This is a genomic window from Aeromonas sp. WP2-W18-CRE-05 (genome assembly GCF_014168615.1).
Classification (GTDB): domain Bacteria; phylum Pseudomonadota; class Gammaproteobacteria; order Enterobacterales; family Aeromonadaceae; genus Aeromonas; species Aeromonas caviae.
In genome coordinates this window covers 3,295,503-3,408,280 of sequence record NZ_AP021917.1, presented here as the reverse complement: position 1 = coordinate 3,408,280, position 112,778 = coordinate 3,295,503, and the positions used below count along the sequence as shown (strand labels likewise).

Annotated in this window: 106 protein-coding genes and 1 riboswitch (2 of these 107 cut by a window edge); of the genes, 61 read left to right on the top strand and 45 right to left on the bottom strand. The window is 62.9% G+C overall.

Annotated features, from left to right (window positions below; genetic code table 11):
- The 5 genes from H7R73_RS15800 to yciA form a co-directional block, all read left to right on the top strand.
- A protein-coding gene (locus H7R73_RS15800; protein ID WP_134997975.1) for a bifunctional diguanylate cyclase/phosphodiesterase crosses the window boundary here: on the top strand, positions 1–1,933 show its 3' portion. 587 nt of this gene lie to the left of the window's left edge; the window shows 1,933 of its 2,520 coding nt (coding positions 588–2,520); the start codon falls outside the window, past its left edge; it ends in the stop codon at positions 1,931–1,933.
- An 83-nt stretch (positions 1,934–2,016) separates the two neighbouring features.
- Complete coding sequence (locus H7R73_RS15795) at positions 2,017–3,933, top strand: transglycosylase SLT domain-containing protein (RefSeq protein ID WP_182951755.1); 1,917 nt, start codon at positions 2,017–2,019, stop codon at positions 3,931–3,933.
- 177 nt (positions 3,934–4,110) lie between these two features.
- Entirely contained in the window at positions 4,111–5,109 is a 999-nt protein-coding gene (locus tag H7R73_RS15790; RefSeq protein ID WP_039038828.1) for a LacI family DNA-binding transcriptional regulator, read from the top strand.
- A gap of 246 nt (positions 5,110–5,355) precedes the next feature.
- On the top strand, positions 5,356–6,168 hold the full coding sequence (locus tag H7R73_RS15785) for an NAD-dependent epimerase/dehydratase family protein (protein ID WP_182951321.1): 813 nt from the start codon (positions 5,356–5,358) through the stop codon (positions 6,166–6,168).
- Positions 6,169–6,307: 139 nt separating this feature from the next.
- The gene (gene yciA, locus H7R73_RS15780; RefSeq protein WP_029314261.1) at positions 6,308–6,706 is read left to right on the top strand and encodes an acyl-CoA thioester hydrolase YciA; all 399 of its coding nucleotides are present in this window, start codon (positions 6,308–6,310) and stop codon (positions 6,704–6,706) included.
- A 6-nt stretch (positions 6,707–6,712) separates the two neighbouring features.
- Here yciA and H7R73_RS15775 read toward each other — a convergent pair whose 3' ends face one another.
- Positions 6,713–6,937, bottom strand: coding sequence for a hypothetical protein (locus H7R73_RS15775; RefSeq protein ID WP_010674132.1), 225 nt, complete (start codon positions 6,935–6,937; stop codon positions 6,713–6,715).
- Positions 6,938–7,048: 111 nt separating this feature from the next.
- Here H7R73_RS15775 and H7R73_RS15770 point away from each other — a divergent pair, with 111 nt between their 5' ends.
- A complete protein-coding gene (locus H7R73_RS15770; RefSeq protein WP_029314263.1) occupies positions 7,049–7,894 on the top strand; it encodes an endonuclease/exonuclease/phosphatase family protein in 846 nt (281 codons plus the stop codon).
- A gap of 95 nt (positions 7,895–7,989) precedes the next feature.
- Here H7R73_RS15770 and H7R73_RS15765 read toward each other — a convergent pair whose 3' ends face one another.
- A complete protein-coding gene (locus H7R73_RS15765; RefSeq protein ID WP_010674134.1) occupies positions 7,990–9,240 on the bottom strand; it encodes a LysM peptidoglycan-binding domain-containing protein in 1,251 nt (416 codons plus the stop codon).
- Here H7R73_RS15765 and H7R73_RS24220 point away from each other — a divergent pair, their 5' ends adjacent.
- The gene (locus H7R73_RS24220; protein ID WP_010674135.1) at positions 9,241–9,513 is read left to right on the top strand and encodes a hypothetical protein; all 273 of its coding nucleotides are present in this window, start codon (positions 9,241–9,243) and stop codon (positions 9,511–9,513) included.
- Positions 9,514–9,600: 87 nt separating this feature from the next.
- Here the strand turns inward: H7R73_RS24220 and gloB are convergent, their stop codons facing one another.
- Positions 9,601–10,365 carry a hydroxyacylglutathione hydrolase gene (gloB, locus tag H7R73_RS15760; protein WP_039038832.1) on the bottom strand — a complete coding sequence of 255 codons (765 nt, stop codon included), beginning with the start codon at positions 10,363–10,365 and terminating at the stop codon, positions 9,601–9,603.
- A gap of 79 nt (positions 10,366–10,444) precedes the next feature.
- Here gloB and H7R73_RS15755 point away from each other — a divergent pair, with 79 nt between their 5' ends.
- On the top strand, positions 10,445–11,167 hold the full coding sequence (locus H7R73_RS15755; RefSeq protein ID WP_010674137.1) for a class I SAM-dependent methyltransferase: 723 nt from the start codon (positions 10,445–10,447) through the stop codon (positions 11,165–11,167).
- A gap of 6 nt (positions 11,168–11,173) precedes the next feature.
- On the opposite strand, the gene rnhA is transcribed toward H7R73_RS15755, so the two are convergent.
- A complete protein-coding gene (gene rnhA / locus H7R73_RS15750) occupies positions 11,174–11,638 on the bottom strand; it encodes a ribonuclease HI (RefSeq protein ID WP_010674138.1) in 465 nt (154 codons plus the stop codon).
- Positions 11,639–11,713: 75 nt separating this feature from the next.
- Between rnhA and dnaQ the strand changes: the two genes are divergently transcribed.
- Both dnaQ and H7R73_RS15740 read left to right on the top strand, forming a co-directional pair.
- Entirely contained in the window at positions 11,714–12,448 is a 735-nt protein-coding gene (gene dnaQ / locus H7R73_RS15745) for a DNA polymerase III subunit epsilon (protein ID WP_161653403.1), read from the top strand.
- A complete protein-coding gene (locus H7R73_RS15740) occupies positions 12,445–13,695 on the top strand; it encodes a TIGR03503 family protein (RefSeq protein ID WP_042865207.1) in 1,251 nt (416 codons plus the stop codon). The genes dnaQ and H7R73_RS15740 overlap by 4 nt, the downstream gene beginning before the upstream one ends.
- Before the next feature lie 75 nt (positions 13,696–13,770).
- Here H7R73_RS15740 and H7R73_RS15735 read toward each other — a convergent pair whose 3' ends face one another.
- Entirely contained in the window at positions 13,771–15,288 is a 1,518-nt protein-coding gene (locus H7R73_RS15735) for an HD domain-containing phosphohydrolase (RefSeq protein WP_039038835.1), read from the bottom strand.
- A 174-nt stretch (positions 15,289–15,462) separates the two neighbouring features.
- Positions 15,463–17,919 (bottom strand): acyl-CoA dehydrogenase FadE, encoded by a 2,457-nt coding sequence (gene fadE, locus H7R73_RS15730; protein WP_182951320.1) that lies wholly within the window; start codon positions 17,917–17,919, stop codon positions 15,463–15,465.
- Between the two features lie 252 nt (positions 17,920–18,171).
- Between fadE and lpcA the strand changes: the two genes are divergently transcribed.
- From lpcA to H7R73_RS15715, 3 genes are all read left to right on the top strand, one after another.
- On the top strand, positions 18,172–18,750 hold the full coding sequence (gene lpcA, locus H7R73_RS15725; protein ID WP_010674142.1) for a D-sedoheptulose 7-phosphate isomerase: 579 nt from the start codon (positions 18,172–18,174) through the stop codon (positions 18,748–18,750).
- 111 nt (positions 18,751–18,861) lie between these two features.
- On the top strand, positions 18,862–19,659 hold the full coding sequence (locus tag H7R73_RS15720; protein ID WP_103259829.1) for a class II glutamine amidotransferase: 798 nt from the start codon (positions 18,862–18,864) through the stop codon (positions 19,657–19,659).
- A 300-nt stretch (positions 19,660–19,959) separates the two neighbouring features.
- Positions 19,960–20,295 carry an Hpt domain-containing protein gene (locus tag H7R73_RS15715; RefSeq protein ID WP_039038838.1) on the top strand — a complete coding sequence of 112 codons (336 nt, stop codon included), beginning with the start codon at positions 19,960–19,962 and terminating at the stop codon, positions 20,293–20,295.
- Positions 20,296–20,307: 12 nt separating this feature from the next.
- Here H7R73_RS15715 and H7R73_RS15710 read toward each other — a convergent pair whose 3' ends face one another.
- Positions 20,308–21,231: a gluconeogenesis factor YvcK family protein gene (locus tag H7R73_RS15710; protein WP_103244658.1), complete on the bottom strand. Its 924-nt coding sequence runs from the start codon at positions 21,229–21,231 to the stop codon at positions 20,308–20,310.
- 113 nt (positions 21,232–21,344) lie between these two features.
- On the opposite strand from H7R73_RS15710, the gene H7R73_RS15705 reads away from it, so the two are divergent.
- Positions 21,345–22,526, top strand: coding sequence for an FIST signal transduction protein (locus tag H7R73_RS15705; protein ID WP_041215518.1), 1,182 nt, complete (start codon positions 21,345–21,347; stop codon positions 22,524–22,526).
- 18 nt (positions 22,527–22,544) lie between these two features.
- Positions 22,545–24,620, top strand: a complete 2,076-nt coding sequence (locus H7R73_RS15700) for an ATP-binding protein (RefSeq protein WP_182951319.1) — start codon at positions 22,545–22,547, stop codon at positions 24,618–24,620.
- Positions 24,621–24,892: 272 nt separating this feature from the next.
- Here H7R73_RS15700 and H7R73_RS15695 read toward each other — a convergent pair whose 3' ends face one another.
- The 4 genes from H7R73_RS15695 to narQ all read right to left on the bottom strand — a co-directional run bounded on the left by H7R73_RS15695 (position 24,893) and on the right by narQ (position 28,693).
- Positions 24,893–25,468, bottom strand: coding sequence for an LON peptidase substrate-binding domain-containing protein (locus H7R73_RS15695; protein ID WP_103259830.1), 576 nt, complete (start codon positions 25,466–25,468; stop codon positions 24,893–24,895).
- A 302-nt stretch (positions 25,469–25,770) separates the two neighbouring features.
- The gene (locus tag H7R73_RS15690) at positions 25,771–26,196 is read right to left on the bottom strand and encodes a globin domain-containing protein (RefSeq protein ID WP_039038868.1); all 426 of its coding nucleotides are present in this window, start codon (positions 26,194–26,196) and stop codon (positions 25,771–25,773) included.
- Between the two features lie 146 nt (positions 26,197–26,342).
- Positions 26,343–26,981 (bottom strand): two-component system response regulator NarL, encoded by a 639-nt coding sequence (gene narL, locus H7R73_RS15685; protein ID WP_039038841.1) that lies wholly within the window; start codon positions 26,979–26,981, stop codon positions 26,343–26,345.
- On the bottom strand, positions 26,981–28,693 hold the full coding sequence (gene narQ / locus H7R73_RS15680) for a nitrate/nitrite two-component system sensor histidine kinase NarQ (protein WP_041215515.1): 1,713 nt from the start codon (positions 28,691–28,693) through the stop codon (positions 26,981–26,983). The genes narL and narQ overlap by 1 nt, the downstream gene beginning before the upstream one ends.
- 78 nt (positions 28,694–28,771) lie before the next feature.
- Positions 28,772–28,911, top strand: a riboswitch (molybdenum cofactor riboswitch).
- On the opposite strand from narQ, the gene moaA reads away from it, so the two are divergent.
- The 18 genes from moaA (at position 28,899) to H7R73_RS15590 (ending at position 43,816) form a co-directional block, all read left to right on the top strand.
- Positions 28,899–29,894, top strand: coding sequence for a GTP 3',8-cyclase MoaA (gene moaA / locus H7R73_RS15675; RefSeq protein WP_010674152.1), 996 nt, complete (start codon positions 28,899–28,901; stop codon positions 29,892–29,894). It overlaps the preceding riboswitch by 13 nt.
- 251 nt (positions 29,895–30,145) lie before the next feature.
- Complete coding sequence (gene napF / locus H7R73_RS15670; RefSeq protein WP_103259831.1) at positions 30,146–30,655, top strand: ferredoxin-type protein NapF; 510 nt, start codon at positions 30,146–30,148, stop codon at positions 30,653–30,655.
- Positions 30,652–30,954: a chaperone NapD gene (locus H7R73_RS15665; RefSeq protein WP_010674154.1), complete on the top strand. Its 303-nt coding sequence runs from the start codon at positions 30,652–30,654 to the stop codon at positions 30,952–30,954. The genes napF and H7R73_RS15665 overlap by 4 nt, the downstream gene beginning before the upstream one ends.
- Positions 30,955–31,143: 189 nt before the next feature.
- Positions 31,144–33,633, top strand: a complete 2,490-nt coding sequence (gene napA / locus H7R73_RS15660) for a nitrate reductase catalytic subunit NapA (RefSeq protein ID WP_010674155.1) — start codon at positions 31,144–31,146, stop codon at positions 33,631–33,633.
- Between the two features lie 16 nt (positions 33,634–33,649).
- Positions 33,650–34,384: a ferredoxin-type protein NapG gene (gene napG / locus H7R73_RS15655; protein WP_103259832.1), complete on the top strand. Its 735-nt coding sequence runs from the start codon at positions 33,650–33,652 to the stop codon at positions 34,382–34,384.
- Positions 34,381–35,256: a quinol dehydrogenase ferredoxin subunit NapH gene (gene napH, locus H7R73_RS15650; protein WP_103259833.1), complete on the top strand. Its 876-nt coding sequence runs from the start codon at positions 34,381–34,383 to the stop codon at positions 35,254–35,256. The genes napG and napH overlap by 4 nt, the downstream gene beginning before the upstream one ends.
- Positions 35,256–35,711, top strand: coding sequence for a nitrate reductase cytochrome c-type subunit (locus H7R73_RS15645; protein ID WP_029314277.1), 456 nt, complete (start codon positions 35,256–35,258; stop codon positions 35,709–35,711). The genes napH and H7R73_RS15645 overlap by 1 nt, the downstream gene beginning before the upstream one ends.
- A gap of 11 nt (positions 35,712–35,722) precedes the next feature.
- On the top strand, positions 35,723–36,313 hold the full coding sequence (locus tag H7R73_RS15640) for a cytochrome c3 family protein (RefSeq protein ID WP_039038845.1): 591 nt from the start codon (positions 35,723–35,725) through the stop codon (positions 36,311–36,313).
- A gap of 193 nt (positions 36,314–36,506) precedes the next feature.
- Positions 36,507–37,013 (top strand): molybdenum cofactor biosynthesis protein B, encoded by a 507-nt coding sequence (gene moaB / locus H7R73_RS15635; RefSeq protein WP_039038846.1) that lies wholly within the window; start codon positions 36,507–36,509, stop codon positions 37,011–37,013.
- 50 nt (positions 37,014–37,063) lie between these two features.
- Entirely contained in the window at positions 37,064–37,558 is a 495-nt protein-coding gene (moaC, locus tag H7R73_RS15630; RefSeq protein WP_010674161.1) for a cyclic pyranopterin monophosphate synthase MoaC, read from the top strand.
- The gene (gene moaD / locus H7R73_RS15625; RefSeq protein WP_048207331.1) at positions 37,555–37,800 is read left to right on the top strand and encodes a molybdopterin synthase sulfur carrier subunit; all 246 of its coding nucleotides are present in this window, start codon (positions 37,555–37,557) and stop codon (positions 37,798–37,800) included. The genes moaC and moaD overlap by 4 nt, the downstream gene beginning before the upstream one ends.
- A 100-nt stretch (positions 37,801–37,900) precedes the next feature.
- Positions 37,901–38,365 carry a molybdopterin synthase catalytic subunit MoaE gene (gene moaE, locus H7R73_RS15620; protein ID WP_103259834.1) on the top strand — a complete coding sequence of 155 codons (465 nt, stop codon included), beginning with the start codon at positions 37,901–37,903 and terminating at the stop codon, positions 38,363–38,365.
- Between the two features lie 54 nt (positions 38,366–38,419).
- The gene (gene modA / locus H7R73_RS15615) at positions 38,420–39,142 is read left to right on the top strand and encodes a molybdate ABC transporter substrate-binding protein (RefSeq protein WP_010674164.1); all 723 of its coding nucleotides are present in this window, start codon (positions 38,420–38,422) and stop codon (positions 39,140–39,142) included.
- 123 nt (positions 39,143–39,265) lie between these two features.
- A complete protein-coding gene (gene modB / locus H7R73_RS15610; RefSeq protein ID WP_010674165.1) occupies positions 39,266–39,946 on the top strand; it encodes a molybdate ABC transporter permease subunit in 681 nt (226 codons plus the stop codon).
- Positions 39,943–40,998, top strand: a complete 1,056-nt coding sequence (gene modC / locus H7R73_RS15605; protein WP_041215506.1) for a molybdenum ABC transporter ATP-binding protein — start codon at positions 39,943–39,945, stop codon at positions 40,996–40,998. Before modB ends, modC begins: the two co-directional genes overlap by 4 nt.
- A 67-nt stretch (positions 40,999–41,065) precedes the next feature.
- Positions 41,066–41,842: an alpha/beta fold hydrolase gene (locus H7R73_RS15600; protein ID WP_182951754.1), complete on the top strand. Its 777-nt coding sequence runs from the start codon at positions 41,066–41,068 to the stop codon at positions 41,840–41,842.
- A 113-nt stretch (positions 41,843–41,955) separates the two neighbouring features.
- The gene (parM, locus tag H7R73_RS15595; RefSeq protein WP_223302530.1) at positions 41,956–42,999 is read left to right on the top strand and encodes a plasmid segregation protein ParM domain-containing protein; all 1,044 of its coding nucleotides are present in this window, start codon (positions 41,956–41,958) and stop codon (positions 42,997–42,999) included.
- A complete protein-coding gene (locus H7R73_RS15590) occupies positions 42,992–43,816 on the top strand; it encodes a hypothetical protein (protein WP_232092702.1) in 825 nt (274 codons plus the stop codon). The genes parM and H7R73_RS15590 overlap by 8 nt, the downstream gene beginning before the upstream one ends.
- Positions 43,817–43,887: 71 nt before the next feature.
- On the opposite strand, the gene moeB is transcribed toward H7R73_RS15590, so the two are convergent.
- Both moeB and moeA read right to left on the bottom strand, forming a co-directional pair.
- Complete coding sequence (moeB, locus tag H7R73_RS15585) at positions 43,888–44,643, bottom strand: molybdopterin-synthase adenylyltransferase MoeB (protein WP_103259836.1); 756 nt, start codon at positions 44,641–44,643, stop codon at positions 43,888–43,890.
- Positions 44,640–45,866 carry a molybdopterin molybdotransferase MoeA gene (gene moeA, locus H7R73_RS15580; protein ID WP_103261105.1) on the bottom strand — a complete coding sequence of 409 codons (1,227 nt, stop codon included), beginning with the start codon at positions 45,864–45,866 and terminating at the stop codon, positions 44,640–44,642. The genes moeB and moeA overlap by 4 nt, the downstream gene beginning before the upstream one ends.
- A 370-nt stretch (positions 45,867–46,236) precedes the next feature.
- On the opposite strand from moeA, the gene folE reads away from it, so the two are divergent.
- Together folE and H7R73_RS15570 are read left to right on the top strand one after the other, a co-directional pair.
- On the top strand, positions 46,237–46,893 hold the full coding sequence (folE, locus tag H7R73_RS15575) for a GTP cyclohydrolase I FolE (RefSeq protein ID WP_010674171.1): 657 nt from the start codon (positions 46,237–46,239) through the stop codon (positions 46,891–46,893).
- Between the two features lie 250 nt (positions 46,894–47,143).
- A complete protein-coding gene (locus tag H7R73_RS15570) occupies positions 47,144–48,793 on the top strand; it encodes a methyl-accepting chemotaxis protein (RefSeq protein WP_103259837.1) in 1,650 nt (549 codons plus the stop codon).
- A gap of 236 nt (positions 48,794–49,029) precedes the next feature.
- Here H7R73_RS15570 and H7R73_RS15565 read toward each other — a convergent pair whose 3' ends face one another.
- A complete protein-coding gene (locus H7R73_RS15565) occupies positions 49,030–50,763 on the bottom strand; it encodes a formate--tetrahydrofolate ligase (protein WP_182951317.1) in 1,734 nt (577 codons plus the stop codon).
- A 66-nt stretch (positions 50,764–50,829) separates the two neighbouring features.
- Here H7R73_RS15565 and H7R73_RS15560 point away from each other — a divergent pair, with 66 nt between their 5' ends.
- A complete protein-coding gene (locus H7R73_RS15560) occupies positions 50,830–51,231 on the top strand; it encodes a hypothetical protein (protein WP_010674174.1) in 402 nt (133 codons plus the stop codon).
- An 8-nt stretch (positions 51,232–51,239) separates the two neighbouring features.
- Here the strand turns inward: H7R73_RS15560 and H7R73_RS15555 are convergent, their stop codons facing one another.
- Entirely contained in the window at positions 51,240–52,142 is a 903-nt protein-coding gene (locus tag H7R73_RS15555) for a LysR family transcriptional regulator (RefSeq protein WP_039038856.1), read from the bottom strand.
- A 109-nt stretch (positions 52,143–52,251) separates the two neighbouring features.
- Between H7R73_RS15555 and H7R73_RS15550 the strand changes: the two genes are divergently transcribed.
- From H7R73_RS15550 to H7R73_RS15535, 4 genes are all read left to right on the top strand, one after another.
- On the top strand, positions 52,252–52,812 hold the full coding sequence (locus H7R73_RS15550) for a YceI family protein (protein WP_010674176.1): 561 nt from the start codon (positions 52,252–52,254) through the stop codon (positions 52,810–52,812).
- Positions 52,812–53,546, top strand: a complete 735-nt coding sequence (locus H7R73_RS15545; RefSeq protein ID WP_103259838.1) for a hypothetical protein — start codon at positions 52,812–52,814, stop codon at positions 53,544–53,546. The genes H7R73_RS15550 and H7R73_RS15545 overlap by 1 nt, the downstream gene beginning before the upstream one ends.
- Before the next feature lie 185 nt (positions 53,547–53,731).
- Positions 53,732–54,853: an adenosylhomocysteinase gene (locus H7R73_RS15540; RefSeq protein ID WP_103259839.1), complete on the top strand. Its 1,122-nt coding sequence runs from the start codon at positions 53,732–53,734 to the stop codon at positions 54,851–54,853.
- On the top strand, positions 54,850–55,161 hold the full coding sequence (locus tag H7R73_RS15535) for a SelT/SelW/SelH family protein (protein WP_103259840.1): 312 nt from the start codon (positions 54,850–54,852) through the stop codon (positions 55,159–55,161). Before H7R73_RS15540 ends, H7R73_RS15535 begins: the two co-directional genes overlap by 4 nt.
- A gap of 63 nt (positions 55,162–55,224) precedes the next feature.
- Here H7R73_RS15535 and H7R73_RS15530 read toward each other — a convergent pair whose 3' ends face one another.
- Positions 55,225–56,949, bottom strand: a complete 1,725-nt coding sequence (locus tag H7R73_RS15530) for a lysophospholipid acyltransferase family protein (RefSeq protein ID WP_103259841.1) — start codon at positions 56,947–56,949, stop codon at positions 55,225–55,227.
- Between the two features lie 105 nt (positions 56,950–57,054).
- Positions 57,055–58,281 carry a peptidase T gene (gene pepT, locus H7R73_RS15525; protein ID WP_103259842.1) on the bottom strand — a complete coding sequence of 409 codons (1,227 nt, stop codon included), beginning with the start codon at positions 58,279–58,281 and terminating at the stop codon, positions 57,055–57,057.
- A 1,025-nt stretch (positions 58,282–59,306) separates the two neighbouring features.
- Here pepT and speA point away from each other — a divergent pair.
- Both speA and H7R73_RS15515 read left to right on the top strand, forming a co-directional pair.
- Complete coding sequence (gene speA / locus H7R73_RS15520) at positions 59,307–61,208, top strand: biosynthetic arginine decarboxylase (protein WP_041212753.1); 1,902 nt, start codon at positions 59,307–59,309, stop codon at positions 61,206–61,208.
- A 256-nt stretch (positions 61,209–61,464) separates the two neighbouring features.
- Complete coding sequence (locus H7R73_RS15515) at positions 61,465–61,653, top strand: hypothetical protein (protein WP_010674183.1); 189 nt, start codon at positions 61,465–61,467, stop codon at positions 61,651–61,653.
- 45 nt (positions 61,654–61,698) lie between these two features.
- On the opposite strand, the gene H7R73_RS15510 is transcribed toward H7R73_RS15515, so the two are convergent.
- Together H7R73_RS15510 and H7R73_RS15505 are read right to left on the bottom strand one after the other, a co-directional pair.
- A complete protein-coding gene (locus H7R73_RS15510) occupies positions 61,699–61,986 on the bottom strand; it encodes a hypothetical protein (RefSeq protein ID WP_041212754.1) in 288 nt (95 codons plus the stop codon).
- A gap of 163 nt (positions 61,987–62,149) precedes the next feature.
- Positions 62,150–64,258, bottom strand: coding sequence for a putative bifunctional diguanylate cyclase/phosphodiesterase (locus H7R73_RS15505; RefSeq protein ID WP_223302532.1), 2,109 nt, complete (start codon positions 64,256–64,258; stop codon positions 62,150–62,152).
- Positions 64,259–64,708: 450 nt separating this feature from the next.
- Between H7R73_RS15505 and H7R73_RS15500 the strand changes: the two genes are divergently transcribed.
- Positions 64,709–65,296 carry a histidine phosphatase family protein gene (locus H7R73_RS15500; protein ID WP_103259843.1) on the top strand — a complete coding sequence of 196 codons (588 nt, stop codon included), beginning with the start codon at positions 64,709–64,711 and terminating at the stop codon, positions 65,294–65,296.
- Positions 65,297–65,344: 48 nt separating this feature from the next.
- Here the strand turns inward: H7R73_RS15500 and H7R73_RS15495 are convergent, their stop codons facing one another.
- Positions 65,345–66,049 carry an HNH endonuclease gene (locus tag H7R73_RS15495; protein ID WP_042017441.1) on the bottom strand — a complete coding sequence of 235 codons (705 nt, stop codon included), beginning with the start codon at positions 66,047–66,049 and terminating at the stop codon, positions 65,345–65,347.
- 213 nt (positions 66,050–66,262) lie between these two features.
- On the opposite strand from H7R73_RS15495, the gene H7R73_RS15490 reads away from it, so the two are divergent.
- On the top strand, positions 66,263–66,631 hold the full coding sequence (locus tag H7R73_RS15490) for a VOC family protein (protein ID WP_045525366.1): 369 nt from the start codon (positions 66,263–66,265) through the stop codon (positions 66,629–66,631).
- A 24-nt stretch (positions 66,632–66,655) separates the two neighbouring features.
- On the opposite strand, the gene H7R73_RS15485 is transcribed toward H7R73_RS15490, so the two are convergent.
- Together H7R73_RS15485 and gdhA are read right to left on the bottom strand one after the other, a co-directional pair.
- A complete protein-coding gene (locus tag H7R73_RS15485) occupies positions 66,656–66,859 on the bottom strand; it encodes a DUF3955 domain-containing protein (protein WP_048207348.1) in 204 nt (67 codons plus the stop codon).
- A 143-nt stretch (positions 66,860–67,002) separates the two neighbouring features.
- On the bottom strand, positions 67,003–68,346 hold the full coding sequence (gdhA, locus tag H7R73_RS15480) for an NADP-specific glutamate dehydrogenase (protein ID WP_103259844.1): 1,344 nt from the start codon (positions 68,344–68,346) through the stop codon (positions 67,003–67,005).
- A gap of 571 nt (positions 68,347–68,917) precedes the next feature.
- Here gdhA and rluF point away from each other — a divergent pair.
- The gene (gene rluF, locus H7R73_RS15475; protein WP_102948228.1) at positions 68,918–69,931 is read left to right on the top strand and encodes a 23S rRNA pseudouridine(2604) synthase RluF; all 1,014 of its coding nucleotides are present in this window, start codon (positions 68,918–68,920) and stop codon (positions 69,929–69,931) included.
- A gap of 86 nt (positions 69,932–70,017) precedes the next feature.
- Here rluF and H7R73_RS15470 read toward each other — a convergent pair whose 3' ends face one another.
- Together H7R73_RS15470 and H7R73_RS15465 are read right to left on the bottom strand one after the other, a co-directional pair.
- Complete coding sequence (locus H7R73_RS15470) at positions 70,018–71,250, bottom strand: MFS transporter (RefSeq protein ID WP_049636792.1); 1,233 nt, start codon at positions 71,248–71,250, stop codon at positions 70,018–70,020.
- Positions 71,243–71,752, bottom strand: a complete 510-nt coding sequence (locus tag H7R73_RS15465) for a nucleoside deaminase (protein WP_103259845.1) — start codon at positions 71,750–71,752, stop codon at positions 71,243–71,245. Before H7R73_RS15465 ends, H7R73_RS15470 begins: the two co-directional genes overlap by 8 nt.
- A 116-nt stretch (positions 71,753–71,868) precedes the next feature.
- Here H7R73_RS15465 and H7R73_RS15460 point away from each other — a divergent pair, with 116 nt between their 5' ends.
- Complete coding sequence (locus H7R73_RS15460) at positions 71,869–72,711, top strand: LysR family transcriptional regulator (protein WP_103261106.1); 843 nt, start codon at positions 71,869–71,871, stop codon at positions 72,709–72,711.
- Between the two features lie 16 nt (positions 72,712–72,727).
- Here the strand turns inward: H7R73_RS15460 and H7R73_RS15455 are convergent, their stop codons facing one another.
- The 3 genes from H7R73_RS15455 to H7R73_RS15445 form a co-directional block, all read right to left on the bottom strand.
- Positions 72,728–73,195, bottom strand: coding sequence for a GyrI-like domain-containing protein (locus H7R73_RS15455; RefSeq protein WP_103259846.1), 468 nt, complete (start codon positions 73,193–73,195; stop codon positions 72,728–72,730).
- Between the two features lie 20 nt (positions 73,196–73,215).
- Complete coding sequence (gene rsmS, locus H7R73_RS15450) at positions 73,216–73,371, bottom strand: pleiotropic regulatory protein RsmS (RefSeq protein WP_103259847.1); 156 nt, start codon at positions 73,369–73,371, stop codon at positions 73,216–73,218.
- 84 nt (positions 73,372–73,455) lie between these two features.
- On the bottom strand, positions 73,456–73,923 hold the full coding sequence (locus H7R73_RS15445; RefSeq protein WP_010674201.1) for an acyl-CoA thioesterase: 468 nt from the start codon (positions 73,921–73,923) through the stop codon (positions 73,456–73,458).
- Positions 73,924–74,097: 174 nt separating this feature from the next.
- Here H7R73_RS15445 and H7R73_RS15440 point away from each other — a divergent pair, with 174 nt between their 5' ends.
- Together H7R73_RS15440 and H7R73_RS15435 are read left to right on the top strand one after the other, a co-directional pair.
- Positions 74,098–74,748, top strand: coding sequence for a tellurite resistance TerB family protein (locus H7R73_RS15440; protein ID WP_042015902.1), 651 nt, complete (start codon positions 74,098–74,100; stop codon positions 74,746–74,748).
- Positions 74,749–74,902: 154 nt separating this feature from the next.
- Positions 74,903–75,361, top strand: coding sequence for a GNAT family N-acetyltransferase (locus H7R73_RS15435; protein ID WP_010674203.1), 459 nt, complete (start codon positions 74,903–74,905; stop codon positions 75,359–75,361).
- 26 nt (positions 75,362–75,387) lie between these two features.
- Here the strand turns inward: H7R73_RS15435 and H7R73_RS15430 are convergent, their stop codons facing one another.
- Positions 75,388–76,836: an aminotransferase-like domain-containing protein gene (locus H7R73_RS15430; protein WP_010674204.1), complete on the bottom strand. Its 1,449-nt coding sequence runs from the start codon at positions 76,834–76,836 to the stop codon at positions 75,388–75,390.
- A gap of 120 nt (positions 76,837–76,956) precedes the next feature.
- On the opposite strand from H7R73_RS15430, the gene H7R73_RS15425 reads away from it, so the two are divergent.
- Genes H7R73_RS15425 through H7R73_RS15415 form a run of 3 tightly spaced genes read left to right on the top strand, consistent with a single transcriptional unit; the run spans position 76,957 to position 79,797 of the window.
- Complete coding sequence (locus H7R73_RS15425) at positions 76,957–78,528, top strand: cytochrome ubiquinol oxidase subunit I (RefSeq protein ID WP_103259848.1); 1,572 nt, start codon at positions 76,957–76,959, stop codon at positions 78,526–78,528.
- The gene (gene cydB / locus H7R73_RS15420) at positions 78,528–79,655 is read left to right on the top strand and encodes a cytochrome d ubiquinol oxidase subunit II (protein ID WP_103259849.1); all 1,128 of its coding nucleotides are present in this window, start codon (positions 78,528–78,530) and stop codon (positions 79,653–79,655) included. Before H7R73_RS15425 ends, cydB begins: the two co-directional genes overlap by 1 nt.
- 28 nt (positions 79,656–79,683) lie before the next feature.
- Positions 79,684–79,797, top strand: coding sequence for a CydX/CbdX family cytochrome bd oxidase small subunit (locus H7R73_RS15415; protein WP_010674207.1), 114 nt, complete (start codon positions 79,684–79,686; stop codon positions 79,795–79,797).
- Positions 79,798–79,859: 62 nt separating this feature from the next.
- Here H7R73_RS15415 and H7R73_RS15410 read toward each other — a convergent pair whose 3' ends face one another.
- From H7R73_RS15410 to H7R73_RS15390, 5 genes are all read right to left on the bottom strand, one after another.
- Positions 79,860–81,029, bottom strand: coding sequence for an MFS transporter (locus tag H7R73_RS15410; protein ID WP_103259850.1), 1,170 nt, complete (start codon positions 81,027–81,029; stop codon positions 79,860–79,862).
- A gap of 583 nt (positions 81,030–81,612) precedes the next feature.
- Entirely contained in the window at positions 81,613–82,416 is an 804-nt protein-coding gene (dkgB, locus tag H7R73_RS15405; protein ID WP_103259851.1) for a 2,5-didehydrogluconate reductase DkgB, read from the bottom strand.
- 67 nt (positions 82,417–82,483) lie between these two features.
- Positions 82,484–82,774, bottom strand: a complete 291-nt coding sequence (locus H7R73_RS15400) for a putative quinol monooxygenase (protein ID WP_041212774.1) — start codon at positions 82,772–82,774, stop codon at positions 82,484–82,486.
- 151 nt (positions 82,775–82,925) lie between these two features.
- On the bottom strand, positions 82,926–83,294 hold the full coding sequence (locus H7R73_RS15395) for a VOC family protein (protein ID WP_103259852.1): 369 nt from the start codon (positions 83,292–83,294) through the stop codon (positions 82,926–82,928).
- A 19-nt stretch (positions 83,295–83,313) separates the two neighbouring features.
- Complete coding sequence (locus tag H7R73_RS15390) at positions 83,314–83,700, bottom strand: DUF6404 family protein (protein ID WP_103259853.1); 387 nt, start codon at positions 83,698–83,700, stop codon at positions 83,314–83,316.
- A 168-nt stretch (positions 83,701–83,868) separates the two neighbouring features.
- On the opposite strand from H7R73_RS15390, the gene H7R73_RS15385 reads away from it, so the two are divergent.
- Complete coding sequence (locus H7R73_RS15385) at positions 83,869–84,771, top strand: LysR family transcriptional regulator (protein WP_103259854.1); 903 nt, start codon at positions 83,869–83,871, stop codon at positions 84,769–84,771.
- A gap of 188 nt (positions 84,772–84,959) precedes the next feature.
- On the opposite strand, the gene glpK is transcribed toward H7R73_RS15385, so the two are convergent.
- A complete protein-coding gene (glpK, locus tag H7R73_RS15380) occupies positions 84,960–86,462 on the bottom strand; it encodes a glycerol kinase GlpK (RefSeq protein WP_010674229.1) in 1,503 nt (500 codons plus the stop codon).
- A gap of 54 nt (positions 86,463–86,516) precedes the next feature.
- On the bottom strand, positions 86,517–87,365 hold the full coding sequence (locus tag H7R73_RS15375; RefSeq protein ID WP_039038615.1) for an MIP/aquaporin family protein: 849 nt from the start codon (positions 87,363–87,365) through the stop codon (positions 86,517–86,519).
- 490 nt (positions 87,366–87,855) lie between these two features.
- Here H7R73_RS15375 and glpT point away from each other — a divergent pair, with 490 nt between their 5' ends.
- From glpT to tyrA, 6 genes are all read left to right on the top strand, one after another.
- Positions 87,856–89,211 (top strand): glycerol-3-phosphate transporter, encoded by a 1,356-nt coding sequence (gene glpT, locus H7R73_RS15370; RefSeq protein ID WP_041215475.1) that lies wholly within the window; start codon positions 87,856–87,858, stop codon positions 89,209–89,211.
- 101 nt (positions 89,212–89,312) lie between these two features.
- Positions 89,313–90,071: a DeoR/GlpR family transcriptional regulator gene (locus tag H7R73_RS15365; protein ID WP_103259855.1), complete on the top strand. Its 759-nt coding sequence runs from the start codon at positions 89,313–89,315 to the stop codon at positions 90,069–90,071.
- 450 nt (positions 90,072–90,521) lie between these two features.
- Entirely contained in the window at positions 90,522–92,009 is a 1,488-nt protein-coding gene (gene glpD, locus H7R73_RS15360; RefSeq protein WP_039038617.1) for a glycerol-3-phosphate dehydrogenase, read from the top strand.
- Positions 92,010–92,111: 102 nt separating this feature from the next.
- Entirely contained in the window at positions 92,112–93,191 is a 1,080-nt protein-coding gene (gene glpQ / locus H7R73_RS15355; RefSeq protein WP_103259856.1) for a glycerophosphodiester phosphodiesterase, read from the top strand.
- Positions 93,192–93,563: 372 nt separating this feature from the next.
- Positions 93,564–94,637 carry a 3-deoxy-7-phosphoheptulonate synthase gene (locus H7R73_RS15350; RefSeq protein WP_103259857.1) on the top strand — a complete coding sequence of 358 codons (1,074 nt, stop codon included), beginning with the start codon at positions 93,564–93,566 and terminating at the stop codon, positions 94,635–94,637.
- 118 nt (positions 94,638–94,755) lie between these two features.
- Entirely contained in the window at positions 94,756–95,895 is a 1,140-nt protein-coding gene (gene tyrA, locus H7R73_RS15345; RefSeq protein WP_010674237.1) for a bifunctional chorismate mutase/prephenate dehydrogenase, read from the top strand.
- A gap of 114 nt (positions 95,896–96,009) precedes the next feature.
- Here tyrA and hdfR read toward each other — a convergent pair whose 3' ends face one another.
- From hdfR to H7R73_RS15295, 10 genes are all read right to left on the bottom strand, one after another.
- Positions 96,010–96,885 carry an HTH-type transcriptional regulator HdfR gene (gene hdfR / locus H7R73_RS15340; protein ID WP_039038620.1) on the bottom strand — a complete coding sequence of 292 codons (876 nt, stop codon included), beginning with the start codon at positions 96,883–96,885 and terminating at the stop codon, positions 96,010–96,012.
- Positions 96,885–97,241, bottom strand: coding sequence for a DUF413 domain-containing protein (locus H7R73_RS15335; RefSeq protein WP_010674239.1), 357 nt, complete (start codon positions 97,239–97,241; stop codon positions 96,885–96,887). The genes hdfR and H7R73_RS15335 overlap by 1 nt, the downstream gene beginning before the upstream one ends.
- A 291-nt stretch (positions 97,242–97,532) precedes the next feature.
- Entirely contained in the window at positions 97,533–98,015 is a 483-nt protein-coding gene (gene eco / locus H7R73_RS15330; RefSeq protein WP_010674240.1) for a serine protease inhibitor ecotin, read from the bottom strand.
- Positions 98,016–98,209: 194 nt separating this feature from the next.
- Positions 98,210–98,767, bottom strand: a complete 558-nt coding sequence (locus tag H7R73_RS15325) for an Lcl C-terminal domain-containing protein (protein ID WP_039038621.1) — start codon at positions 98,765–98,767, stop codon at positions 98,210–98,212.
- Complete coding sequence (locus tag H7R73_RS15320) at positions 98,764–100,131, bottom strand: Lcl C-terminal domain-containing protein (protein ID WP_103259858.1); 1,368 nt, start codon at positions 100,129–100,131, stop codon at positions 98,764–98,766. The genes H7R73_RS15325 and H7R73_RS15320 overlap by 4 nt, the downstream gene beginning before the upstream one ends.
- A 50-nt stretch (positions 100,132–100,181) precedes the next feature.
- Positions 100,182–102,593 carry a proprotein convertase P-domain-containing protein gene (locus H7R73_RS15315; protein WP_103259859.1) on the bottom strand — a complete coding sequence of 804 codons (2,412 nt, stop codon included), beginning with the start codon at positions 102,591–102,593 and terminating at the stop codon, positions 100,182–100,184.
- A 29-nt stretch (positions 102,594–102,622) separates the two neighbouring features.
- Positions 102,623–104,665 carry a prolyl oligopeptidase family serine peptidase gene (locus H7R73_RS15310; protein WP_103259860.1) on the bottom strand — a complete coding sequence of 681 codons (2,043 nt, stop codon included), beginning with the start codon at positions 104,663–104,665 and terminating at the stop codon, positions 102,623–102,625.
- Positions 104,665–106,803, bottom strand: coding sequence for a TonB-dependent hemoglobin/transferrin/lactoferrin family receptor (locus H7R73_RS15305; RefSeq protein ID WP_442778439.1), 2,139 nt, complete (start codon positions 106,801–106,803; stop codon positions 104,665–104,667). The genes H7R73_RS15310 and H7R73_RS15305 overlap by 1 nt, the downstream gene beginning before the upstream one ends.
- A gap of 279 nt (positions 106,804–107,082) precedes the next feature.
- On the bottom strand, positions 107,083–108,930 hold the full coding sequence (locus tag H7R73_RS15300; RefSeq protein WP_010674246.1) for a DUF3413 domain-containing protein: 1,848 nt from the start codon (positions 108,928–108,930) through the stop codon (positions 107,083–107,085).
- Positions 108,931–108,973: 43 nt separating this feature from the next.
- Complete coding sequence (locus tag H7R73_RS15295) at positions 108,974–109,201, bottom strand: YejL family protein (protein ID WP_039038627.1); 228 nt, start codon at positions 109,199–109,201, stop codon at positions 108,974–108,976.
- Positions 109,202–109,274: 73 nt separating this feature from the next.
- Here H7R73_RS15295 and yejK point away from each other — a divergent pair, with 73 nt between their 5' ends.
- The 3 genes from yejK to malF form a co-directional block, all read left to right on the top strand.
- Entirely contained in the window at positions 109,275–110,324 is a 1,050-nt protein-coding gene (yejK, locus tag H7R73_RS15290; protein WP_039038628.1) for a nucleoid-associated protein YejK, read from the top strand.
- Positions 110,325–110,719: 395 nt separating this feature from the next.
- The gene (gene malE, locus H7R73_RS15285; RefSeq protein ID WP_010674249.1) at positions 110,720–111,901 is read left to right on the top strand and encodes a maltose/maltodextrin ABC transporter substrate-binding protein MalE; all 1,182 of its coding nucleotides are present in this window, start codon (positions 110,720–110,722) and stop codon (positions 111,899–111,901) included.
- Positions 111,902–111,974: 73 nt separating this feature from the next.
- On the top strand, positions 111,975–112,778 hold the beginning of the coding sequence (malF, locus tag H7R73_RS15280; RefSeq protein WP_041215465.1) for a maltose ABC transporter permease MalF. Its footprint extends 852 nt past the window's final position; the window shows 804 of its 1,656 coding nt (coding positions 1–804); its start codon is at positions 111,975–111,977; its stop codon lies beyond the right edge, outside the window.

Genomic DNA, 112,778 nt, shown 5'->3' with positions numbered 1-112,778 from the left:
CCAGGGGGCCTCCTGCGCGGTCCCCGTGAGTGAACCCCTGACCGGGTATCCCGACCTGCCCCCGGGCCAGCACTATTACGCCCAGCCGCTGCTCGATCGCAATGGTCAGATCCTGGGCCATCTCGCCCTGCTGTTCCCGAGCCAGACCCGGACCACGGATCTGGACTCTGTCCTGACCATTTTCTCGGTGCGCATGGTGGCCGAGCTGGAGCGCCTGCAGAGCGATGCCTTGATGCGGCTGTCTGCGGTGGCCTTTGAAACTCACGAAGGGATCATCATCACGGATCCCGAGTTCAAGATCCTGCGGGTCAATTACGCCTTCAGCCAGATCACCGGCTTTGACAACCAGGGGGTGATTGGTCTGCATCTTGGCAACGATCTCTGGTCGGGGCTGGGAGGGCTGGGTTACGAGCTCAACGCCCTGGATCGCTGGCAGGGGGAAACCCTGCGCCTGCACGCCGACGGTCACGCCTATCCCCAGTGGGAGATCGTCACGCCGGTGCAGGATGAGAAGGGGGGGATCAGCCACTATGTCATCTTCTTCGAGGATATTTCCGAGCGCAAGGCGGCGGAGCGCCGCATCCAGGATCTCGCCTTCTATGACGAGCTGACCGGCCTGCCCAATCGCCGTCAGCTGCACGAAACTCTGACCCAGGCGTTCACCGATGCAAATCGCAGTCACCTTATAGGGGCCCTGCTGTTCATCGATCTCGACCACTTCAAGACCATCAATGATTCCCTGGGTCACGCCACTGGCGACTGGCTGCTCAAGGAGGTGGCCAGCCGTCTCAAGCGGCTGGTGCGCCAGGGGGATTGTCTGGCCCGTCTCGGCGGCGACGAGTTCGTGTTGTTGCTGCCAGCGCTTTCCATCAGCCCGCCCCAGGCGGAGATGCAGGCCGACCTCATCGCGGAGCGGCTCATCGGGGAGATCGCCGCCCCCTATGATTTCAGAGGCCAGGTGCTGCACATCGGCGCCAGTGTCGGCATCACCCTCTTCCCCGGTCGGGAGCAGGAGGCGGGGGATCTGCTCAAGCAGGCTGACACCGCCATGTATCAGGCGAAATCGGCGGGCCGCAAGACCCGGCGCTTCTTCGATGCCTCCATGCAGTTGCAGGCCGACCGGCGTCTGCACATTCACAACGAGCTGCGCAGTGCCCTCGACAATGGGGAACTGACTCTCCACTACCAGCCCCAGCACATGGTGGCGGGGGGGGAGATCATCGGTGTCGAGGCACTGATCCGCTGGCAACCTCCCGGGCGTGCCCTGGTGTCGCCTGCCGAGTTCATCCCCATTGCCGAGGAAACGGATCTCATTGTCGACATCGGCAACTGGGTATTGCACGAAGCCTGTACCCAGTACGTCTCCTGGGAGGAGAGCGGGATCCACGTCCCCCAGCTCTCGGTCAACGTGAGTGCCAAACAGTTCCATGCTCCCGACTTTGTCGATCGCATTCACGACGTGCTGGCGGCCACCGGCATGGATCCCGCCTGCCTCAACCTAGAGATCACCGAGTCGGTGGTGCTGGGTCATGCGGAAGACACCATCAGCAAGATGGCGGAACTCAAGACCCTGGGCATCAGCTTTGCCATCGATGACTTCGGGGCGGGGTACTCTTCCCTGAGCTACCTCAAGCGGCTGCCGGCGGACGAGCTCAAGATCGACCGCTCTTTCATCCAGGACATTCCCAAGGATGGTGACAACATGGCCATCGTCGAGGCCGTGATCGCCATGGCCCGCCACATGGGGTTCAACGTGACGGCGGAGGGGGTGGAGTCCCGCCAGCAACTGGAGTTTCTGCAGGCACAGGGCTGCCATTTCTTCCAGGGATACCTCGCCTCCAAGCCGCTTCCTGTTCCCTACCTTGAACGCTATGTCAGCCGCCAGGTACGCGGTGATCGCCCCGTCTGCACCGATAAAAATAGTGTGGCGTAGCCCCCGTGCTTAGCGGGTAGAATGAAGGTATGTCACCACCGCACTTTGGCGGTGGTTATGTCTTCAAGGGGAGAATGCCATTCGTGAAAGTCGTGCAGGGAATCATCTTGTCTGCGCTCTGGATGCCGGGGCTGTTGGCTCCTGCCTTCGCGCAGACCATGGAGCAGTCTCTCTATCGCCAGGCCCATGAGGCCGTGCGTGCCAATGATCAGGTCAAATTCAGCCAGCTTCGGGCACGCCTGATCCACTATCCGCTGTTGCCCTATCTGGATTACTACCAGCTTGCGTTCCGTCCCGGGGCGGCAGACTACAACGATGTGACCCGCTTCATCCGCCAGCACGGGGACACCCCCCAGTCCAACCGGCTCGAGCGCAGCTATCTCACCTATCTTGCCCAGAGCCAGCAGTGGTCCCAGTTCCTGCGCTTCTATCCAGCCAAGCCAAGCTCCACCGATCTGCTCTGTCAGCACTATCAGGCCCGCTACTACACGGGGCACCAGAGTGAAGCCCTGCAGGAGGCAGGCAAGCTCTGGTTGAGCGGTCAGTCCAGGCCCGATGCCTGCGATCCCCTGTTCCAGCTCTGGCAGCAAGCGGGTCTGCGTACTCAGGAGAAGATCTGGGAGCGCATGAACCTGGCTTTCGAGGCCCAGAACCCCAACCTCATTCGCCACCTCGGTGCCCAGCTCGGCAGCGGCATGAAGGGGTATGGCGATCAGATGATCGCCCTGTATGACCAACCCGTGCGGGCGATGAATCCGGCCAACTTCACGGCGGCGCCCCCGTCACGGCATCTGCTCTCCCTGGGGCTGGCCCGCTACGCCAACCAGGAGCCCGACGCGGTTCTGCGCCAACTGGGGGAGATGGCCCGTCGCTTCGGCCTGAACCATGCCGAGGTGAATCGGGTGGAGAAGGCGGCCGCCCGCCGCCTGTTGTTGGACCGCTCTTCTGACCAGCGCGCCTGGCTGGATACGGCCCTGGTGCGGCTCAAGGATCCGGAGCTGGTGGAGCTGCGGGCCCGTCTTGCCATCTGGGAGCAGGATTGGCGCGGCCTCGAAGGCTGGGTCAAGCGGATGCCCATGGGGCTGCAAAAAGAGGATCGCTGGCGTTACTGGATGGCGCGCTCGCTGGAGAAACAGGGGCGGCAGAAACCGGCGCGGGACCTCTATCTCGAGACTGCGAGCCTGCGCGGCTTCTACGGCTTCATGGCGGCCCAGCGCACCGGTGTGCCCTATCGCATGAAGAACCAGAGCGTGGCGCACAAGGTGCCGGACTGGCAAAGTGCCAGCCGCCGCTGGCCCTTCCTGCTGCGGGTGCGTGAGCTGCTGGCGATGAACGAGATCACGGCGGCCCGCTCTGAGTGGATCCACAACATGGATCGCAACAGCGTGGCCCAGCGCCTGGAGTTTGGCCACATCGCCCTCAACCAGGGCTGGCACGAGCTGGCGATCCTCTCCAGCATCCGTGCCGAGGCCTGGGATGCGCTGGACCTGCGCTTCCCACTGCCCCTCAAGCGCACCTTCTCCCAGATGGCACAAGAGCGCACCATGAACACCAGTCTGCTCTACGCCATCTCCCGTCAGGAGAGCGCACTCTATCCCCTGGCCCAGTCACCAGTCGGGGCGAGGGGGTTGATGCAGCTGATGCCTGCCACCGCGAAAGAGACGGCCGGCAAGCTTGGGGTGCCCTATCGCAACGAGCAGCAACTGTTCGACCCGGCCATGAACATTCGTCTTGGCAGCGCCTACCTCAAGCGCCTGCTGGATGTGTATGACGGCAACCGGATCCTGGCGGCGGCGGCCTACAATGCGGGTCCTGGCCGGGTCAAGCGCTGGCGCGAGCAGAGCGACAACAAGCCGATGGATGTCTGGGTGGAGAGCATCCCCTATCGGGAGACGCGCAACTATGTCCAGAACGTGCTCTCTTTCGATCTCATCTATCAACACAAGCTGCAGCAGCCCTTGCGTTTCATGTCGGAACGCGAGCTGAATCACGCCTATTGAGTTCGGGGGCAGTCGTTGTCGCGGCTGCCTCCCATTCTTGCCCCAGAATGGTTATCATCCCTTAAGCTTTGTTACAAAAGGAAACCTGCCAGGTGATCGGGCGCCGCGTCTTGGTCTGTCAGGTTCGATACAATGCCCGATCATCACTGACAGGCTTTTCCAACAAAGGAATCGAGAGTGGCAACGATCAAAGATGTGTCTCAGCTGGCGAATGTCTCCATTTCGACAGTGTCTCGAGTGATCAACAACACGGCGCAGGTGGCGCCCGAGAAGCGCGAGGCTGTCCTCGCGGCCATGAAGGAACTCAGCTTTCGTCCAAACAGCTTCGCCCAGGCCCTGGTGAGCAAACGCTCCAACTGTATCGGTGTGCTGGTGGGGGATCTGTGTGGCGGCCCCTTCTTCGCCCAGATGATGCGCGGCATCGAAAGCATGGTCGACAAGGCGAACAAGTTCACCATCGTGGTGTCCGGAAACCACGACGCGACCCGTGAGCGGCACGCCATCCAGGCGCTGCTGCAGCGCCAGTGCGATGCCCTGATCCTGCACAGCAAGGCGCTGCCTGACGAAGAGCTCAGCGAGCTGGCGTCGGGCACGACCCCTATCGTCTTCATCAACCGTCAGGTGCCAGGCTGCGAGGATCGCTGCGTCTGGCTGGACAACCAGGCCGGCATCACCACGGCTTGCCAGCATCTGCTGGACGCGGGACATCGCAAGATTGCCTTCGTCACCTCCGATGACGAGGAGTTTGTGGATGGTCAGCAGCGTATGGCCGGCTATCGCTTCGCCCTGCAACGGGCAGGTATCGAGCTGGATCCGGCCCTCATCGGCCGTGCCTATGCCGACGAAAAAGGTGGCTATGTGGCCATGAGCGAGCTGCTGGCGCGCGGCGTCGAGTTCAGCGCTGTGCTTGGTTTCAACGATGCCATGGTGGCGGGGGCCATCTCCTGTCTGCTGGAGCGGGGTTACAAGATCCCCCAGCAGGTTTCTGTGGTCGGTTTTGATGACATCCCCTATGCCCGATACATCTATCCCAAGCTCACCACGGTACGTTACCCCATCGAGGAGATGGGAGAGCGTGCCGCTGAGCTGGCCCTGAGGCTGCTGGATCACAAGCCGGTAGAGGGATTGGCGCTCAAATTCGAAGCCGAACTGGTACGGCGGGAATCTGTGGCCTGAGTCATGAAGTTGGCCCCGTGCGGGTCGACTTTTTTGCAAAACAGTGAAAGCGCTTTCAGAAATCCTTTTCAACTGTGATCCGCTTCAAAGCTTTTTGACCGCGCTGCCACTAGGATAGGCCCACGAATTAGGAGCGTGCGCTCCCGATTTTCCCGCTGTGGGAGGTAACCGGTTAATCCGGCTATTTCCTTCGTTACTTTCGACGGTCATCATTGGATGGCCGTTTTTTTTTGTCAGGATCCGGGTATGACGAACGAATTTGAGTATCAGACGGGTATCGTGGGCGCCGGCTGGCTGGGGTTGCCCCTGGCCAGGGCATTGCAAGAGCAGGGGCAATCTGTCGCGGTGACGGTCAGTACGGCCGAAAAGGCTGAACGGCTGCGGGGGGAGGGCATCGCCGCCTGGCCGCTGTTGCTTACCCCTGAGATGGGATCACTGCCTTTTCGCTGTCATGACCTGGTGATCTGCGTGCCCCCCAGCAAGACCGGTGATTACCCGGCGTCTGTGGCCAGCCTGTGTCGACAGGCGAGGGAGGCGGGTGTTCTGAGGGTTCTGTTTATCAGCGCGACTTCGGTCTGGGGGGCCGGGCAGGGGGAGGAGGATACGCCCGCTCCAGCTCATGACAGAGGGACGCGGATGCGGGCGGCCGAGCTTGCCGTACTGGAAGGGCATGTTGACTGCGCCATGATCTTGCGCCCGGCCGGACTCTATGGTCCTGACCGTCACCCCGGCCGTTTTCTGGCGGGCAAGACGCTGGCCGGGGGAGGCCAGGCTGTGAACCTGGTGCATCTGGACGACGTGGTAGCCGCCTGTGAGCTGATGCTGGCCCGGGGGCAGGATGGGGATGCCTACAATCTGAGTGCCCCCGTCCACCCGCGCCGGGAGCAGCTCTACCCCTTCGCGAGCCGCCTGCTCGGGTTGGTGCCGCCGCAGTTCGTTGAGCCGGCGGGGGAGTTTGCTCCCATCGAAGGTCAGCGCATCTGCCAGCAGCTTGGTTTCGTCTATCGCTGGCCGGATCCGGCCCACTGGTTTGCGGACGGTGCGGCCTTGAAGGGCTGAACGGGTCGTCGCCATCCGGGCCCCGGAGTCGGTCATCTGGCGTGCAAACCAGATACGGCGCGCGCTCCGGGACAATTGAGGTTTGCCAAGGGGGGGATCGCCCCCTATCATGCCGCCATCCATGATAAAGAGAGCGGTAATGATGGAAGAGACCAAGCGCCACCCCGATGGGGAGCTGTTGCTGAGAACCCTGGCAATGCCAGCCGATACCAACCCCAATGGCGATATCTTCGGCGGGTGGATCATGTCCCAGATGGATATAGGTGGGGGCATCATGGCCAAGGAGCTGGCAAAAGGGCGCATCTGTACCGTCTCGGTGGAGGGGATGACCTTCCACAGCCCGGTCAAGGTGGGTGACGTGGTGTGCTGTTACGGTCGCTGCCTCAAGATTGGTCGCAGCTCCATGCGACTCAAGCTTGAGGTCTGGGTCAAGCCGGTATTGCGGGAGAACGAAGCCCAGCGGTACTGCGTGACCGAGGGTGTCTTCACCTATGTGGCCATCGACGATCAGGGCAAATCCCGCCCCGTCCCGGTCTGAGTCTGCTCAGATGAGCCGGGCATTGATGATGGATATTTCCTGCTCAAGCCCGGTTTTTTGCCGTATCATGCGCTCCAGCATCTCTTCCGACCCCACGCACTGCCGGGTGTCGAACAGACAGAGATCACATTGGGGATCCCGCCTGATTTGATAGACGGTGGAAAGCTCCACTTGATGACAGGTTCCCTGTTGATCGTAAAATGTCACGCGGTACTGGTGCTGTCTCGCCATCGTTGAATTCCTTCTGGATGAGTCGGGCCGGACACGAATAATGAGACTAGTCGGCGACCGTGGCCTGTGTGAGGGCCATGTCGTCTTGCAGAGGCAGGTGATTGTTAGCCAATGAAAAATAGTTATCGGATTCTGGGAACGTCCCTGCTGACGTTGGGGCTGGTCGGTTGCTTCGAGGTACCGGATCAAGATCATCTGGTGACTGCGGCAGGTATCATACCTGGCGCAAGCTGTGACAGACCGCCTCTGGTGGCGCTCGCCTCCACGGCCTTGCCGAGGGAGTTTGGCATCACCGTCTGGAACCTCTACAAGGGACAACGCAAGAACTGGCGGGAAGGGCTGGATGAGTATGCCAAGTCCCAGGATCTGGTGCTGCTGCAAGAGTCGGCGACCCGGCCCGAGATGCTGGACTGGCTGAAGAGAGGGGATTTCCAGTGGCAGCAGTTGCAGGCCTTCACCCAGGGAGGTGTCTCCTTTGGCGTGATGACGGTGGCGAAAACGCCGCAGGCGTTTGTCTGTGGCGTCCGTTCCCCCGAACCCCTGCTGCGTATCCCCAAGTCAGGTCTGGTCAGTCTCTATCCCTTGCAGGGGGATCCTGACGGCGTGCTGGTGGTGAATCTCCATGCGGTCAATTTCGAACTGGGCATGGCGACCTTTCGCGAGCAGCTCAACGATCTGACTGCGTTGATCCATCGCCACCAGGGGCCGGTCATCCTGGGCGGCGATTTCAACACCTGGAGCGACAAGCGCGCGTTCTGGTTGAACAAGCTGGTGGGCGAGCTTGGCCTGCAGGAGGCCATACCTGTGCCTGATCTGCGTCGCACTGCTTTTGGCCGCCCGCTGGATCACCTCTACTATCGCAATCTGGATCTGGTGGAGGTGAGTTCACCGGCTACCGATGCCTCTGACCACAACCCCATTCTGGCGCGCTTTGCGGCCCAGGCCATCACTCCCTGAGTCATCCCTCAGGGGAGAGCGGCGTCGCCGCTGGTTCATGCAGACAAAAAAATACCCCGCATCAAGCGGGGTATTTTTTGGATTGCGACGAGCGATCAGCTGTTGTTCTTCACGAACAGAGTCAACTCCTGACCCGGCTTGAGATAGTCACTCTTGCCGAGCTGGTTCCAGCGCATCACATCGTTGACGGCGACCTGGAAGCGGGCTGCGATGGAGGAGAGGGAATCACCGCGGCGCACCTGATAGACCATGGACTTGTTGCTGCTCTTGCCCTGCTTGGGCCAGACCACCAGCTTCATGCCAGGCTTGAGGGCCGACTTGGCGTTCAGGCCGTTCCACTTGGCCAGGTCGGCGTGGGTGACCCCGTGTGCCTGGCTGATGCTCCACAAGTTGTCACCGGAGCGCACCTGATAGTTCACCTTGCCACCACTGCGGCTGGCGAGCTGCTGCGGCTTGCTCTGGGCAACCTGGGTTGCGCGCCCACCATTGGGGATGATCAGGCTCTGGCCACGGCGCAGGTTGTTGCCGCGCATGTTGTTGGCCAGCTTGAGCTGTTGCACGGTCACCCCGTGATTCTGGGCGATCCGTGACAGCGTATCACCACTGGTGACCTGATAGGAGCGCACACCACGGGTACGTTCACGCTGGGGCAGATCGGCCAGGGCCAGCTCCAGGGTGTCGGCGTACTCGACGGGGACCAGCAGGTTGTAAGGGCCCTGCGGCGAGGTCATGCCACGCTTGAGCGCAGGATTGAGCGCCTTGAGCTGGGAGGCGGAAACGCCAGCCAGCTGGGCGGCCACGTTCAAATCAATCTGACCACCGGTATTGATGGTTCGCAATTGCGGCTTGTTGGCCAGCACCGGCAGGGTGACATTGTATTTGTCCGCATTGCGGATCATGTCGGCCATGGCCAGGATCTTGGGCACATACATCCGGGTTTCGCGGGGCAGGTCCAGCGACCAGTAGTCGGTCGGACGACCAGCCCGTTCGTTGCGGGTGATGGCGTTGCGCACCCGACCTTCACCGGCATTGTAAGCGGCCAGGGTCTGCAGCCAGTCACCGTCGAAGAACCGGTTCAGGTACTCCAGGTAATCCAGTGCGGCATTGGTGGATGCAAGGACATCGCGTCGACCGTCGTACCAGTTGTCGTGGCGCAGGCCGAAATTCTTGCCGGTTGCAGGAACGAACTGCCAAAGACCGACCGCATTGCTGCGGGAGCGGGCATTGGGATCGAACATGCTCTCGATCATGGGGATGGTAATAAGCTCCATTGGCAGCTCACGCCGTTCGATTTCCTCTACCATCAGATACAGGTAGGGCTCAGCCCGGCTGGCAATGGTCGCCATATGCTTATCATTGCGCAACAACCAATCACGCTGTTGGCGAACCCGGGCATTATCGTGCGAGTCCAGCTGCATATCATCGCTGATACGCACCCACAGGTTATCAGTGTCATCCAGCTCTTCTATCTGTTCGTCGCCGAACAGCATCCGCGAAGAGTGTTTTTTGTACGTTTTCTTGCTGACTTGGGGGGATTTGATCGGCTCGATTGCCGTTACCGCCCGGTCATCCTGATGGCTCAGGTTTTGACAGCCGCTGAGAAACAGCGCTGCCAATAAGGCCGTTCGTAGCTTCATCTCGCTCAGGTCATCTGTGGAAAAACAGCTCGCATCATAAGGGGCAATGCCCCCCTGATCAAGGTTTGTTCAAAAAACGTCCTTCCAGGCCCGCAGAACAGCGAAGGTATCCTCTGGATTTTCCAAGCATTTAAGGGCGTATTTCTCAGCAGAAAATTTTACCGAGTCCTGCTCGCAGCGCAGAAAAACATTGAAATTCCGCTCATCTCCCAGCCGGGAGGGCAGACTCGGGAGGCCCTGCTGACGCAGTTTGCTGATCACGCCGATCTGCCGCTGGATCGCCAGGTTGTCGGGCTCGACCGCATGGGCGAAACGCAGGTTGGAGAGCGTGTATTCATGGGCACAATAAAGGAGGGTCTCATCGGGCAATGCCGCGAGCCGTTGCAGGGAAGTGTGCATCTGTGCCGGGGTACCTTCGAACAGACGGCCGCAACCGGCGCTGAAGAGGGTATCGCCACAAAACAGCATGCCCTGGCCGTAATAGGCGATGTGCCCCAGGGTATGACCGGGTACATGGAGGACATCCAGACTCAGGCCATGCCAGTTGATCTGATCCCCGTCGTCGAGCCATTGGCCGTGATGGTCCGGCATGGGGTCATGCTTGGGGCCATAGAGGCGAGCGTGGGGGAAGTGTTGCAGCAACTCGGATACGCCCCCGACGTGATCGCGGTGGTGATGGGTCAGGAGGATGGCATCCAGCACAAGATCCAGCGCAGCCAGCCGTTCCAGCACGGGAGCGGCCTCGCCCGGATCGACGACCAGGCAGTGATTTTCATGACGGATCAACCAGATGTAGTTGTCGCTGAAGGCGGGAACTGTGATGACGGTATACATGGGTCGAGGTCTCTTGTGTTCTCTTTAAGGAAGGGATCTTATATAACTGGATGGCATTCGCCCCCGAGTTGGTCCCATTATGCAACTGGCACGTACCGAACAACAGATCGCGCTTCCGACCAGTTGGTCCGCACTGCCCATGGGGGACTGGGTGGCCGCCGAACTTCAGGAGCGCCTCGACAACTGGTGCCCCCACCTCTTTGGCTATCACTTGCTCAAGATAGGAGCCCTGAGCGCCGAACTCTCCTGCGGCTGTTCCACCATTCGTCATCAAATCGGTGTCGCCCCCGGCGGACGGCTGCTGGACATCCAGGGGGATCCGCTCGCCTTGCCGGTGCGATCGGGGAGCGTGGATGCCTGCCTGCTGGCTCACTGCCTCGATTTCTCGCCGGATCCTCATCAGGTGCTGCGGGAGGCAGAACGGGTGCTGACCGACGATGGCTGGCTCATTGTCAGCGGTTACAACCCGCTCAGCCTGGTGGGGCTGGGCCACTATCTGCCCTTCATGCGGCGGCATCTGCCCTGGTCTGCCCGCATGTTCACGCCCGCACGGGTGACCGACTGGCTGCAATTGCTCGGCTGCGAGGTGATGTTCGACGAGCGGTTCGGTTTCTCCTTCATGGGCAGGCAGAGCAAGATCGGCTGGTGGCGGGAGAGTCTGGGGCGGGACTATTGCCGCTCCCTGGCGTCTGTTTACGTGATTGCCGCCCGCAAGCGGCGTTTCCCCGTGACACCGGTGCGTCGCCGCTGGCGGCTGCCGGAGTCGATGGCCGCGCCAGGAATGGCGCGCCAGGGCGGCTAGCAGGCATCAGGGCTGGTAGCCGCTGTCTTCGGCAAGCTGCTTGCCGCTGGCGGCCTCACGGGCCAGCTCGTCACAGCGTTCGTTTTCCGGGTGGCCCGAGTGTCCCTTCACCCAGAGCCATTCGATCTGGTGACGGGCCACTTCCGCATCCAGGGCCTGCCAGAGATCGACGTTCTTGACCGGCTGACGGTTGGCGGTCATCCAGCCCTTCTTCTTCCAGCCGATGATCCATTGGGTGATCCCCTGGCGCACATACTGGCTGTCTGTGGTAAGCCGCACCTGGCAGGGTTCGTTCAGGGTCCGCAGCCCCATGATGGCAGCCATCAGCTCCATCCGGTTATTGGTGGTCAATCGAAAACCGGCGGAGATCTCCTTGCGATGCTTGCCATAGACCATGACGGCACCATAGCCGCCGGGGCCCGGGTTGCCTAAGCAGGAGCCATCCGTGAATAAATCAATCTGTTTCAACATGAGCAATCAATCTGTTTTAGCGAGAGGCTTGGGGTAAACTAGCGAGTAAAACCGAAGTTTGACATGGATTTGATCATGAGCACACCCCAACTGAATCGCCAGATCATTCTGGATACCGAAACCACCGGCATGAACACCGCGGGCGGCCCTGTCTATCTTGGGCACCGCATCATCGAGATCGGCTGTGTGGAGGTGATCAACCGCAAACTCACTGGCAACCATTTCCACGTCTACATCAAGCCGGATCGGCTGGTGGACCCCGAGGCCATCGCCGTGCACGGCATCACGGATGCCTTCCTGGCGGACAAGCCCTCTTTTAGCCAGATAGCGGACGATTTCATCGAGTTCATTCGCGGCGCCGAGCTCATCGCCCACAACGCCCCCTTTGACGTGAGCTTCATGGACTATGAGTTCAGCAAGCTCGGTCTGAACTTCAAGACGGCGGATATCTGCGGCATCACGGATACCCTGGCAATGGCGCGGGATCTCTTCCCGGGCAAGCGCAACAACCTGGACGTGTTGTGCGATCGCTACGGCATCGACAACTCTCACCGTACCCTGCACGGCGCCTTGCTCGATGCGGAGATCCTGGCGGACGTCTACCTCCTGATGACGGGTGGCCAGACCAAACTCAATCTCGCGAGCGAAACCAGCGAGAGCGAGACCAGCCAGGATACAGGCATTCGTCGTCTGGAGAGCAATCGCCCGCCGCTCAGGGTGTTGCGCGCGAGCGACGAGGTGGCGGCTGTCCATGAAGCGAGGCTGGATCTGGTACAGAAAAAAGGAGGTGCCTGCCTGTGGCGGCAATGAGATCGCTTTGGGGGCTGCTGCTGCTGGCCTCCCTCCCGGCCGCGGCCAACGAGGTGTTTGCGCCTTCCGACATTCCTCTGCTCGACAACCGCTTTCGCATCGATTATGGCGTGAAGGAGATCACCTTCATCATCAAGCGCAAGCCGGGGACGCCCTCGGTGATCCTGGTGCGACCCGATGGCAGCAAGCTCTATGTGGGCAAGGTCAAGCCGCCCGACGTGGGCTGGTTGCCCCTCAAGGATCAGGATCTCATCACCATCCGCGACCCCATGCCCGGCCCCTGGCAGGCGATCGGGGAGGTGGACCCCGACAATCGGGTGCGCCTGCTCACCGACATCCAGGTCGAGAGCGAGCCGCTGCCGGCCCGCCTCTATCAGGGTGAGCGGGTCAAACTGCAATCCCGTCTGCTGATCGATGGCGCGGCGCCTGGGGCGGGTTACTACCTCACCGATCTGGGCATGACCGTCAAGCTGCAGCAGTTCAACGATGCCAGCCAGAGCGGGGATCCCGTGTTCGAGGAGACCCTGGGACGCTACATGGATGATGGCAAGGGGGTGGACGAAGTGCCGGGGGACGGTATCTTGACCGCCGAGGCGGTACTGGACGTCCCTGCGGGAAAATACCGAGCCCTCTTCAGCACCGGCAATGAGGTCTTCTCACGAGCCCAGTCACAGCAGGTGCTGCTCTACCCCTGGCCGGTCAGCTATTCCCTGAATCCCCCCTCCGGGGAGGGGGGAGCCAAGCTCTCCCTGGTCATCGATGTGGATGAACTGGATCCCGCCTCCGTGGTCATCCAGGGCAAGGCCATCGACGGCGGGGGCAGTAGCATGACGTTCAACGAGGTGGCGACAGCGCCGCGTTTTGGCGTGGATCTCTCCGCCCTCAAGGCGGCAGGGCAGTACAAGGTGGAGGCCACCCTCTTTGGAACAACCCGGCTCGGTCGCGAGGTGCAACTGCAATTGCCGGCCAAGTCGTTCACCATAGCACCGCCTCCCCCCCCTCCCGCACCCTCTGCGGCCATGCCCGCATCCGCCGCCACCCCCGACCGGTTCGAGGAGCGGGAGAGTCCGGTCTGGCTGCCCTGGGCGCTGGGGGGAGGTGGCGTGTTGCTGCTCTTGCTGGGGGCCGGTGGTTTCATTCTGCTGCAAAAGCGCCGCACCCTGCACAAGGCGATGGCGGCGCAGAAGGCGCAACTTGAAGAGACGCCAGCAACCCCCAAACTGGATCTCAATCTGCCGGAGCAATAATTCCGCGCACATTGCAAAGAAGCCGCCCAATGGGCGGCTTCTTCATGGTGGCAAGTGGATGGGGTGAATCCGATATCAGTGAGCGCCGATATAGATGTCTTTGTACTGCTCGCGAATATCGAGGAATTTCTCCAGATTGGCCAGCATCAGGTCCACCAGGAGGGGATCGAAGTGCTCTCCTTTCTCCTCCTTGATCAGCGCCAGCACCTGATCCAGCGGCCAGGCCTGCTTGTAGCAACGATCCGAGCCCAGGGCATCGAACACATCCGCCAGGGCGACGATGCGTCCTTCCAGCGGAATGTCCTCTCCCTTCAATCCGCGGGGATAGCCGCTGCCATTCCACTTCTCGTGATGGTTGCCCGCGATGGTGGCGCCTATCTGGAACAAGGCCAGATCACTGCCGGAGAGCATGTCCTGCCCAAGCTGGGCGTGGGTTTTCATGATCTCCCACTCCTCGGGAGTGAGTTTGCCCGGTTTGTGCAAGATGGCGTCCGGGATCCCCACCTTGCCGATGTCGTGCAGGGGAGAGGCCCGCTTGATGAGCTCGCACCTGTCCTCATTCATGCCGAGCAGCTTGCAGAACAGTTCGGTGTAGAGGGCCACCCGCTTGACGTGCAAGCCGGACTCTTTCGAGCGGCTCTCCACCAGTTCGCCGATGCGATAGATGATCTCTCGCTGGTTGTCACCGATCACCTCGTTGAGCCGGATATTCTCCAGCGCCACTATGATGTTTTCGGTGAACAGGCTCAGCAGCCCGGTATCCATCTGGCTGAGCGGGCGAGTGGTCTCGATGTGGAACAGCAGGTGATGACGGGCATTCTGGCAATAGAGCACCATCTGGTTGCCATCGTAGACATTGGCTCCCTTGGCCATGGCACAGCGCAGGATTTCCGGCGCATCGACGAGGCGCAGCATGGGACCATCGCTGAGCAGAGGCTCGAGCACCTGATCCCGCACCTCATACGCCAGGTGCTTCACATCGTAAATCTGGGACTCTTCCAGATTGAGCAGGGCGCTGAGCTGGGTCTGGGCTCCTTCGACGAACTGGCGCAGGGCGCGCTGCTCGAAGATCCCCTTGGACGCCTCGATGACCTTCTCCAGCCCCTGTCGATTGCTCTCAAGGGTTCGGATGTCCCGGTAAGAGCGCAGGCTGGCGCGCAGCAGGGTGCGCAGTTTCTGGGAGGTGAGCTCGGTCTTGTCCTTGTAGTCGTTGATATCGTAGTTGGTCACCACGTCATCTTCCGGGGCCTGGCCGGGCTGACCGGTTCGCAGCACGATGCGCACCATCTTGTTTTGCAGCTCGTCGCGCACGAACTTGACCACCTCGAGACCGGCATGGTCGACCTCCATGACGACGTCGAGCAGCAGCAGGGCGACATCCGGGGTGAGGGCGAGCAAGGCTTTGGCTTCAGCCGCAGAGTAGGCGTGCAGAAAATCGATCGGCTTGCCGTCGAATTCAAACTTGTTCAGGGTGATTTTGGTGATGCGATGCACTTCGGGTTCATCGTCCACTATCATCACCTTCCAGCCGGCGGGACGCGGTGCTGATTGGGGAAGATCTTCATCATCAATAATCAGGATTTGATCATCCATTATGCAATCCTGTGTGTGATCCTGTGCTTACCTTAACCGCTTCATTCAATATAGGAAACGGATTGATATCCAAAATATGATCCAGTCGGTTTCTCTTTCTTCGTATCGAATGCCATCCACCAGCCCTTTCATGAAAAACGCCTCCACAAGGGAGGCGTTCTGGCATCAGAGGCATCAAGCTGCCCTGTGATAAGCGGAGGCTTCAAACAGTGCCTTGTTGGCCACCAGGTCGACGGGATCGAAATCATCGACGTTGATGGTGCGAAGGCGACTCTCCTCGGCGCGCCGCAGCAGGTCCGCTTCGGCCTGGTTGATGACACCGAGGCTCAGGCCCGCCTCTGCCACCTTGTCGAGCTGGGTGAAGGGGCGTTTGCTCCCTTCGGCTTTGCAGACCTTGTCAAACAGCGGCTCTGCGGTCAGCACATCGTCCAGCGCCTGTTCCAGCAGCCCGAAGGGGTTGCCCTCCTCGCGCGTCAGATATTGACCCTCGGCCAGACGGCTGCGAGTGGCACTTGGCACCTGGAGCAGGCGGGCCACCTGGCTGTCGAGCTTGTCGGAGGGACGCTTCTGGTCGCGACCAAGGGGTAGCACGATGGCGCGCAGGGCCAGACCAATCCAGCGATTCGGGAAGTTGCGCAGCAACTCGTCGATCGCTTCCTGAGCCTTGAACAGGGCGTCTTGCAGTGCCCAGTGCAGCAGCGGCAGGTCGGCCTGCTGGCGTCCTTCATCCTGATAGCGCTTGAGGGCGCTGGAGGCCAGATAGAGCTGGCTTAGCACGTCGCCGAGGCGGGCAGAGACCCGCTCCTTGCGCTTGAGCTCGCCACCCAGGGTGCCCATCGCCATGTCTGACAGGAAGGCCAGGTTGGCGGAGAGGCGGGATAGTTGCTGATAGTAGCCCTTGGTCTGATCCTTGTAGGGCGCGGCGGCGAAGCGGGCACCGGTCAGCCCCAGCCAGAAGCTGCGCACCAGATTGCTGATGGCAAAGCCCACGTGGCTGAACATCGCCTTGTCGAAATCTTTCAGCGCCTGCTCTTTGTCGGGGTGGCTGGCTGCCAGCATCTCCGGCAACACGTAGGGATGGCAACGGATGGCTCCCTGACCGTAAATGATCATGCTGCGGGTCAGGATATTGGCTCCTTCGACGGTCACGGCGATGGGCGCCCCCTGATAGCCACGGGCCAGATAGTTGTTCGGCCCCATGCAGATGGCCTTGCCGCCATGGATGTCCATGGCGTCAATGATGCACTTCTGGGCGCGGTCGGTGAGGTGGTACTTGACGATGGCGGAGATGACCGAGGGTTTTTCACCGAGATCGATGCCGGTGACCGTCAGTTTGGCGGCGGCGCCCATGATGTAGGCGTTGCCACCCAGGCGTGCCAGCGGCTCTTCAATCCCTTCCATCTTGCCAATCGGCAGCTTGAACTGGCGACGGATGCGGCTGTAGGCACCAGTGGCCAGGGCCAGCATCTTGACGCCGCCCGTGCTGTTGGAGGGCAGGGTGATGCCGCGACCGACGGAGAGACACTCCACCAGCATGCGCCAGCCCTGACCGGCCATGGCCGGGCCGCCGATGATGAAGTCGAGCGGTACAAACACGTCCTTGCCGCGGGTCGGGCCGTTCTGGAACGGCACGTTGAGCGGGAAGTGGCGGCGACCGATGTCGACTCCCTTGATGTGGGTCGGAATGAGGGCGCAGGTGATGCCGAGCTCTTCTTCCTCACCCAGCAGGTGGTCAGGGTCACGCAGCTTGAAGGCGAGGCCGAGTACGGTGGCGATGGGAGCCAGGGTAATGTAGCGCTTGTTCCAGGTCAGGCGCATGCCGAGCACCTCTTCCCCTTCCCACTCGCCTTTGCAGACGATGCCGAAGTCGGGAATCGAGCCCGCATCAGAACCCGCTTCCGGGCTGGTCAGGGCGAAACAGGGGATCTCCTTGCCGACAGCCAGACGGGGCAGGTAGTAATCCTTCTGCTCGTCAGTGCCGTAGTGTTGCAGCAGCTCACCCGGCCCTAAGGAGTTGGGAACGCCGACGGTGGAGGCGAGCACGGCGCTGGCGCCGCACAGCTTTTGCAGCACGCAGGACTGTGCGTAGGCGGAGAACTCCAGCCCGCCATATTTCTTCTTGATGATCATGGCGAAGAACTTGTTGTCCTTCAGGTATTGCCACACTTCGGGGGAGAGATCGGCACGCTCGTGGGTCACTTCCCAGTCGTTGACCATGCGGCACACTTCTTCAACCGGGCCGTCCATGAAGGCCTGCTCCTCGGCGCTGAGGGTGCTCACCGGAATGGCGTGCAGCTTCTTCCAGTCCGGGTTGCCGGCAAACAGATCCGCTTCCCACCAGGTCGTCCCCGCTTCGATGGCTTCCTTTTCGGTACGGGACATCTCCGGCATGATGGACTTGTAGATCTTGAACAGCGGCTTGGTCAGCTGGTTACGGCGAAACTCCACCAGATTGAGGGGCAGAGCTATCACCGCGAACAGCGCCCACACCAGCAGGGGTACATGGCCATAGAAGGTGCCGGCGACCAGGGCGGCGGCCGTGGCAAGCGTGGCGGTGAACAGGGACGCACGGCGATAGGCCATGGCGCCGATCACCAGGATCACCCCGAGCAGAGTGAGGGTCGTCGTCATTGTTTGCTCCTTGCATGAATTGCCGAGGTTGGGAAATTGGCGTTAACTGATCCAGAGGTCTGACCTGTTGGATATGGCCCCTGTTGTAATTCATACGCACAAACTTATCAAGCTGTTTACAAGCCTGTTACCTTGGCTCTGTGATCTCCATAACGCGCTGCCCGCCCCATCTTGGCGGGCGGGGGGCGACGATTGGACTGGCTTGTGCGACAATGCCGCCACCCTATGTTGGACGACGAGATTTCAAGAACCATGTACCAAGAACTGATCCGCAACGAGTTGACCGAGGCTGCCAGCGTGCTTCAGGCGTTCCTGGCAGATGAGCAAAATCTGAAAAACATCGAGGCGGCGGCCAGGCTGCTCGCCGACTCCTTCAAGCAGGAAGGCAAGGTACTCTCCTGCGGCAACGGCGGCTCCCACTGCGATGCCATGCACTTTGCCGAGGAGCTGACCGGTCGTTATCGCGAGAACCGCCCAGGCTATGCCGGCATCGCCATCTCCGATCCCAGCCACCTCTCCTGCGTCTCCAACGACTTTGGCTATGACTATGTCTTCTCTCGCTATGTGGAGGCCGTCGGCCGCCGTGGTGACGTGCTGCTCGGCATCTCCACCAGCGGCAACTCCGGCAACATCCTCAAAGCCATCGAGGCGGCCCGTGCCAAAGGGATGAAGGTGATTGCCCTGACCGGCAAGGACGGCGGCAAGATGGCTGGCCTGGCCGATGTGGAGATCCGTGTGCCGCACTTCGGTTATGCCGACCGCATCCAGGAAGTGCACATCAAGGTGATCCACATCCTGATCCAGCTGGTTGAAAAAGAGATGGCCAAGTAATCAACGATCCGGGATTGAGAGGGGGGATGGGTGACCATACCGGCCCTCTCGTCCAGCCGTGACGGTTGATTGACGAAACCAGAGTCAAGACATTCAGGGAGTGGATGGTATATGTGCGAACTGCTCGGCATGAGTGCCAATGTGCCGACCGACATCTGCTTCAGCTTTACCGGGCTGATGCTGCGGGGCGGCAAGACCGGTCCCCACAAGGATGGCTGGGGGATCACATTCTATGAGGGGCGGGGTTTTCGCACCTTCAAGGATCCCGAACCCAGCGCCCAGTCTCCCATCGCCAAGCTGGTCCAGGCACTGCCCATCAAGAGCCGTGCCGTGGTCAGCCACATCCGGCAGGCGAACCGGGGGTGTGTCTCCCTGGAAAACACCCACCCCTTTACCCGCGAACTGTGGGGCCGTTACTGGACCTTTGCCCACAATGGCCAGTTGACCGGTTACAAGAAGCTGCCCACGGGGCGGCACCGTCCGGTCGGCGAGACCGACAGCGAGCACGCCTTCTGCTGGTTGCTCGACAGGCTGGAGCACAAGTACCCCAAACGGCCGGCAAATTTCCCCGCCATGTTCCGCTACCTCGCGACCCTGTGCGACGAGCTGCGCGGGCTCGGGGTGTTCAACATGCTGCTGTCGGACGGAGAGTTCGTGATGACCTATTGCAGCAACAACCTTTACTGGTTGACGCGCAGGGCTCCCTTTGGCGAAGCCCGTCTGCTGGATGAGGATGTGGCCATCGACTTTCAGAGTGAAACCACGCCGAACGATGTGGTGACCCTGATCGCCACCCGGCCGCTCACCGGCAACGAGAATTGGGTGAAGATGGTGCCCGGGGAGTTCTGCCTGTTCAGGCTGGGCGAGCTGGAATATGGCAATGCAGCCAACTTGTTGAACCAGAAATAAAAAACACCAGGGTAGATGTCTACCCTGGTTCTTCGCAGCAGCCATACAGGCAAAAAGGGATGAGAGAGGTGTTGCTGAGCCGCATCATTCTCATGGGTTGCATTGTTACTTTAATGTTAATTTTGTGACAACCTTTATCTCTCTCCATTCTGACTGACATACCGATAACTTGAAGCTGCTCACATTCTGGTGTCCCAAGAGCATCCGGAGCGATACGGGCATGCCCGAAGGGCGGGTGACAGCGGGGCTGTGGGTCCGCTATATTGTGGTCTGTTTGAATACCATCATAGGGAAGAGAAGATGGAGTGGCTGGATCAGAAAGTGCTGCGACAACTGGCAGATGACATCGGTCACGAGATGATGCCGGTCGTCATCTCGGTGTTTGTCGAAGAGGTAGGCGAGCAGTTGGCCCAATTAAGACCGCTTTTTGAGCAGCGGGACTGGTCAGCCCTTGCGCGTGTTGCCCACAGCATGAAATCGTCCTGTGGCAGCTATGGCGCCAAACCCAGCTATCAGCAGGTGATGGATCTGGAGTCCGCCTGTCGCCGGGAAGATGAGCAAGAGGCCGGCAGACTGCTGGCTGAGCTGGAGCACTCACTGCCCCAGGTCTTCACCCATCTGGCCCAGTTTCACTGAGCCAGAAGGGCATCAGCCCGCCATGTCGCGCTCGCCAAGCCTGCTCAGGATCACGGTGTCGAGTGCCAGCCGCAGCTTGAGGCGGTCGTGGCGGTGGGGGAGGGCCGCTTCACCCAGCTCGGCCCGAACGAGGCAGTGCTGCAGCTCGGGTACCTGGGGGCCCTCGGGAGCCAGAATGGCATCGATCCGGCCGCTGCCTATCCGCTCTTCCAGCCAACGATGTTGACTGGGCAGTGACAACTGGCCTGCCGGACCCTCTTCGTCCACCAGATTGCTGATGAACACGACGATGGCGCGGCTGCTGCGTATCGCCTCCGCAATCTCGCGCAGCAGCAGAGGAGGCATGATGGAGGTGAGGAAGCTGCCCGGCCCCAGGATGATCATGTCGGCCTGGCTCAGCGCCTCGACCGCTTCGCGCGTGGCGGGCACGACCGGTTTCAGGCTCAGGGCCCGTGGCGGTGTGGTGAGCTGATCGATGGAGACCTCTCCCAGGATCTGATCGCCACAGACGGTGTGGGCGCACAGATCGGTGGGATGCTCGGACATGGGCAGCAGATTGGGTTCAATTTCCAGCATGTCACTGATGAGCCGGATGGCATCCAGGGGGCGCACGCAGAGGTTGTCGAGGGCCAGCAGCATCAGGTTGCCGAGGTTGTGGCCCGCCAGCTCTCCGCGGCCGGTAAAGCGGTGCTCGAACAGCTGGCTACCGATGCTGGGGGTGGTCACCAACTGGTTGAGGCAGTTGCGCAGATCCCCCCAGGCGATGCACTCCTGGCTTTTGCGCAGGCGTCCGGTGGAGCCGCCATCATCCGTGGTGGTGACGATGCCCGTCAGCCGGGATCCCAAGAACGACAGGGAAGAGAGCACCCGGCCCATACCGTGCCCGCCGCCGATGGCGACAACCCGGTCGAAGTCATTGATATTTTTCTGCCACATGCAGTGATCCCGTGGGAGGCCAGTGAGCACCATTCTAGTCTCCATGGCCAGGTAATTGTTTGATAAGGGTATGATTTTTGCTTGATGCCAGCATCCCGTACCCCTAGGAGACGATGTTGAACTTCCTGACGGCTCACTCGCTTGCCGAGACGACCCCACTGGCCGCCCAACAAGTTACAGAGCGGTTGCATGCCCAGTCATCCCATGTTCCATCGCTGTTGCTGGTCTATTTTACCCAAGCACACGAGGCGGCGGAACTGCGCCGTGCGCTCAAGGCACGTTTTCCCGATACCCGGCTGATCGGTTGCAGCTCCTGCGGCGGTATCCTGACCCAGGATGGCCATCATGGTCGGCATGGCTGGAGCCTGTCGGTCGCCGCCCTTTATGATGACAAGGGGGCCTATGGCGTGGCTGGCCAGATGGGGGATCAACCGGATGTGCGGGCATTGCTGCGCCGCGCCATCGCCGATGGTGGCCGACCGGGAGAGCTGCCGCAGCTCGTGTTGCTGCACACCAGCCCGGGGCTGGAGGAGGCTGTGCTCGCTGGGATCGACGCCGAGTTTGGCGCGACCGTTCCCGTCGTCGGCGGGTCGGCGGCAGACGATGGCGTGGCCGGGCAGTGGCAGCTGTGCTGGGACGAAGGGGAGGGATCACAAGGGTGCGTGTTGGCGGTGCTTTACCCGGACTGCCAACTGGCGTTCCAGTTTCACTCAGGCTATGTACCCACCGAGTGTCGCGGCATCATTACCGGGATAGACGGGCGGGAGGTGCTGACCATCGATCACGAGCCGGCGGCCCGGGTCTATGGTCGCTGGACCGAGCGTGCGACGCCCTGGCCGGTGGGCCCCATCCTCAGGGAGACGACGCTCTCGCCACTGGCCCGTCAGGTCGGCATGCTCGATGACCTGCCCTACTACAAGCTCTCCCATCCCGAGGCGGTGACGGCGCGGGAGGGGCTGCGCCTCTTTACCGAGACCCGACTGGGAGAGCGGCTGCTGCTCATGTACAGCAGCCAGGAAGGGTTGTTGCAGCGTAGCCTGAATGCGGTGAATATCGAGCCTGAATATGGCATGGCGAGCAATATGCGCCCCTTTGGCGCCCTGGTGGTGTTTTGTGCCGGTTGTCGGCTGGCACTGGGGGACAGGCTGGGGGACATCGTCAGTCAATTCAGTCAGAGGCTGGGTGAGATCCCCTTCATCACGCCCTTTACCTTCGGTGAACAGGGACGATTACCCCATGGTGAGCTGGCACACGGCAACCTCATGGTGTCGAGCGTAATCTTCCTCGAGAGCTGACACTGTGCTGGATTCAAGATGATAGGCAATAGCGAACTCGAAACCCTGGGTGACAAACTGCAAACCACGCTGGTGGAGCTGATGCGTTGCCGGGAGCGGGAGGCCAGATATCGGGAGGAGTCCCAAGCCCTGCTGTGCGGGGTGGCGACCCTGGCACAGGCCCAGAGTCTGGAGCAGGTACTGGAGAGTCTCATTCTTGCTCTCAAGCCCTTTATCGGATTTGAGCAGGCGGACGTGGTCGCCTGGGAGGCCGTGAGGGGCAGCACCCATCTGAGCACTCAGCCGGACGAGGTGGGCCGGACCTGGTCGCTGACACCGCTCTTCTCCAGGGCCATCGAGGGGGAGACCCTGGTCATCTATGATCCCGCCCAACTGCCTGAGCTGGCGCCGCTGGCGGGGGCGCCGGGCTGGGCCAGCGTCATGATGACAGGCTTGCAGGGACCGGGGTTTTCCGGTGTGCTCATCTGCCGGCACAGCGTGGCGGGCACCTTCGATCTCAAGAGCAAGGCGGCGATGCAGCGTTGTCGCCCGCTCATCTCCCAGGCCCTGGTCAACATCGCCTATCGGGCTCGCCTGCAAGAACAGGTTGACCTCAAGACCCTGGCCCTGCAGGCCAGCGAACAGCGTTTTCGCAGTTTTGCCGCCATGGCCTCCGACTGGTTCTGGGAGACCGATCCCCAGCACAGGCTCAGCTATGTCTCTGCCCCTGGCTATCAGGGGGAGGTGCTGGCCCGCCAGACGGGGAGAAGCCTCTATGATTTTGCCCACGACAAGCAAGACCCGGCCTGGAGCCACTACCGGCACCTGATCGCCCACCATCTGCCGGTGCGGGGAATGCGGGCCCAGGTGATGCTGGCGGGCGGGCCTTGCTGGATGGAGATCAATGCGGAGCCTTGCCATGATGCCGGTGGCCGCTTCCTCGGCTATCGGGGCACGGCGCGGGAGATAGGCAGCCAGATCCGCCGGGAGCAGGAGCTGGCGCGGGCGCGGGACGATGCCGAGACGGCCAACCGTGCCAAATCCCAGTTCCTCGCCATGATGACCCACGAGATCCGCTCTCCCATGAACGCCGTGCTGGGGATGCTGGATCTGCTGCAGCACGGCCGGCTCGACACTCCGCAACAGACCCTCATCGGCCATGCCACCCACTCTGCGCATCTGTTGCAGACCATCATCGACGATGTGCTCGATTTCTCGAAAATAGAGTCACATACCCTGACGCTGCACTGTGAACCCTTTCAGCCAGCCGAGCTGTGCCGTGCCCTGGTGGAGCCCTTGCAGGCACAGGCCAGTGCCAAGGGAATCACACTGCACTGGCATCTGGATGAGACGCTCCCCGAACGCCTTCAAGGGGATGCCGTCCGCCTCTCCCAGGTGATAGGCAACCTGCTTGGCAATGCCGTGAAGTTCACCTCCGCCGGCAGCGTGCGTCTGGCATTGACCTGGGAGGAGGAAAAGTTGGGGGTCATGGTCAGCGACACGGGGATCGGCATCTCCACCGAGGATCAGGCGTTGCTGTTCGAACCCTTCTATCAGGTCGACAGTTCGGCAACCCGCCGCTTCTCCGGCTCGGGGCTCGGACTGGCCATCTGCAGGCGGCTGGTGCAGCTGATGGGGGGAGATATTTGCGTGCAGAGCACGCCTGGGCTGGGAAGCTGCTTCTGGTTCGAGCTGCCCGGGATGGCCTCTCCCTGTGCTCCGGCCACCGCCCCCGGCAGTGAAGAGTGCGCCAGACTGGAGCTGGATGTGCTGGTGGTGGAAGATAGTCCGGTCAATCAACTGGTGGTATCCCTGATGCTGCAGAAGCTGGTGTGCAGGGTGAGGCTGGCAGGCAATGGTCTGGAGGCCCTGGCACAGGTGGCGAAGCAGCAGCCGGACCTTGTCCTGATGGATATGCGGATGCCGCAGATGGATGGGCTGGAGGCGACCCGGCGCCTACGGGACATGGGGTGCGAGGTGCCCATCGTCGCGTTGACGGCCAATGCCATGATGGAGGACAGGGCCCGCTGCCTTGCTCAGGGCATGAACGATTTTCTGGCCAAACCCATCAGTCTTGCCAGGCTGCGAAGCTGCCTGCTCCGCCATTGCAGGTGATGCCGGCCGATTTTGGGTAAAAAAAATGGTCAACCTGGTGGTTGACCAATTCTTCAGCAAATACTGAAGAGAGCACGGGATAAATCGGGTTGTACGGTTTTATATGAAAAAGTCGTGCCAACTTTTCAAAACCTGTTATTTGCGGCCTGTAGCTGAGTTGTGTGTTATTTATCGCTACCGTGATTGCAAAATGCAATTCTCATTTTTTCATTATAAGAATGCAGTGCCGAGAATTCGCGTTTTGCAAACCAACCGTTGACTCACTCTTTGACTCACTGTGCGATCAGTCGGCGCAAGAACTGGCGCGCCGCTTCACTGTTCTGTTTGGCAATCAACATCTGTTTTTCATAGATCGGCATGGGCAGGATCTCGAGCCAGCGTTGGCAGAGCCAGGCTGCATCGTCGAACTGCTTGTCCGGATAGAGCTCATCCAGTTCCGGGTATTGTGCAAAGACCTCTCTCAATCGGCTGACCAGCTGGTTGTCGCTGATATCAGAATCCGCACTCGGCCAGTTGGGCAACGGCTCGACCTGGGCGTGTCTGAGGCCTGCGCTATCCGTTTCCATCTCGTGGATGCAGAAGCGTTCAAGGCCGAGCACGGTGACCCCGAGCAAACCGTCGTTGAGGGTATAAAAATCAGTCACCTTGACGCGGGTTCCGACCGGGAGAATCCGTCCGCAGGTACCCGTGCTGGTGGTCTCTTCCATCACGATGCCAAAACCCCGATCCTCGAGGAAGGACTCCTTGAGCATCTGCAGGTGGCGCGGCTCGAACAGGCGAAGGGGGAGCTTGCCACCGGGCAGAATGTGGGACGGCAAGGGGAACAGTGCCAGTTGTTGAAGTTTCATGTTCCATCCTCCTAATCAGTCATTGCTGAATGTGACAATGCAGTGACCGTGCCAGAGAGAGGTGGCGTGGCGAAGGGGTGAGTCATTTCCCGTGGTTATTTTTAATATCCATTTAAAATCAATCTATTGTGATTTGATGTCGCGAATGCAGGCAAGGCAGTGCGAAAGGGATTCAGGTGAGGTGTAAGGGCGCCGAACATACCCTGTGTGCAGAATGAGTCTATTTTCGCATATTGCAAATTTGATTCATGCAAAATGCCTGTTACAGACCCATTCAGCGATTGGGGGCAAAGGCCAGGGGATCAGGTGGTGAATTCGGTGTGCTGTGTCATGCCGTCCAGCATCAGGGCGGCTATCTCGTCATACATCTGCGACCAGGCCTGTGCCAGTGCCGGGGTAAAACCACTGCCGAGACGTCGTGCCAGTACCTGGGTCAGCGCCTGCTTGAGCAGCGCAAACTGGTGGGGTTGAACGTTGAATCGCTGGTGACGCCTGCCGAGATCGCGAATGATGAAACCCAGTGCATCCAGCTGGGAGAGGCTGGTGATGACGGTGTTCAGGGTGTCCGACACCTTGGCAACAGGCAGCTCCTGATGTGGGGGAAAGAGGGCCCTGAGTTCGGGGGACAATCTGAACAGCTCTTCATACACCTCCTGGACATAGCTGTTGTTCAGGGCGCTCACCCTGCCCCAGGCTTTCTGGACCAGCTCTATCTGCTCAAAGGTCATGTCGATGTTTCCTTCCCGTGCGATGTCATGAAAATAATAATCCATCTACTCAATAGAGCACCGGGTTCCGCGCCATTTGGGGAAAAGGAGAGGGGGCCAGCAAGGGGGCACGGATGGTGACCCCTTGCTGGCAGGAGGCCGGGACCTCAGTTGCGCTGTTCCAGGTACATGACGGCTGCTTCGACGCGGCTTTGGGCCTCGAGCTTTTTCAGCAGGCTCTTGACGTGGACCTTGACGGTTCCCTCGGAGATATGGAGCACGGAGGCGACCTGCTTGTTGGACAACCCCTTGGCGATTTCACGCATGATCTGCATCTCGCGTCGGGTCAGGCTCTCCAGCTTCTGCTGCAGGTGGTCCAGCTCGTAGATGTTCTCGAGATAGGGACGTAGCGGCTCGCTCAGGATCTGCTTGCCGGTCATCACGTCAGCCAGCTGGGCCAGCAGCATGTCAGGCTCGGTGTCCTTGAGCAGATAGCCGTCCGCGCCTGCCTTGAGCAGGGCAACCACATCTTGGCGGGCGTCAGAGACGGTCAGGATCACCACGCGGGAAGTCACCTCTTCGGCCCGCAGCGCCTTGAGGGTATCGAGACCTGACAACCCCTTCATGTTGAGGTCGAGCAGGATAAGGTCCGGTTCGGACTCCTTGGCCATGGCCACAGCGTCGGTGCCGTTGGAGGCCTCGCCAACCACGTCGATGTTATCTTCCAACTCCAGCAGTTGCACAATTCCCTTGCGCATCAGGGGGTGGTCATCCACGACCAGAACACTGTATTTCATCTCGTCCATCAGGCGTCTCTTGTTAGGCTGGTGGGAAAGGTCAGGTGTATGCGGGTGCCCCCGGAGGGCGGTTCACTGATGGTCAACTGGCCGCGCAATTTGCTGGCGCGTTCATTCATGATGCTGAGACCGTAGTGATTCACCGCCGAGCTTGCGCCCCTTATTCCAACACCATCATCTGCAATCTGAACCTGGATGTTACCATCAGCCAGGGTCTCACAGCTAACGTCAATGTGCCGCGCGCTGGCATGCTTGATGGCATTGAGCACTGCCTCACGGATCAGCTGCAGGATGTGGATGTGCTGCCCCGCTTCAAGGTCGGTGTCCGTCAGTCCGTACTGGAGCCTGATGTCGGCGTGCGTCTGGGGTTTGAGCTGCTCGAGCATGACCGCGATGGCTTCACCCAAGTTGGCATCGCCGATGCTGAGGCGGAAGGTGCCGAGCAGTTCGCGCAACTGGGTATAGGCATTGCTGAGTCCCTCGTCGATCTGCTCCATGGCTGCCTCGGTCTTGGCCCTGTCCCCCTTGGCGAAGGAGCGCTTGAGCAGCGTGGCCTGGATCTTCAGGTAAGAGAGGGCCTGGGCGAGGGAGTCGTGCAGTTCACGGGCGATGACGGCGCGCTCTTCCATCAGCAGCAGGCGCTGGTGCTGCAGCAGGGTCTGATCCTTGTGCAGCACCTGGGCCAGCAACATGGAGAAGTTCTTCATCAGCCGCTCGTCGATGGGGTGGTCGCTTATCATGTCGAGCCGGCCGTACTCCTCGTCATCCATCTGCAGGTAGAAGCTCACCACGGCGTCCAGATCCCCCGGCCACCCCTTGCGACCTGTGATGTAGACCGGCATCGCATTGTGCTCGAAGCGGGTGAGGCGGATGTACTCGATGTGCTGGTGGGCGGCGGCCCGCTCCAGCAGCTTTTGCAGGGTGCGGCGGCTGAGGGGCGCCGCGTGCAGTTTCTGGGCGGTGGAATAGAGGAAGGAGAGGGTGTCGTTGGCCTGTTGCAGCTTGGCCGTTTTCTCCTCCACCTTGCTCTCCAGCTCCCGGTAGAGTTTGCCAAGCTCGTCGGCCATGGTCGCGAACGCTCCCGACAGCTCTCCCAGCTCGTTCTCACAGTGGGGGGGCAGGGTGAGATCGAATTCCTGACGCTGGATCTGGCGTGCGCAATAGACCAGCTGATTGAGGGGCGCCACCACCTGCTGGCGGGTGAAGCGCACCGTGCACCAGGCGATGGTGATGATGGCGAGCAGACCCAATCCCTCTGCCAGGGCCAGCATGCGCACCTTGAACTCCACGTGGTACTGCATCTGGTTGACGAAGTCATCGATGGCGGCGACGAACTGCTCCGTATTGTCGGTATAACGGCTGGGAGTGGCATTCTCGATGTGTTCGCGCATCACTTGCCATTGCAAGAGGACTTCACCATAGGTGCGGCGCAGGGAGGCGGGCGTGATCCAGCGCTGGGTCTCCTGCAGCTCGGGGGCATGAAGGGTCTGTTCAAACTGGGCGAGCCGGCCGAGGACGACCTGATCCTTCTCGATTTCATAGGCCATGCGGTAGGCCTGCATGCGCAGGGATCCCGACAGGTTGATGGCCTTGGCATCGGGAACCGAATAGAAGAGGGTGACCATGGCCACCACGGCGATCAGGCTGGCCATGAACAGGATCAGCACCATGGAGCGACCGATGGCGCTGCTGACCGACTGCACTCTGAACCATTTTCCCATGCCGACCGGCTCCCTTTTCACCCACAAAGACCCCACAAAGTAGCATGGGAGTGTACTCCAAGTTGTGCTAGCATCGAAAAACTAGATGAACTCCGAGCGATTTTGCCTAAGTCATTGAGATAGGGGGAGATCGCCGTCAGCCGATGTTCGAGCTGAAAGGGTCAGGAAAGAAATGCCCTGGCCTCCCGTATTTGGAAAGGTGTTTATGTTGCCACTTGAAGATGGTTTTTCCCGTCGCTTTTACTATTTGCGTCTGTCGGTCACCGACGTCTGCAATTTCCGCTGTACCTACTGTCTGCCGGACGGCTATCACCCGCCGAAAGGAGATGGTGAGGGGCGCCAGTCCTTCCTCTCCCTGGAGGAGATCCGTCGCGTCGTCTCCGGGTTTGCGGCCATGGGGACGCGCAAGGTGCGTCTGACCGGAGGCGAGCCCTCCCTGCGCCGAGACTTCACGGCCATCATCGAGACCGTGGCCAATACCCCCGGCATCGAGAAGGTGGCCATGACCACCAACGGGTATCGCCTCAAGGAGCGTGCCCGCGAGTGGTTCGATGCGGGGCTGACGGCCCTGAACGTCAGCGTCGACAGCCTGGATCCCCGCCAGTTCCACCAGATCACCGGCGAGAACAAGCTGGCGGAGGTGATGGCGGGGATAGACGCCGCCCTGAGTGCCGGTTTTCGGTCGGTCAAGATCAATGCCGTGCTGCTCAAGGGGCTCAATGATCATCAGCTCGAGACATTCCTCGCCTGGATCCGGGACAAACCCATCGAGCTTCGTTTCATCGAACTGATGCAGACCGGCGAGATGGACGCCCTGTTTCGCGATCACCATACCAGCGGTGAACTCATCAAGCAGCGCCTGCAAGAGAGCGGCTGGGTGCAGCAGCTGCGCGGCCTGGATGATGGCCCTGCCCAGGTGTTCACCCATCCGGACTCGAGGGGCGGGGTGGGGCTCATCATGCCCTACAGCAAGGATTTTTGCGCCGGTTGCAACCGGCTGCGGGTCTCCTCCAAGGGCAAGCTGCACCTGTGTCTCTTTGGCGACAACGGGGTGGAACTGCGGGATCTGCTCACCGATGACAGCCAGCAGGAGGCGCTGCAATGGCGTATTCGCCAGGCGCTGACCGGCAAGGCCGCCACCCATCGCCTCCATGAAGGCAATGCAGGCATGACCCCTCACCTGGCCTCCATCGGCGGCTGAGAGCCGCCGTGCACCTCAAATAACCTTCGATTAATTATCAATCCTCACATAGGGGTAATTTACCTTGCCCCTGCTGTGTCTAATTGCGCCAAGGGTTTGATCCAGCGCAAGAATCCCCCCTGTTTATCTCCCTGGTGGTATATCCCCTGACTTGTCAGGGCCGCAATATACACCCACGCTTATAATTGGTATTGAAAATGCCAGTCACGGGATCCGCGCGGGGGCATCCGTCCCCGAAAAGAGGAGTCGATATGACCGACGGGGTCAACTTGTCACGCAGAGGCCTGTTTCGGGGACGCCTGAGCGCCCCCAAGGCCGGGATCCAGTTGCCCTGGTCCGTCTCCTGGGACGAGTTCGTGGTCGGCTGTACCCGCTGCGGCGACTGTCTGGCGGCCTGTCCGGAGCAGATCCTGATCAAGGGAGACGGGGGCTTCCCCACGGTGGATTTTCACCGCGGCGAGTGCACCTTCTGCACCGAGTGTGTGAGCGCCTGCCAGGCGCCGGTGTTCAGGCCGACAACCCAGACACCCTGGGAGTATGTGGCCCATATCGAGGCGGGCTGTCTGGCCACTGCCCAGGTGTTCTGCCAGCGCTGTCAGGACAGCTGCGAGCAGCAGGCCATCCGCTTTTCCCCCCGGCTGGGGCGCGTACCCACCCCCAGCATCCATGCCGAGTCGTGCAATGGCTGCGGGGCCTGCGTGGCGGATTGCCCGGTGGGCAGCATCAGCATCGGTCTGTCTCGTGGCGAGGCTTCGCGATGACCCAAGAGACGAACAAGTTGGAAAACGGTGATATGACGCGAGAAGAGTTCCATGTATCCAGCCTGGTGGTGCTGACCCAGCCCGATCTGCGCCACGCCCTGGCAGAGCGGATTGCGACCCTGGATGGGGCCGAGATCCACGCCGTCAGCGAGGAGGGCAAGCTGGTGGTGACCCTGGAGGGGCCGAGCCAGCGCCCCATCATGGCGGCCATCGACACCATTCAGGGGTTGCCCGGGGTGCTCTCTGCGGCCCTGATCTACCACCAGTTCGATGAAATGGACGCCGAAGATGGGGAATAAGGCGTCATGTGGCAGAAGCGCAAGAGTCGTTCGCTGACCGCCACGGGTAATACACGGGATGCCGGGTCTGTTGTCTGCGTTCGATGAACGAAAAGCCCAGAGCAAAGGAATAAAGCGCCATGGAGCTGAGCCAGCGCGGCTCGTCACAATGGCTGTCATTGATGTGATTAAGCAATGCGAGGATATGTCATGAAGCTGAGTCGACGCGACTTTATGAAGGCCAATGCGGTGGCGGCAGCCGCTGCCGTGGCCGGTGTCAGTGCCCCCACTCTGGCGGCGAACCTGATCACCAGTACCGACAAGACCGCCATCACCTGGGATAAGGCGCCGTGCCGCTTCTGCGGGACCGGCTGCTCCGTGCTGGTGGGCTCCCAGGCTGGCCGCGTCGTGGCGACCCAGGGGGATCCCGATGCACCGGTCAACCGCGGCCTGAACTGCATCAAGGGCTATTTCCTCTCCAAGATCATGTACGGGGAGGATCGCCTGACCCAGCCCATGCTGCGCATGACCAACGGCAAGTTCGACAAGAACGGCAACTTCGCCCCCATCAGCTGGGATCAGGCCTTCGACATCATGGCCGAGAAGTTCAAGGCGACCCTGAAAGAGAAGGGCCCGACCGCCGTCGGCATGTTCGGCTCCGGCCAGTGGACCGTCTGGGAAGGCTATGCCGCCGCCAAGCTGATGAAGGCAGGCCTGCGCTCCAACAACCTGGATCCCAATGCCCGTCACTGCATGGCCTCCGCGGTGGTGGGCTTCATGCGTACCTTCGGCATGGATGAACCCATGGGCTGCTACGACGACATCGAGCAGGCCGACGCCTTCGTGCTGTGGGGCTCCAACATGGCCGAGATGCACCCCATCCTCTGGTCGCGCATCTCCGATCGCCGTCTGTCCCACCAGGATGTGCAGGTGCACGTGCTCTCCACCTTCGAGCACCGCAGCTTCGAGCTGGCGGACAACGGACTGGTGTTCACCCCCCAGACCGATCTGGCGATCCTCAACTACATCGCCAACTACATCATCCAGAACGACAAGGTGAACTGGGAGTTCGTCAACAAGCACACCCAGTTCCGCAAAGGGGTGACCGACATCGGCTACGGCCTGCGTCCCACCAACCCGCTCCAGCAAAAGGCCAAGAACCCGGACAGCGGCGACTCCACCCCCATGAGCTTCGAGGACTTCGCCAAGTTCGTGGCGGATTACGATCTGGAGTCCGTCTCCAAGCTCTCCGGCGTGCCCAAGGACAAGCTCGAGAAGCTGGCACAGATCTATGCGGATCCGGACAAGAAGGTGGTCTCCTACTGGACCATGGGCTTCAACCAGCACACCCGCGGCGTCTGGGCCAACAACCTCTGCTACAACATCCACCTGCTGACCGGCAAGATCTCCCAGCCGGGCTCCGGCCCCTTCTCCCTGACCGGCCAGCCCTCCGCCTGTGGCACCGCCCGTGAAGTGGGTACCTTCGCCCACCGTCTGCCGGCGGACATGGTGGTCACGGATCCCAAGCACCGCGCCATCGCCGAGAAGATCTGGAAGCTGCCGGAAGGCACCATTCCCGAGCAGGTGGGCTACCACGCCGTGCTGCAAAACCGCATGCTGAAAGACGGCAAGCTCAACGCCTACTGGGTGATGTGCAACAACAACATGCAGGCCGGCCCGAACATGAATGAAGAGGCGCTGCCCGGTTATCGCAACCCGGCCAACTTCATCGTGGTCTCCGACCCTTATCCGACCGTGACCGCCCAGGCGGCCGACCTCATCCTGCCCACCGCCATGTGGGTGGAGAAAGAGGGGGCCTACGGCAACGCCGAGCGTCGCACCCAGTTCTGGCACCAGCAGGTGAAGGCACCGGAAGGCGCCAAGTCCGACCTGTGGCAGCTGATGGAATTCTCCAAACGCTTCACCGTGGAAGAGGTGTGGCCGGCTGAGTTGATTGCCAAGATGCCGGAAGTGAAGGGCAAGACCCTGTTCGACGTGCTCTATGCCAACGGCCAGGTGAACCAGTTCCCGAAAGAGCAGAGCAAGGGGGCCCTGAACGACGAGGCCGAGCACTTTGGTTTCTACGTCCAGAAGGGGCTGTTCGAGGAGTACGCCTCCTTCGGTCGCGGCCATGGCCACGATCTGGCGCCGTTCGATCAGTATCACGAAGCCCGCGGCCTGCGCTGGCCTGTGGTGGACGGCAAGGAGACCCTGTGGCGCTATCGCGAAGGGTTCGACCCTTACGTGAAAGCGGGGGAGGGGGTGCGCTTCTACGGCAAGCCCGACGGCAAGGCGGTCATCTTCGCGCTGCCCTATGAGCCCGCCGCCGAGGCTCCGGACAAAGAGTACGACATGTGGCTCTCCACCGGTCGCGTGCTGGAGCACTGGCACACCGGCACCATGACCCGTCGCGTGCCCGAGCTCTATCGCGCCTTCCCGGATGCGGTGCTCTTCATGCACCCGGAAGATGCCAAGGCTCGCGGCGTGCGCCGTGGTGAAGAGGTGATCGTCTCCTCCCGCCGGGGCGAGGTGAAGACCCGGGTCGAGACCCGTGGCCGCAACCGTCCGCCCAAGGGATTGGTGTTCATGCCCTTCTTCGACGCGAGCCAGCTGGTCAACAAGCTGACCCTGGACGCCACGGATCCGCTCTCCAAAGAGACGGATTACAAGAAGTGCGCCGTCAAGGTCATGAAGGCCTGAGGCGGGGGAGCGCGAGATGAGTCGTAGTCGGCGCCAGTTTCTGGCCGACATGGCCAAGGGGGCCTGCGGTGTGGGCCTGCTTGGTGTGGGGCTTGGCGGCGTGGCGCGCCAGCAGGTGCAGGCTTTGCCTGCCCAGGCGCTGCGCCCGCCGGCTGCCCTCGACGAGGCCGAGTTTCTCGGCGCCTGCGTGCGCTGCGGACTCTGCGCCCTGGCCTGCCCCTACGACACCCTCAAGCTCGCCCGGCTGTTTGAACCCGTGACCACCGGCACCCCCTACTTCAAGGCGCGCGCCGTCCCGTGCGAGATGTGTGACGACATCCCCTGCGTGGCGGCCTGCCCGAGCGGGGCCCTGGATCGGGCCATGACCGACATCGATCAGGCACGGATGGGGGTGGCGGTGCTCATCGATCACGAGACCTGCCTCAACTACCTGGGGCTGCGCTGCGACGTCTGCTACCGGGTCTGCCCCCTCATCGACAAGGCCATTACCCTTGAGCTGCAACACAACCCGCGCACCGGCAAGCACGCCATGTTCCTGCCCACGGTGCACAGCGATCTCTGTACCGGCTGCGGCAAGTGCGAGCACGCCTGCGTGCTGGAGGAGGCGGCCATCAAGGTGGTGCCTCGCGGGCTTGCCAAGGGGGAGCTGGGTCACCACTACCGGCTCGGCTGGGAAGAGAAGGAGAAGGCGGGCAAGTCCCTCATCGGTGAGCGACTGACCCTGCCGACCCGCAAACCGGAGGGTCTATGAGTCGGTATCCGGGGGCCGAGGCCACGGCCAGGCTGGGGTGGTGGCGTGCCCATCGCTTCCTGCTGCTGCGCCGGCTTTGCCAGTTCGGGGTGCTGGGGCTGTTCCTGCTGGGGCCGCTCGCGGGCATCTGGATCCTCAAGGGCAACCTCTCCAGCTCCCTGCTGCTGGAGACTGTGCCCCTCACGGATCCCCTGACCCTGTTGCAGTCGGTGGCGGCGGGCCAGTGGCCCATCCCCACCCTGTGGCTCGGGGCCGGGCTGGTGCTCGCGGGTTACTGGCTGGTCGGGGGGCGGGTGTTCTGCTCCTGGGTCTGTCCGGTCAACCTGGTCACCGATGCCGCCGCCTGGCTCAGGGGGCGACTTGGCCTCAAGGGCAATGGTCAGTTCAACCGCGCTACCCGCTACTGGCTGCTGGCCATGGTGCTGGTGGCACCGGCCATCACAGGCGTGCTGGTGTGGGAGCTGGTCAACCCGGTGTCGCTCACCCTGCGGGGCCTGCTGTTCGGCATGGGGGCGGGCTGGGGCCTGCTGGCGGCGCTGTTCCTGTTCGACCTTTTTGTGGTGGAGCGGGGCTGGTGCGGCCACCTCTGTCCGGTGGGGGCCTTCTATGCCCTGGTCAACCGGGTCGGGTTCATCAAGATTGCAGCCTCGGGGCGCGAGCGGTGCAGCAACTGCATGGATTGCTATGCGGTCTGCCCGGAGCGTCCCATCCTGCGCGGCCCCGTTCACGGTGCCAGGCGTGGTCACGGGCCCTTGATTGCGGCTCAGGAGTGTACCAACTGCGGCCGTTGCATCGATGTCTGCGCGGAGCAAGTTTTTGAAATCACTGTAGGTTTTGCCGTCAAGGCAGAGAAAACGTCGGAGAACACATAATGAAGAAGCTGATTGGAGCAATGCTGGCCTGCCTGATGGCGGGTTCCTTGATGGCGGCCGTCCCCGAGATCACCAACAGCACGGGGGGCATCAAGTCGGAGCGGGGAAGCACGGATCTGGTGACGGATGCCGACGCGGCCCCCATGAAGAACTTTCGCAAGGATGGCGACCTCTACGATCGCCAGTACATGCACCAGCCCCCGCTGATCCCCCACGACACCCGCAACTATGAAGTGGACAACAAGGTCAACAAGTGCCTGGCCTGTCACAGCTTCAAGAACGCCAGTGCCATGAAGGCCCCCAAGATAAGCCCCACCCACTTCGAGACCCGCGACGGCATGACCCTGGGCGAAGTCTCTCCGCGTCGCTACTTCTGTCTGCAGTGCCACGTGCCGCAAGCGGATGCCAAGCCGCTGGTGAACAATACCTTCAAACCGGTTGAAGCGCTGAACTGAGGAACCCATAGATGAAATTACCCGGCTTTGTGAAGCGTCTGTGGACCACCTTCAAGTCACCGTCGAAGGCGGCCCTCTGGGTCATCCTGCTGATGGGCTTCTTCGGTGGCGTCATCTTCTGGGGCGGGTTCAACACCGCCATGGAAGCGTCCAACACCGAGGCCTTCTGCACCAGCTGCCACGAGATGAAGGACAACGTGTTCGTGGAGTACCGCGACACCATCCACTACGCCAACCGCTCCGGCGTGCGGGCCAGCTGCCCGGATTGCCACGTACCCCACGAGTGGACCTACAAGATCATCCGCAAGGTGCAGGCCTCCAAGGAGCTGTGGGGCATGATCACCGGCAAGGTGGATACCCGCGAGAAGTTTGAATCCCACCGGCGGGAGATGGCCGAGCGGGAGTGGCAGCGGATGAAGGAGACGGATTCGCGCGAGTGCCGCAACTGCCACAACTTCGAGTACATGGACTTCTCCCTGCAAGGGCGTCGAGCCGCCCAGATGCACTCCACCAACCTGGCAAGCGGGGCCAACACCTGCATCGACTGCCACAAGGGGATTGCGCACCAACTGCCTGACATGAAAGGGGTGCCAGGCTTCTGATGGGAAGGCCGCCGGATCCCCGGGATCCGGCGGCCTTCGAGATTAATGGGCAATGACGCCCCCCAGCCAGACATCTTTTGATAGAATCCCTTCCCGGCAACGCGGCGCCCACCGGCTCCTTTCATGGCTGGCACCACGGTGCGGCGCGTTCACCTCATCCTCTCGTGGTCAATGATTGACAGGAATGGTCCCAATGGCACCCAAACACAGCGAATTCATCCCTCTCAAGATCGCCGTCCTGACGGTTTCCGACAGTCGCACCGCCGCCGATGACAGCTCGGGGGACTATCTGGTCGAGGCCCTGACCCAGACTGGCCACGTGCTGGCCGACCGGGCGCTCTGCCCAGACAACCTGTTTCGCATCCGCGCCCAGGTGAGCGACTGGATTGCCGATGAGGGAGTCCAGGTGGTGCTCATCAACGGCGGCACCGGCTTCAACGAGCAGAACCGGGTGCCCGAGGCGGTCGGCGTGCTGTTCGAGCGCACGGTGCAGGGTTTTGGCGAGATGTTCCGCCAGCTCTCGTTTGCCGAGATAAAAGGCTCCGCCATGCAGAGCCGTGCCCTGGCAGGGCTCGCCAATCGCACCCTGATCTGCTGCCTGCCCGGCTCCACCGGCGCCTGCCGTCTGGGCTGGGAACAGCTTATCCGGGATCAGCTCGACGCCCGTACCCGGCCGTGCAACTTCGTGACCCATCTGTGATCTCGGGAGTAAACCCGGATCATCCATCTTATTTTTCGATAGGTGCATAGATGAACCTGACCCATCTCAACCAGAGCGGCGAGGCCCACATGGTGGATGTCACCGACAAGCAGGTGACCGAACGCGAGGCCCGCGCCGAGGCTTTCGTGACCATGGCCCCCGAGACCCTGGCGTTGATCCTGAGCGGTCAGCACCACAAGGGGGACGTGTTCGCCACCGCCCGCATCGCCGGCATCATGGCGGCCAAGAAGACCGCCGACCTCATTCCCCTGTGCCATCCCCTGGCTCTGACCCGGGTGGAGGTAGAGATAGCCCCCCAGACGGCGCACAATCGGGTCCATATCCGCACCCTGTGCAAGCTCTCGGGCAAGACCGGGGTGGAGATGGAAGCGCTCACCGCTGCCTCGGTGGCGGCCCTGACCATCTACGACATGTGCAAGGCGGTGCAAAAGGACATGGTGATCGAGCAGGTGCGTCTGGTGGAGAAAAAGGGCGGCAAGTCCGGTCATTTCCAACTGGGTGCGACCAAAGGAGAGCAGGCATGATCAAGGTTCTGTTTTTTGCGCAGGTGCGTGAGCTGGTCGGCTGCGACGAGCTCAGCCTGCCTTGCGACTACGCCAGTGCCGATGTCCTTCGCGCCGCCTTGAGCGAGCGAGGTGACAAGTGGGCGCTGGCGCTCGAATCCGGCAAGCTCCTGGTGGCGGTCAACCAGACCCTGGTGCCGCTGGATACCCCCCTCCATGACGGGGATGAGGTCGCCTTCTTCCCGCCGGTGACCGGAGGTTAAGGATGAACGAGATAATGACCGTAGATCGCGCCACTGAGCTGCGGGACTGTGGTGAGGCCGCCTTCTTCCCTCTCCTTCCAGTGACGACAGGAGGCTGACCATGACCGATCGCATCCTGGTGCAGCGGGAAGACTTCTCGCTGGCCGACGAATATGCCCGCCTTGCTGCCCGGCAGGACACAGGCGCGATAGTCAGCTTTGTCGGCAAGGTGCGCGACTTCAATCAGGGGGAGCATGTGAAAGGGCTGGCCCTCGAGCACTACCCCGGCATGACCGAGAAGGCGCTGACGAACATAGTGGCCGAGGCCCGCAGCCGCTGGCCCCTGCAGGAGTGCACCCTCATTCACCGCATCGGCGAGCTGCTGCTCGGGGATCAGATCGTGCTGGTGGTGGTGAGCAGCGCCCACCGCGAGGCGGCTTTCGAGGCCTGCCACTTCATCATGGATTTCTTGAAGACCCGGGCGCCGTTCTGGAAAAAAGAGCTGACCGCCGACGGGGTGCAACGCTGGGTCGAGGCCAGGGCGAGCGATGACGCCGCCCTGGCCCGCTGGCAACAAGGGGAGTGAGCCTCGGGCTCGTGTCAATCGATCCGGCCGTGCCGGAACATAAGGAGCAAAGGAATGAAGAGATGGGTATCCGTGTTGGTGCTGGGGGCCGGCGCCATGTACAGCGGTGCTGTGCTGGCTGACGAGGTCAAGGTGGCGGTGGCGGCCAACTTCAAGGGCACCATAGAGCGCATCGGCAAGGAGTTCACCGCCAAGACCGGCCACAGCGTCGTCATCAGTTCGGCGGCCACCGGCGTGCTCTATACCCAGATCACCCACGGTGCGCCCTTCGATCTCTTCCTCTCGGCCGACGTGGCGACCCCTCAAAAGCTGGAGTCGGAAGGCAAGGGGAGCGAACGCTTCACCTATGCCATCGGTCAGCTCGGCCTCTGGCAGAAGGGGGGGCCTGCTCCCGACGAGGCCACCTTGCGCCACTGGCAGGGGGAGCTGGCCATCGCCAACCCCAAGACAGCGCCCTATGGCGCCGCCGCCATGGCGACCCTGGCTCATCTCAAGATCGATCCCAAGCAGTATCGGGTGCTGACCGGCACCAACATCAGCCAGACCTGGCAGTTCGTCGACACCGGCAATGCGAAGCTGGGCTTCGTCGCCTGGGCCAACCTGGTGGAGGCGGGCAAGACCGGCGAAGCCTGGGCGGTACCGGCCAGCTTCTATCCCCCCATCGAGCAGCAGGCCCTGGTGCTGAAGAAAGGGGCGGCGGTGGATGCCCTGGTCGCCTGGCTCAAGGGGCCGGGACAGGCGCAGATCAAGGCGGCGGGTTACGCCCTGCCGCAGTGAGCGCCCGGTGTCTGCCGGGATCCGGCCAGCCCCGTGCTGGCCAGATCCGGTGCCTGGCGTGTCCCAAGGCGGCGCCCGTCATGACGGCGCCCTGTTTTTTATCGACACCCGAGAGGGGACCCTATGAGTGAAGGGGATCTGCTGGCGGTCTGGCTGACCCTGAAACTGGCGGCCAGCACCACTGCCATCCTGCTGCTGCTGTCGCCGCCGCTCGCCTGGTGGTTGTCTCGCAGCCAGCACCGGCTGCGCCCCCTGGTGGAGGCCATGGTGGCCCTGCCGCTGGTGCTGCCGCCCACCGTGCTCGGTTTCTATCTGCTGCTGGCCTTCTCCCCGGAGTACGGCCTCGGTGGCTGGTGGCGGGAGACTTTCGGGGCCCCGCTCGCCTTCAGTTTTCTCGGCCTGCTCATCGCCTCCGTCATCTATTCGCTCCCCTTCGTGGTACAGCCCCTCACCTCCGCCTTCGTCAACATGGGCAACAAGGAGCTGGAGGCTGCTGCCACCCTGGGGATGGGCCCGTTTGAGCGCTTCTTTCGCATCATCCTGCCCATGACGCTGCCCAGCTTCGTGATGGCGGCGGCGCTGGGCTTTGCCCACACCCTGGGGGAGTTCGGGGTGGTGCTGATGATCGGCGGCAACATTCCCGGGGAGACCCAGGTGCTCTCCATCGCCCTGTTTGATCACGTGGAGGCGATGGATTACCAGAATGCCCATATTCTGGCAGGCGGCCTGATGGGCTTCTCCCTGGTGATGCTGGTGCTGGTCTACGGCGTGCTGCAACGTCGGCAACGGAGGCTGTTCGGATGAGCCTCTACCTCAAGGCCAGACGTGATTTCGGCCCCTTCACCCTGGCGTGCGATCTGGCGCTGCCCCCCAGCCGCATCCTCGGCCTGTTCGGTCCTTCGGGCTGTGGCAAGAGCACCCTGCTGCGCATCATCGCCGGGCTCGACAAGGCCCCGGGCGATGCCCTGCGCTGGCAGGGGCGCGAGCTTGCAGCCCTGCCCCCCGAGGCGCGGCGCATCGGGCTGGTGTTTCAGGATGCTCGTCTCTTCCCCCACCTGAGCGTGCTCGGCAACCTGCAACTGGCGGCTCGCAAGGGGAGGGGGCGCTGGCAGCCAGAGGATCTGGCTGCGCGCCTCGGCTTTGCCGAGCTGCTGGGGCAACCGGCCCACGGCCTCTCCGGCGGTCAGCGTCAGCGAGTGGCACTGGCCAGGGCCTTGCTGGCCGAGCCCGACTTGCTGCTGCTGGATGAACCCTTCTCGGCGCTGGACAGGCGCAGCCGCATCCATCAGGCCCACGTGCTCAAGGGCTTGCAGCAGGAGAGCGGCATCCCCATGATCTTCGTCAGCCACGCCATGGAGGAGGTGAGCCTGCTCTGCGATGGACTGGTGCTGCTGGCAGAGGGGCGGGTGGAGGCCCAGGGCACCCCCGAGGAGATCTTCGCCCGCACCGACCTGTCGCTGGCCAGTCGCGACGACGTCGGGGTCATGCTCTCGGCGACCCTGGCCCACTACGACGAGCACGAGCAGATGGCGACCCTGCGACTCGGGGAGCAGACCCTGATGGTGACCATGGAGCATGCCCCCGATGAAGCTGGCCCCTTGCAGATCAAGGTGGCGGCGCGGGATCTGGTGATCGCCACCGAGCCCATCGTGCACTCCAGCCTCTCCAACTGCCTCGAGACCCGGCTGCTGGAGGTGCGGGAGGTGCGACCGGGGCAGACCCTGTTGCAGTTGGCTCTCGGGCAGCAGATACTGCTGGCCCGGATCACCAGCCGCTCCGCGCAGCGGCTCGCCCTGACGCCGGCCATGCGCCTCTACGCCTACATCAAGGCGGTGAGCCTGGTGGGAGAGGGGTAGACAGGGGACCGGAGTGCGGATGGGCTGGTCATGAGTGGCCGGCATGGCGTCGAGAAAGGGGGGACGGGTGCGTCGCAATCAGGTAATGAAATCCCATGGCTTGGCCCTGCGCAGTGCGGGGGAGGGGCCCTTGCTGCTCTTGCTGCACGGGCTGGGCTCTTCCAGCCTCGACTGGCAGGCGCAGATCGAGCGTTTTTCCGAGCGTTACCGGGTGGTGGCCATCGACTTGCGCGGCCACGGCCAGAGCATGCAGGAGGGGCCCTTTGACGTGCCCACCCTGGCGGCGGACGTGGCCCGCTGGCTCGACGAACAGCCCGAGCCTGCCTGGGTAGTGGGGTTGTCGCTCGGTGCCATGGTGGCGCTGGAGCTGGCGCTGCAACTGCCCCACAAGGTGCAGGGGCTGGTGCTGGTCAACGGCTTCAGCGAATTTCTGCTGGAGACGCCAAAGGAGCAGGAGCGCTATGCCATGCGCCTCAAGTGGCTGCGCTGGTTCGGCATGCGGCCGCTGGCGTGGTGGCTCGGTCGCGAGCTCTTTCCCGGCCCCGATCTCGCCCAGGTGCGCCACACCTTCCGGGGGCGCTTCGTGCGCAACAAAAAGAAGACCTACAAGGCGCTGCTGGAGGCGCTGCCCGGCTGGTCGGTGCGGGCTCGTCTCGGCACCCTCTGGCAGCCGGTGGCCATCGTCTCCACCAGTCACGACTATCTGCCCCTGGCGCGGCGGGTGGAGCAGTTCGCCTCCCTGCCCAATGCCACCATCCACACCCCGGATGGTCACCACGCCTGGCCGGCGGAAGATCCCGCCGGGTTCAATCATTTGCTTCACCGGATTTTAGAAACCCATTAGACTTGTCGCCTTTTGACCTTGATCCCCCGTGTATGTATTGGTCCGATCGCCTTGCCAGTGGCAGATGGCAAGGCAATCGGACCCATCTTGCCCTATTGAACAGGTATTTCCTCATGTCTGAAGTAATGAAAATGGCCATCGACGATGGTTCAACCAACGTCAAGGTGAGCTGGATTGAGAACAAGGTGCTCAAGACCATCATCTCCCCCAACTCCTTTCGCAAGGATTGGAAGAGTGCCGCCTTGCGCAAGGACAAGAAGATCTACAACTACGAGATAGGCAACACCAAGTACACCTACGACGCCACCTCCGACAAGTCCCTGGCCACCACCCACGTGGAGTACCAGTACGACGATCTCAACCTGCTCTCCGTGCACCATGCCCTGTTGCAGACCGGCGTGACCCCCTGCGATGTGGCCATCACCGTGACCCTGCCCATCACCGAGTTCTACAACCCGGATGACTGTCAGCGCAATGAAGAGAAGATCGAGAAGAAGCGCCGCAACCTGATGCGGGCCATCAGCCTCAACAAGGGTGAGCTGTTCAACATCGTCAGCGTGGAGGTGATGCCGGAAAGCCTGCCGGCGGCGCTCTCCCGCCTGATTGGCTCGGGCTGCAACGAGTTCACCAAGACGCTGGTGATCGACTGCGGTGGCACCACCCTGGACATGGGGATCATCGTTGGCGAGTTTGACGACGTTTCCGATGTGTATGGCAACAACGAGATCGGCGTCTCCATGGTAACCGACGCGACCCGCAAGGCGCTGGCGGCGGCAGACAGCGATTCGAGCTATCTGGTGGCCAACGAATTCATCAAGCGCCGCCACGACATGAGCTTCGTGCGGGACGTGGTCAACGACGAGAGCCAGATCCCGAAGATCCTCGAGAAGATGCAGAACAAGATCGACGAGCTGGGATCCCAGGTGGCCCACGAGGCGAAGAAGTTCGCCAAGAACCCGAACCGGATCTATCTGGTCGGTGGCGGCGCGTCCCTGATCGTCGATGCCATCAAGGCTGCCTATCCGACCCTGGGGGAGCGGGTGGAGCTGCTGGACGATGCCCAGTCCGCCCTGGCGCGGGAGATCTGCCTCTACACCACGGAAGAGGAAGAGGTGTACCGTGAGGCGCCCGTGATGGCCGAGGTCGGCGATGAGTAGTCAACTCAAGCGCATGACCTTCTCCATCTTCATGGATCCGGGTGCGCTGGAGTCTGATCGCTATGCGGCCGGGATCTTGCAAAGCTGGTATCAGCGGGCGCGCAAGATCCAGGACGATGTGGAGGAGTTCGACTTCTCCAAGAGCCGTTTTCACAAGGACATCTACCTGAGCGGCATGTTCCTGTACGTGCTGGCACCGAGCCTGTGCAAGGGGATGGCCAATGCCTTCGGCCCGGAGCAGGTGAACCTCTCGACCCTGCGCCATGTCTTCGCCAGTTGCGGCTTCGAGCTGGGGGAAGGGAGTGCGCCCGTGGCGACCGATACCCTGATCGATGAAATCGTGGCCAGGCTGGCTCCCCAGCTGGGGCAGGGGGACAACCGGGGGCTGGCGGATGAAATTGTTCTGCGTCTGGGTCAGCAGGCGGCGGCGCCACTTCCGGACAGCCTGGTGGACGAGATTGTGAGCCGCATCGGCGAGCAGCAGCCCACCGGGCTCTGGGACGAGCTGAAGCAGGGGTTGCCGGCCCCGCTCGATCACGATCTGCTAGCAGAGGCCATCGCGGGCAAGCTGCCGACGGCGGGGGGAGAGGCGGATCTGGCCCCCCTTGCGGGCAGCATCCAGCTGCTCTCCCGCCAGTTGGAGGAGCAGTCCCGGCTCATTCGCGAGCAGCACCGCCTGATCCAGCGCCTGATCCAGCGCCTGGCCAGCCAGCCCGCCCGGGGGGCTGGCTCGTCCGAGCTGGCCGAGCCCCTCATCGAAGATCTCTCGAACCAGGTGGCGAGCATGAAGAAGGTCAAGGCGAAGGGGATCTTCTAGGCCCTTTGTGACGACCCGTTGCCCAATGAAAAAAGCCGAACCCCGGGGTTCGGCTTTTTTGTGGGCGCAGCTCAGGGCCTCGAGCAGACCGGGCAGTCGGGGCGTTTGGGCAGTTTCAGCTCGCGAAAGCTGCCACCCAGACCGTCGATCATCAGCAGGCGGCCGCTGTAGCTTTTGCCCATGCCCGCCAGCAGCTTGATGGCCTCGAGCGCCTGCAGACTGCCCACCAGCCCCACCACGGGGGCCAGTACCCCCGCCTCGACACAGGTGAGGGCCTGATCGCCAAAGAGGGCGCTGAGACAGGCGTAGCAGGGTTCATCGTCCTGCCAGGTGAAGCTGCAGAGCTGCCCTTCCAGCCGGATGGCGGCGCCGCTGACCAGGGGCACCTTGTGCTGGCGGGCACGCTGGTTGAGGAGGTTGCGGATGGCGACGTTGTCGGTGCAGTCGAGCACCAGCTGATGGCCTGGCAGCAGGGCATCGAGCAGCGCCTCGTCGGCGAGGGCGGCGTGGGTCTCCACCTCGAGCCAGGGGTTGAGGGCGCGCAGGGACGTCGCCGCGGACTCCACCTTGAGCTGGCCGATGCGCGCGTCGCTGTGCAGCACCTGGCGCTGCAAATTGGAGAGCTCCACCCGATCGAAATCCACCAGGGTGAGGTGGCCGACCCCGGCCACCGCCAGATACTGGCTGGCGGCGCAGCCGAGGCCCCCGGCGCCGATGACCAGCACGCGGGATTGCTTGAGCGCCTCCTGTCCCTCGAAGTCGAAGGATTTGAGCACGATCTGGCGGTTGTAGCGAAGGAGCTCGGCGTCGCTCAGGATCTCGCTCACAGCAGCAGCCCCGAGAAGGGCTCGACGGTGACCGTCTCACCGGCGGCCACCTTGCCGCGCTCCTGCTCGAGCACGATGTAGCAGTTGGCCCGGGACAGGGAGCTGAACACCCCGGAGTCCTGGGAGCCGGTGCTGCGCACCTCGAGGCCATTGGGGCCCACGCTCAGGATGCCGCGCTGGAAGTCCAGGCGCCCCGGGCTCTTCTTGAGCGCCTCTGTCGCCAGGGCCTGGAGGGGGTGCGGGCGTGCAAACTGCTGACCGGCCAGTCTGGCCAGGGCCGGTTGCACCAGCTGATCGAAGGTGACCATGGCGGAGACCGGGTTGCCCGGCAGACCGAAGAACCAGGCGTTTGGCAATCGGCCAAAGGCGAAGGGTTTACCCGGCTTGATGGAGAGCTTCCAGAAGCCAATTTCCCCGAGCTCTTCGAGCAGTTGCTTGGTGAAGTCCGCTTCTCCCACCGAGACGCCCCCGGTGGTGATCAGGGCATCGGCCTCGCGGTCGGCCTGCAAGAAGGCGGCGCGCAGGGCAGCCGGATCGTCGGGGATGATGCCAAGGTCCAGGCACTCACAGCCCATGCGGCTCAGCATCGCCTTGACCCCGTAGCGGTTGGAGTCGTAGATGTCCCCGTGCTGGAGCGGGGTGCCCAGAGGCTTGAGCTCGTCCCCTGTGCTGAAGATGGCGACCTTGAGGGGACGGCGCACCGTGACGTTCGCGATGCCAAGGGAGGCGAGCAGCGGCAGCTCCCTGGGGCTCAGGCGCAGGCCGCTCTCGAGCACCCGGGCACCCTGCGCCAGATCCTCGCCGCGGCGACGGATGTTCTGGCCGGCAACGGGGCGGGTCAGGAAAGTGATCCCGTTGTCGCCGGCTTGCGTTTCTTCCTGCATCACCACAGCGTCTGCACCCGGGGGCACAGGGGCTCCGGTCATGATGCGGATGCAGTGGCCGGCGGGCCACTCCCCCTCATAGGGCTGGCCCGCAAAGGCCTTGCCCGCCACGGGGAGCGGCACCCCGGCGGCGAGATCCGCCAGGCGCACGGCATAGCCGTCCATGGCGGCGTTGTCGAAGGGGGGGACGAAGAGGGGGGAGCTTATCTCCTCGGCCAGGATCCGATCCAGCGCCTGGGGCAGGGGCAACTGCTCCGTCTCGCAGCAGCAGGTGAGTTGTTCCAGCATCCCTTGCAGGGCCTTGTCCAAGGGGAGGAGTGCACCGGTATCGAATCCCATCATCATGACCTCTCTGGTGTGTAGGGGGCGGATTATCCCAAAAATCCGCTCCGATGGGCAGGCCGAAGGTGCGGTAATGGGGGGCAGATGCCCCGGTGTGATCGGATTATGGGGCGCTATCCCGTTGAATTACCTCCTGATGGGTAACCAGAGCGAGGCTTGTGCGAGATGGTGGCTGGGGAAGAGGCGGCACGGCCGTGCGCCTTGCCCCCGAATGGGCAGGCCGGTGCGGACAAAACGGGGTGGTTTGGCATAAAGTCGGGCACCGGGCTTGAGTTAGACAGAATTATGACAATAATCGCCCTGTAAGATTGCGCCGCGGCACCATGCCGCAGGCCAGCACAGTCCCTGAGCGTGGGAGAGAAACACGATGACGAGCTTAAGCCAGGAAGCCCTGTTGGTCAGGGCGGCGCTCGAGGCCGAGGGCCTTGAGACACCTCTGGTGGCCAATGAATTGAGCGGCCAGCAGAAAAAGGAAAAAATCGAAGGTCATATGCGCGCCATCATGGAGACGCTGGGACTGGATCTGGCCGACGACAGTCTGGCCGAGACCCCGCACCGCATTGCCAAGATGTACGTGAACGAGATCTTCTCCGGCCTCGACTATGCCACTTTCCCCAAGGTGACGGTGATCGAGAACAAGATGAAGGTGGACGAGATGATCATGGTGAGGGACATCAGCCTCACCAGCACCTGCGAGCACCACTTCGTCACCATAGACGGCTTTGCCCACGTGGCCTACATTCCCCGCGGCAAGGTGATTGGCCTGTCGAAGATCAACCGCATCGTGCAGTTCTTCGCCCGTCGTCCCCAGGTACAGGAGCGGCTGACCCAGCAGATCCTGCTGGCGTTGCAGACCCTGCTTGGCACCAGGGACGTGGCCATCAGCATCAAGGCGACCCACTTCTGCGTGAAGGCCCGTGGCGTGATGGACTCCACCTCCTACACCACCACCACCTCCCTGGGCGGCGTCTTCAAGACCCAGCCCGACACCCGCGCCGAGTTCCTCGGTGGTCTGAAAGGGTAGTGCTCCCGGGGGCTGTCGCCGACAGGCCCCGTCTCCTTTCCCTCACTTTTTTTGAAAAATACCTAAAGTTGTGACCGTGTCGGTCGCTATGGCTCTCCGTGTTGTCGGACGGTCTGGTTGACGCCGACACCCCGGGCCCGCCCTTGTGCGCGCCGACAGGGACGAGATGTGCTGCCAAGGAGGGTAGTGAAGGCGCAGGCCAGGCCTGCGCCCAGCAATGCCACTTGTTTTCCCCCATGCAGGACATGCCATGAACACCATGACGATAGGCAAAAAACTTACCGCCGGCTTTGCCGTACTCGGCCTGATGATGGCCTTTATCGGCGGCTTCTCGCTGTTTGAATTCAGCAAGATGAACCGCGCCGCCATCGGCTTTACCGACAGTATCCTGCCCGCCGTCGTGCGCACCAGCACCCTCGGCGAGACCATCAATGCCCTGCGCCGCTACGAACTGGATGTCTTCCTGGTGGCGGACGATGCCCAGCAGAAGGCCCGCTATCGCAACGAGAGCGAGAAGAGCCTGCAAGAGGCTGCGCGCCAGATAGTGGCCCACGATGGCACCATCTGGGCGGAGGATCGGGAGGAGCGCCGCGCCTTTGACATCGTCAAGGCGGACTGGGAGCGATATGTCGCCCTGCACCAGCGCATCCGGCAGATGCAGGACTCGGGACAGATGGCCGAAGCCCGGCACCTCTTTATGGGGGAGGGGGTCACCCTCTACACCACCCTGAGCAAGTCGGTGGGGGATCTCATCCGCATCAACCACGGCTACTCCGTGGGTTCCCGCGCAGAGGTGATCGCCGCCTTTGACAGCGCCAAGCTGAGTGTGACCCTGGCCCTGGTGATCGGCCTGGCCCTGGTTGTCGCCCTCTCCGTGGTGCTGACCCGCCAGATCCGTGACCCGCTCATCATGCTGGCCCGTCAGGCCCAGCGCATTGCGAGCGGCGATCTCGGTCGGGGCGAGCTGCAGGAGTGGATCCGCGGCAACCGCTTCAACCGCGACGAGCTGGGCCAGCTGGGGTCGGCCATCGACCGGATGCAGGGGGCTCTGGCGGAGCTGGTGAGTGAAATCTCCGGTTCGGTGAGCCAGCTCAGCAGCGCGGTAGAGGAGGTGAGCGCCATCTCCGAGCAGTCCGCCAAAGGCATGGCAAGCCAGCAGGGAGAGGTCTCTCAGGTCGCCACCGCCATGAACGAGATGCAGTCCACCGTCAATGAGGTGGCTCGCAACACCACGGACGCCATGGGGGCGGCCAAGCAGGCTTCCCGCACCTCCACCCAGGGCAACCAGGTGGTGCGCAGCGCCATCGGCAGCATAGAGCAGGTTTCCCGCCAGATAGAGCAGGCCGGGGGCGTGGTGCAGCAACTGGAGACCGACAGCGCCAGCATCAGCATGGTGCTGGACGTGATTCGCGGCATCGCCGAGCAGACCAACCTGCTGGCCCTCAACGCGGCCATCGAAGCGGCCCGGGCCGGCGAGCAGGGCCGTGGCTTTGCGGTGGTGGCGGACGAGGTGCGCAGTCTGGCCCAGCGCACCCAGGCGTCCACCGCCGAGATCAGCAAGATGATCGAAGTGCTTCAGGAGCGTACCGCCGAGGCGGGCAGCGCCATGCAGCTGAGCCGTCAGCAGATGCAGGAGAGCGTGGAGCTGGCGCGGGAGGCGGGGAGCAGCATCGACAGCATCAATGGCGCCGTCACCCAGATCACCGACATGAACACCCTGATCGCCACCGCCACCGAGCAGCAGAACGCGGTCACCGAGGAGCTCAATCGCAGCATCGTCAAGATCCACACCGCCGCCGACGAGAATGCCCAGGGGGCGCAGCAGACCGCCCAGGCCTGTGTCGAGCTGAGCAAGCTGGCCAATACCCTGCACCATATGACCCAGCGCTTCACCCTCTGAGTCTTGCTGCCACCCGGCACAGCGCAGAAGGCCCCGCCAATCGGCGGGGCCTTGTTGTTTCTGGCTGGACCTGGGCGCCGTCAGCTCAGGCCGACAATCTCCCCGTCATCGTCGATGTCGATATGGTGTTCAGGGACGGCAGGCTGCCAGCCTGTACGTCAGCTCAGGCCGACAATGTCGCCGTCATCGTCGATGTCGATATGGTGTTCAGGGACGGCAGACTGCCAGCCAGCGCGTCAGCTCAGGCCGACAATGTCGCCGTCATCGTTGATGTCGATATGGCGATAGGCCGGCAGACTGCCCAGGCCCGGCATGGTCATGATGGGGCCCGCCAGGGCATAGACGAAGCCTGCCCCCGCGCAGAGTTTCACCTCCTCGATGGGCACCTCGAAGTCCGTCGGCACGCCCTTCCTGGCGGGGTCATGGCTGATGGAGAGCGGCGTCTTGGCCATGCAGACGGGCAGGTGATCCTGGCCCTCTGCCGAGAGTCTGGCCAGTTGCTGGCGCGCCTTGTCCGAGAGGGTGATGCCCCGGCCGCCATAGCCGCACTCCACCAGGGTGGCGAGCTTGGCGGCAAGGCTCATCTCATCGGGGTAGAGCAGCCTGACCTCACTGGGCTGCTTGCAGGCCGCCACCACTGCGTGAGCCAGATCCGCCGCACCCGCGCCACCGTCAGTGAAGGCCCGGGAGAGGGCGACCCCACAGGCACCGGCCTGGCGCGCCGCCTCCTCCAGCAGGGCCAGCTCGGCGTCGCTGTCGGTGGGGAAGCGGTTGATGGCGACCACCACGGGCACCCCGTAACGGCGGGCGTTGTGAATATGCCAGGCGAGGTTGGCGCACCCCGCTGTCAGGGTGGGGAGATCTTCCCCTTGCAGGCTGGCCGGCAGCGGCTGGCCCGGCCGGATGTCAAGCAGGCCGCTGTTGGCCTTGAGGCCGCGCACCGTGGCCACCAGCACCACGCAGGCGGGGGCGAGGCCGGATTGGCGATACTTGATGTTGAAGAACTTCTCCAGTCCCATGTCGGAGCCAAAACCCGCCTCGGTCACCACGTAGTCGGCAAGACCCAGCGCCATGCGATCGGCGATGACGGAAGAGTTGCCGTGGGCGATGTTGGCAAAGGGGCCGGCGTGGACCAGCACAGGGGTCTGCTCCGTGGTCTGCATCAGGGTGGGCTTGAGGGCGTCTTTGAGCAGCACCGTCATGGCCCCCGCCACTTCCAGCTGCTCGGCGGTGATGGGCTTGCCGCGCAGGTCAAGGGCGAGCTGGATGCGGCAGATACGCGCGCGCAAGTCCTTGAGATCCCTGGCCAGCGCCAGAATGGCCATCAGCTCGGAGGCGGCGGTGATGACGAAGCGATCGGGGCGCTCGACACCATCGGCAGCGCCGCCCTGGCCGAGGGTGAGGTGGCGAAGCGCCCGGTCGTTCATGTCCAGGGTGCGGGGCCAGAGGATGTTGGCCGGGTCGATATCGAGCCGCGCCAGACCGGTTCTGGCGCTGAACTGGTCACCGAGTTTGCGTTCATGGAACAGGCGGGCATCGAGGGCGGCAGAGGCCAGGTTGTGGGCGGCGGTGAGGGCGTGAAAATCCCCGGTGAGGTGCAGGTTCATCTCCTCCATCGGCACCACCTGGGCCATGCCGCCCCCGGCGGCGCCCCCCTTGACCCCGAAGACGGGGCCGAGGCTCGGCTGGCGAATGGTGGCGATGCTGGGCTGGCCGATGTGGTTGAGCCCCATGGAGAGGCCGATCGTGGTGACCGTCTTGCCCTCCCCAAGGGGGGTCGGCGTGATGGCGCTCACCAGCACCAGCTTGCCGGGCTCGCGGGTGGGGGCGTGATGGAGCAGCGCGAGGTCGAGTTTGCCCTTGTAATGGCCGTGGGGGTGGAGATGGGCGGCCGCTATGCCGAGCTGAGCTGCCACCTCGGCGATGGGCAGGCGGGGGGACTGGCGGGAGATCTCGATATCGCTTAGCATCAGCACCTCGTTGGCATGTCAGGTCAAATATGCGGCGAAGTCTAGAGGAATCAACAGGGTAATCCAATGAGCAATACTATTTTATCCGGCAGTCGTGAGCCCCATCAAAGCCCCATCCTGCTGGATCTCAACGCCCTCTATCACCCGCCCAAACGGCCCCTCACCGCCCTTGGCATCGTCAGCGCCTTCATCCCGCTCTTTGGCTACGGCTGGCAGGCGATGACCCAGGATCCCGAGACCCACTTTCGCCACGAGCTCGGCAAGCGCATCAACAAGCACAAGAGCGACGAGGCGAACCTCGCCCTGATGATGCAGTTGGCGGCCATGCTGGATTGCCACTGCCTGCACGTCACCCTGCCCTATGCGCTGGGGGAGGCCGAGCTCGCCGCCTTGCGCCAGCGCCTGCCACGCTGGCAGATGAGCCAGCAGGATCACCTGCTGGTGGCCGAGCTGATGCCCACCCCCTGAGCCCGAGCTCAGGTCTCCCTGTCCCAGTAGTGGGGCGCCAGATAGCGCTCCTGCACGAATTCGATGAAGCAGCGCACCTTGGCCGACACGAAACGGCGGTGCGGATAGAGGGCATAGAGCCCCACCTGCCCCTTCTCCCACTCCAGCAACAAGGGGACCAGCGCCCCCGAGCGCAGCGCATCCCCCACGATGAAGGTGGGCTGCAAGATGATGCCCTGGTGGTCGCAGGCGGCCCGGGTCAGGGCCACCCCGTTGTTGGCGCGAAGGGGCCCCTGGGGGCGGATGCTGTGCTCCTCCCCATCCCGTTTGAAGACCCAGTCCGGCTGGGTCAGGGTGTAGATGAGGCAGTCGTGCTGCTTGAGATCCTCCGGGGTCTTCGGCCTGCCCCGGCGGGCCAGGTAGTCGGGGCTGGCGCACACCACCATCTTCATCATGGCGAGCGGCTTGGCCACCAGGGAGGAGTCCGGCAGGTTGCCGATGCGCAGGGCCAGATCGAACCCCTCCTCCACCAGGGCCACCCGCCGGTCGCTGTACTCAATCTCGAGCTTCAAGTCCGGGTAGCGCTCGCGAAACAGGGGCAGGGCGGGAGAGAGGTGCAGGTAGCCGAAATCCATGGGCACCGAGAGCTTGAGGGTGCCCTGGGGCTGCTGGTTGTTGTGGGTGAGCTGGCTGTGGGTCTCTTCCAGCTCCGCCAGCAGGGCCAGGGAGCGCTGGTAGTAGAACTGGCCCGCCTCGGTGGGATTGACCTGGCGGGTGGTGCGCGACAGCAGCCGGGTGGAGAGAGACTCCTCGAGCTGCTGCATCAGCTTGGAGGTCATGGCGACCGAGATCCCGAGCTGATGGGCGGCCTTGGTGAAGCTCTGGCACTCCACCACCTTGATGAAGGTGCGCATGGCGGCTATCTGATCCATATTCCACTCTCGGTTGATAATTATTTTAATAAATCGATGATTATCTATTCTCGATAGGAGGTTAGCATTTTGGACACCGTTGTGAACCCCCAATGAAGGAACGATCGGAATGAAAATGACCAAGGCCCTGCTGGCCTCTTGCCTGTTTATGGCGGCTCCCCTGATGGCTGCCGATTACGATGTCGATGCAGCGCACACCACAGTCCAGTTCAAGGTGGGCCACCTCGGCTTCTCCGAACTGGTCGGCCGGTTCAACACCTTCAGTGGCACCTTCAGCATGGACGACGCCAACCCGGCGGCGGCCAAGGCGAGCTTCGAAATCGATGCCGCCAGCGTGGATTCCAACCACGAGGCCCGCGACAAGCACCTGCGCAGCCCCGACTTCCTGGACGTGAAGCAGTACCCCAAGATGACCTTCGTCAGCACCGGCTATGAAGGCACCAAGGACAAAGGCGTACTCAAGGGCACCCTGACCCTGCACGGCGTGTCCAAGGACGTGGCCTTCGACCTGGTCCACATCGGCGAAGGCAAGGATCCCTGGGGCGGCTACCGCAGCGGCTTCAACGCCACCACCACCATCAAGCGCAGCGAGTTCGGCGTGAACTACATGGTGCCGAACATCCCTGACGAGATGACCATCAACCTGTTCGTTGAAGGCGTGCGCAAGTAATGGGCGCAGCACTCCTGCTTCAAACCCTGGCGGCTCCTTTAGGGGCCGCTTTGCTGTCGTGGCGCTGGCCGCGGCTGGGCTATCTGTGGGGCGCCCTGGGGATCTGGCTGGTGGGTTGCCTGCTGGGCGGTGCCTATGGCCTGCCGGTCAAGGCGTGGCAGTGGCTGCCGCTGACCCTGCTGGTACCCGCCCTGACCCAGGGTACCAACAAGGGGGTCGCCCTCGCGCTGTTCGGGGTGCTGGGCGCCCTGGTGTGGTGGCAGGGGCTGGCCTCCGTGCTGGCGAGCGAGCCCGGGATCTGGCTGGCCCTGCTGCCCGCCATCCTCTGGTCTGGCTGGACGAACTGGCGTGGTGACAGCGAGGAGGGGCTCGGCTTCGCCCTGGCCTTCATCTGGCTGGCGTTGGTCATCGGCATCGATGGCAGCCTGCTCATCGCCCAGCTGACGGGGGCCCTGGCCGCGTTTGCCGGATTCCGTGCCCTGCTCGGCGCCTTTGCAGGGGTCAAGGTGACCCCGGCCGCCCTGGGGCTGGCACTCGCCTTCGTGCAGATGCTCGCCTGGCAGTACGTGGAAGTGCCCCTGCTGGTGCTGCTGCCGGTCTGGCTGTTGCCGCTGCTGGAACGTGCCCTGTACGGGCGCCCGGGGCTCTCTCGCTGGGGGGTCTTGATCCTGGTGGCGGCCGTCGGTGCCGGAGTGAGTCTGTGGTGGGTATGGCCAGAGGCGTCACTTTACTGATTTCTGCATGAAAAACAGGCTATTACCTTAGAAATTGATGGGCTTGTCAAAGTCTGGACAGATAAAGATTGAGACCCATGGTGCTTTCGGATAAAAAGGATTTTCAATTATCTGGATACACACAGAACCCGGCTATGCCGGGTTCTGTTTGCCTGCTTTCCCGCGGCACGCTAAGGAGGCCACAGTTGCACAGTCAGGGATCTGAGCATCTGTTTTTTCGCCATTTCACCGAACAGGGATGTCTTGGGGATCTCTGCATCCTGCTGGTGACCCACCTGCTTCCCGACAGACCCGACTTCATCCAGGTGCTCGATCGGGTGGGTCGGGTCGGTGCCATCCTGCCCAAACCCAAGTCCGTGCACGGGCCGACGCTGGCCTGGGCTCAGCAGCACTACCCCGTGCTGCCCCTCAATCGCCACTGGACCTCGGATCCCGGTGAGGTGATCGCCCAGATTGCCCCCCTGGTGATGTCTCACGAGCGGCTCATCATCCTCGACATCGGCGGCTACTTCGCCAAGAGCCAGGCGGTACTGGCCGAGCACTTTGGCGCACGCTTCATCGGGGTGGTGGAGATGACCGAGAACGGCCATCAGCGGTATGAACAAGAGTCCCTGGCGGCCCCCGTCATCTCGGTGGCCCGCAGCCCCCTCAAGCAGGCGGAAGATATCCAGATCGGCCTGAGCGTGGTCTACTCCGCGGAGTCCCTCGCGCGTACCTTGAGGCGTACCTTCAACGTCTGCCAGGCCGCTCTGTTCGGCTATGGCAAGGTGGGGCGCAGCATCGCCCGGGAACTGCGCTGTCGCAACCTGCATCTGGAGCTGGTGGAGACGGATGCCCTGCGCCAGGTGGAGGCGCTCTCCCACGGCTTCAAGCTGGTGAACAAGGCCGAGGCCCTGGGCCGCGCCGAGCTGGTGATCTGCTCCACCGGCAACGGCTCCCTCGACATCACCGATCTGCAGGCCCTGCGCCCCGGCGCCATGCTGGCCTCGGTCACCTCCGCCGACGACGAATTCGCCTTCAGCCTCGCCCAGCTGCCCTGGCCGAGCGAGGAGGTGTGTCCCCATGTGCTGGCCCTGACCCGGCCGGACGGCAGCACCATCTTTTTGCTCAACCGGGGGGAGGCGGTCAACTTCGTCCACGGTGCCGTCATCGGCGAATATGTCTACCTGGTGCTGGCGGAGATCATCGAAGGGGTGCACCAACTTGCCCATCAGGCATCCACCCCGGGCCTTCACGAACTGCCCCAGGCCACCATGCAGCGCATCGCTCGCCACTGGTTGACCGATTTTCACGGAGTCACCCCATGACAAACACCCATTTGCCCCTCGCGAAACCGCGCATCGAAATCCGTTACTGCACCCTCTGCCGCTGGATGCTGCGGGCCGCCTGGCTCGCCCAGGAGCTGCTCTCCACCTTCGACGGCGAACTGGGAGAGGTGGCCCTGGTGCCCGCCAGCAAGGGGGAGTTTCGCATCCTGGTGGACGGGGTGCTGGTGTGGGACAGGGTGGCCGACGAGGGCTTCCCCGAGGCCAAGGAGATCAAGCAGCGGGTGCGGGATGTCATCGCCCCGGAGCGGGATCTCGGCCATGCGGATCGCAAACCCGCAGCCGAGTAGGCGGCATCACCCATGATGTGAAAGAGGGAGGCGCAGGCCTCCCTCTTTCATTGCGGCGCCCGGTCAACGGTCGCCAGATGTGGCCGGCGCTTCCCCGGCGGGGAGGCCGATATAGCGGGCCCGCTTGTGGGGCTTGATGCAGCTTACGTCCACCCACACCAGGCCGTCGATGCAGTGGTTGAAGTCCGGATCGATGCCAAAGTCCATGAACTGCACCCCTCCCGGCTCGCACAGCTCGGCGTACTGCTTGTAGAGGGTGGGAATGGCACAGCCCAGGTTGTCGAGCCCGGCCTTGAGCACCTTGAGGTCGTCCCCGTAATCGCGCCCCTCGAACAGCGTCGGCGTGGCGGGATAGGGGCGGCGGGAAGGGGCGAGGGCAAGGGCGGGGGCGAAGTGCTGGCGATAGAAGCTCACCAGCAGATCCTTGGCCGCTGGCGGCAGGCTGCCGGAGAGGGTGACGGGCCCGAACAGGTAGCGGTATTGGGGATAGCGGGCCAGATAGGCCCCGATGCCGAACCAGAGGTAATCGAGCCCCCGCTTGCCCCAATAGGCGGGCTGGATGAAGCTGCGGCCAAGCTCGATGGCCTGTTCCAGCCGGGGCAGCAGCTTCTCTTCGAAGCCGAACAGGGTGTGGCTGTAGAGGCCATCCAGCCCCTTGCTGGCCAGCCGTTCGGCCACCGGGGCAAAACGATAGGCGCCGATGATGTCGAGGCGGGCGGGATCCCAGAGGATGAGGTGGTGATAGTCATCGTCGAAGGCATCGAGATCCCGCCGCTTGCCCGAGCCTTCCCCCACCGCCCGAAAGGCGATCTCCCGCAGGCGCCCCAGCTCACGCAGGATCACCGAGTGGCTCTGCTCGTGGCGGCGATAGAGCAGGATGCGCTGGCCGTCCGGGGTCTGGCCTAGCAGCTCGCACCCGTCGATGGCCTGTTTCAGCAGGCGGCGATCCTCCGGCAGGGCAATGGGGGCCTCGGTCTGCAGCCGTCCCGCCTTGCCCCGAGCGATTCGGTAGAGGTGGCCGCGCACCAGCCGGGCCGCCGTCTTGGCCGGCAGCTCCTGAAAACTGGCGAGGGGAATGCGCGCCCCTATGGTCACCGGCAGCGTCTGCCCCTGCTGGCGAAACAGCTGGCGTACCAGCAGCAGGGCGGAGGCGGGCTTGTTGAGCCAGGAGGCGAGATAGAACCAGAGGCTGTTGCGCCCTCCCAGGTGAATGGGCACCAGGGGCGTTCGGCTGCGCTGGGCCAGCTTGATGAAGCCGGCCTGCCAGGGGCCATCCTTTACCCCCTTGGGGCCGAGGCGGGAGACCTCGCCTGCGGGGAAGATAACCAGGGCCCCGTCGGCGGCGAGGTGTTCGTTCATGGCGAGGATGGCCTGCCTGTCGGTCTTGCCCCCCAGGTTGTCCACCGGCAATAGCAAAGGGCGCAACGGCGCGAGCTGGGCCAGCACCTGGTTGGCCACTATCTTGACGTCGGGGCGGATGCGCCCGATGAGGCGCAGCAGGGCCAGCCCGTCCAGGGAGCCGATGGGGTGGTTGGCGACAAGAATGACCCGGCCGCTGGCGGGAATGTGCTCGAGCTCGGCCTCGCTCACCCGGTAGTCGAAGTGGAGCTCGGTGAGGGCCTGCTCGACGAAGTCCAGACCGCGCAGGTGGGGATGGCGCGCGGCAAAGCGGGTGAAGGCCTCTTCGTGCAGCAACCAGCTCAGCCCCTGCCTCATCAGGGGACGGAGGCGGGGCTGGCTGGCGAGGCGGGGCAGGTGCTGCCCCAGCAGGGTATCGACGTCGAACATGGGCAAGGCTCCGCTGAACTTTGCCCCAGCTTGACGCCCCTGCGTGCCTTTCGTGTGTCGGTTGGGTGACGGTTTGATGACGGGGCGAGCCCCGTCCTTGCCCCCTTACTCTGCCCGCCAGGCAGAGGTGAGGCGCACCAGCGCCGCCAGGGTGGCGACCGCTTTTTCCATGGATTGCAGGGGGATGAACTCGTGCTTGCCGTGGAAGTTGTGGCCGCCGGTGAACAGGTTCGGGCAGGGCAGCCCCATGAAGGAGAGCCGGGCGCCGTCGGTGCCGCCGCGAATGAGTTTGATCTTGGGCACCACGTCGGCGGCCTCCATGGCGGCTTTGGCCAGCTCGACGATGTGGGGATGGGGCGCTATCTGGCTGCGCATGTTGCGGTAGTTGTCCACTATTTCCAGGGTGATGCGCGCTCTGGGGGCGTCCAGCTGAAGGGAGGCGACCCGCTCCTTGAGCTGGGCCTTGCGGGCGGCGAAGCAGTCATCGTCGAAGTCGCGGATGAGGTAGTGCAGGGTGGTCTCCTCCACCGTGCCCTCCATCCGGGCCAGGTGGAAGAAGCCTTCATACCCCTGGGTGCACTCCGGGGTCTGTTCGGCGGGCATGGCGGCATGGAAGCGGGCGGCCAGGGTCTGGCTGTTGATCATGCTGCCCTTGGCGGTGCCGGGGTGGACGTTGTTGCCTGTGATGCGCACCGTGGCGCTGGCGGCGTTGAAGTTCTCGCATTCGAGCTCGCCGAGCTCGCCGCCATCCACCGTGTAGGCCCACTTGGCCGGGAAGCGGTCCAGCGGGAAGCGGTCGGCACCGCGCCCTATCTCCTCGTCCAGGGTAAAGCCGACCCAGACATCGCCACGGGGGATCTCGGGGTGAGCCTGCAGGTATTCCACGGCGGTGAGGATCTCGGCGATGCCCGCCTTGTCGTCGGCACCCAGCAGGGTGGTGCCGTCGGTGGTGATGAGATCCTGCCCCAGGTAGTTTTTCAGGAAGCGGTACTGGCGGATGGCCAGCACCTCGTCTCCCTTGCCAAGGCAGATATCGCCCCCCTGATAGTTCTCGACTATCTGGGGAACGACGCACTCGGCCTCGTAATCGGCGGTGTCCATGTGGGCGATAAGCCCGATGGCGGGGGCATCCGGCTGGTTGCCCGGCAGGCAGGCGGTGAGGTAGCCATGCTCGTCCAGGGTGACCTGGCTCAGCCCCATCTGCGTCATTTCATCGCGCAGGGCCCGGGCGAAGAGGCGCTGTCCCTCGCTGCTGGGGCAGGCAGGATTGGTCGCATCGGAGCGGGTATGAAAGGTGAGGTAGTGGAGAAAGCGCGAAAGCAGGGTGTTCATGGGCAAGCCTCGGGTCACGAAAGAGGAGTCATTGTGGCCAAGACGGCGGCGCCGCTTATTGCGTCAGCGCAGTTTTTGATGACTTTGTGGGGGAGAGGAGGGCCATCGAGGGGGAGGGGCAGGGATCATCGCTCGGCACCTTGCATAAAAATTCCAAAATAAAAACTGGTTAAGCAATTGCGAAAAAGCTGAATTTCCCCTCGGCCCAGCGCTGGCAAGGGGTGACCCAAAAAGCGTGACGTGTTGGTTATTTTCATCGCCTCGCCCACGCACTCTCATCCCCCGCCATCCCAGAGCCCGCCTTGCTGGCAGCGAGATTTTGCCCCCCGATGAAAACCCGTTTTTTAACACGATTTTTTATTGTCACTGGCTGCGGTAAGTGTGTACACTCCGCGCCGATCCAAGGGCAACCCTGCGCAGGCCGTGTCCGCCAGACCCGCAGGATCATGACGCCTATAGGGCGAGGCACGCAGAAACGACAGACACTGCTGGGGAATGGTTTCTTTAATACCGGTTAGGCTCCGGTATCAGGGAGAACAACGGACTCTCATCTTTCAGCTGACCGAGTGGGCTTCGGGCTCATCATCTCCCTTGTCATGGGCGGTCACTGGCGTTGAGCGGGTCGTAGTGGTTGTCGTCCATCAACACGATGCGTGCTGACGTCTTCCCTTCTCTTCCTTGAAACCCTCTCCTGTCCGTCGGGATGGCTGCCGAATGATGAACAAACGGCGTGGCTGATGCCGATTGTCATCAAAGTACCGCGGTACGCCGGCAAGGTGTTACCGCATACCGTTGAGCTTGATGTAAAGCCACCAGCCCCACATCAAGACTCGTTACTTCCCAAGATCCACCAGGCAGCCTTGGCTTGCCGCGATGTGCAATGAACAGGATGTGGCGGAGCATGCTCCGTTGCGGGTCCAACGTCAGCAGGCCGCTCTGGCTTGCCGCATTTTGCAATCAATGGTCTGGATGTGATTGAGGGTAACGAAGGCGGCCCACGGCCGCTCATTTGCGAGGCATAGCCCATGACTAACTGGTCCAGCAAGGACTCCTTGAAGGTCTACAACGTTCCCTACTGGGGTGCGGGTTTTTTCAATATCAATGACGCCGGTCATGTGACCGTCTCTCCCGACAAGTCTCGCCCCGAGGCTCAGATCGTGCTGTCCGAGGCCATCGAGCAACTGCGCCAGTCCGGGCTGACCACGCCGGTGTTGCTGCGTTTCCCCGACATCCTCAAGAGCCGGGTCGATGCGCTGTTCAACGCCTTCGGTCAGGCCATCGAAAAGTCAGGCTATGAAGGGGATTACCTGTGCGTTTACCCGATCAAGGTAAACCAGCAGCGCCGCGTCATCGAGACCATCAGTCAGTCCTACAGCGACAAGCCCCGGCTTGGGCTGGAAGCGGGCTCCAAGCCCGAGTTGCTGGCCGTGCTGTCCCATCATCATGAGCAAGGGTCCGTGATCGTCTGCAACGGTTACAAGGACCGCGAATACATCCGCCACGCCCTCCTGGGCAACCTGATGGGCCACAAGGTCTACATCGTGGTGGAGAAGCCCTCCGAGCTGGAAATGGTGCTGGACGAGTCTGCTCGTCTCAACATCAAGCCCAACATCGGGGTGCGCGCCCGTCTGGCGTCCACCGGCTCCGGCATGTGGGAATCGAGCGGCGGTTCCATGTCCAAGTTCGGTCTCTCCGCCTCCCAGATCCTGGCGCTGGTGGAGCGTCTGCGCAGCCTCGGCAAGCTGGACTGCCTGCAACTGCTGCACTTCCACCTGGGCTCCCAGATCGCCAACATCCGCGACATCCAGGGCGGCATCCGCGAGTGCGGCCGCTTCTACGCCGAGCTGTGCCGTCTTGGCGCCAAGGTCGAGGTGGTGGACGTGGGCGGCGGCCTGGGTGTGGACTACGAGGGCACCCGTTCCCAGAGCCACTGCTCCGCGAACTACAGCCTCTCCGAGTACGCCAACAACGTGGTCTGGGGCATCGGCGATGTGTGCCGCGAGTTCGACCTGCCGCACCCGACCATCATCAGCGAGTCCGGCCGTGCCCTGACTGCGCACCACGCCGTGCTGGTCACCAACATCATTGGTGCCGAAGGGGTGGAGGTGAACGACATCAGCGCCCCGGACGAAGACGCGCCCACCATCTTGCAGAACATGTGGAAAGGCTGGCTGGACCTGCGCGGGGAAGACCCCTCCCTGCTGGAGATCTTCCACGACTCCGTGGCGGATCTCGGTGACGTCAACGCCCAGTACACCATGGGCCTCTTGAACCTGGAGCAACGTGCCTGGGCCGAGATGCTGCACCAGAACACCTGTCTGGCGCTCAAGGAGCTGCTCAACCCGGTCAACCGCAACCACCGCGCCCTGGCCGACGAGCTCTCCGAGAAACTGGCGGACAAGTGCTTTGCCAACTTCTCCCTGTTCCAGTCCCTGCCGGATGCCTGGGGTATCGGTCAGGTGTTCCCGGTGATGCCGCTGGCCGGCCTCGAGCGTCCGCTCACCCGCCGCGGCATCCTGATGGACATCACCTGCGACTCCGACGGTCAGGTGGAGCACTACGTCGACGGTCTGGGGGTGGAAAGCACCCTGCCGATGCCGGTCTACGGTGAAGACGAAGAGTGCCACGTCGGCTTCTTCCTGGTGGGTGCCTATCAGGAGATCCTGGGGGATCTGCACAACCTGTTTGGTGACACCCACTGCGCGGAAGTGTGGCTGGATGAAGAAGGCAAGATGGACATCCGCAACGTGGTGCGTGGCGACACCGTCGACCAGCTGCTGCGTTACGTCAACATCGACCCGTCCGTGATCCGCGAGAACTACCAGCGCATCGTCTCCCACCCGGCGCTGGACGACGAGACCCGCAAGGCCCTGCTCGACGAGCTGGAGCTGGGTCTGCAAGGCTACGCCTACCTGGAAGACGAATAAGCCAGCGGCTTGTTCCCCGTCGGTCAAATGACGGACATGAAAAACGGCGCCTTCGGGCGCCGTTTTTGTTGTGCTGTTGCCTGGCTGGGGCCGGTTGGTGGGCTCGGTCACCCTGGCTGGGGGCATCCGGCCCCGGCCAGATCCGGCCACTGCCCGCTTCTGCCCGCCACCACCCTTGATCCAGGTCAAGGGGGACTCGGGCCGCTTATTTTACGGTCAAGGGTGAGGTTGGTGAATGACACATAAGGATGTGCGTATGGAACTCAAGAGGGACCCGAGATGCTATACCGACGTCTGTATCGACGGTAAGTGGTATCACTACGATCACTGCAGCACTCACGTTTATATGCTGATGGGGGGCGCCGCCCCCAGCCTGCAGCTTGCCCATGAACCCGGCAGCGAAGAGGAGCTGGTGGAGATGCTCCGTCAGCACCCTCAACGCTGACTGCCTGCGGGCCATCGGGGGTATCGTCCCGGCGGCCCGCCTTGCTCAGCCCGCCTTGCGGCCCAGGATCTTCTTGCCCATCTCCAGCAAGGCCGTTGCCGCCGCATAGGCCTCGTCTGACTTGCCTATCTCGTCCGCCACGTAGAGAAAACCGGATCTGTACTTCTCCACCGCCTCGCGGGGAGTGGCCGCGTCGATGAAATCCTCTTCCACCTCGAACCCTTGCGTCAGCAGCGCTTCCTTCTCCGTGAGGAAAGTGGGGGAGGCCATGTCGACATAGGTATATTGCTGACGGCGGGAGGCGGGGACGCTGAAGAACTGGTATCTGGCCATGGATGTGGCTCCTTTGAATAGGTGATCTGCCATGGGGGCGCTCGATGCGCCCGGCAAGATAAAGGAGCATTCGAGTCTTGCAGCAGACTACCTTGAGTCGTGAAGGGACGCAATCGGGCTGGTGATGACCCTGGCGACACGGGCGCAGCGCCCCACCTTCTTGTCAGGCAAGCACACCTTCCAGCACCCGTTGGGGAGTCTCGGGAGCGCAGTGGACAAGCAGTTGCTCCCCGGTCATGGGGCGTCCGAGCAGGTAGCCCTGCAAGGTGTCGCAGCCCAGCTCGGTCAGCAGGTCGCGCTGCTCCGGGGTTTCCACCCCCTCTGCCACGATGCGCATCTCCAGGGCCTGACCCAGGGCGATGATGGCGGCGATGATGGTGGCATCGTCGCCCCCCCGCTCCAGGGTAGTGACAAAGCCCCGGTCAATCTTGAGCTCGTTGGCGGGGAAGCGCTTGAGGTAGAGCAGGCTGGAGTAGCCGGTGCCGAAGTCGTCGATGGAGATGCCAAGGCCTAGCTCGGCCAGACGGTTGAGGATGGCGAGGCTCTCCTCGGCCTTCTGCATGGCGGTGGATTCGGTGATCTCCAGGGTCAGGTGACGGGCCTCGAGCCGATGGCGGGCGAGGGCGCCCTGCACCTCCTCCAGCAACCCGGGGCTGGCGAGCTGGATGGTGGAGAGATTGACCGCCACGCTCCAGTCGTGATGACCCGCCGCCCGCCAGGCGCTCATCTGGCGGCACGCCTCGTCGATGACCCAGTTGCCGATGGGGATGATGAGCCTGCTCTTCTCCGCCAGCGGCAGGAAGCTGGCCGGCGAGACGGCACCATGCTCCGGGTGCTGCCAGCGCAGCAGGGCCTCGGCGCCGACCACCTGGCCGCTGCGGGCACAGTATTTGGGCTGGTAGTGCAGGGCCAGCTCCCCCCGCTCCAGGGCGTGTTGCAGCTCCTTGTGCAGCAGGAACTGCTGGTGGGCGTTGGCGTTCATGGCGCTGTCGAAGTAGTAGTAGTCGTTGCGCCCCTGCTCCTTGGCGTAATACATGGCGGCATCGGCGTTGAGGGTCAGCTCGTGCAGGCTGGTGCCATCCTGGGGATAGACGGCAATGCCGATGCTGGCGGTGATGTGCAGGCTGTGGTGCTCCCACTCATAGGGCTGGGCCAGGGTGGCCAGCAGCCGCTCGGCGAAGGCCGTGGTCTGGCTCACATCCCCCGGCGCCAGGGCCAGCACGAACTCGTCCCCGCCAAAGCGCGAGGCGGTGTCGCTGGCACCGAGCAGGCCGGTGATGCGCTGGGCCACCTCGGCCAGCAGCAGATCCCCGGTGTGGTGGCCGTGGGCATCGTTGATGATCTTGAAGCCGTCGAGATCGAGAAACAGCAGGGAGAAGCTGCGCTGGCTGTGCTGGCACTCCTGGATGCGCTGCTCCAGGCGGTCGGCAAACAGCAGCCGGTTCGGCAGCCGGGTCAGGCTGTCATGGAGCGCCAGCTTGAGCAGCTCGTCGTGGGCCTGATGCAGGGAGGTGGAGAGCCTGGCGGCGTGGGCATCCAGCATGGAGAGCACGAAGGCGATGGCGAACACCGCCAGGGTCACTATGATGACCACGGTTGCCAGCCACTGGGTATTGAGACCGGTGTAGAGGGCCCCGCACAGGCTCTCTGCGGGGAACTGGGCCGCCGCCATGCCGGTGTAGTGCATGCCGATGATGGCTGCCCCCATCACCAGGGAGGCGAAGGCCTTGCTGAAGAAGGCGCGGGGCGAGCTGTTGCGCAGGCGAAACGCTATCCAGAGTGCGGCACCCGAGGCGAATATCGCGATGAGGATGGAGAGGATGAAGAGCCCAGGGAGGTAGTGGATGCCGGGCTCTATTTTCATGGCCGCCATGCCGATGTAGTGCATGGTGGCGATGCCGGCCCCCATCAGCACGGCCCCGAACAGGATCTGGTGCCAGGGGAGCTGGGGACGACTCACCAGCCAGAGCGCAAAGGCCGAGGAGCCGATGGCCGCCACCAGGGAGAGACCGGTGAGGGTCAGATCGTATCCCAGCGCGATGGGCAGGTTGAAGGCGAGCATGCCGATAAAATGCATGGACCAGATGCCGAGCCCCATGGCGAAGGCTCCCCCCGCTAGCCAGAGCACGGCGGCCCGTCCCCGGCTCTGGCTCACCCGGCTGGTCATGGTCAGCGCCGTGTAGGAGGCGAGCACCGCCACCAGGATGGAGAAGAAGACCAGATCCTGGCTGTAATAACTGTCGAGCATGGGGTGGGTTGGGGTCACGTTCATTTACTCTGGGGTACATCATGGCCTGAGCCTGGGCCGGGTCAGGGGAAATCGGGTGGCAGATTGTACACCAGGCGTCCCTGTCGTGAGCCAGAGATACGTACCAAAATGGCCCCCGGATCAGAGCAAAAACTCTGTCTTTTCTGGCATTGGCCGCCATCCTGTGACCGATAAACCGGCACATCCCCATTTTATCCCGTCTGAACAACAAGATAGGGGAGCATGGGGCGCTTGCCACGGCGCTGGCGGGCCCGTGGCGAAGGCGTGTGGTATGCGCACAAGGCGCCTGTGCGATAAAGGCTCGCAGCCCCTGTCGTCCTTTCACGTATAGCCGCAGGCCATGCGCTCAAGGAGTCAGCACAAGTCTACATCCTCCGGGTCTTGGTTGACCCGGTACATCTGTTATCATCTTCCCCCTGTTTTTCTTATCTCGTTGACTCTGCTGGAGAAACCATGTCTCGAACCCTCTATTTGCTGCGCCACGGCCAGACCCGTTACAACGCCGAATTGCGGTTGCAGGGGCGATGCAACTCCGATCTGACCCCCAGGGGCGAAGCCCAGGCCCTCGCCATGGGGGCCCGCCTGGCTGACCTCCTGACCGAGCCCACCGACTGGACGATCTACGCCAGCCCCCTCGGCCGTGCACGGCAGACGGCGGAGCGAGTGTGTCAGCAGCTTGGCTTGGACCAGGAGCGCATCATCTGGGACGAGCGGCTGGTGGAGCTGGGCATGGGGGAGTGGGAGGGTCGCCGGGTGCCCGAGCTGCTGGCGGCCCACCCCGAGCTGGATCTGGAGGAGCCGGACTGGTATCTGCGGGCCCCCCATGGCGAGAGCTTTGAGAGCATTCAAGGCCGGGCCCGGCAATGGCTTGAGGACGAGCAGATTGCCGAGCAGGCCATCGTGGTTTCTCACGGTCTCTTTGGCGCCATGCTGCGCGGCGCCTATGTGGATCTTGACTACACCACCACCTGGCTGCAGGAGCTGCCGCAGGATGCCTTCTTCAAACTCAGTGGCGGCCGAATCGAGCGGATTGCCTGCTGACCACACGAAGGCGGCCCGCAATGGGGGGGGCGCTTTGAGGGCTGGGGATTATTCTCTCTTCAGCCTGGGTAGCTTTCGATAGAGTGCATCGCGTTTCTCTACCTGATTGGCGCCATAGTGAAGCTCGCGATGGCAGTTAGGGCAGAGCGCCACCGTATTGTTGATGGTATCCGAGCCTCCGTCAGCCAAGGTGCGCAGGTGATGCACCTCGAGAAAAGGTTCTCCGGTTGCCGTGGTAAAGGGGGCTTGTGCATCACAACCCTCACATTTCGCGGCTGCGGCCACCAGCACCCAGGCTTTGACCTGGGGATCCCTCACATAACTTGTTGTGGTCAGGTAGCGCAGGGATGGCTCTTCTATACCTGGGGGATGAGGAGAGATGGGTTTCTCCTTGTATTGGATGACCTGATGTTCGAATTCTGCTTGTCCGCTAAACGGTTGTCCGTCTAACTCACAGATCAGGCGTTCAATAATAGACGCATTCTGCGCCCCTACATTCTTGGCCGGTTTTAGCCCAGAGACCCAGGCTCTGCCCATCAAGACGCAGACGTAAGAGATATTTTGCATCCGATATTCAAACGACTTATCGGACCGTTGGAATCGAGCCGCTAACTCTGCGTAATAGTGCTTTTTGACAAAGGTAGTGCCTTCCAACTCCTTCTTGTACATCTCCAGATAGGCGGTCACCGTCGCCCTTAACTCTTCTTCTGTCCATGTGTTGCGCAAAGCCGACTCGTCCGAGTTGTATTTCATTGCGAGAATGTTAACTCAATCGAAGCCGCAATTCAGTAGGAAGGTTAATAAACCCTCATATTATCAATACATTGATGATGCCAAGCAGTAGTTGGGGCTTCATGGCCTCTTTCAGTTGGGCCATTAGGATAAAAGGCTTTGCGGGCCAAGGCACAGTCTCTGCCAAGGGAACTGGGTATGATGGTGCGGTAATCACCACCACAGGGAGAGACCATGATCAGCCATATCGACCATCTGGTATTGACGGTCAGCGACATTGAGCGGGCGGTGGCATTTTACAGCGGCGCCTTCAAGATGGAGCCCATCACCTTCGGGGCGGGGCGCCGGGCGCTGCGCTTTGGCAACCAGAAGATCAATTTGCAGTTGCTGGGGGAGGAGGTGCGCAACCGGGCGCAGGTGGGGTCGGGGGATCTCTGCCTCATCACCCGCTGGCCCCTGGATCAGGTGATGGCCCAACTGGCGAGCCAAGGAGTCGAGATAGTGGAGGGGCCTGTGATGAAAAGCGGTGCCTGTGGTCCCATCGAATCGGTCTATTGCCTGGACCCGGATCGGAACCTCATCGAGATCAGCCGCTATTGCTGAGCTCCTGGTACCTTGCGGTTTGTGTCACTGCGCCCTGGTGCGCCCCTTGCGCAGCAGAGGGATCAAGCTGAGAGCCATGCCGGTGAAGAGCAGCAGATAGCCCAAGGGAAGCAGGGCAAAGGGCTCGTGCAGGAAGCCCTGAGCATCGAGGGTGGAGCCCAGCAGGTTGAAGGCCACAAAGCAGCCGAGCCCGGCCAGGATCAGCAGGGCACCTATTTTCATCGTCATCTTGTCATCCTCGTCAGCGAGATGGAACGGATGGGAGACTTTCATGCCTGGGTGAAGCGAGTGTGAAGTCGCGCCAGGCACCAAACACAACGGCAGCCCGAGGGCTGCCGTTGTGTTGAGGGGGAAGCCCCGGGCCAAGGCGTTCAGCAGACCCCTTGCGCCAGCATGGCGTCGGCCACCTTGACGAAGCCGGCAATATTGGCGCCGCTTTCGTAGTTCACATGGTCATCATCCTGACCGTAACGGACACAGGTGGCGTGGATGCTGGTCATGATCCCCTTGAGGCGGGCGTCCACCTCCTCCCGGGTCCAGGAGAGGCGCTGGGCATTTTGGCTCATCTCGAGGCCCGAGGTGGCAACCCCGCCGGCGTTGGCCGCCTTGCCCGGGGCGAACAGCACCTTTGCTTCGTGGAAGAGACGGATGGCGGCGGCGCTGGAGGGCATGTTGGCCCCCTCGGCCACCAGCTGCACGCCGTTGGCAATAAGCTGCGCCGCATCTTCGGCATCCAGCTCGTTCTGGGTGGCGCAGGGGAGGGCGACGTCGGTCGCCAGGTGCCAGGGGGTGCGGCCGCTGAAGAACTCGAGCCCGAGCTCATGGGCGTAATCGGCGACCCGCTTGCGCTGCTCGTTTTTAAGCGCCATCAGGCGGGCCAGTTTCTCGGGGGTGAAGCCGTCCGGATCATAGACGGTGCCGCCGGAGTCGGAGGCGGTGATGACGCGGGCGCCGAGGGCCATCGCCTTCTCGATGGCGTACTGGGCCACGTTGCCCGAGCCCGACACCGAGACCCGCAGGCCATCGAGGGACTGGCCGCGATGGGCCAGCATGGCGTCGACAAAGTAGAGCAGGCCGTAGCCGGTGGCTTCCGGACGAATGAGGCTGCCTCCAAAGGAGAGCCCCTTGCCGGTGAAGACGCACTCGGCGCTGTTGGTGAGCTTCTTCATCATGCCCGCCATGTAGCTCACCTCGCGCCCGCCCACCCCGATGTCGCCCGCCGGCACGTCGGTGTTGGCCCCCAGGTGGCGATAGAGCTCCAGCATCAGGGCCTGGCAGAAGCGCATCACTTCTCCTTCGCTCTTGCCCTTGGGATCGAAATCGCTGCCCCCCTTGCCCCCGCCCATGGGCAGGGTGGTGAGGGCGTTCTTGAAGGTCTGCTCGAAGGCGAGGAATTTCAGCACCGAGAGATCCACCGAGGGGTGGAAGCGCATGCCGCCCTTGAAGGGGCCGATGGCGGAGCTGTGCTGCACCCGGTAGCCGCGGTTCACCTGCACCCGGCCCTGGTCATCCACCCAGCTCACCCGAAACTGCACCAGGCGCTCGGGCTCCACCAATCGCTCCAGCAGGCCGTGTTGCAGGTAGCGGGGGTGGCGCTCCACATAGGGCCAGATGGAGGCGATCACCTCGTTCACGGCCTGGATGAACTCGGGCTGGTGAGGGTTGCGGCTGGCGACCTGGGCCAGGAAGGCCTCCTGGGAGAGGGAATGACTCATCTTTAACTCCTGTCGTGAATGATGAAAGTGGCGTCCTGCCAGAGAGGGGATCATGCCCGTCCTCAGGGTTCGCGGGGCTCAAGGGGCCCGTTGTTGCGCCCCGATGGGGGTGTCATTTCCCGTCGTCGGCGGGTCAGAGCAGATAATTCGCGATGACCAAAATCTTTTTATGCATTTTTGCTGGATAAATATCAAGCGTTAGATCATCTGGCTATCTGCCAAAGGCCGCACCCTATCTTCGGCGGTGGGGGCCCGGCCCATGAAGTGAGCACCATGAAGTGAAAAGAGGCGGGGAGTGCGCGGTGCAGCCCAATCAGGGCCGCGGCGTCACCGCACGCTGGATAATGGGGGGCCTGCTGCTGCATCAGGGGCAGCACCCCCTGTGAGCCAGCAGCCAGGGTGCGACGGGGCCGGGCGCGGGCGCGTGCAATGTGCTACTGTAGCGGCGTTTTTTGCCGAACATGCAGGGCGCAGGCCCTTATTTCATGGAGTTGTATGCAGACGAACCCGACCACAGCGCGGCTGATCCAGCCTGCCATTCTCAAGGCCCATCCGACCCGGGAGGTGACCCATGCTGGCCGATGAATCCATGCGCCTGAACAAATACATCAGCGAGAGCGGCATCTGCTCCCGTCGTGAGGCCGATCGTTTCATCGAGCAGGGCAACGTCTTCATCAACGGCAAGCGGGCCGGGGTGGGGGATCAGGTGTTTGCCGGGGATCTGGTCAAGGTCAACGGCCAGGTGATCGAGCCGCGCGAAGCCGACAGCCTGGTCTTCATCGCCCTCAACAAGCCGGTGGGCATCGTCAGCACCACGGAGGCGGGGGAGAAGGACAACATCGTCGACTTCGTCAACCACAGTACCCGCATCTTCCCCATAGGGCGCCTCGACAAGGACTCCCAGGGTCTCATCTTCCTCACCAACCACGGGGATCTGGTGAACAAGATCCTGCGGGCGGGCAACGATCACGAGAAAGAGTACCTGGTGACCGTGGACAAGCCGGTGACCGACGAGTTCGTCCGGGGCATGGCGGCCGGGGTGCCCATCCTCGGCACCGTCACCAAGAAGTGCAAGGTGAAGCGAGAGGCGCCCTTCGTGTTTCGCATCACCCTGGTGCAGGGGCTGAACCGCCAGATCCGCCGCATGTGCGAGCACTTCGGCTTCGAGGTGACCAAGCTCGAGCGCATCCGCATCATGAACGTCAGCCTCAAGGGGCTGCCGGTGGGGGAGTGGCGCGATCTCACCGACGACGAGCTGATCGAGCTGTTCAAGCTGATTGAGGACTCCTCCTCCGAGGCCAAACCGGCCAAGGGGGCTCAGGTTGCCAAGCCCAAGGCGGCTGCGGCCGGCACCCCGGCCCAGGGCAAGAAGCCGCGGCGCAGCGACGATCACGAGATTGGCGGGCGGCCCAATGTGCCGGGCCCCGAGGCGTTCGAGAAGAAGAGCCCCGCAGGCAAGGGCGGGGCGGGCAAAGGGGCTGCCAGCAAAGGGGGGGCAGGTAAAAGCGCGCCCGGCAAGGGGGGCAAACCCGCCCCGGGCAAACCCCGGCCAGGGCAGGGCGGGCGCCAGAAGAAGGGGCGCTGAGCGCCAGGCCTTCCCGCACCCTGATGAACAACACCGGCCAAGGCCGGTGTTGTGCTTTCTGGCCCCCAAGGCCGGTGCTCGCCGGATCAGGCAGGCTTGTGGCCTGCCGTCTGCACAGCCATGGCCTGCTCCGGGGGCAGGCCCATGGCCCTTGGGTAGTGGCGCGGGTTGAGACGCACCACCAGCAGGCTCATCAGGACCAGGGCGCCGAGCTGCCACTGCCAGGCGGCGGCGAAGTCACCGCTTGCATGGTGCAGGCGGGCCGCCACCCAGGGGCCGGTAGCCGCCACCATGAAGCCAACCCCCTGCATCAGGGCGCAGAGGGCGCCCGCCCGGCGCGGGTCGGGCAGGTGATCCAGCGCAATCACCATGATGAGGGAGAAGCTCCCCCCAAGCCCGGCGCCGCACAGCAAACACCAGAGCAGGGGGGCTGTCTGGGGAGCGAGCCAGAGGCCGCCAAAGCCCGCCAGCTGCATGGCGATGGCCAGCGCCATCCAGGGGCGGCGGTCCAGCCGACCGGCTGCCAGCAGAGGCAGGCCAAGGCCGCTCGCGGTCTGGGCCAGGGCGAGCCAGGCCACCAGCTCGCCCCCTTGCTGGGCGCTCCAGCCCGCCGCCATGTAGGCCGGGGCCAGCCAGGCCACGACGATGCCGTAGCCGCTGTTGATGATGCCAAAGCAGGCGATGAGCAGCCAGGTGCGGGGCAGGGGGAGCAGCCGCTGCTCCCCGGTGGGGGCGGGCGTGCTGGCCGGGGCAGGCAGGGGCACCCGCCAGGCCAGCCAGCCGAGGGCCAGCAGCACCGGCAGGCCCCAGAGCGCCAGCGCCCGAGACCAGTCCAGATACTCGGCAAGGCGCGGGGTGAGCACGGCCCCGAGCGCCCCGCCCCCCATCATGCAGGCGGAGAAGATCCCCATCACCAGGGGCACCTTTTGGGCGAACCCCTCCTTGATGAGGCCGGGCAGCACCCCCTGCACCAGGGCCGAGCCCAGCCCGCACAGGGCGGCGCTGGCGATGAGCAGGGCGCCGCTCGCCAGATCGACGCGCAGGGCGCTGCCAAGGGCGAGCAGCAGCAGGGCCGTCCCGAGCAGGGGGCGCGGGCCTGTGCGACCCAGGAGCGCCGGGGTGAGCAGCACGCCGACCCCGATAAGCCAGAGGGGCAGCAGGGTGACCCAGGCCAGGGTATCCACCCCGAGGGCCAGCCTCGCGTCGATGCGAGGGGCCAGGGGGCCGATGGCGGTGAGGAAGGGGCGCAGGTTGAGGGCGATGAGGATCACCAGCACCAGCAAGGCGCCGCTGCCCGGGGGGAGGCGGCGCTTATGCATGGGGCAGGGGACCGTAGAGGGTTTCGGCCGCGATGGGGCTCGCCAGCTTGATGAGGGGCAGGGGCGGCGGACTCAGCGGCAGTCGCAGCGCGGCGTAGGCCGCGTGGCTGTCATAGCCGAAGGGGGCGGCATCGTCGTTGTCAAAGGCGTAGTAGACCGCCTGGATGCCGTTCATCACCAGGGCCGACAGGCACATGGGGCAGGGGTGCCCGCTGGCATAGACGATGGCCCCGGCCAGCGGCCCCTGGCGACTGCCTTCCCGCAGCGCTTCCAGCTCCGCGTGACGGGTGGGGTCCCCCGCCTCCAGCATGCGATTGACGGCGCTCGCCACCAGCCGGTTCTCCCTCACCAGCAGGGCGGCGAAGGGGCGCCCCCCTTGCTGGCGATGGGTCAGGGCCAGGTGCAGGGCCTGCTCCAGCCACTCCTGATGGCTGGGGGCCGAGGCGGCGGTGAGGGAGTTGAGGAGGCGGGCACCGGACTGGGAAGGGGGTGGCATGGTCATATCCTGGCAAAAAAGGGGGAGGACAGCAGCCTAGAGGGTCGCCGCATCATTTGGAAATTAAATGATAAAATGACTTCCAGTGGTTTTATAAATGGAGATTGCCCATGGAGCGCCCCCTGCTGGACCCCCAATTGCTGCAGAGCTTCGTCGCCATCGTCGAAACCGGCAGCTTTACCCGCGCCGCCGAGCGTATCCACCTCACCCAGTCCACCCTGAGCCAGCAGATGCGCCGCCTGGAGCAGCAGCTGGGTTGCACCCTGCTCGACCGATCCGGCCGCCAGGTGGTGACCACGGCCCAGGGGGAGACCCTGCTCGGGCTGGCGCGCCGCATCCTGGGGTTGCTGGTCCGGGCGGGGGAGCGGGTGAGCGAGGCGAGCCACCCCCTGCGCCTCGGGGTGCCGGAGGATTTTGCCGCGGGGGCCATGACCCCGGTGCTGGCCGCCTTCGCCCGCGCGCACCCGCAGGTGCGGCTGGAGGTGCAAAGCGATCTCAGCCATGCCCTGTGGCAGGCGTTCGAAGGGGGAGAGCTGGATCTGGCCCTCATCAAGCAGGGGCGCGGCCAGGGAGAGCCCATCGCCCGCTGGCGCGAGCCCCTGGCCTGGGTTGACAGCCAGGAGTGGCCCGCCGCCGGGCGCGACCCCCTGCCTCTGGTGGTGTTTCCAAGCGAGGGGCTCTACCGGCGCCAGATGACCGACGCCCTGGATGCCGAGGGGATTCCCTGGCGCATCGCCTACGTGAGCGGCAGTCTCGCCAGCCTGCAAGGGGCGGTGAGCGCGGGGATCGGGGTCAGCCTGCTGCCGGCGCGCCTGCTGCAACCGGATCAGGTGGTGCTGGCTCACTGGCCTGCGGTGCGCCCGGTGGAGCTGGCCCTGCACCAGGGGCCGGGCACGAGCGAACCCCTCGCCCGCCTGGGGGAGGCGCTGATCGCGCTCTGTGACGAGGTGATGGGGCCGAGGTAGCCCGGGCGGCCAGGGGTCAGGCCAGGGCCTGTTTTGGCACCACGGCGAGCCAGATTTCCACTTCGCCGCTGCCGGTGGCGGCGTCAAAGCGGGCGCCGTAGCGCTCGAAATTCGGCTGCTGGGCAGATTGATAGTCCGACTGCGCGAGCCACGCCAGGGCTTGGCGCCAGGTGTGCGGCAGGGTCGCGACATGCCCCTGATGCAAGAAGATGGCGTAGGTCTGGGGGGCGATGCGCATGCGGCCAAGCCCGGGAGGCAGCACCTCCAGGGCGGCGACCTCCACCCCGCAGAGGTATTCGCAGTGAGTGTCGGTGGCGGCGCAGATGACGCCATAGGCGTGCTCACCGAGTTGCCCCGGCAGGGGAAGCAGGGCGCTGAGGTCGCGCCACTGGCCGGCGAAGTCCCCCTGCTCGAAGGGGTGGTGACGGCGCAGCCCCCCGAGGAGCATGGCGCGGCCTTGTTCGATGCGAATGGGGGCTGACATGGTGCCTCCTGCGGGGGCGCTCAGGCCTCCCGACCTTCCTCGAGCTTGCGCTCATAATCCCGGCGAACGATGGCGAGTGCCGCCAGGGCCAGCGCGGGGGCGATGTGGTTGGTTTCCAGCAGTTCAATCAGATCCACCGCGAGCTGGACCTCGGGGGGGGCATTTTCCAGGTACATCTTGGGTTCTCAAGGGCAAGGGTGGTCGCCATTATAGCGCCCGGCGGCGCGAAGACACGCCCCGGCAGCCCGGGGCGGGACGGGTCACATGTGCTGGCGCATCTCCTTGTCCAGCTCCTCGCGCAGGGCCATCAGCTTTTTGGCGTACTGCTGCAACTGCAGATCGCTCTCGCTCACCGGCTGCCACTGGGGCACCGGAGTGGGTTTGCCATGCTCGTCCATGGCCACGAAGATGATGATGCAGTGGGTGGTCTTGCGCCGCTCCGGGTCGGTGGGGTGGCGGCTGTAGACATCCACCGCCAGGTGCATGCTGGTGGTGCCGGTGTGGATCACCTTGGCGTGTACCTCCACCAGTTGGCCTATCTGGATGGGACGCAAGAAGCGGATGCCCCCCACATAGACGGTGACGGCATAGCCGCCACACCAGCCGGCGGCGCAGGCGTAGCCGGCCTGGTCAATCCACTTCATTACCATGCCGCCATGGACTTTGCCGCCAAAGTTGACGTCGGCGGGTTCGGCGAGAAATTGCAGGGTCAGTTCACGGGCGCTCATGGTACTTCCTTATGTCGAGGCAAGGGGGGGACTCCTTGGCTGTCCCCCGGGGACAATAACAGTGGGCGGGGCCGACACTGATCCAACCAGCGCCTCCTCTTGCCTGCGCCGTCATTCACCTTGAGTTCAGCGCAGGCGGCCCAGCATGACTCATCACGCGAGGGAGGAGGCCCCATGAAACAGATGCTGGAGCAATTGATGGGAGCTGGCAAGGGCTGGCTCAACGACGGTGGTGACACGCGCAAGGCCCAGATGAAGGGCATGGCGCAGGGGGGATTGGCCGCCGGGGCTATGGCGCTGCTGCTTGGCAACAAGAAGATGCGCAAATATGGCACCAAGGTGGCGGCGGTGGGGGGCGCGGCGGCTCTCGGGGGGCTGGCCTACAAGCTCTATCAGGACTGGCAGACCCAGCAGTCCACCCCGGCCCAGCCGACCCAGCCCCTGGACACCCTGGAGGGCAAGGCCCTGGATGCCCGCGCCAATCTGCTGGTGCGCGCCATGGTGGCGGCGGCCCGGGCCGACGGCCACATCGATGCCGCCGAGCGCCAGAAGATCCAGGAGTACCTGACCGAACAGGGGGAGCGGGATGCGGCCCGCTGGATTGACGCCGAGCTCTCCCGCCCCCTCGACCCCCATGTCCTGGCGCGGGAAGTGACCGACATGGAGCTGGCGACCGAGGTCTACCTCGCCTCCCTGCTCACCATTGAGGTGGATCACTTCATGGAGCGCGGTTATCTGGACGAGCTGGCGCGCGCCTTGAAGCTGGATGACAACCTCAAGGGGAGCATAGAGCGCCAGGTGGCCCAGCTGGGGGCGCCGGGCTGAGCCCGGGAGTCTGCGGATGCACAAGGCCCCGTCATGGGGCCTTGTCGTTGCCGGGGGCTGTTGATTGCCGTGACGAGCCGATAAGATGCGGGTTCCAAAGGGTGACCGCCGAGCCTCTTTCCTCGCTGGCGACCCTCACTGCAAGGAGCATCAGGTGGACATTCGCAAGGCAACTGAACAGGATATCGACGCCATTCTGGCCCTGAACCGGCAGATAGGTCAGCTCCACTTCGAGCAGGTGCCCGAGGTGTTCTGCCCCCCGTCCCCGGAGGACAGGGCCTTCTTGCTCGGCGCCATAGCCGACGAGGCGCGTCTTTTCTGCGTGGCGGTGGTGGCGGGGGAGGTGGCGGGTTTTCTCACCGCCCGCATCGACCTCAACGAGAGCGTCCCCTTTCTCAGCAAGCTGCCCGTCTGCCGCATCACGACCGTGGTGGTGGATGAGGGGCTGCGCTCCCGGGGCATCGGCCGGGCGCTGATCGCCCACGGGGACCAGTGGGGCAAGGCACGGGGCGCAAGCCAGCTGCGCCTGGAGGTGATGGCTTTCAACGAGCGGGCCAGGGCCCTCTACGAGCGATTGGGCTTCAAGGCCCAGTCACAGACCATGGCCAGGTAAGGCGCACTCGCTTGCAAAAGGGCCCGTTACGGGCCCTTGTCGTGTGAGGCGTCAGGGGGGCTCTGCCAGGTTTCCCGTTGCCGGGCGATGAGGCTCGCAAGCCGGTTGAGCGCCGCGTCCAGTTGCGGGCTCCAGGGATGGGAGCTGTTGAGGCGCAGGCAGTGGTTGTGCTGGCCCTGGCTGGAGAAGAGGGCCCCGGGGGCGATGGAGACCCCCTGTTCGATGGCGCTGGCATAGAGCGCCCGGCCATCGAGGCGGGCGTCAAATTCGAGCCAGAGAAAGTAGCCTCCGTCCGGGGAGGAGATACGCGCCTCGGGGAAGAGGCGCATCAGGGCCGCCCGCATCTGCTGCTGGCGCTGGGCCAGGGTGTGGCGCAGGCGGCGAAAGTGGGCGTCCACCCCGCCCTGGCGCAGCATGTCGGCCAGCGCCAGCTGACTGGGCACATTGGTCGAGAGCGTCGACATCAGTTGCAGCCGCTGGATGCGCTCGGCGTGGCGCTTCGCCACCACCCAGCCGACCCGAAAGCCGGGCGCCAGACACTTGGTCCAGGAGCCGCACAGCAGGCTCTCTCCCCGCGCATCCCAATGGGTGATGGGCCTTGGCCGCTCGCGCCCGACATAGAGCTCCGCATAGACGTCATCCTCCACCAGGGGGACCTGATGGCGGTTGAGCAGCGCCATCAGCGCCTGCTTGTGCTCATCGGGCATGGTGTGGCCGAGGGGGTGCTGCACATTGCCCATCAGCCAGCACGCCTTGACGGGGCGCTGGGCGAGGGCCTCCTCCAGCAGGGCGAGATCGATCCCCACCCCGGGGATCACCGGGATCTCCACCACCTTGAGCTTGAGCCGCTCGATGGCCTGCAGGGCGCCGTAGAAGGTGGGGGACTCCACCACCACCCAGTCGCCGGGCTCGGTCAGCACCTGAAGACTGAGGGAGAGCGCCTCCATGGCCCCCGTGGTGATGATGATCTGCTGGGGATCCACCGCCATCCCCTCGCCGGCGTAGCGCCGGGCGATGGCGCGGCGCAGTGCCTCGTTGCCGGGGGGCAGATCTGCCACCGTGCTGAAGGGGTCGAGGCGGCGCATGCAACTGCCGAGGGCCCGACCGAGTTGGGGGTGAGGGAAGAGTGTCGGGTCCGCCACCGCCATGCCAAGGGGCACCAGCTCCCGTGACTTGCTCGCCTGCAGCACTTCGAACACCAGATCGTTGATGTCCACCGAGCCGCTGTAGCGGGCCTGCTGGGGCTGGCTCTCCCGCCGGGCCGTGCTCGCGGCCTTGACGTAGTAGCCGGACTGGGGCCGCGCCAGGATGAGGCCCCGGCTTTCGAGCAACTGATAGGCCTGGAGCACCGTCATGGGGCTGAGGCCGTGGGTCTTGCAGCTCTGGCGGATGGAGGGGATGCGCTCCCCCGGCTGCCAGAGGCCGCTCGTGATCTGCTGTTGCAGCTGGTCTGCCAACTGGCCGTAGCGGGACATGGTGGGCCCAAACTGTTATAGGTGTTTTTCACTATAACTGCATCTGTTATAGGTGTCATGGACCATGGTGTACTTGGCGGGCGAAAACCTGTCCGTTAAATGCAACATAGAGAGTCATGCATGATAAGCCTGGATGATGTGGTCAGCCTCTCCCGAATGCAGTTCGGGGCGACGGCGATGTTCCACTTTCTGTTTGTGCCCCTCACCCTGGGGCTGTCCTGGATCCTGGTGATCGCCGAGTCGGCCTACGTGATGACCGGCAAGGTGATCTACAAGGACATCACCCGCTTCTGGGGCAAGCTGTTTGGCATCAACTTCGTGATGGGGGTGACCACCGGGATCACCCTGGAGTTCCAGTTCGGGACCAACTGGGCCTATTACTCCCACTATGTCGGCGATATCTTCGGCACGCCGCTGGCGGTGGAGGGGCTGATGGCCTTCTTCCTCGAGTCCACATTGGTGGGCCTCTTCTTTTTCGGCTGGGACAAGCTCTCCCGCGGTCAGCACCTGCTGGTGACCATGCTGGTGGCGCTCGGCTCCAACCTCTCCGCCCTCTGGATCCTCATCGCCAACGGCTGGATGCAAAACCCGGTCGGCGCCGAGTTCAACCCCATGACCATGCGCATGGAGCTGGTGGATGTGGCCGCGGTCATCTTCAACCCGGTGGCCCAGGTCAAGTTCGTCCACACGGTGGCGGCGGGCTATGTGGCGGCCTCCCTGTTCGTGATGGGGGTGAGCAGCTGGTATCTGCTGCGCGGCATGGAGGTGCGCTTCGCCCTGCGATCCTTTGCCATCGCCTCGGGCTTTGGCCTCGCGGCCATCCTCTCGGTCATCGTGCTCGGGGACGAGTCGGGTTATCGCTCGGGGGAGGTGCAGAAGGTCAAGCTCGCCGCCATCGAGGCGGAGTGGGAGACGGAGCCCGCCCCGGCTTCTTTCACCCTGTTCGGCCTGCCGGATCAGCGTGCCGAGACCACCCACGCGGCCATCAAGATACCCTATCTGATGGGCATCATCGCCACCCGCTCCCTGGATGAGCAGGTGACGGGCCTCAAAGATCTGAAAGCGCAGCACGAGGCGCGCATTCGCAGCGGCATGCTGGCCCACGAGGCGCTCGAAGCGATGCGGGCAGATGGCAGCAACCAGGCGGCCCGCGCCACCTTCGAGCGCCACCGCGGCGATCTGGGCTACGGCCTCTTGCTCACCCCCTATGCCAAGGAGATTGGCAAGGCGGACGAGGCGGCCATCGCCAAGGCGGTGGAGGACTCCATCCCCCAGGTGGCGCCGCTGTTCTGGAGCTTTCGCCTGATGGTGGGCATCGGCGTGGCGCTGCTGGCGCTCTTTGCCGCCGCCTTCCTGCAGCTGTGCCGGGGCAGGCTGGTGCAATCCCCGCGGCTGCTCAGGGCCCTGCTCTGGTCTATTCCGCTGCCCTGGATTGCCATCGAGGCGGGCTGGTTCGTGGCGGAGTTCGGTCGCCAGCCCTGGACCATCAGCGACGTGCTGCCGGTGTCGGCCTCCGTCTCCCTGCTGCAACCGGGGCAGCTCTGGTTCAGCCTCATCGCCATCTTCCTCATCTACAGCAGCCTGCTGGTGGTGGAGTTGTTCTTGTTGCGTCATGTGATCCGCAAAGGGCCTGCCAGCCTGCAGACGGGTCGTTATCAAGGTGAAGTGTTGCAAAACGGGAGTCCTGCCTGATGGATTACGAAACCCTGAAAGTGATCTGGTGGGGGCTGGTGCTCTTCCTGCTGGTCGGCTTCGTGGTGATGGATGGCTTCGATCTCGGGGTCGGCATGCTGCTGCCCGTGGTCGGCAAGACGGATGACGAGCGGCGGGTGCTGCTCAACAGCGTGGGGCCGGTGTGGGAGGGCAACCAGGTGTGGCTCATCGCCGGTGCCGGCACCCTGTTTGCCGCCTGGCCCCTGGTCTATGCCGCCGCCTTCTCGGCGCTTTACGTGCCCTTCATGTTCCTGCTGTTCGGTCTCTTTTTGCGACCGGTGGGCTTTGACTATCGCAGCAAGCTGCCGGACCCGGTCTGGCGCCGCTGGTGGGACCGCGCCCTGGTGGTGGGCGGTCTGCTGCCGACCCTGGTGTTTGGTGCCACCCTTGGCCTGGTGCTGCAAGGGCTGCCGTTTCGCTTCGATGCGGCCCTTCGCATCCACTATGGCGCCTTTGCGTTCCACTGGCCGCTGCTGTTGACCGCCATGGGAACGGCGCTGGCGCTGCTCTTGCTGCACGGTGCCAGCTTCCTGCAGTGCAAGACCCAGGGGGCCATAGCGGCGCGCAGCGCCCGCCTCGCCCTCTGGCTCGGCCCCCTGGCGAGCGCCCTCTTTGCCCTTGGCGGCGTCTGGCTTGGAGAGATGGCGGGGTATCGCATCACGGCCATCGGCGATCTCAACGGCGCCCTCACACCGCTGATGAAAGAGGTGGTGGCGGTGCCGGCGGGCTGGCTTGGCAACTTTGTCGCCCATCCGGTGCTCTGGGCCGTGCCTGTGCTCGGGCTCCTGCTGCCCCTGGTGTGCGCGCTGGCAAGCCGCCTCGGCAAGTCCGGGCTGGCGCTCGTTGCCAGCGGCGGTGCCTGCGCCGCCATGATGCTGACCGTGGCCATCGCGCTCTTCCCCTTCGTGCTGCCCTCGTCCCTGGATCCGGCCAGCAGCCTGACCCTGTGGGACAGCACCTCCAGCGAGCACACCCTGCTTATCATGCTGGGGATCGTCGGGGTACTGATGCCGGTCAACATCGGCTACACCCTCTGGGTATACCGGGTGGTGCGCGGCAGGGTCAGCGCCGAGCAGGTGCGCCAGCACGGTCACAGCCTCTACTAATCCGCTTCAACACAAGGATCAACGCGATATGTGGTATTTCACCTGGTTGCTGGGGCTGGGGTTTGCCCTGCTCTGCGGGCTGGTCAATCTGCTCTGGCTGGAGGCGCGCTGGGCCGCCGATGAGGATCTCAAGGAGCCCTGAGCCTCGCATCTTGCCCATGAAAAAAGGCCGACACAGGATGTCGGCCTTTTGCTTGCCCGGGGTCAGGCAAGGGCGGCGCGGCGCTCGCCCGCTTCGCTGACATGGGTGAGGCCGTAGGCCAGCAGCACGATGAGGGCGCCAATCCAGGGGGTGTGCATCAGGCCGAGGTGCTCCACCACGAAACCGCCGACCACGGAGCCCAGCGCAATGCCGACGTTGAAGGCGGCGATGTTGAGGCCGGAGGCCACATCCACGGCATTGGGGGTGTAGCGCTCGGCCTGTTTCACCACCAGTACCTGCAGACCCGGCACGTTGCCAAAGGCGAAGGCACCCCACACCAGCACGGTCAGTACCGCCAGCACCGGGTGCGGCGCGGTGAAGGTGAGCACCAGCAGCACCACGGCGAGCCCGGCGAACAGCAGCTTGAGAGCGGGCAATGGGCCCATCCGGTCGGCGAGCTTGCCGCCCCAGATATTGCCGACGGCGACCGATACCCCGTACACCAGCAGAATGAGGCTCACCGCGCCGGCGCTAAAGCCGCTCACCTGTTGCAGGATGGGGGCGAGGAAGGTAAACGCCGTGAAGGCACCGCCGTAACCGAGCGCCGTCTTGGCGTAGACCAGCAGCAAGGGCTTCCTGGTGAGCACCGAGAGCTGCTCGCGAACGCTGGAGGCGGCCCCCTTCGGCAGGTTCCCCGGTACCAGCAGCAGGCTGCCCACCATGGCGACGAGGCCGAGCAGGCTCACCACCAGGAAGGTCTCGCGCCAGCCAAAGACCTGACCAATCCAGGTGCCAAGCGGGACGCCGGTCACCAGGGCGACCGTGAGGCCGCTGAACATGATGGCGATGGCGCTGGCCGCCTTCTCTTTGGCCACGAGACCCGTGGCGATGGTGCTGCCTACCAAGAAGAAGACCCCGTGGGCCAGCCCGGTGAGAATGCGGGCCACAATCAGGCTCTCGTACCCGGGGGCCTGCCAGGCCAGCAGGTTGCCGACGGTGAAGAGGGCCATCAGCCCCACCAGCAGCCACTTGCGCGGCAGCTTGCCGGTGAGCGCCGTGAGCACGGGGGCGCCGATGGCCACCCCAAGGGCATAGAGGCTGACCAGCAGGCCCGCCGAGGGGAGCGAGACATTGAGCTGCTCGGCGATGGTGGGGATGAGCCCCACGATCACGAATTCGGTGGTGCCTATGGCAAAGGCACTTAAGGTGAGGGCAAATAACGCCAGTGGCATAACAACTCCTTGGATTGGGACTCCCGACGGGAGAATGGCGCCAGTATGCCGAGGGTGTTTGTTGGTAAAAATGACGGCAACGTCAAATTACTTTTGCCAAATCAGCAGCAATGGGGCCGTGAAATGGGGTAGTGGGAGTGGTCGAGGCAACTGCGGCAAGAGCGGCTGTAGCGCGCGAGGTGGGTGCAGAGACAACGCGCACGGCGGCAACCCGTGCAGAGCGAGCCGGGACAGAGAGAAAAGAGGAAAGAGAAATGAGGTAAGAGGTAAAGGATTGAGGGAAGGTGTTGGAGGAGGACTCGGGCGGCGGTGACGCGCGGTATTGGGGACAAAAAAGCGGGAGGCACTGGGCCTCCCGCTGGTGTTCTCGTCGACGGTGTCGGGTTTTCTTTGCTCCCTTCTCCCCTTGCGGGAGAAGGGCTGGGGATGAGGGGGCTATCTGGTTTAAGGCCTGATGACCTGAATAGAAGAGCCTGCCCTCACCCTCTCCCTCTCCCTCTCCCATAGGGAGAGGGGATAGCCCGTGGTTGCAGTCTGTTCGTGAGGGTCGCCGCTATCCACCGCCGAATCGAGAGGCCATGGTTTAATCCCAATTCGGCGCAAAGTCCGGGTTGGCGCAGCGCTCGCCCCGATCCAGGGTGGCGATGGCGGCCATCTCGTCGCTGCTGAGCCGTACCTTCAGCGCGGCCAGGTTGGCGGCCAGATTCTCCCGTTTGGTAGAGCTCGGGATCACCGTCATGCCCTGGGCCAGCAGCCAGGCCAGCGACACCTGGGCCGCCGAGACGCCGTGGCGCTGGCCGATCTCCATCAGCAGCGGCTCGGCGAGCACCTTGCCATAGGCGAGCGGCATATAGGCGGTGATGGCGATGCCGTGGGCCTGGCAGAAATCGACCACCTTGCGGTTTTGCAGCAGGGGGTGGCTCTCCACCTGCTGGTGGGCGATGGCGCCCGGCCCCAAAATCTCGATGGCCTGTTTAAGCTGGGCCACGGTGAAGTTGGAAACCCCGATCTCCCGGGTCAGGCCCCGGGCTTTGGCCTCGGCGAGCTGCTCCAGATAGACCGCCATCGGCACCTCATCCTGGGGGGAGGGCCAGTGAATGAGCGCCAGATCCAGATAGTCGGTGCCGAGTTTTTCCAGGCTCACTTCCAGGCTCGGGATCACCTTGCCCGGACCGAACTCGCTGGTCCACACCTTGGTGGTCAGGTAGATATCCTGGCGGGGCACGCCACTCTCGCTCATCAATTGGCCGACGTCGGCCTCGTTGTCATAGATCTGGGCGGTATCGATATGGCGGTAGCCAAGTTCCAGCCCCTGGAGCAGGGAGTCGCGAAGGGGCTGATCTTTCAGGCGGAAGGTTCCAAGACCCAGATTGGGCATCTTCATCATCAAATTCCTCAGGTTAGTGTTTCTACGCTCAAATGATGGGCTTTGCCTGCGCCGAGGTCGGAGGCAGTCAGGCGCGCCGGTAGCGGCTCACGACCCGGTTGGCAAACCAGGGGGAGGCGAGGCTGGCAAAGGCGATGTAGTGGGGCTGCTGCTGGTGGGCGAGCAGGGCGGCTTCACTCTCCCACTCCTCGTACAGCATCCAGCTGTGGGGGCTCTCCAGGCTCTGGTGCAACTGGTAGCGAAGGCACCCCGGCTCTTGCAGGGTAGCGGCGATCAGCGGCTCGAGGGCAGCGCGAAACTGGGCGGCGAATTCGGGTTTGGCGTCAAGCTGGGCAATCACGATCAGGGGGGATGGCATCTGAACCTCCTCGTTAAGACGGGAGTCAGTATGCCCGCCCCAGACTGGGGGATACAGGGCAGCAGTCGCAAAACACTATTGAGGTGAGTGCAGCAATGTGGCCTCCCCATGGCTGGTCGTGGTGCAGGTGGGCCAGGGGGAGGGCGGAGTATTATCGGGCGCTGGCCGGTTCGGACCAGACCGCAAATTCATTGCCGCTGGGCTCGACAAAGTGAAAGCGGCGGCCACCGGGAAAATCGAACAGGGGGCGCACTATGGTGCCCCCTGCGCCGGCTACCTTGCTCTGGGTCGCCTCAATATCGGCGCTGTAGAACACCAGGAGCGCCCCGCCCTGAGCACTCTGGCTGCACAGTTCGGCGCGGTAGAAGCCGCCATCCAGCCCTTCCCCTTCGAAGGCGCAATAATCGGGGCCGTAGTCGGCAAACTGCCAGCCAAAGGCGGCGGTGAAGAAGGCCTTGGTGGCGGCAAGATCCCTGGCCGCAAATTCCACATAGTTCAGTTTTTCATGGGCCTTGGTCATGGGCTCTCCTTGTCGGTGATTATTTCGGTTGCCAGCGCTTTTGCGTGGGGCTCGTGGAGTGGGGCAAGGCGTCCCAGGGGGTTAGCTTGAGCTGCTTGCGCCGAAACCAGAACCAGGTCCCCATCAGCAGACCGAGCCCGATGCCAAACAGCAGGCTCTGGCGCAGGGCAAACCCCGGGCTCACCTCATCCTGCCAGCTGAGGCACCACATCAACACCCCCCAGATAGCGCCGATGGGGAGTCCCAGAGCAAGAACGTTGATCATAAAGCGTTCGTAGTGGGGCGGCCTGACGGTTAACCCCGCCTTTCGCAGCAGCCAGATGATCGGCGGGTTGTAGTTGAGGGTATGCACCCCCTTCTCGGCCAGCTCCCGATGGGCGGCGGCCAGCCTGTTGTCGAATGTCATGGATCGTCCCTGTCATAGTGTGGCGCCATACGGTGCCGGTTGGCGGCATTGTACTGGCAAGGGCGCAGATAAAACAGGTGGTGCGTCACGATATGAAGCGACGCCTGTCTTGCCAACTCCCGGCCATTGCACCTATAAAGACCCATTACTCTTGCCAGGATGACAACAATGAAGACCCATTCCGATGAATTGACCCTGTTTGTGGCGGTGGTGGAGGCGGGCAGCTTTCGCCAGGCGGCGGAGAATCTCGGCATGGACAATTCCGTGGTGAGCCGCGGCATCAAGCGCCTCGAAGAGAAGCTCGCCACCGTGCTCCTCAACCGCACCACGAGGCGGGTCAGCCTGACCGAGGAGGGGGGCTGGTTCTATCAGCGGGCGGTGAAGATCCTGACCGAGATGAGCGAGGCGGAAGGGTTGCTGCTGATGCGCCGGGAGCAGCCGGAGGGCATATTGCGGGTGGACGCCGCCACCCCCTTCATCCTGCATAGATTGGTGCCCATCATCGGCGAGTTTCGCCGCCGCTATCCCGCCATCGAGCTGCAACTGCACAGCTCCGAGGGCTTCATCAACCTGATGGAGCGGCGGGTGGACATGGCCATTCGCATCGGCGAGCTGACGGACTCCTCCCTGCGGGCCCTGCCGCTGGGCCGCTCGCGGCTGCGGCTGCTGGCCTCCCCCGACTATCTGAAGGCACGCGGTACCCCGCGCCAGCCGGCTGACTTGCTGGCGGGCCACGAGCTGCTCGGTTTTTTGCACCCCGATCACCTCAATCATTGGCCCCTATTGAGCGAGGAGCAGGGGGACAGGTTCGCCATCACCCCGACCCTGCGGGCCAGCAGCGGGGAAACCTTGCGTCAGCTGGCACTGGCGGGGCAGGGGATCGTCTGCCTGTCGGACTTCATGACGGGGGATGACAGGGCGAGCGGGGCGCTGGTGGAGGTGCTGGCCCGCAGCAACAGCGGTGCCTCGCGCCCCATCCATGCGGTCTTCTACTCCGATGCCCAACGGGACATCCGGCTGCGGGTCTGGCTCGATTTCCTGAAAGAGCAGCTCGGCGCTGAAGCGCTGTAGAGGGTATGCCGACAGTTCCAACCCCCCTCCCCCTCCATGAGGGGGAGGGGGCATTTTCTTCCACCCCTTGGCAAGGGGAGGGCTGGGATCGGGGGCGGTCAGAACAGTCGCGCTCGCCAATATAAAGAGGCCGACATCGCTGTCGGCCTCTTTGCTTTTTTCATCTCAAGGACGCGTCGGTTACCCCATCACTCCTCTTCGGCCCAGCGGCGTGAGCGTTCCACCGCCTTCTTCCAGCCGCTGTAGCGCTTGGCGCGATCGTCGCGGTCCATCTGCGGAATGAACTCACGGTCCACGCTGAACTTGTCTTCCAGCTCTTCGGAGCTCTTCCAGAAGCCCACAGCGAGGCCGGCCAGGAAGGCGGCGCCCATGGCGGTGGTCTCGATGCGGGTCGGACGCACCACAGGGGTGTGCATCATGTCAGCCTGGAACTGCATCAGGAAGTCGTTGGCCACGGCGCCGCCATCCACCTTCAGGGCTGCCAGCTTGATGCCGGAGTCCTGCTGCATGGCATCCAGCACGTCGCGGCTCTGGTAGGCGATGGATTCGAGCGCCGCACGGATGATGTGGTTGCGGTTGGCGCCACGGGTCAGGCCGACCATGGTGCCGCGAGCATACGGATCCCAGTAGGGGGCGCCCAGGCCCACGAAGGCCGGTACCAGGTAGACGCCGTTGGTGTCGCCTACCTTGCTCGCGAAGTAGTCGGTATCGCGGGCATCATGGATGATCTTGAGCTCATCGCGCAGCCACTGGATGGTGGCGCCGCCCATGAAGACCGCCCCTTCCAGTGCGTAGTTCACTTCCCCTTTCGGGCCGATGGCGACCGTGGTCAGCAGGCCGTTGCTGGAGCGAACCGGCTCGGTGCCGGTGTTCATCAGCATGAAGCAGCCGGTACCGTAGGTGTTCTTGGCCATCCCTTTTTCGAAGCAGAGCTGGCCGAACAGGGCGGACTGCTGGTCACCGGCGATACCGGCGATGGGGATGCGGGCGCCGCCGCCACGGGTGGTGTAGCCATAGACCTCGGAGGAGGGTTTGACTTGCGGCAGCATGGAGGCGGGGATGCCCAGCTCGTCCAGCATGCGCTCATCCCACTTCAGGTCGCGGATGTTGTAGAGCATGGTGCGCGAGGCGTTGGTCGGGTCGGTGACGTGCACCTCGCCGTTGGTCATCTTCCACACCAGCCAGGTGTCGATGGTGCCGAACAGCAGCTCGCCGTTCATTGCCTTCTCCCGGGCCCCTTCCACGTTGTCCAGGATCCACTTCACCTTGGTACCGGAGAAGTAGGCATCCAGCACCAGGCCGGTGTTTTCACGCACGTACTCTTCCAGGCCGCGCGCTTTCAGTTCTTCACAGATGGCGGCGGTACGGCGACACTGCCAGACGATGGCGTTGTAGATGGGCTTGCCGGTGGCCTTTTCCCAGACGACGGTGGTTTCACGCTGGTTGGTGATGCCGATGGCGGCGATCTGCTCGCTGTGCAGGCCGCTCTTGGCCAGCACTTCGGTGAAGACGGAGGACTGGGTCGCCCAGATCTCCATGGGGTCGTGCTCGACCCAGCCCGCTTTCGGGTAGTGCTGGGTGAATTCGCGCTGGGAGGTCGCGACGATGTTGGCGTCCTGATCGAAGACAATGGCACGGGAGGAGGTGGTGCCCTGGTCCAGCGCAACGACAAATTTCTTTTCAGCAGACATGATGTTCTCCACGTTTTTATTTTCCACGTTGTTACACGTAGGGGAGGGCCGCTCTCAGGCGGCGGCCTCTTCTTTGTTAGACAGCTTGGCGGCTTCTTCGGTGGCGACGCGGTTGCCCGGGACGCAGGGAGCCAGCACTTTCACATACAGGGCGGTACCGATCTGGGCGCCGACGATGGGGCCAAGGATGGGGACCCAGAAGTAGGGGTTGTCACGACCACCGGTCAGGGCCACGTCACCCCAGCCAGCCACGAAGGCGAACAGTTTGGGGCCGAAATCACGGGCCGGGTTCATGGCAAAGCCGGTCAAGGGGCCGAGGGAGGCGCCGATCACCGCGATCAGGATACCAATGAGCAGGGCGGCGGCGAAGCCTTTGGGGGCGCCGTTGTTGTTGTCACCCAGTGCCATGATGCCCAGCATCAGGACGGCTGTGATCACCATCTCGACCGCGAAAGCCTGCATGTTGGAGAGCAGGGCATTGGGGTAGGTGGAGAAGATGCCTGCGGTGCCGAGGCTCTCGACGCTGCCGCGCACCACGTTGTGGGTCAGTTCCCACTGGGTGAACAGGTTGCTGTAGAGGGCGTAGACCAGGGCGGCGGAGGCGAAGGCCCCGGCTATCTGGGCGATGATGAAGGGCACCACCTTGCGCTTGTCAAAGCCGCAGAAGGTCATCAGGGCCAGGGTCACGGCAGGGTTGAGGTGGGCACCGGAGATGCCACCGGTGACATAGATGGCGATGGCGACACCCAGGCCCCAGGTAATGGAGATTTCCCATTGCCCGAAGTTGGCGCCAGCCAGCACCAGGGCGGCCACGCAACCGACGCCGAAGAAGATCAGCAGGCCGGTGCCGATAAACTCGGCGAGGCACTCGCCAAGCAGGGTATTGGGTCTTTGTATGCTCATAGTTGTTATTCCTTATATCCACCCACAGTAGGTTTGATGTTCCGTTTTGTTATCTTTCATTCCCATTCATTGCGCCCGAAAACGTTTCTTCTTGTTTTTTGAGCTTGCGCAAACGTTATGCTCGTTTGCGCTCGTTCTTGGACGAGAGAGAAAATAAACCTTCTGCGTCAATTCACCATACCCCCGCCACCGGAAATGTGGGCAAGATCCCATTCATTGCTAAGAAAATGTGACGAAAAGCAACAGTTATCGGCCATATTACTCCTTAGTGAGTAGCTAAAGGCCACGCCATGCGTGGGCTGACCCTGGATGCGCGTTCACTCACAGCGTCACAATTTTTGTAATAAAACTGCAATAATTTAGCGCTCATCACAGATCAAATGTTCACAATTGAGCATAATTGGCTCGCTTGCGAATCAAGACGCGTCTGATCGCCGGCATGAGCGGGGCGTCCTCAACCGCCCAGAACAACAATAAAAGGAAGCAGAACATGCTTAGTCTCTTCAGGCCTGCACCCCATATCGACCGGCTGCCGGCCGACAAGGTGGATCCCTTCTACAAACGCATGCGTTGGCAGGTGTTCTTCGGGATCTTCTTCGGGTATGCGGGTTACTACCTGGTACGGAAAAACTTCAGTCTGGCGATGCCCTACCTCATCGAGCAGGGCTTCTCCCGCGGGGATCTGGGTCTGGCCCTCTCCGGCGTCTCCATCGCCTACGGTCTCTCCAAATTCCTGATGGGGAACGTGTCGGACAGATCCAACGCGCGCTACTTCCTCTCCGCCGGTCTGCTGCTCTCGGCAGGCATCATGTTCATGATGGGGACCATGCACTGGGCTACCTCCAGCATTGGTATCATGTTCGTGCTCCTGTTCCTGAACGGCTGGGCACAGGGCATGGGCTGGCCCCCCTGCGGTCGCACCATGGTGCACTGGTGGTCGCAGAAGGAGCGGGGTGAGATCGTCTCGGTCTGGAACGTGGCCCACAACGTGGGCGGCGGCATGATAGGCCCCCTGTTCATCCTCGGCATGGGCTGGTTCAACGACTGGCGCAGCGCCTTCTATGTGCCTGCGGCGGCGGCGGCGGCCATCGCGGTGATTGCCTTCTTCGTGATGCGCGATACCCCGCAATCGGTCGGTCTGCCCCCCATCGAGGAGTACAAGAACGACTACCCGAAGGATTACAACGAAAGCCACGAGCAGGAGTTCTCCGCCAAGGAGATCTTCATGAAGTACGTGCTGCACAACAAGCTGCTCTGGTACATCGCCATCGCCAACGCCTTCGTCTACCTCATCCGTTACGGCGTGCTGGACTGGGCGCCCACCTATCTGAAAGAGGCCAAGGACTTCAGCGTGGATCACTCCTCCTGGGCCTACTTCCTCTATGAGTGGGCGGGGATCCCGGGCACCCTGCTGTGCGGCTGGATCTCCGACAAGATGTTCAAGGGCCGCCGTGCCCCGGCAGGTATCCTGTTCATGGTGCTGGTGACCCTCTCCGTGCTGGTCTACTGGTTCAACCCGGCGGGCAACCCGACCATCGACATGATTGCCCTGGTCGCCATCGGCTTCCTCATCTATGGCCCCGTCATGCTGATCGGCCTCTACGCTCTGGAGCTGGCGCCCAAGAAGGCGGCCGGTACCGCGGCGGGCTTCACCGGCCTGTTCGGTTATCTGGGTGGCGCGGTCGCGGCCAACGCCATGCTGGGCTATACCGTTGACCACTTCGGCTGGGACGGCGGCTTCATGGTGCTCACCGTCTCTTGCGTGCTCTCCATCATCCTGCTGGCCATGACCCTCAAGCACGAGAACGAGTCGATTGCCGCCAAGGCGGCTGCCCATAAGGCATAAAACGTGATCCTGCCCTTATCGATTGGAAAAGGGATCAGGTACACTGCCAAAGGCCCCGCACCTGCCGGGGCCTTTTTTCGTCTCATCTGCGGAGTGCAAGCGTGAAGCAAACCCAACGACATCTGGAGATCCTGGACGTCCTGACCCGGCAGGGTTTCGTCTCGACCGACGATCTGGTGACCCATTTTGACGTCAGCCCCCAGACCATTCGCCGGGATCTCAACGATCTCGCCGAACAGAACAAGATCCGGCGCCATCACGGCGGGGCCTCACTGCATTCGAGCACCGTCAACACCGCCTACAGTGCCCGCAAGGTGATGCAGCTCAAGGAGAAGGAGCGCATCGCCCGGGAAGTGGCTGCCAACATCCCCGACGGTTCGTCGCTCTTTATCGACATCGGCACCACCACCGAGGCCATCGCCCGGGCCCTGCTCGACCACCGGGAGCTGCGCGTGGTCACCAACAACCTGAACGTCGCCAGCATCCTGACCGCCAAGGATGACTTCACCGTCATCATCGCCGGTGGCGAAATTCGCAACCGGGATGGCGGCATCGTCGGGGAGGCGACCCGCGACTTCATCGGCCAGTTTCGCATGGACTACGGCGTCATCGGCATCTCGGGCATCGACAGCGACGGTTCCCTGCTCGATTTCGACTATCACGAGGTGAAAATCGCCCAGGCCATCATCGCCCACTCCCGCCAGGTGTTCCTGGCCGCCGACCACACCAAGTTTGGCCGCAACGCCATGGTCAATCTCGGCAACCTCAACCAGATCCACGCCCTGTTCACGGATCAGGAGCCGCCGGAGAAGCTGATGCGACTGATGTCCCAGCATCAGATCACCTGCCATATCTGCTGAGCTTCCCCGCACAGGCATCAGGCCGCCTCGGGGCGGCCGCTTTTTTTTCTGCCCCCTCCCGGCCTGCGGCGTCTCCCTTGCGTCGCCTAAGCGGCCAGTTCCTGGCGCTGACACTCCTTCTTTGACCCCCTGATGTTGCCCCCGCACTCGGGCGCCCGGTTTGCACCGACGCCAGGCGCCTGCGAGGGATTCACGCCATCGCGTTCATCACCTTGCCCCATGGGCGCCCCCATCCGGGACTCTTTGTTCTCCTCCCTGCCCGAAATGGCTGTTTCCGGCAGACCTTAGCCTTGCCAGGCCGTCACCGACTGGCAGCATTTTTAGCATTGTGAAAACAATCGCGATCACATTTCTCTCACGAAATGTTCGTTTATTGGTTTTTCATGTTCTAATATGAGCGAAATCAAACATTGCTGTCATGGCAAACACAAAATAAGAAAGTAGGTGAACATGAGCGAACATTATGATCTGGTCGTCGTCGGCGGCGGCATCAACGGGGTCGGCATCGCGGCAGATGCGGCGGGGCGGGGGCTGAAGGTGGCGCTGTTCGAGGCGAGCGATCTCGCCTCTGCCACCTCGTCCAACTCCAGCAAGCTGATCCACGGCGGCCTGCGCTATCTCGAACATTACGAATTCCGGCTGGTGAAAGAGGCGCTGGCGGAGCGGGAGGTCCTGCTCGGCATGGCTCCCCACATCGCCCGTCCCATGCGTTTTCGTCTGCCTCATCGCCCGCACCTGCGTCCGGCCTGGATGATCCGAGCCGGTCTCTTCCTTTATGACAACCTGGCCAAGCGGGACAAGCTCAAGGGGAGCTGCGGCCTGCGCTTCCTGCCGCAGGACGGTCTCAAGAGCGGCATCAACAAGGGCTTTGAATACTCGGACGCCTGGGTCGACGACGCCCGGCTGGTGGTGCTCAATGCCATGCTGGCGCGGGACAAGGGCGCCGATGTGCAGACCCGTACCCGCTGCGTCAAGGCGGTGCGCGGATCCAAGCACTGGACCCTGACGCTGGAGCGGGAAGGGGGCGAGCAATTCACCGTCAGCTGCCGTGGTCTGGTCAATGCGGCGGGCCCCTGGGTCAAGACCTTCTATGACGAGAGCCTGAGCGAGAAATCCCCCCGCGGCATTCGCCTCATCAAGGGGAGCCACATGATAGTGCCGCGCATCCATGAGCGCGAAGAGGCTTACATCCTGCAAAACGAGGACAACCGCATCGTCTTCGTCATCCCCTACCAGCAGGACTATTCCCTCATCGGCACCACGGACGTGGAGCACAAAGGCAGCCCGCGGGAAGCCAAGATCAGCGATGCCGAGATCAACTACCTGTGCAAGGTGGTCAATGCCCACTTCACCAGGCAGATAAGCCCGGCAGACGTGGTGTGGACCTATGCCGGGGTGCGCCCCCTGTGTGACGACGAGTCCGATTCACCTCAGGCGGTGACCCGAGACTACACGCTCGAGCTCAGTGGTGAATCCGACGGCGCGCCGCTGTTGTCGGTGTTTGGCGGCAAGCTCACCACCTATCGCAAGCTGGCCCAGGCCGCCTGCAACAAGCTCAAGCCCTGGTTCAGCCAGATGGGAGAGGACTGGACCGCCTCCTGCCGGCTGCCCGGTGGCGAGTTCGACTGCTCGGTGCGTGAACTGGCGCGCGCCTTTGCGCTGGAATTCGACTGGCTCGACGATCGCAGCGCCCTGCGCATCGCCGAAGCCTATGGCGCTCATGCCCGCCTCTGGCTGAAGGAGGAGCGCGGCCAGCACTTTGGCGCCGGGCTGTATGAATCCGAAGTACGCTATCTCATCGCGCGCGAATGGGCCCACTCCCTGGAGGACATCCTGTGGCGCCGCAGCAAGCTGGGGCTGCGCCTGTCGGAGTCCGAACAGCAGCAGCTCGGTGCCTGGCTGCTCGAGCACCACCACGCCCTGCCCGAAGCCTGCTGATGACCCATGGCGGGCGGCCTTTGCCGCCCGCCGTCAAACTGCAATAAACCCCTGCTATAACAATTACCTGCATCCTACACACCATAACAACGAGATCTCTTGATGAAGCAACCTCACCGTACCCTGATAGCCCTTGGCCTCGGGGCTGCCCTGGCGCTGCCCGCACTGGCGGCCGACGAAGGCAAAATCGTGATCGCCCACCGTGGTGCCTCCGGCTACCTGCCGGAACACACCCTGGAATCCAAGGCCCTGGCCTATGGCATGGGCGCCGACTATCTGGAGCAGGACCTGGTGATGACCAAGGATGACCAGCTGGTGGTGATGCACGATCACTTCCTTGATGGCATCACGGACGTGGCCGAGCGCTTCCCCGGCCGGGCCCGCCCGGACGGTCGCTACTATGTGGTGGATTTCACCCTGGACGAGGTGCGCTCCCTGCGCATGACCGAGCCGTTCCAGCTGGTGGACGGCAAGCAGGTGCCGGTCTATCCGGCGCGCTTCCCGTTGTGGAAGTCCAGCTTCAGGATCCACACCTTCCAGGAAGAGATCGAGATGATCCAGGGGCTCAACAAGAGCACCGGCAAGCACATCGGTATCTACCCGGAGATAAAGGCTCCCTGGCTGTTCCGCCACGAAGGCAAGGACATCTCCAGGGCTGTGCTGAACGTGCTCAAGGAGTACGGCTACACCAGCAAGAGCGACAAGGTCTATCTGCAGTGTTTCGATGCCAACGAGCTCAAGCGCATCAACAGCGAACTGATGCCCGCCATGGGCATGGATCTCAAGCTGGTGCAGCTGATGGCCGAGACCGACTGGAACGAGACCATGGTCTATGACGCCAAGGGCAAGGCGACCCCCTACAGCTATGACTGGATGTTCAAGCCGGGGGCCATGAAGACCATCGCCACCTATGCCGAGGGAATCGGTCCCTGGAAACCCATGGTGGTGACCGAGCCGGGCACTCCCGGCAAGCCGGTCTTCACCGGCATGGTGAAAGAGGCCCACGCGGCCGGTCTCAAGGTGCATCCTTATACCTTCCGTCAGGATGAGGGGCAGATCCCGGCCTATGCGAAAGACTTCACCGACCTGCTCAACATCTTCCTCTATCAGGCCGATGTGGACGGGGTATTCAGCGACTTCCCCGACAAGGCGGTCGAGGCTATCAAGGCCCACGGCAAATAATAAAAGAAGAGCAACACGGGAATGCAAGCGGGGCCAGGTGCCCCGCTTTTTTTGTGCCCGGGGTCATCGCCGGGATGAGGGGTCGGATAAGGGGTCATGAGAGGGGGCAGAGAGATGATATTGAAATTGATGGGTGTAATTAAATCTTTACGATTTGGGTCTGGTTTGGCCTCGCGTGTCGCTACTTTTGAGTTGTTTCACTCTGCATTCTTGGTCATTTATCCATCTGTCAGCGTGCAAAAACGCTAGTTTCACTTGATTGTTTGTTTTTCCTTGGTAAGGTGGGGGCGGTTGCGTAACAAAGTGCTGACTTTCGTAAACAAAAATGAACGGTCAGCGCCCTTGGCTTGAAACAGTAGAGAGAATGAGAAGATGCAAAGAGATCCCCTGAACAACATCCATATCCAGTCCGAACAAGTGATGATCACGCCTGCCCAGCTCAAGGAGAAACTGCCCATCTCCGATCGCGCGCTGGCATTCGTGCAAGGGGCCCGCAATACCATCGCCGACATCATCCACCGTCGTGATCACCGCCTGCTGGTGATCTGTGGTCCCTGCTCCATCCACGACATGGACGCCGCCAAAGAGTACGCAACCAGACTCAAAGCGCTGCATGACGCCTATCAGGACACTCTCTACATTGTCATGCGGGTCTACTTTGAGAAGCCACGCACCACGGTCGGCTGGAAGGGCTTCATCAACGACCCGAACCTGGATGGCACCTTCGACGTGGAGCTGGGGCTGCACCGGGCCCGCGAGCTGCTCTGCTGGCTGGCCGAACTGGAGCTGCCGCTGGCCACCGAGGCGCTCGACCCCATCAGCCCGCAATACCTGGCGGAGCTCTTCTCCTGGTCGGCCATCGGTGCCCGCACCACCGAATCCCAGACCCACAGGGAGATGGCGTCCGGCCTCTCCATGCCGGTCGGCTTCAAGAACGGCACCGACGGCAACCTGGGTACCGCCATCAATGCGCTGCAGGCCGCCTCCAGCCCCCACGCCTTCATGGGGATCAACCAGCAGGGCCAGGTCGCGCTGCTGCAGACCCAGGGCAACCCGGATGGTCACGTGATCCTGCGCGGCGGCAAGCACCCGAACTACGATTCGGTCAATGTATCGCTGGCGGAAGAGGCGCTGGAGAAAGCGGGCCTGCTGCCCGGCCTGGTGGTGGATTGCAGCCACGGCAACTCCAGCAAGGATCACCGCCTGCAGCCCAAGGTGGCTGACAACGTGATCCACCAGATCCAGGAGGGCAACCGCTCCATCATAGGGGTGATGCTCGAATCCAACCTGTTCGAAGGCAACCAGTCCAGCGAGCAGCCCAAGTGCGAGATGCGCTATGGCGTCTCCATCACCGATGCCTGCATCGACTGGGAGACCACGGATGCGCTGCTGGCCCGCTGCCACAGCCAGCTGGCGGCACCACTTTTGGCCAGAACATCGGCATAAGCCGTGGTATCTTGTTGTAACTGATTGAACCATCGAGGTATCACTGCCCACGCAGTGATACCTTGTTGCCTCTTGAATGACAGGGCGTCGCTGCGGGCGGCGCCAGCAGGGACTGGACATGGCGGAAGAGTTGAATGCCCTCAGGGACAAGATAGATGCGGTGGACAAGCAGCTGATTGATCTGCTGGCTGCCCGTCTCGCCCTGGTGGGGGAAGTGGGGGAAGTGAAGAGCCGGCACGGCCTGCCCATCTATGCACCGGATCGGGAGGCGAGCATGCTGGCCCGCCGCCGCGCCGAGGCCGAGGCACTGGGGGTGCCGGGGGATCTTATCGAGGATGTGCTGCGCCGGGTGATGCGCGAATCCTATATTCTGGAATCCGCCAGCGACAAGGAGCACCACTTCAAGTGCATGAAGCCTGAGCTCGGCAAGGTGGTGATCATCGGTGGCCAGGGACAGCTTGGCCGCCTGTTCGGCAACCTGTTCAGCCTCTCGGGTTACCGGGTCGAAACCCTGGGTCAGGCCGATTGGCCACGCGCCGACGAGATCCTGCACGGCGCCGGGCTGGTGATGGTGGCGGTGCCCATCGACGTCACCTGCCAGGTGATCGACCGGCTCGGCAACCTGCCGGCGGACTGCCTGCTGGTGGACGTGACCAGCGTCAAGAGTGAACCGCTTGCCCATATGCTGGCGGTACACCAGGGGCCGGTGCTGGGGCTGCACCCCATGTTCGGGCCGGACGTGGCGAGCCTCGCCAAGCAGGTGATCGTCTGCTGTCAGGGGCGCGAACCCGCCGCCAGCCAGTGGCTGCTGGAGCAGATGACCATCTGGGGGGCGCGTTTGCAGCAGGTGGAGGCCAGGGCCCACGACGAGGCGATGACCTTCATTCAGGCGCTGCGCCACTTCGCCACCTTCGCCTACGGCTGGCATCTCTCCCGGGAGCAGGCCAACATCGACCGCCTGCTTGCCTTAAGCTCTCCCATCTACCGGCTGGAGCTGGCCATGGTGGGACGGCTGTTTGCCCAGGATCCCCATCTCTACGCCGACATCATATTGTCGTCGCCCCAGAACCTGGCGATGATCCGCCGCTACTACCAGAACTTCGGCGAGGCGCTGGGCCTGCTGGAGCGGGGCGACAGGGAGGGCTTCATCGAGGCCTTCAGCCAGGTCTCCGGCTTCTTCGGCGAGCGGGCGGAGGAGTTCCTGCGCGAGAGCCGCACCCTGCTGGCGCAGGCCAACGACCGTCGCCATCACGGCTGATGCACAAAGACATCCATATAAAAGGGGCCTGATGGCCCCTTTTTCATGTTGTTTGTGCTGCACCGATAACCAGGGTAGATCAAAACACAGGTCTGGGCGTGAAATCGCCCTGTTTCATTCGGCAGGCGGTTGACGCAAGTCGGCGTCATGCCAGCCCAGCGGCAGGGTGAGCAGCTGATCGATCAGCTCCCGGCGGTCGGATTTCTCCAGATAGGCGAGGTAGAGCGGGCGGCTCAGGGATTGGCCCCCTTCCACCAGATGAAGCTGCCCCTGCTCCAGGAAGGGGCTCACCATGCGCCTTGGCAGGTAGGCGGCGCCGCCGTTGGCCAGCACGAATTGCAGGGCCATGCTGGCGGAGCTTGAATGCAGAACTGGGGTCTTCTGCAGGCTCTGCAATCGGCTCGATGGCGGTTCGAAGCTGGTGCCCCAGTCGAGATGAATGTGGGGCATCTGCATCAGGCTGTCGGCGTTTGCGGCCGGCTCCCGGCTCACCAGTTCGAACACCAGCTCGCCGATGGGGTGCAGGGCAATCTCGTCGATCTTGGTCGGCTCGGAGAGCAGGGCCAGATCGAGGGAGCGCTCCAGCAGCTGGCGACAGAGGTGCTCGCGGGAGGCCGTTTCGAGGCGCACCGCGAGGCCGGGGGCCAGGGCATAGACATGGTTCAGCCAGTCGTTGAAGTCGAGCTCCCAGAAGACGGCGGGGGCGCCGATGGCAAGCTGCTGGCTGAAACCGGGGGAGAGGGCCACGTCCTGCTTGGCGCGCCCCAAAGTATGCAGAATGGCGTCTGCGTAGGGCAGCAGACGCTCACCGGAGGCAGTCAGGCGGATGTTGTTGCGATGACGGGCAAACAGGCTGACCCCGAGTTGCTGCTCGAGCTGGCGGATCCGGAAGCTCACCGCCGACTGGGTCAGGTAGAGATTTTCAGCCGCCCGGCCAAAGTGCCGGGTCTTGCTGACCTCGATGAAGGTCCGAAGCAGCTCGGTATCCATTAATCGAGGGACTCGTCGCTGCCGCCACCGCCGCCTTCAAAGCTGCCACCCGCATCTTCATTGGCGCCGCCTGCGACGGTGCACAGACGGTGCACGCGCTTGGGACCAATCACCTTCAGGTATTTGAACCACACCTTGGCGTGGGGGTTGTTGCCGGCTGCGCCGGATTTGACCTGTTCGATAAAGGCACTTTCTACGTCATCGCGCGGGGCCAGGTTGCCCTGATAGAGCGCCAGCATCACGGTGCCATATTTTTCCAGACTGTCCGCTTCGGCCACGGTGAATTCGCCACTGCGACGCAGGCCACGGGGAAAATGTTTGAAGTCGTTGAAACGCTTGTCTGATTCGAAGCTCATAGTGCTCTTGTTCTGGTTAGTTTGACCTTTGCGGGCAAGTATCATCAGGCCGTCGCAGAGTGCAAAATCAATTTTCTTACTATGTTAATAAATATCTTTTATCGAACAGGGTTTGTCGCATCTCGAGGGGGCATTTTGCGGTGCGCTGCACAAAAAAGCCTGAAAAATAGTGGAGTTATGTCAGATTTTGTACAGGGAAAACCGCTCAAAAACGGGCTCGGAAGCTAAAAATAAGGCGCCGTATGGCGCCTTCTTGTCATCATGACTGAGCTGAACCCGAGTGCGCGGCACTCACTCAATCATGGCTGGCTGTGCCAGGTTGTCGGCACGCCACAGACGATAGCGCACCTCGTACTCCTGGGGCACATAGATGACGAAGGGCAGCTTGGAGTTGTAGTTCACGAAGAAGCCCTGACCGTAGATCTGGACGAAACTCTCCTTCTTCTGGCCGTCCGGGCAGGCCATCAGGGTACTGACGGGGCCGGTGACCTGGCCCAGGGTCAGGTAGTTGTAACCCCAGCCCTTGACGCTGTGCTGTTCCAGATTGCCCGCGAAGCGGGGCAGGTTGCAGTCGACCAGCATCTTCTTGCCGACTTGCAGCTCGACCATCATGTCGGCTTCGTTCTCGACTTCCGGCAGACGGATCACGACACGTTCCTGGTTCACTTCGGCGGCGGGGAACATGCTGATATCAAATTTTTTCGGTTCGGCGGCGAAGGCATGGCCACCCAATAACAAGGCGCCCAGCAGGCTAAAACGCAACACGGTTTTCATCTGTACCTCTTGGGATTGGTTCAACGCCGCTAGACTAACCGCTCTGCCGGTTTCATGCCAGCGCTGCGGCGTGCAAAACCGCCCTGAACAGGCATCACATGACGCAATTTGATGCTTTTTTGACGGCCAGGGTCACCTTGGCGCTTCTTGCCTCGTGTCAAACAGGGGGCCGGGTGGCCCCCATGGCCAGGCTGTCACCTCACCAGCAGAACCTGTTTCGCCCAAGAGCGGGGGGCGCGCTGGGCGACGGAGCCGCTGGTGATGTCCAGGTAGGCGACGCCCTGAAGGGCCGGCACCGGGGTGGAAGACCAGAGATAGACATAGCCGTCGTTCACCTCCTTGCCATCCCCGGCCATGGCGCGGGGGAAGATGGTTTCGTTCAATGCCGGTTTGTAACAGGCGGACTCCAGAATGCTGGCGAGCTCCTTGATGGTGGGCAGGCGCCAGTCGTGATGACCACCAAAGCCATACAGGGCATGGCTAGGTTCGGTACGGATCCGTTCCGCCGTCTGCAGTGCCTGTTGCCAGTAGAGGCGGGTGGGTTCCCCCTCGCAGCTCTGGTTGCGCCAGATCTGGCCGAGCTGGCAGCGCATCCAGGTCAGACCGGTGCCCCTGTCGGTGACGGTGCCGTTGCCGTGATCCTGGAAACGGGCGGTGGGACTGGTACGGGGCAGGGCGTCGTCGCAGATGGCGATGGCCAGTGCCAGGGGGCTGCACAGGGTGAGCAGCAGGGTCAGAAGATACTTGTTCATCGGGTTACCTCGGCCACCAGGCGCAGTTGCAGACCGTTGGCGTCATTGCTGTTTTGAACTGGGGTGGGATAGTCGGCACCGGCGTCCTCGCCGAGGAAGATGTGGGCGATGGCACTCAGAGGCGCGCTCTCCAGCCGACGGGACGGGGTCAGGGTCTGGCTCCAGTAATAGCCATCGAAGCCATTGAGTCCGGTGCCGACATCGGGGAAGTAGCGCACATCCAGGGTGACGAGCTGGCCATCCCGGCGGGCGAGGGAGCCGTAGTGCTGCAAACTCATCAGCTCACGGGCGTGGGGCAGGCGCCAGTGGGTGATACCGCACAGTTGCTGTGCATTGAGCCACTGACGGTACTGCTCCGTAGTGCAGATGGCCTCCCCCTCGGGACAGGCGTAATCCCGCTCCTCCTGGGTCGGGTGATATTCGTCGAACTCCCAGGCGAAGGTGCGGTGCAGATCCCTCGGACTGTCCGGATCCGCCAGCTTCTTCTCCCAGACGAGGCCGGTATTGAGATCCTCCACGCACTCCCACTCGTCGGCATTGTCCGCCAGGGGTTGCCCCTTGCCGTCCAGCTTGCGATAGCGCAGGGGCGCCAGGCCCAGGCTCGCCTCCTGGCCCGGGTGATCCGCAGGCTCCTGGGTCAGCAGATAATCCACCCCGTCCGTGTAGGTGGTGACGCCACCTGCGGTCACCAACGCCCGGGGTTGCTGCTGCTGCAGCACGGCGGCGAGTCTGGCCTGCTGGCTCAGTAGCTCGGGGCTGGCGGCAAAGTGCCGGGCGAGCTCGGGCAGCAGGGTGACCAGCCCCTGCCAGATCTGCTGGCGGCGCTCGCTGGCGGCAAAGGTGGGCAGGGTGGCCTCGTCATCGAAGGCGGTGAGGGCCAGCTCGGCGAGGGCGCGGTTGAAGTCGCTCAGCTGCGCCAGTGCCGCCAGGTCTGGGCCGGGGTGAAGGGGCGCCAGGGCGAGCAGTACGTCCGTCAGGGCCTGAGCCGGTGGCAGTCCGTCCGAGATACGCGTCTGCAGCAGGGTGCTGAGGGGGCTGGGGGTGAGGTGCTGGTTGTCCTGGCGCGCCGCCGGGTGGGCCAGGGGCAGGGCGGCGGGATCCGCCGGAATGAACAGCAGGGGAGTGGTGAGCAGATCAGGGTGGCGCCGGGTCAGGGAGTGGGCTCCGGCCTCGCCGCTGACGGCGGGCTCATTGGCTTCGCAGCCGTCGTTCTGGTTCAGGTTGATGCACAGGGTGCCCGCAGCGGGCAGGCTGACCGTCAGGCGGTAGTCCGGCGCGGTCAGGGGAGCCTCGTCCGAACCGCCGCCACAGGCGCTGAGCAGGGGGGCCAGCAGGCAGACGATCGGGGTCATTCTCATGGTCATGGTGTGTCCTTGGAGGGGCCTTGGCCCCTCTCTTCTTTATATAGGGAGAGTCAGAGGCGACGCAGACGGCGCCACAGGGCCAGCGGCAGCAGCCAGAGCAGGGGGAAGGCCCCACCGCCACTGCTGTCCGAGGTATCGAAGCGGATGATGCCGTCATCCGGCACGGGCACGATGTTGCCGCACTGGGCGCCGGTACGCTGACTGATGCTCCACCCGTTCAGGAAACCCTGATTGCCCGGTTTGCTGTCCACCACCTCCAGGGTCCAGCGACCGGCCAGGGGTTCTCCTTCGAAGGCGCTGAAGGGTTGCAGGGACTGCAACTCGGTGGGGAAGACCCCTTTCAGGCTCGGCAGGGGGCTGTAACCTTTGTCCCAGATCTGGACCCGGGTGCCGGTGGGGGAGCTGAGCCAGATCTCCAGCTCATCCAACGCCTCGTGCTGCAGATCCAGGCTCAGTTGCAGCCTGTCGCTCACACGGGCATCGCTCTTCTCCAGCAGCAGGCTGGTTTCGCTCAGGCCGCGCACCTCCTCGCTCTGGGCATCGTTCAGTCGCTGTGACCGACCACTGGCCCGGCTGATGACGGGGGTGCCGATGGGCAGGGTCAGGGATTGCTGCCACTGGCGCTCGGTGGGGCTGGTACCGCTCATGGCGAGATTCACCGAGAGGCTCGCCTCGTCGCCGCAGGCGAGCGGGCTCTGGGCCAGCAGGCGCAGGGTGGTAGTCATGCTGGCACCGGCGGCCAGGGTCGCTGGTTGCCAGTTGTCAGGATCGGCCTGCAACCCGGTTGGCAGGGTGAGGGCCAGCTCGTTGAGGGTCACTTCCCCTTTGCCCGGGTTGCTGAGGGTCAGCTGCACCGATTGGCGCTGCCCCAGCTGGATGGCGCTCCCCTCGGCGAGGGCGATATTGACGGGAGCTTGCAGCAGCCCGTGCTGGCGAAATGCCTGCTCCAGCAGACGGGCATAGGCTCGCGTCGGATAGAGACGGGCGGCAGTATCCACGGTGATCCGGGCCAGTTGCGGCATGCGAATGGCCGGCCCCAGGCCGAAGTGGGATTCGATGATGACGCGATCAAACTCGTCCCTGGCCGCCTCACCGTGCTCGGCCACCGCCGTCAGCAGGGCCTGGAACAGCGGGGTGCCCCAGAGCTGATCCCCGTTGCTGCCGTTGATGGTGCGGTGGGCGGGGTAGCGGTAGTCCGGATGGTAGCGGGCGCGCAGATCGTCGAGCTGGCGCGGGGTGCGGTCGGTGAAGCGGGCATCCCAGTTGAACACCATGGCGGGTTCGAACTGGCGACCGGCTTCGCTGCGCTGGCGATGACTGGCGGCCAGGTAGTCGCCAAAGCCCTCGCCAATGGCCCCCCAGTCTCCCTCTTCCCCGAGATCCGGCAGGATGTGGTGCTGCACCCCGTGGCCGAACTCGTGCCAGATGACCATGGGATCCTCGGCATCGGGTACGCCGCTGCGACCCAGCTCCAGCCTGCGTTCGAACGGATCGTAGAGGGAGTTGTCCTGATAGCCCGCGTCCGTGTCGATGTCGAGCGCCCCGGGGATGAGATCGGTGAAGCCGAGCGCCTTGAGGTGGCGCTGGGCGAGATCCAGATGGTAGTAGGCGTTGATGTCCGCAAAGCCGCGATCGTCACGGGTCAGGCGAAAACCCTGCACGTCACTGCTGCTGTAGGGGGCCGATTCGGGGGCCATGACATCCACCACCCTGGCATGGGGGCCGCTCAGGCGATACTGCCCGGCTTGCAGGCTCACCGGCAGGGGAACCGGATCCTGGTAGGCGGCCTCTGCCAGTACCAGCGCGTCGTGCCAGACCAGGCTGGCGTCCTGCAGGCGGGTGCGGGGATCGGGGTCGAACACCCGGGCCTGAACCTGCATATCGCCTGCGTCGGCGACATGCAGAGGGTGGGTGGTCGCCTGATCCCCGAGACGGCCAAGCTCCTGCTCCCCGTCGCAACGGGCAAACAGCTGCACCTGACTGGCCTTGGCATTGCCTGCCTTGTGCTCGCGCACCCGCTGGCGCAGGGCAGGCACCAGGGTATCGCCGTCTCGCCAGTACCAGGCTTCGACCGGCCCCAGCGTCTCTATCTGGTTGCCGTCGGTGCGCAGGGTGGCGAGCAGGGGATCCAGGGTGTCGCTGGCATCGCAGCCGGGCGCTGTGCTCTGCAAGGGGCGCAGGTTGTGATAGAGGCGCCAGGGGCGGCCGTCCCCGTCGACACTGACGGCGGCCTGGGTGGCGGCCACCGGCAGGCCGTTCACCAGCTGGCGAAAGCTGTAATGGTGGCCGAGCAGGCTGGCCCTGTCGTAATCGGGGGCGAGGAGCACACCGAGGCGCTGCTCGAGCCAGCGCTTCGGCGTCGTGGTCAAGGGTGGTTCATCGACAAACTGCAGATCGGCCGCCAGCAGCGGCGATGAGATCAGGGTTGCCGCTAGCCAGAGGGCCAGAGAAGAGGGTTTCATGGTTCACTCCAGAAAAAGAGGACAAGGGGTCAGTGGTTGACGCCCGCCAGGGTGAGCAGGAAGGCAAACTCCTGCGCCGCACGCAGCGCCGCCGTTCGGGGGGCGCCCAGGTGGCCGCCGTCGAGTTCGGTGCGCAGCAGATAGGGGCCTGTTCCCGTGCTATGGGATCGCAGGCGGGCTATCCACTTGAGGGGTTCCCAGTAGGGCACCTGACTGTCGTGCAGGCCGCCCGTCACATAGACGGGGGGATAAGGGGCCTTGTGCAGGTTGTCGTAGGGGCTCAGGCGGCGCATCGCGGCATAGTCACCCGGGATGGCCGGATTGCCCCACTCGGCGTACTCCTGCCGGGTGAGGGGTAGCTCGGGATCCTGCATGGTGCCCAGCAGGTCGACGAAGGGAACTTGCAGCACGGCCCCGGCGAAACGGGTGGGCGCCTGGTTGAGTGCCGCAGCCACCAGCAGGCCGCCGGCGCTGCCACCCATGGCAAACAGCCGGGCGGGATCGATGGCGGGATCCCGTGCCAGGGCATCGGCCACGGCGAGAAAATCATCCACGCTGTGCTGTTTGTCACGGCCACGACCCTCCCGGTACCAGGATTCGCCGAGCAGACCGCCCCCGCGCACATGGGCGATGGCGTAGACGAAGCCGCGATCCAGCAGGCTCAGCACCCGGGGCTGGTAGTAGGGGCGCATGGGGGTGCCGTAGGCCCCATAGCCGTAGAGCAGCAGTGCCCTGGGGTGGGTAATGCCCTTGCGCCAGACCAGGGAGACAGGCACCTTGACCCCGTCCTTGCCCGCGATCCAGCGCCGCTCGCTCTGATAGGGGGAGGTGTCCCTGCTCTCGGGTGTCCCCTCCCAGGTGCCGGAGGCGAGATCCAGCCAGCGCTGGTGAGGTGGCTCGGCCATCCCCTGGCGGCGAATGAGCACCTTGTCGCTGGCCGGTTCCTGGCTGCCCTGGATCCAGGCCGTGCCTGCGCCATCGGTGAGCGGCAGGCTGTGGGTCAACGCACCCCTGGCATCCAGCACATCGAGCCAATCATCCCCTTCCTTGCGGTATTGCAGCACGGTGTGCCGGGCAAAGAGGCGCCACTTCTCGAGTTCCCGGCCCTCGCCGGACCAGAGCCGTTGCCACTCTCCCTTCGCCACCAGGCTCAAGTCGGCCACCTGATAGAGGCCGAGGGCGCCGGCCCGGTTGCTCTTGAGCAGCACCCTGTCCCCCAGGGTATCCAGGTAGTATTCGAGGCCGCGCTCGCGCCCCTTGAGCAGGTCGGCCCGACCCGCGTCCAGCAGGTATTGCTCCGAGCTGTCGTGGTTGTTGCTTTGCAGCACCAGGTGGCGGCGATCCGTGGTGCGATAGAGGCCGAGCAGCCAGGCGGGATCGCGCTCCTCATACACCAGGGTCTCCTTGCCATCCTGCCAGGCCAGCAGTTGCCAGGGGCGCAGGGTCTGGTGCTCGTTGGCGAGGGTGTAGAGGGTCTTGCCATCCAGACTCCAGAGCAGATCGCCGGCGCGGTGAGGCAAAGAGGCCAGTGTCTCGCCACTCGCCAGATCCAGCAGGGTGATGCGGTAGTCCCGATCTCCCCTGCGGTCTTCGGCCAGGGCAAGCAGTTGCCCGCCCGGGTGCAGGGCCCAGGCGGCGAGCTCGTAATACCCCTCGGCCGGCTGGCGGGGAGCCAGCCGCTTTCGGGGGGCGGCATTGGCGTCGCTGCGTTGCCACAGGCTGCCGTCCGCCTCCATGCGCCACTGGCTGCCAGCCTGGCTCAGCCAGTCGTCCGGCACGGGTTCGCCCCGCTCCCGGCCCTGCCACTCCGTCTGCAGGCGCTGTACCAGTGGCGTCTGGTCGGCGAGCTGCTGCTCGGTCCAGCGGTTCTGCTCGCGCAGCAGCGTCAGGAGGGCGGGATCCTGGCGGCTGTCGTCACGCCAGCCACCATAGGGATCGAGACGGGCTATCTCCCCCTTCATCAGTTGCGGGCGCTCGGGGATGAGGGGCGCGGCCTCCAGGGTTGCCTCAGGCAGGGGAGAGGCGGGGACCGGCGTGGCCAGCAGGCTGGCCAGGATCAATAGGCTGTGCATCAGATCCCCACGAAGGTGTAGCGCAGGCTGGCACTCAGGGTGCGGCCGCTCTGGGTGAAGAGGGAAGCATCGGTCCCGGCTTCCAGCCCGGCCACATCCTGATAGCGGGTGTAGCGGGTGTCGAACAGGTTGTCGAGCTTGAGGTTGACCTTGAGGGCGTCGGTGACCAGCCAGTCGGCCGTCAGGGCGAAACTGAGCCAGCCGGCACTTTCGAGGCAGTCCCCCTGGCGGCCGGTCAGGCTGTTGCCGCAGGTGGGCACCCGGCTCATGGCGGCGGCATAGTCCGCCTGAATGCCCAGACTCCACTCATTGGCCTGATAGCTCAGACGGGTGTTGCCCTCGAGAGGCGTCAGGGTGCGCAGCGCTTCACCTTTGTTGTCCTCGCCATCGACCCAGCCGAGTTTGGTGGCGAGCTCCCACTCCTGGGTCAGCCAGTAGCTGGCGGCGAGTTCGGCCCCCCAGGTTTCGGCCTTGGCGACGTTGCGATATTGGCGCAGGATGACGCCATCGCTCAGGCGCAGCCCCACCTCGCGCCAGTCGATGAAGTTGTAGTAGCGGTTGTAGAAGAGCGCTGGCTTGATGCTCCAGTTGTCCCCCTCGCCACTCAGCCCCCACTCGATGCTGTGGCTGGTTTCCTCCTTGAGCCCGGTGTTGGCGATGATCTCGAAGGGCGGCAGAGCGAAGTAGTGGGGGATGTTGCCGTACACCTTGTCGTAGGAAGGCGCCCGGAACCCGTTGGCATAGCTGAGCCAGCTGCGCCACTGGTCGTTGAAGCGGTAGCTGGTGGCCAGGCTCGGGGAGAGGTGCCAGCTGTGGTTGCTGTCGTTGCTGCCGTCCAGCGGCGTGAGCCACTGGTGATCCATGCGCAGGGTGGGGGTGAACTGCCACTGGCCCAGGCTGGCCACGTCGCCGAGCCAGACCCCGGCCCTGTCGGTACGGGCGCGGCTGAAGGGGGCGGACTGGCCGGGTTGGGGAATGCCGGCCTCCAGACTCAGCTTCTCCACCGGCCGCTCGTGGGTGGTGCGCTCGAGCTCAATGCCGTAACTGAGCTGATGGGCGAGAGGGCCGGTGGCGAGATCCCGGCGCACATCCAGCTCGGTACCAATCCTGTCTTCGGTGAAGGTGGCGAGTTCCCGTTCGCTGCGATAGCGCGGATAACCGCTCAGCAGATCGTTTTGCAGCAGACTGCGCTTGTTGGCGGTGTTTTTCGAGTGATTGCCGTAGGCACTCCAGGTGAGGCTGTCGGCCAGCACGGTGTCGAGGTTGCTAGCCTCCCAGGCCAGCTTGCCCCCCTGGGTGCGTTGGCTGCCCTGCTCGTGGTACTGGCGCACCTGCCACTTGCCATCGGGCTGGGGCACTTCGCGCGGCCCCTGATCCCGCTCGGCGTTGTCCTCGAAGTAGTCGAGTTCGAGGCGCAGCAGATGATGTTCGTTCAGCTGTATGCGAGAGCTGGTGGAGGCGCTGAGGCCATCCAGATCCGCCGGGATGCGGCTCTCGTCGTAGTTGGCGGTCTCATGTCCCTGCCAGCCGGAGAGGCGCAGCAGGTGTTCGGTATCCCGTATCCGGGCGGCGCCGGTGGCGCTCAGTTTCTGCTTGTCACTGCTGCCATCGTGCAGCACCTTGCTGCTGAGATAGGCATCCTGGTTCTGAAGGTAATCTTCCGGCTGCTTGGTGCTGATGACGATGGTGCCGCCGATGGCATCGGAGCCATGGAGGGAGGAACCGGCTCCCTTGGCCACCTCTATCTGTTTGACATCGTCGAGATCGAAGCTGAAGCGGCCCACCTTGTCGTTGAGGTCGTCGGCGCCAAAGCCGTCGCTGACCCGCACCCCGTCCTTGATGATGAGCACCCGGTTGCCGCCCATGCCGCGGATGATGATGTTCTGGGGGCGCCCGGCGGAGCCGGTCACCGAGACGCCGGGTTCGTTCTTGAACACATCGGTGAGCTCGGTGGCAACCTGGCGATCCAGATCCTCCTCCGTGATGACGGTGATGGAACCCGACACGTCGGAGAGCTTCTGCTCGATGCGCTGTCCCTTGACCACGATGGTTTCCCGCCCCTTGAGTTCGGGGTGCATGTCCGTTGTGTCGACCCCGGCGGGATCGCTGGCAGCCAGCGCCGTACCGGACAGCAGCATGGGCCAGTAGTGAAGAAGTCGAATTTTCATATTTGAGAATAATTATTATTTAAGCCTGAGGGCGCGGATTATTGCAGAGGGAGTCAAGCAGATCAATAAATGACAATCATTATCATTTTGTTTTTATGATATTGATCGAATTGAATTTTTTGAGAGATAAATCAGTAAGGTGGTGGCATACGTTTGCGAATGACGCCATGAGAAACAGGAGTATGGGTGTGGTGCGGGCAAGAAAAAGCCCGCCATAGGGGCGGGCTCAAGGAGGTGGGCTGGCGCAGATCAGGGGGCGCGATAGAAGCGATTGAGCTCGTTCATCACCTGGATCAGGGTGCCCATGTCCGGGGTGCCGTGCTTGATGGGGCGATAGGTGTCGCGGTCCAGCAGCTCGAAGTCCCCCTGCTTGTTGAACTGGGTGATGGTGTTGCCCTGATAGATGGCGAAGTCATTCTGATCCCCCGCCAGCAGCCAGGTGCGTGTACTGGCTTCGAACAGGTTGCGCCCCGTGCTGTAGTCACGATAGGGGTTGCGTACACCCAGCATGTTCTTCATCAGGGTCGGTACCAGATCCAGGTGGCTGCTCGCCTGCGCCTGGGGCGCAGGTTCGGCGCCAGGCCAGGCCAGCACCAGGGGGACCTGTACCTGATAGGTCGAGTAATTGCTGCCATAGCCCCAGCTGTTGCTCTGGGTCTCGTTGAACTCCTGGCCATGGTTGGAGGTGACCACGACGATGGTCTGATCATCAAGCCCCTGCAATTGCAGTTGGGTCAGCATCTGCTCCAGCAGTTGATCCGTATAGAAGACCGCGTTCTTGTAGCGGTTCTCCAGCTTCTGCAGGTTCTCGGGCCGATAGGCAGTGGCCGGGTTGAAGCGGGTCAACTCGGGCTGGAAGGGGCCCTTGATGCTGGCGGGCACCTGATAATCCCCCGGGCTAGAGAGATAGACCAGAGAGAACCAGGGTCTGTCCGCGGTGCGCGTGCCAAGCCACTGCTGCCAGTCGTCGATGAGCCTGCGGTCATCGGTCTGGCGGGAGACGAAGACCTGCTTGCGCAGACCCGCAAGCAGACTTTGGCGATACTGCTTGGCATCTTCCAGTGCACCGAACAGGCCGAACTGGTAGTCCTGACGCAGCATCTCGTCGAACAGCACAGGGGGGCGCTTGTCGGCCCGGATGTCCCCGTAATAGTGGCCGGGCAGCCCGTAGAAGAGGCTGAACATCCCCATGGCTTCATCATTGCCACCACTCATGTGCTGGCGGAAATTGAAGTGGTTGTCCGCGTAGCGTTGCAGATTGGGCATGTTGATGTTGTTGAGCATGTCGGCTCGCAGGGAGTCGACCACCACCACCAGCAGGTTCTTGTGATCGCTGGGTGCGCTCACGCTGAGGGGGCGCAAGGGATAGAGCAGACGGTGCTCAGCGCTTCCCTGATCTTCGGCCTTCTTCTCATACTGCTCGAGGTCGAGCCAGCCATGCTTGGCCAGGAAGCTCCTGGCGGTCATGGGGTAGGAGAGGGGGAAGTTGGCGCGCTGCATGGTGATGGGTTGATACAGGGTCGCATCCGCCCAGCTGTTGACCAGATGGGTCAGGATGAAGCAGACCAGCAGGGCCAGCCCCACCTGATTGCCGTACTGGCGGCGTTTGCGCTTGTTGATCTTGCGCCACACATAGGCCGACAGCAGCAGTTGCAGCAGGAAGATGGCGGGCACCGCCACGAAGATGATGCTCCAGATAGAGCCCTCTTCGGTCTGCGCCTGATCCAGCAGCAGTTGCCACACCTGGCCATTCAAGTGGAACTTGAACAGCTGGAACACCTGGGTGTCGATAAGCAGCAGCACCAGCGCCAGGGTGGCGATGATGGATGAAATGAAGCGCAGCGGCTTCTCCCTGGGCAGGATGAAGCTCAAGGGGAAGATGGTCAGCAGATAGGTGACGAAGCTCAGGAACGAGAAATGACCTATCCAGCTGATGACGAGATAGGTCACGCCGAGCGTGGTCGACGGCCAGCTGATGGCGCCCAGGTAACGGGTCGAGATCAGCATGGCCAAGATGATGTTGAAGAAGGAGAACCAATGCCCCCAGGTGATCAGGCGAGAGACATTATCGCGATAGGGGTTGCCGGTTTCGACCATAATGATCCATCTGCTTGAAAAACATCAAAGAATGCGAAGAAACTCAGTGCGCATCGTGGCGATGGCCCACCGAGGCGGTGAGTGCCTGGATGAACTTCTCGGTGATCGCCTGGCGCTGGGCCGGGGCCATGCCGTTGATGATGTTGGTGGTCAGGTTGCCAAGGACCATCAGACTGAGATCCACCGGTGCCTTGTGTTTCTCCAGGGCGGTGATCAGGTCGTTCATCAGGGCGTCAAACTGCTCGTTATTGTACTTTGATACGATGGGCATAATCTTGGGTTCACCTCGGTTCAAAGCGCCTTATAATACTTCACCCTTTCGGCTAACACTATGGCTTTGTGACATGAGTCTCGATATCGACAAGATCATTCTTCACTCCCTGCGGGCGGGCAACGATGGCCAGCCCCACGCCGATACCCGCAGCCAGACCCTGCCTGCCGACGAGGCGGTACAAGGGCTGATGGCAGAACTGCATCGCATCTACAACGGCAAGGGGGGGAAGGGCTTTGGCTTCTTCGCCGATCCTGAGGCCGCCGTCGCCGAGCTGGCGGAGGGGGAAGACGCCCCCAAGCAGCCTTCCCCCGCCTTTCGCATCGCCCTGGAGCAGCTGCTGGCGGAGCAGACCGAGTTCGTCCCCTTTTCCGTCAACCTGACCCAGATGCTGGTCAAGCAGCTGGTGGAGCATGCCCTGGACGAGCAGGGGGTGTTGCTGATTGCCAAGTACAACTATGTGGGGGTGGATTACCTGATGATCGCCCTGCTGGAAGGCAAGGAGAGCGTCACCGTGAGCGAGGCGCTGGAGCTGCGCCACATCCAGTACCTGGATATCGGCAAACTCAATCTGGTGGCCCGCATCGATCTCACTGAGTGGAAAACCCAGGGGGATTCGCGTCGTTATATCACCTTCAGCAAGGGCCGGGTCGGTCGCAAGCTGGGGGATTTCTTCATGGATCTGCTGGGGGCCCGCGAGGGCATGGATGCCAAGATCCAGAACAAGGGGTTGCTGCAGGCGGTGGACGATTATTGCGACAGCCGCCAGCTCGAACCGGCCGAGCGCAATGACTACAAGAAGCAGGTCTTCAAATATTGCACCGAGCAGGCCAGCGCCGGCGAGGAGATCGAGATCAAGGAGCTGTCGGCGGAATTGCCCGGTGATGGGGACCTCGATTTTTACAGCTTCATCGGTCAGGAGTACGAGCTGGAGGAGCGCTTCCCGGCGGACCGTTCCACCCTGCGGGGCTTGACCAAGTTTGTGGGCTCCGGTGGCGGCCTGACTCTGAGCTTCGAGCAGAAGTTGCTCAACAGCCGGGTCTTTTACGATCCCCAGACCGACACCCTGACCATCAGGGGAGTCCCGCCCAATCTCAAGGATCAATTGCTGCGCCAGTCGTAATGTGATCCAGCCGTCATTTCTTGCAAAAAGGCACCGGAGTCCGCTCCGGTGCCTTTTTATTTAAGGGGGTGATGTAGATGGAAACCACCTCAGTACTTTTGTTAACACATTGAACAAAATATCGGGAATGAAAGGGTTTTCAGTGGGGTGAAATCCCTTTCAATGGCGTAAATTAATTTCCTTTCTGTAATTTAATTTCCATATCTTGGCAAAAATATGGGGATATCCCTTCCTAAGTCGCTGAAATAAGAAAATGTTTTCATAACTTTCTGGAAGAAAATACGTAATTGCATTTCAAAAATGCGAGGCGTGTCATGTGAGGCATTGACTGCTTGGGATAATATTCATCTGCACACAATGCTCTTACAGCGCGGAACTAATACAAGGAAAGGCTCATGAAAAAGAAATTGCTGTCATCCCTGATCGGTCTGGCTACCCTGGGCGTGGCCTGCTCTGCCACTGCTGCCATTGATGAAGGTCAGCTGACCATCTGGATCAACGGTGACAAGGGCTACAACGGCCTGGCCGAAGTCGGCAAGAAGTTTGAAGCCGAAACCGGCATCAAGGTCACCGTCGCCCACCCGGATCAGGTTGAAGTCAAATTCCAGCAAGCCGCCGCCACCGGCAACGGCCCGGACATCTTCTTCTGGGCTCACGACCGTTACGGTGAGTGGGTCAAGTCCGGTCTGCTGGTTCCCGTGACCCCGAATGCCGCCACCAAGGCCAAGTTCGAGCAATTCGCCTGGGATGCCATGACCGTCGATGGCAAGACCTATGGCTACCCGGTCGCGGTAGAAGCCGTCAGCCTGATTTACAACAAGGATCTGTTGCCCAACCCGCCGAAGACCTTCGAAGAGATCGCCAAGATCGACGAAGACCTGAAGAAAAATGGCAAGCGCGCCATCATGTGGGCCTATGACACCCCCTACTTCAGCTACCCCCTGGTAGCTGCCAACGGTGGTTATGCCTTCAAGAAGACCGCCACCGGCTATGACGTCAAAGACACCGGCGTGAACAACGCAGGTGCCAAGGCCGGCGTCGGCTACATCTCCGAGATGATCAAATCCGGTCACCTGGAGAAGGGCATCGACTACGGTGTGATGGACGCCAAGTTCAACAAGGGCGAAGTGGCCATGATGATCAACGGTCCCTGGGCCTGGAGCAACCTGGACAAGAGCGGCATCAAGTATGGCGTAGCCCAGCTGCCGACCCTGAAAGGCAAGCCCGCCAAGGCCTTCGTTGGCGTACTGGGTGCCACCATCAACGCCGCCAGCCCGAACAAGGATCTGGCCATCGAGTTCCTCGAGAACTACCTGCTGACCGATGCCGGTCTGGCGCCGATGAACGCCGACAAGCCGCTGGGTGCCGTGGCCCTGAAGTCCTTCCAGAAGACCCTGGAAGCCGACCCCAACATCAAGGCCACCATGCTGAACGCCCAGAACGGCGAACCGATGCCGTCCGTGCCCGAGATGAGCCGTTTCTGGTCCTCCTTCGAAACCGCCCTCAAGAACGTCACCTCTGGCCGTCAGGGTGTTGACGAAGCCCTGGATACCGCTGCCAAGCGTATCGTCCAGTAAGCATGCACTACCCGGGAGGCCTTCGGGCCTCCCACTCTCTCAATCTCTCTTGGCGCAATAAAGGTTAATTGGCATGGAAGTAGTACCTTCTATCGAATCCTATGCCGGTCCGAAGAAAGACAAGTACGTCTGGCTGAAATGGACCATGGCGGCACTGATCGCAGTGCTTAATGGTTATGCGGCCGTGATGATGTATGCCAGCGGCGAGTGGGTATTTGCCCTGCTCGATCTGGTGGTCGTATCCGTCGGTCTCTATGTCTTCATGAACAAGAAGACCTATGCCCACCGTTATATTTTCCCCGGTGTGGCAGGCATGGTTGTTTTTATCATCTTCCCTCTTGCCTACACGATCGGCATCGCCTTCACCAACTATTCGGGATCCAACTTGCTCTCCCTTGAGCAGGCACGGGATTACCATCTGAAAAAAACCTACAAGGTGACCGGCGGTGAATTCGATTTCACCCTCCTGGGTGGTGAGAACAATCAGTTTCAGCTGTTGCTGAAACAGGACGACCAATCCTTTATCAGTCAACCCCTTACCTTGCTGAACAACAAGGCGCGTACCCTGGCCGTCCGTGAAGGACGGGTCCGTGACGAGCCCCAGGTTGTTCAGTTGCAGCCTCTGGACGGGGCCACGGTCGGCGAGGCGGCACCCATTCGTGCCATCGTTGATCACCGCACCCACCTGAGTGCCCTGGATGTGGTACTGCCCGAAGGCAATATCCATCTGACCCTGAGCAGCCTGCGCAAGTTTGCCGCCCAGAAACAGCTCTATACCCAGCTGGTCGACGGCGCCGTGCTCAAGTCCGGCGTCATGATCAAGGACAGCAACCTGCTGCGTGACAACCAGAGCGGCGAGCTGATGCTGCCCAACGGT

Bases quoted from the DNA above. Each gene is read 5' to 3' on its own strand.
- H7R73_RS15720 (WP_103259829.1), top strand. From the start codon at position 18,862: ATGTGCGAACTGCTCGGCATGAGTGCCAATGTGCCGACCGACATCTGC.
- H7R73_RS15440 (WP_042015902.1), top strand. From the start codon at position 74,098: ATGAAACAGATGCTGGAGCAATTGATGGGAGCTGGCAAGGGCTGGCTC.
- H7R73_RS15515 (WP_010674183.1), top strand. From the start codon at position 61,465: ATGGAACTCAAGAGGGACCCGAGATGCTATACCGACGTCTGTATCGAC.
- H7R73_RS15665 (WP_010674154.1), top strand. From the start codon at position 30,652: ATGACCCAAGAGACGAACAAGTTGGAAAACGGTGATATGACGCGAGAA.
- H7R73_RS15445 (WP_010674201.1), bottom strand. From the start codon at position 73,923: ATGAGCGCCCGTGAACTGACCCTGCAATTTCTCGCCGAACCCGCCGAC.
- H7R73_RS15310 (WP_103259860.1), bottom strand. From the start codon at position 104,665: ATGCACAGCCTATTGATCCTGGCCAGCCTGCTGGCCACGCCGGTCCCC.
- H7R73_RS15415 (WP_010674207.1), top strand. From the start codon at position 79,684: ATGTGGTATTTCACCTGGTTGCTGGGGCTGGGGTTTGCCCTGCTCTGC.
- gdhA (WP_103259844.1), bottom strand. From the start codon at position 68,346: ATGAGTCATTCCCTCTCCCAGGAGGCCTTCCTGGCCCAGGTCGCCAGC.
- H7R73_RS15510 (WP_041212754.1), bottom strand. From the start codon at position 61,986: ATGGCCAGATACCAGTTCTTCAGCGTCCCCGCCTCCCGCCGTCAGCAA.
- H7R73_RS15565 (WP_182951317.1), bottom strand. From the start codon at position 50,763: ATGCTAAGCGATATCGAGATCTCCCGCCAGTCCCCCCGCCTGCCCATC.
- H7R73_RS15350 (WP_103259857.1), top strand. From the start codon at position 93,564: ATGCAAAGAGATCCCCTGAACAACATCCATATCCAGTCCGAACAAGTG.
- H7R73_RS15775 (WP_010674132.1), bottom strand. From the start codon at position 6,937: ATGGCGAGACAGCACCAGTACCGCGTGACATTTTACGATCAACAGGGA.
- glpD (WP_039038617.1), top strand. From the start codon at position 90,522: ATGAGCGAACATTATGATCTGGTCGTCGTCGGCGGCGGCATCAACGGG.
- H7R73_RS15560 (WP_010674174.1), top strand. From the start codon at position 50,830: ATGAGCAATACTATTTTATCCGGCAGTCGTGAGCCCCATCAAAGCCCC.
- H7R73_RS15765 (WP_010674134.1), bottom strand. From the start codon at position 9,240: ATGGCGACCATTGCCAGCCGGGCTGAGCCCTACCTGTATCTGATGGTA.
- lpcA (WP_010674142.1), top strand. From the start codon at position 18,172: ATGTACCAAGAACTGATCCGCAACGAGTTGACCGAGGCTGCCAGCGTG.
- moeA (WP_103261105.1), bottom strand. From the start codon at position 45,866: ATGGGATTCGATACCGGTGCACTCCTCCCCTTGGACAAGGCCCTGCAA.
- H7R73_RS15315 (WP_103259859.1), bottom strand. From the start codon at position 102,593: ATGAAACCCTCTTCTCTGGCCCTCTGGCTAGCGGCAACCCTGATCTCA.
- rluF (WP_102948228.1), top strand. From the start codon at position 68,918: ATGCTGGCCGATGAATCCATGCGCCTGAACAAATACATCAGCGAGAGC.
- H7R73_RS15500 (WP_103259843.1), top strand. From the start codon at position 64,709: ATGTCTCGAACCCTCTATTTGCTGCGCCACGGCCAGACCCGTTACAAC.
- eco (WP_010674240.1), bottom strand. From the start codon at position 98,015: ATGAAAACCGTGTTGCGTTTTAGCCTGCTGGGCGCCTTGTTATTGGGT.
- pepT (WP_103259842.1), bottom strand. From the start codon at position 58,281: ATGAACACCCTGCTTTCGCGCTTTCTCCACTACCTCACCTTTCATACC.
- H7R73_RS15375 (WP_039038615.1), bottom strand. From the start codon at position 87,365: ATGAGCATACAAAGACCCAATACCCTGCTTGGCGAGTGCCTCGCCGAG.
- H7R73_RS15430 (WP_010674204.1), bottom strand. From the start codon at position 76,836: ATGTCCCGCTACGGCCAGTTGGCAGACCAGCTGCAACAGCAGATCACG.
- gloB (WP_039038832.1), bottom strand. From the start codon at position 10,365: ATGTATACCGTCATCACAGTTCCCGCCTTCAGCGACAACTACATCTGG.
- H7R73_RS15410 (WP_103259850.1), bottom strand. From the start codon at position 81,029: ATGCCACTGGCGTTATTTGCCCTCACCTTAAGTGCCTTTGCCATAGGC.
- H7R73_RS15305 (WP_442778439.1), bottom strand. From the start codon at position 106,803: ATGCTGCTGTCCGGTACGGCGCTGGCTGCCAGCGATCCCGCCGGGGTC.
- H7R73_RS15785 (WP_182951321.1), top strand. From the start codon at position 5,356: ATGACGAACGAATTTGAGTATCAGACGGGTATCGTGGGCGCCGGCTGG.
- H7R73_RS15740 (WP_042865207.1), top strand. From the start codon at position 12,445: ATGAGATCGCTTTGGGGGCTGCTGCTGCTGGCCTCCCTCCCGGCCGCG.
- H7R73_RS15495 (WP_042017441.1), bottom strand. From the start codon at position 66,049: ATGAAATACAACTCGGACGAGTCGGCTTTGCGCAACACATGGACAGAA.
- H7R73_RS15505 (WP_223302532.1), bottom strand. From the start codon at position 64,258: ATGAACGTGACCCCAACCCACCCCATGCTCGACAGTTATTACAGCCAG.
- H7R73_RS15470 (WP_049636792.1), bottom strand. From the start codon at position 71,250: ATGCATAAGCGCCGCCTCCCCCCGGGCAGCGGCGCCTTGCTGGTGCTG.
- glpQ (WP_103259856.1), top strand. From the start codon at position 92,112: ATGAAGCAACCTCACCGTACCCTGATAGCCCTTGGCCTCGGGGCTGCC.
- dkgB (WP_103259851.1), bottom strand. From the start codon at position 82,416: ATGATGAAGATGCCCAATCTGGGTCTTGGAACCTTCCGCCTGAAAGAT.
- folE (WP_010674171.1), top strand. From the start codon at position 46,237: ATGACGAGCTTAAGCCAGGAAGCCCTGTTGGTCAGGGCGGCGCTCGAG.
- H7R73_RS15710 (WP_103244658.1), bottom strand. From the start codon at position 21,231: ATGTGGCAGAAAAATATCAATGACTTCGACCGGGTTGTCGCCATCGGC.
- H7R73_RS15700 (WP_182951319.1), top strand. From the start codon at position 22,545: ATGATAGGCAATAGCGAACTCGAAACCCTGGGTGACAAACTGCAAACC.
- H7R73_RS15545 (WP_103259838.1), top strand. From the start codon at position 52,812: ATGGGCGCAGCACTCCTGCTTCAAACCCTGGCGGCTCCTTTAGGGGCC.
- speA (WP_041212753.1), top strand. From the start codon at position 59,307: ATGACTAACTGGTCCAGCAAGGACTCCTTGAAGGTCTACAACGTTCCC.
- rsmS (WP_103259847.1), bottom strand. From the start codon at position 73,371: ATGTACCTGGAAAATGCCCCCCCCGAGGTCCAGCTCGCGGTGGATCTG.
- H7R73_RS15695 (WP_103259830.1), bottom strand. From the start codon at position 25,468: ATGAAACTTCAACAACTGGCACTGTTCCCCTTGCCGTCCCACATTCTG.
- H7R73_RS15465 (WP_103259845.1), bottom strand. From the start codon at position 71,752: ATGACCATGCCACCCCCTTCCCAGTCCGGTGCCCGCCTCCTCAACTCC.
- tyrA (WP_010674237.1), top strand. From the start codon at position 94,756: ATGGCGGAAGAGTTGAATGCCCTCAGGGACAAGATAGATGCGGTGGAC.
- H7R73_RS15690 (WP_039038868.1), bottom strand. From the start codon at position 26,196: ATGACCTTTGAGCAGATAGAGCTGGTCCAGAAAGCCTGGGGCAGGGTG.
- H7R73_RS15705 (WP_041215518.1), top strand. From the start codon at position 21,345: ATGTTGAACTTCCTGACGGCTCACTCGCTTGCCGAGACGACCCCACTG.
- H7R73_RS15550 (WP_010674176.1), top strand. From the start codon at position 52,252: ATGAAAATGACCAAGGCCCTGCTGGCCTCTTGCCTGTTTATGGCGGCT.
- napA (WP_010674155.1), top strand. From the start codon at position 31,144: ATGAAGCTGAGTCGACGCGACTTTATGAAGGCCAATGCGGTGGCGGCA.
- H7R73_RS15325 (WP_039038621.1), bottom strand. From the start codon at position 98,767: ATGAACAAGTATCTTCTGACCCTGCTGCTCACCCTGTGCAGCCCCCTG.
- H7R73_RS15300 (WP_010674246.1), bottom strand. From the start codon at position 108,930: ATGGTCGAAACCGGCAACCCCTATCGCGATAATGTCTCTCGCCTGATC.
- moaE (WP_103259834.1), top strand. From the start codon at position 37,901: ATGACCGATCGCATCCTGGTGCAGCGGGAAGACTTCTCGCTGGCCGAC.
- moaD (WP_048207331.1), top strand. From the start codon at position 37,555: ATGATCAAGGTTCTGTTTTTTGCGCAGGTGCGTGAGCTGGTCGGCTGC.
- H7R73_RS15395 (WP_103259852.1), bottom strand. From the start codon at position 83,294: ATGACCAAGGCCCATGAAAAACTGAACTATGTGGAATTTGCGGCCAGG.
- moaB (WP_039038846.1), top strand. From the start codon at position 36,507: ATGGCACCCAAACACAGCGAATTCATCCCTCTCAAGATCGCCGTCCTG.
- H7R73_RS15295 (WP_039038627.1), bottom strand. From the start codon at position 109,201: ATGCCCATCGTATCAAAGTACAATAACGAGCAGTTTGACGCCCTGATG.
- cydB (WP_103259849.1), top strand. From the start codon at position 78,528: ATGGATTACGAAACCCTGAAAGTGATCTGGTGGGGGCTGGTGCTCTTC.
- glpT (WP_041215475.1), top strand. From the start codon at position 87,856: ATGCTTAGTCTCTTCAGGCCTGCACCCCATATCGACCGGCTGCCGGCC.
- modB (WP_010674165.1), top strand. From the start codon at position 39,266: ATGAGTGAAGGGGATCTGCTGGCGGTCTGGCTGACCCTGAAACTGGCG.
- H7R73_RS15715 (WP_039038838.1), top strand. From the start codon at position 19,960: ATGGAGTGGCTGGATCAGAAAGTGCTGCGACAACTGGCAGATGACATC.
- napF (WP_103259831.1), top strand. From the start codon at position 30,146: ATGACCGACGGGGTCAACTTGTCACGCAGAGGCCTGTTTCGGGGACGC.
- yciA (WP_029314261.1), top strand. From the start codon at position 6,308: ATGATGGAAGAGACCAAGCGCCACCCCGATGGGGAGCTGTTGCTGAGA.
- H7R73_RS15425 (WP_103259848.1), top strand. From the start codon at position 76,957: ATGATAAGCCTGGATGATGTGGTCAGCCTCTCCCGAATGCAGTTCGGG.
- napH (WP_103259833.1), top strand. From the start codon at position 34,381: ATGAGTCGGTATCCGGGGGCCGAGGCCACGGCCAGGCTGGGGTGGTGG.
- H7R73_RS15535 (WP_103259840.1), top strand. From the start codon at position 54,850: ATGACAAACACCCATTTGCCCCTCGCGAAACCGCGCATCGAAATCCGT.
- H7R73_RS15645 (WP_029314277.1), top strand. From the start codon at position 35,256: ATGAAGAAGCTGATTGGAGCAATGCTGGCCTGCCTGATGGCGGGTTCC.
- H7R73_RS15530 (WP_103259841.1), bottom strand. From the start codon at position 56,949: ATGTTCGACGTCGATACCCTGCTGGGGCAGCACCTGCCCCGCCTCGCC.
- H7R73_RS15640 (WP_039038845.1), top strand. From the start codon at position 35,723: ATGAAATTACCCGGCTTTGTGAAGCGTCTGTGGACCACCTTCAAGTCA.
- rnhA (WP_010674138.1), bottom strand. From the start codon at position 11,638: ATGTTGAAACAGATTGATTTATTCACGGATGGCTCCTGCTTAGGCAAC.
- parM (WP_223302530.1), top strand. From the start codon at position 41,956: ATGTCTGAAGTAATGAAAATGGCCATCGACGATGGTTCAACCAACGTC.
- H7R73_RS15385 (WP_103259854.1), top strand. From the start codon at position 83,869: ATGAAGACCCATTCCGATGAATTGACCCTGTTTGTGGCGGTGGTGGAG.
- H7R73_RS15735 (WP_039038835.1), bottom strand. From the start codon at position 15,288: ATGGATGATCAAATCCTGATTATTGATGATGAAGATCTTCCCCAATCA.
- moaC (WP_010674161.1), top strand. From the start codon at position 37,064: ATGAACCTGACCCATCTCAACCAGAGCGGCGAGGCCCACATGGTGGAT.
- H7R73_RS15770 (WP_029314263.1), top strand. From the start codon at position 7,049: ATGAAAAATAGTTATCGGATTCTGGGAACGTCCCTGCTGACGTTGGGG.
- yejK (WP_039038628.1), top strand. From the start codon at position 109,275: ATGAGTCTCGATATCGACAAGATCATTCTTCACTCCCTGCGGGCGGGC.
- modA (WP_010674164.1), top strand. From the start codon at position 38,420: ATGAAGAGATGGGTATCCGTGTTGGTGCTGGGGGCCGGCGCCATGTAC.
- H7R73_RS15400 (WP_041212774.1), bottom strand. From the start codon at position 82,774: ATGCCATCCCCCCTGATCGTGATTGCCCAGCTTGACGCCAAACCCGAA.
- fadE (WP_182951320.1), bottom strand. From the start codon at position 17,919: ATGACGACGACCCTCACTCTGCTCGGGGTGATCCTGGTGATCGGCGCC.
- H7R73_RS15555 (WP_039038856.1), bottom strand. From the start codon at position 52,142: ATGGATCAGATAGCCGCCATGCGCACCTTCATCAAGGTGGTGGAGTGC.
- H7R73_RS24220 (WP_010674135.1), top strand. From the start codon at position 9,241: ATGCTTATCATTGCGCAACAACCAATCACGCTGTTGGCGAACCCGGGC.
- H7R73_RS15485 (WP_048207348.1), bottom strand. From the start codon at position 66,859: ATGACGATGAAAATAGGTGCCCTGCTGATCCTGGCCGGGCTCGGCTGC.
- H7R73_RS15335 (WP_010674239.1), bottom strand. From the start codon at position 97,241: ATGAGCTTCGAATCAGACAAGCGTTTCAACGACTTCAAACATTTTCCC.
- hdfR (WP_039038620.1), bottom strand. From the start codon at position 96,885: ATGGATACCGAGCTGCTTCGGACCTTCATCGAGGTCAGCAAGACCCGG.
- H7R73_RS15570 (WP_103259837.1), top strand. From the start codon at position 47,144: ATGAACACCATGACGATAGGCAAAAAACTTACCGCCGGCTTTGCCGTA.
- H7R73_RS15390 (WP_103259853.1), bottom strand. From the start codon at position 83,700: ATGACATTCGACAACAGGCTGGCCGCCGCCCATCGGGAGCTGGCCGAG.
- napG (WP_103259832.1), top strand. From the start codon at position 33,650: ATGAGTCGTAGTCGGCGCCAGTTTCTGGCCGACATGGCCAAGGGGGCC.
- modC (WP_041215506.1), top strand. From the start codon at position 39,943: ATGAGCCTCTACCTCAAGGCCAGACGTGATTTCGGCCCCTTCACCCTG.
- narL (WP_039038841.1), bottom strand. From the start codon at position 26,981: ATGGACGAGATGAAATACAGTGTTCTGGTCGTGGATGACCACCCCCTG.
- narQ (WP_041215515.1), bottom strand. From the start codon at position 28,693: ATGGGAAAATGGTTCAGAGTGCAGTCGGTCAGCAGCGCCATCGGTCGC.
- H7R73_RS15590 (WP_232092702.1), top strand. From the start codon at position 42,992: ATGAGTAGTCAACTCAAGCGCATGACCTTCTCCATCTTCATGGATCCG.
- glpK (WP_010674229.1), bottom strand. From the start codon at position 86,462: ATGTCTGCTGAAAAGAAATTTGTCGTTGCGCTGGACCAGGGCACCACC.
- H7R73_RS15320 (WP_103259858.1), bottom strand. From the start codon at position 100,131: ATGACCATGAGAATGACCCCGATCGTCTGCCTGCTGGCCCCCCTGCTC.
- dnaQ (WP_161653403.1), top strand. From the start codon at position 11,714: ATGAGCACACCCCAACTGAATCGCCAGATCATTCTGGATACCGAAACC.
- moaA (WP_010674152.1), top strand. From the start codon at position 28,899: ATGTTGCCACTTGAAGATGGTTTTTCCCGTCGCTTTTACTATTTGCGT.
- H7R73_RS15455 (WP_103259846.1), bottom strand. From the start codon at position 73,195: ATGTCAGCCCCCATTCGCATCGAACAAGGCCGCGCCATGCTCCTCGGG.
- H7R73_RS15755 (WP_010674137.1), top strand. From the start codon at position 10,445: ATGCAACTGGCACGTACCGAACAACAGATCGCGCTTCCGACCAGTTGG.
- malE (WP_010674249.1), top strand. From the start codon at position 110,720: ATGAAAAAGAAATTGCTGTCATCCCTGATCGGTCTGGCTACCCTGGGC.
- H7R73_RS15490 (WP_045525366.1), top strand. From the start codon at position 66,263: ATGATCAGCCATATCGACCATCTGGTATTGACGGTCAGCGACATTGAG.